At 65.1% G+C, this 81,111-nt stretch carries 77 protein-coding genes and 1 pseudogene; 41 read left to right on the forward strand and 37 right to left on the reverse strand.

From position 1 onward, the window contains the following. Both QQL24_RS27780 and QQL24_RS27785 read left to right on the forward strand, forming a co-directional pair. On the forward strand, window positions 1–1,282 hold a 1,282-nt coding region (locus QQL24_RS27780; protein WP_284315554.1), incomplete at its 5' end, for a L,D-transpeptidase family protein. A 226-nt stretch (window positions 1,283–1,508) separates the two neighbouring features. Next, window positions 1,509–2,156: a glutathione S-transferase family protein gene (locus tag QQL24_RS27785; protein WP_284315555.1), complete on the forward strand. Its 648-nt coding sequence runs from the start codon at window positions 1,509–1,511 to the stop codon at window positions 2,154–2,156. A 534-nt stretch (window positions 2,157–2,690) separates the two neighbouring features. Here QQL24_RS27785 and QQL24_RS27790 read toward each other — a convergent pair. Continuing rightward, window positions 2,691–3,320, reverse strand: a complete 630-nt coding sequence (locus QQL24_RS27790; protein ID WP_284315556.1) for a TetR/AcrR family transcriptional regulator — start codon at window positions 3,318–3,320, stop codon at window positions 2,691–2,693. Between the two features lie 169 nt (window positions 3,321–3,489). Here QQL24_RS27790 and QQL24_RS27795 point away from each other — a divergent pair, with 169 nt between their 5' ends. From QQL24_RS27795 to QQL24_RS27835, 9 genes and pseudogenes are all read left to right on the forward strand, one after another. Beyond that, window positions 3,490–4,542, forward strand: a complete 1,053-nt coding sequence (locus QQL24_RS27795; RefSeq protein WP_284315557.1) for an efflux RND transporter periplasmic adaptor subunit — start codon at window positions 3,490–3,492, stop codon at window positions 4,540–4,542. Continuing rightward, window positions 4,542–7,631 (forward strand): efflux RND transporter permease subunit, encoded by a 3,090-nt coding sequence (locus QQL24_RS27800; protein ID WP_284315558.1) that lies wholly within the window; start codon window positions 4,542–4,544, stop codon window positions 7,629–7,631. The genes QQL24_RS27795 and QQL24_RS27800 overlap by 1 nt, the downstream gene beginning before the upstream one ends. Window positions 7,632–7,672: 41 nt before the next feature. Further along, window positions 7,673–8,908: an alpha/beta hydrolase gene (locus tag QQL24_RS27805; protein ID WP_284315559.1), complete on the forward strand. Its 1,236-nt coding sequence runs from the start codon at window positions 7,673–7,675 to the stop codon at window positions 8,906–8,908. Between the two features lie 144 nt (window positions 8,909–9,052). Next, on the forward strand, window positions 9,053–9,532 hold the full coding sequence (locus QQL24_RS27810) for a hypothetical protein (RefSeq protein ID WP_284315560.1): 480 nt from the start codon (window positions 9,053–9,055) through the stop codon (window positions 9,530–9,532). 308 nt (window positions 9,533–9,840) lie between these two features. Beyond that, window positions 9,841–10,443 (forward strand): HAD family hydrolase, encoded by a 603-nt coding sequence (locus QQL24_RS27815; protein ID WP_284315561.1) that lies wholly within the window; start codon window positions 9,841–9,843, stop codon window positions 10,441–10,443. A gap of 25 nt (window positions 10,444–10,468) precedes the next feature. Continuing rightward, a pseudogene (locus QQL24_RS27820) lies at window positions 10,469–10,609 on the forward strand (aminoacyl--tRNA ligase-related protein); the annotation flags it as partial. A 30-nt stretch (window positions 10,610–10,639) separates the two neighbouring features. Then, complete coding sequence (locus tag QQL24_RS27825; protein WP_284315562.1) at window positions 10,640–11,296, forward strand: hypothetical protein; 657 nt, start codon at window positions 10,640–10,642, stop codon at window positions 11,294–11,296. A gap of 477 nt (window positions 11,297–11,773) precedes the next feature. Then, window positions 11,774–12,778 (forward strand): alpha/beta hydrolase family protein, encoded by a 1,005-nt coding sequence (locus QQL24_RS27830; RefSeq protein WP_284315563.1) that lies wholly within the window; start codon window positions 11,774–11,776, stop codon window positions 12,776–12,778. A 282-nt stretch (window positions 12,779–13,060) separates the two neighbouring features. Next, the gene (locus tag QQL24_RS27835; protein WP_284315564.1) at window positions 13,061–13,459 is read left to right on the forward strand and encodes a GFA family protein; all 399 of its coding nucleotides are present in this window, start codon (window positions 13,061–13,063) and stop codon (window positions 13,457–13,459) included. A gap of 129 nt (window positions 13,460–13,588) precedes the next feature. On the opposite strand, the gene QQL24_RS27840 is transcribed toward QQL24_RS27835, so the two are convergent. Next, window positions 13,589–14,332: an SDR family NAD(P)-dependent oxidoreductase gene (locus QQL24_RS27840; protein WP_284315565.1), complete on the reverse strand. Its 744-nt coding sequence runs from the start codon at window positions 14,330–14,332 to the stop codon at window positions 13,589–13,591. A 114-nt stretch (window positions 14,333–14,446) separates the two neighbouring features. Between QQL24_RS27840 and QQL24_RS27845 the strand changes: the two genes are divergently transcribed. Then, on the forward strand, window positions 14,447–15,337 hold the full coding sequence (locus tag QQL24_RS27845) for a LysR family transcriptional regulator (RefSeq protein ID WP_284315566.1): 891 nt from the start codon (window positions 14,447–14,449) through the stop codon (window positions 15,335–15,337). Window positions 15,338–15,404: 67 nt separating this feature from the next. Here QQL24_RS27845 and QQL24_RS27850 read toward each other — a convergent pair whose 3' ends face one another. The 5 genes from QQL24_RS27850 to QQL24_RS27870 form a co-directional block, all read right to left on the reverse strand. Next, window positions 15,405–16,043: a LysE family translocator gene (locus tag QQL24_RS27850; protein WP_431310767.1), complete on the reverse strand. Its 639-nt coding sequence runs from the start codon at window positions 16,041–16,043 to the stop codon at window positions 15,405–15,407. A gap of 230 nt (window positions 16,044–16,273) precedes the next feature. Further along, the gene (locus QQL24_RS27855; RefSeq protein ID WP_284315567.1) at window positions 16,274–16,669 is read right to left on the reverse strand and encodes a DUF3592 domain-containing protein; all 396 of its coding nucleotides are present in this window, start codon (window positions 16,667–16,669) and stop codon (window positions 16,274–16,276) included. A gap of 140 nt (window positions 16,670–16,809) precedes the next feature. After that, window positions 16,810–18,561, reverse strand: coding sequence for a gamma-glutamyltransferase (gene ggt / locus QQL24_RS27860; protein WP_284315568.1), 1,752 nt, complete (start codon window positions 18,559–18,561; stop codon window positions 16,810–16,812). A 190-nt stretch (window positions 18,562–18,751) separates the two neighbouring features. Further along, entirely contained in the window at window positions 18,752–19,771 is a 1,020-nt protein-coding gene (locus tag QQL24_RS27865; RefSeq protein ID WP_284315569.1) for an NAD-dependent epimerase/dehydratase family protein, read from the reverse strand. 156 nt (window positions 19,772–19,927) lie between these two features. Beyond that, entirely contained in the window at window positions 19,928–20,656 is a 729-nt protein-coding gene (locus tag QQL24_RS27870) for a FadR/GntR family transcriptional regulator (RefSeq protein WP_284315570.1), read from the reverse strand. Window positions 20,657–21,153: 497 nt separating this feature from the next. Here QQL24_RS27870 and proB point away from each other — a divergent pair, with 497 nt between their 5' ends. The 3 genes from proB to QQL24_RS27885 all read left to right on the forward strand — a co-directional run bounded on the left by proB (window position 21,154) and on the right by QQL24_RS27885 (window position 23,265). Next, entirely contained in the window at window positions 21,154–22,302 is a 1,149-nt protein-coding gene (proB, locus tag QQL24_RS27875) for a glutamate 5-kinase (protein WP_284315571.1), read from the forward strand. 242 nt (window positions 22,303–22,544) lie between these two features. Further along, complete coding sequence (locus QQL24_RS27880; RefSeq protein WP_284315572.1) at window positions 22,545–22,943, forward strand: VOC family protein; 399 nt, start codon at window positions 22,545–22,547, stop codon at window positions 22,941–22,943. Window positions 22,944–22,971: 28 nt separating this feature from the next. Beyond that, window positions 22,972–23,265: a hypothetical protein gene (locus QQL24_RS27885; protein ID WP_284315573.1), complete on the forward strand. Its 294-nt coding sequence runs from the start codon at window positions 22,972–22,974 to the stop codon at window positions 23,263–23,265. 66 nt (window positions 23,266–23,331) lie between these two features. Here QQL24_RS27885 and QQL24_RS27890 read toward each other — a convergent pair whose 3' ends face one another. From QQL24_RS27890 to QQL24_RS27905, 4 genes are all read right to left on the reverse strand, one after another. Next, a complete protein-coding gene (locus QQL24_RS27890; protein ID WP_284315574.1) occupies window positions 23,332–24,237 on the reverse strand; it encodes a DMT family transporter in 906 nt (301 codons plus the stop codon). A gap of 385 nt (window positions 24,238–24,622) precedes the next feature. After that, window positions 24,623–25,657 carry an aspartate-semialdehyde dehydrogenase gene (locus QQL24_RS27895; RefSeq protein ID WP_284315575.1) on the reverse strand — a complete coding sequence of 345 codons (1,035 nt, stop codon included), beginning with the start codon at window positions 25,655–25,657 and terminating at the stop codon, window positions 24,623–24,625. Window positions 25,658–25,809: 152 nt separating this feature from the next. After that, window positions 25,810–26,988 (reverse strand): Na+/H+ antiporter NhaA, encoded by a 1,179-nt coding sequence (nhaA, locus tag QQL24_RS27900; protein ID WP_284315576.1) that lies wholly within the window; start codon window positions 26,986–26,988, stop codon window positions 25,810–25,812. 336 nt (window positions 26,989–27,324) lie between these two features. After that, complete coding sequence (locus QQL24_RS27905) at window positions 27,325–27,957, reverse strand: malonic semialdehyde reductase (RefSeq protein ID WP_284315577.1); 633 nt, start codon at window positions 27,955–27,957, stop codon at window positions 27,325–27,327. Between the two features lie 106 nt (window positions 27,958–28,063). Between QQL24_RS27905 and QQL24_RS27910 the strand changes: the two genes are divergently transcribed. Both QQL24_RS27910 and QQL24_RS27915 read left to right on the forward strand, forming a co-directional pair. Further along, a complete protein-coding gene (locus QQL24_RS27910; protein ID WP_284315578.1) occupies window positions 28,064–28,957 on the forward strand; it encodes a LysR family transcriptional regulator in 894 nt (297 codons plus the stop codon). Window positions 28,958–29,257: 300 nt separating this feature from the next. Then, on the forward strand, window positions 29,258–32,023 hold the full coding sequence (locus QQL24_RS27915; RefSeq protein ID WP_284315579.1) for a DNA translocase FtsK: 2,766 nt from the start codon (window positions 29,258–29,260) through the stop codon (window positions 32,021–32,023). Between the two features lie 111 nt (window positions 32,024–32,134). Here the strand turns inward: QQL24_RS27915 and QQL24_RS27920 are convergent, their stop codons facing one another. Genes QQL24_RS27920 through QQL24_RS27930 form a run of 3 tightly spaced genes read right to left on the reverse strand, consistent with a single transcriptional unit; the run spans window position 32,135 to window position 34,088 of the window. Further along, the gene (locus QQL24_RS27920) at window positions 32,135–32,497 is read right to left on the reverse strand and encodes a hypothetical protein (protein WP_284315580.1); all 363 of its coding nucleotides are present in this window, start codon (window positions 32,495–32,497) and stop codon (window positions 32,135–32,137) included. Then, window positions 32,497–33,144: a bifunctional 4-hydroxy-2-oxoglutarate aldolase/2-dehydro-3-deoxy-phosphogluconate aldolase gene (eda, locus tag QQL24_RS27925; RefSeq protein ID WP_284315581.1), complete on the reverse strand. Its 648-nt coding sequence runs from the start codon at window positions 33,142–33,144 to the stop codon at window positions 32,497–32,499. Before eda ends, QQL24_RS27920 begins: the two co-directional genes overlap by 1 nt. Then, window positions 33,141–34,088: a PfkB family carbohydrate kinase gene (locus QQL24_RS27930; RefSeq protein ID WP_284315582.1), complete on the reverse strand. Its 948-nt coding sequence runs from the start codon at window positions 34,086–34,088 to the stop codon at window positions 33,141–33,143. Before QQL24_RS27930 ends, eda begins: the two co-directional genes overlap by 4 nt. A gap of 117 nt (window positions 34,089–34,205) precedes the next feature. Here QQL24_RS27930 and QQL24_RS27935 point away from each other — a divergent pair, with 117 nt between their 5' ends. From QQL24_RS27935 to QQL24_RS27965, 7 genes are all read left to right on the forward strand, one after another. Beyond that, window positions 34,206–34,397: a twin transmembrane helix small protein gene (locus QQL24_RS27935; RefSeq protein WP_284315583.1), complete on the forward strand. Its 192-nt coding sequence runs from the start codon at window positions 34,206–34,208 to the stop codon at window positions 34,395–34,397. Between the two features lie 147 nt (window positions 34,398–34,544). Next, window positions 34,545–35,093, forward strand: coding sequence for an acyloxyacyl hydrolase (locus QQL24_RS27940; protein WP_284315584.1), 549 nt, complete (start codon window positions 34,545–34,547; stop codon window positions 35,091–35,093). Between the two features lie 256 nt (window positions 35,094–35,349). Next, window positions 35,350–35,934, forward strand: coding sequence for a cob(I)yrinic acid a,c-diamide adenosyltransferase (locus QQL24_RS27945; RefSeq protein WP_284315585.1), 585 nt, complete (start codon window positions 35,350–35,352; stop codon window positions 35,932–35,934). A 98-nt stretch (window positions 35,935–36,032) separates the two neighbouring features. Then, a complete protein-coding gene (locus QQL24_RS27950; RefSeq protein ID WP_431310768.1) occupies window positions 36,033–37,229 on the forward strand; it encodes a lytic murein transglycosylase in 1,197 nt (398 codons plus the stop codon). 236 nt (window positions 37,230–37,465) lie between these two features. After that, window positions 37,466–37,978: an iron response transcriptional regulator IrrA gene (irrA, locus tag QQL24_RS27955; RefSeq protein WP_284315587.1), complete on the forward strand. Its 513-nt coding sequence runs from the start codon at window positions 37,466–37,468 to the stop codon at window positions 37,976–37,978. Between the two features lie 110 nt (window positions 37,979–38,088). Then, window positions 38,089–38,352 (forward strand): type II toxin-antitoxin system prevent-host-death family antitoxin, encoded by a 264-nt coding sequence (locus QQL24_RS27960; RefSeq protein ID WP_284315588.1) that lies wholly within the window; start codon window positions 38,089–38,091, stop codon window positions 38,350–38,352. Continuing rightward, complete coding sequence (locus tag QQL24_RS27965) at window positions 38,349–38,768, forward strand: type II toxin-antitoxin system VapC family toxin (protein WP_284315589.1); 420 nt, start codon at window positions 38,349–38,351, stop codon at window positions 38,766–38,768. Before QQL24_RS27960 ends, QQL24_RS27965 begins: the two co-directional genes overlap by 4 nt. A gap of 63 nt (window positions 38,769–38,831) precedes the next feature. On the opposite strand, the gene QQL24_RS27970 is transcribed toward QQL24_RS27965, so the two are convergent. Continuing rightward, window positions 38,832–39,119, reverse strand: a complete 288-nt coding sequence (locus tag QQL24_RS27970) for a hypothetical protein (RefSeq protein WP_284315590.1) — start codon at window positions 39,117–39,119, stop codon at window positions 38,832–38,834. A gap of 595 nt (window positions 39,120–39,714) precedes the next feature. Between QQL24_RS27970 and acnA the strand changes: the two genes are divergently transcribed. From acnA to QQL24_RS27985, 3 genes are all read left to right on the forward strand, one after another. After that, window positions 39,715–42,396, forward strand: coding sequence for an aconitate hydratase AcnA (gene acnA, locus QQL24_RS27975; RefSeq protein WP_284315591.1), 2,682 nt, complete (start codon window positions 39,715–39,717; stop codon window positions 42,394–42,396). 218 nt (window positions 42,397–42,614) lie between these two features. After that, window positions 42,615–43,283 (forward strand): carbonic anhydrase, encoded by a 669-nt coding sequence (locus tag QQL24_RS27980; RefSeq protein WP_284315592.1) that lies wholly within the window; start codon window positions 42,615–42,617, stop codon window positions 43,281–43,283. Between the two features lie 378 nt (window positions 43,284–43,661). After that, window positions 43,662–43,934, forward strand: coding sequence for a hypothetical protein (locus QQL24_RS27985; protein ID WP_284315593.1), 273 nt, complete (start codon window positions 43,662–43,664; stop codon window positions 43,932–43,934). A gap of 41 nt (window positions 43,935–43,975) precedes the next feature. On the opposite strand, the gene QQL24_RS27990 is transcribed toward QQL24_RS27985, so the two are convergent. Beyond that, window positions 43,976–44,410 (reverse strand): Lrp/AsnC family transcriptional regulator, encoded by a 435-nt coding sequence (locus QQL24_RS27990; protein ID WP_284315594.1) that lies wholly within the window; start codon window positions 44,408–44,410, stop codon window positions 43,976–43,978. 121 nt (window positions 44,411–44,531) lie between these two features. On the opposite strand from QQL24_RS27990, the gene QQL24_RS27995 reads away from it, so the two are divergent. Then, complete coding sequence (locus QQL24_RS27995; RefSeq protein ID WP_284315595.1) at window positions 44,532–45,449, forward strand: DMT family transporter; 918 nt, start codon at window positions 44,532–44,534, stop codon at window positions 45,447–45,449. Here the strand turns inward: QQL24_RS27995 and QQL24_RS28000 are convergent, their stop codons facing one another. Further along, window positions 45,450–45,980 (reverse strand): Lrp/AsnC family transcriptional regulator, encoded by a 531-nt coding sequence (locus tag QQL24_RS28000; RefSeq protein WP_284315596.1) that lies wholly within the window; start codon window positions 45,978–45,980, stop codon window positions 45,450–45,452. Window positions 45,981–46,047: 67 nt separating this feature from the next. On the opposite strand from QQL24_RS28000, the gene QQL24_RS28005 reads away from it, so the two are divergent. Next, a complete protein-coding gene (locus tag QQL24_RS28005) occupies window positions 46,048–46,434 on the forward strand; it encodes a RidA family protein (protein ID WP_284315597.1) in 387 nt (128 codons plus the stop codon). A gap of 38 nt (window positions 46,435–46,472) precedes the next feature. On the opposite strand, the gene QQL24_RS28010 is transcribed toward QQL24_RS28005, so the two are convergent. Together QQL24_RS28010 and QQL24_RS28015 are read right to left on the reverse strand one after the other, a co-directional pair. After that, window positions 46,473–47,009 (reverse strand): 2'-5' RNA ligase family protein, encoded by a 537-nt coding sequence (locus QQL24_RS28010; RefSeq protein WP_284315598.1) that lies wholly within the window; start codon window positions 47,007–47,009, stop codon window positions 46,473–46,475. A 71-nt stretch (window positions 47,010–47,080) separates the two neighbouring features. After that, window positions 47,081–47,563: a MarR family winged helix-turn-helix transcriptional regulator gene (locus tag QQL24_RS28015; protein WP_284315599.1), complete on the reverse strand. Its 483-nt coding sequence runs from the start codon at window positions 47,561–47,563 to the stop codon at window positions 47,081–47,083. A gap of 106 nt (window positions 47,564–47,669) precedes the next feature. Here QQL24_RS28015 and QQL24_RS28020 point away from each other — a divergent pair, with 106 nt between their 5' ends. After that, window positions 47,670–48,080, forward strand: coding sequence for a VOC family protein (locus tag QQL24_RS28020; RefSeq protein WP_284315600.1), 411 nt, complete (start codon window positions 47,670–47,672; stop codon window positions 48,078–48,080). Window positions 48,081–48,337: 257 nt separating this feature from the next. Here the strand turns inward: QQL24_RS28020 and QQL24_RS28025 are convergent, their stop codons facing one another. Continuing rightward, window positions 48,338–50,194, reverse strand: a complete 1,857-nt coding sequence (locus QQL24_RS28025; protein ID WP_284315601.1) for a M3 family oligoendopeptidase — start codon at window positions 50,192–50,194, stop codon at window positions 48,338–48,340. Window positions 50,195–50,477: 283 nt separating this feature from the next. On the opposite strand from QQL24_RS28025, the gene QQL24_RS28030 reads away from it, so the two are divergent. The 3 genes from QQL24_RS28030 to QQL24_RS28040 all read left to right on the forward strand — a co-directional run bounded on the left by QQL24_RS28030 (window position 50,478) and on the right by QQL24_RS28040 (window position 56,239). After that, the gene (locus tag QQL24_RS28030) at window positions 50,478–51,995 is read left to right on the forward strand and encodes a sigma-54-dependent transcriptional regulator (protein ID WP_284315602.1); all 1,518 of its coding nucleotides are present in this window, start codon (window positions 50,478–50,480) and stop codon (window positions 51,993–51,995) included. Window positions 51,996–52,148: 153 nt separating this feature from the next. After that, a complete protein-coding gene (locus tag QQL24_RS28035; protein ID WP_284315603.1) occupies window positions 52,149–54,281 on the forward strand; it encodes a L,D-transpeptidase family protein in 2,133 nt (710 codons plus the stop codon). Between the two features lie 350 nt (window positions 54,282–54,631). Then, complete coding sequence (locus QQL24_RS28040) at window positions 54,632–56,239, forward strand: peptidoglycan L,D-endopeptidase MepK (protein ID WP_284315604.1); 1,608 nt, start codon at window positions 54,632–54,634, stop codon at window positions 56,237–56,239. A gap of 133 nt (window positions 56,240–56,372) precedes the next feature. Here the strand turns inward: QQL24_RS28040 and QQL24_RS28045 are convergent, their stop codons facing one another. Further along, a complete protein-coding gene (locus QQL24_RS28045) occupies window positions 56,373–56,654 on the reverse strand; it encodes a BolA family protein (RefSeq protein WP_284315605.1) in 282 nt (93 codons plus the stop codon). A gap of 197 nt (window positions 56,655–56,851) precedes the next feature. On the opposite strand from QQL24_RS28045, the gene QQL24_RS28050 reads away from it, so the two are divergent. Beyond that, window positions 56,852–57,919 (forward strand): DUF2125 domain-containing protein, encoded by a 1,068-nt coding sequence (locus tag QQL24_RS28050; protein ID WP_284315606.1) that lies wholly within the window; start codon window positions 56,852–56,854, stop codon window positions 57,917–57,919. A gap of 212 nt (window positions 57,920–58,131) precedes the next feature. Here QQL24_RS28050 and QQL24_RS28055 read toward each other — a convergent pair whose 3' ends face one another. The 5 genes from QQL24_RS28055 to ftsY are packed head-to-tail and all read right to left on the reverse strand — an operon-like array spanning window position 58,132 to window position 60,955. Beyond that, entirely contained in the window at window positions 58,132–58,428 is a 297-nt protein-coding gene (locus tag QQL24_RS28055) for an addiction module antidote protein (protein WP_284315607.1), read from the reverse strand. Continuing rightward, window positions 58,429–58,719: a type II toxin-antitoxin system RelE/ParE family toxin gene (locus QQL24_RS28060; RefSeq protein ID WP_284315608.1), complete on the reverse strand. Its 291-nt coding sequence runs from the start codon at window positions 58,717–58,719 to the stop codon at window positions 58,429–58,431. A 14-nt stretch (window positions 58,720–58,733) separates the two neighbouring features. Next, window positions 58,734–58,985: a metallophosphoesterase gene (locus QQL24_RS28065; protein ID WP_284315609.1), complete on the reverse strand. Its 252-nt coding sequence runs from the start codon at window positions 58,983–58,985 to the stop codon at window positions 58,734–58,736. Between the two features lie 23 nt (window positions 58,986–59,008). Continuing rightward, the gene (locus QQL24_RS28070; RefSeq protein WP_284315610.1) at window positions 59,009–59,677 is read right to left on the reverse strand and encodes a septation protein A; all 669 of its coding nucleotides are present in this window, start codon (window positions 59,675–59,677) and stop codon (window positions 59,009–59,011) included. A gap of 3 nt (window positions 59,678–59,680) precedes the next feature. Further along, window positions 59,681–60,955 carry a signal recognition particle-docking protein FtsY gene (gene ftsY, locus QQL24_RS28075; protein WP_284315611.1) on the reverse strand — a complete coding sequence of 425 codons (1,275 nt, stop codon included), beginning with the start codon at window positions 60,953–60,955 and terminating at the stop codon, window positions 59,681–59,683. A 217-nt stretch (window positions 60,956–61,172) separates the two neighbouring features. Between ftsY and QQL24_RS28080 the strand changes: the two genes are divergently transcribed. Then, window positions 61,173–61,937 carry an RluA family pseudouridine synthase gene (locus QQL24_RS28080; protein ID WP_284315612.1) on the forward strand — a complete coding sequence of 255 codons (765 nt, stop codon included), beginning with the start codon at window positions 61,173–61,175 and terminating at the stop codon, window positions 61,935–61,937. 14 nt (window positions 61,938–61,951) lie between these two features. Here the strand turns inward: QQL24_RS28080 and QQL24_RS28085 are convergent, their stop codons facing one another. Beyond that, a complete protein-coding gene (locus QQL24_RS28085; RefSeq protein ID WP_284315613.1) occupies window positions 61,952–62,845 on the reverse strand; it encodes a LysR substrate-binding domain-containing protein in 894 nt (297 codons plus the stop codon). Between the two features lie 108 nt (window positions 62,846–62,953). On the opposite strand from QQL24_RS28085, the gene QQL24_RS28090 reads away from it, so the two are divergent. Beyond that, a complete protein-coding gene (locus QQL24_RS28090) occupies window positions 62,954–63,169 on the forward strand; it encodes a hypothetical protein (RefSeq protein WP_284315614.1) in 216 nt (71 codons plus the stop codon). A 96-nt stretch (window positions 63,170–63,265) separates the two neighbouring features. Here QQL24_RS28090 and ispG read toward each other — a convergent pair whose 3' ends face one another. Then, window positions 63,266–64,519, reverse strand: a complete 1,254-nt coding sequence (ispG, locus tag QQL24_RS28095) for a flavodoxin-dependent (E)-4-hydroxy-3-methylbut-2-enyl-diphosphate synthase (protein WP_284315615.1) — start codon at window positions 64,517–64,519, stop codon at window positions 63,266–63,268. A 329-nt stretch (window positions 64,520–64,848) separates the two neighbouring features. On the opposite strand from ispG, the gene QQL24_RS28100 reads away from it, so the two are divergent. Beyond that, complete coding sequence (locus tag QQL24_RS28100) at window positions 64,849–65,940, forward strand: FUSC family protein (RefSeq protein WP_284315616.1); 1,092 nt, start codon at window positions 64,849–64,851, stop codon at window positions 65,938–65,940. Window positions 65,941–65,958: 18 nt separating this feature from the next. On the opposite strand, the gene QQL24_RS28105 is transcribed toward QQL24_RS28100, so the two are convergent. The 5 genes from QQL24_RS28105 to QQL24_RS28125 form a co-directional block, all read right to left on the reverse strand. Further along, on the reverse strand, window positions 65,959–66,624 hold the full coding sequence (locus QQL24_RS28105; RefSeq protein ID WP_284315617.1) for a hypothetical protein: 666 nt from the start codon (window positions 66,622–66,624) through the stop codon (window positions 65,959–65,961). Window positions 66,625–66,804: 180 nt separating this feature from the next. After that, complete coding sequence (locus QQL24_RS28110) at window positions 66,805–67,350, reverse strand: Fur family transcriptional regulator (RefSeq protein WP_284315618.1); 546 nt, start codon at window positions 67,348–67,350, stop codon at window positions 66,805–66,807. Between the two features lie 244 nt (window positions 67,351–67,594). Further along, window positions 67,595–68,884, reverse strand: coding sequence for a glutamate-5-semialdehyde dehydrogenase (locus tag QQL24_RS28115; RefSeq protein WP_284315619.1), 1,290 nt, complete (start codon window positions 68,882–68,884; stop codon window positions 67,595–67,597). A gap of 282 nt (window positions 68,885–69,166) precedes the next feature. Then, entirely contained in the window at window positions 69,167–70,759 is a 1,593-nt protein-coding gene (locus QQL24_RS28120) for a DHA2 family efflux MFS transporter permease subunit (RefSeq protein ID WP_284315620.1), read from the reverse strand. Between the two features lie 97 nt (window positions 70,760–70,856). Then, complete coding sequence (locus tag QQL24_RS28125) at window positions 70,857–72,224, reverse strand: HlyD family secretion protein (RefSeq protein ID WP_284315621.1); 1,368 nt, start codon at window positions 72,222–72,224, stop codon at window positions 70,857–70,859. 181 nt (window positions 72,225–72,405) lie between these two features. Between QQL24_RS28125 and QQL24_RS28130 the strand changes: the two genes are divergently transcribed. Then, entirely contained in the window at window positions 72,406–73,062 is a 657-nt protein-coding gene (locus QQL24_RS28130; protein WP_284315622.1) for a TetR/AcrR family transcriptional regulator, read from the forward strand. Between the two features lie 345 nt (window positions 73,063–73,407). Here QQL24_RS28130 and QQL24_RS28135 read toward each other — a convergent pair whose 3' ends face one another. Then, window positions 73,408–74,127, reverse strand: a complete 720-nt coding sequence (locus QQL24_RS28135) for a hypothetical protein (RefSeq protein ID WP_284315623.1) — start codon at window positions 74,125–74,127, stop codon at window positions 73,408–73,410. Between the two features lie 148 nt (window positions 74,128–74,275). Here QQL24_RS28135 and QQL24_RS28140 point away from each other — a divergent pair, with 148 nt between their 5' ends. Then, window positions 74,276–75,340, forward strand: a complete 1,065-nt coding sequence (locus tag QQL24_RS28140) for a helix-turn-helix domain-containing protein (RefSeq protein WP_284315624.1) — start codon at window positions 74,276–74,278, stop codon at window positions 75,338–75,340. Between the two features lie 158 nt (window positions 75,341–75,498). Here QQL24_RS28140 and QQL24_RS28145 read toward each other — a convergent pair whose 3' ends face one another. Then, window positions 75,499–75,783: a hypothetical protein gene (locus tag QQL24_RS28145; protein ID WP_284315625.1), complete on the reverse strand. Its 285-nt coding sequence runs from the start codon at window positions 75,781–75,783 to the stop codon at window positions 75,499–75,501. Between the two features lie 297 nt (window positions 75,784–76,080). Here QQL24_RS28145 and QQL24_RS28150 point away from each other — a divergent pair, with 297 nt between their 5' ends. Then, complete coding sequence (locus QQL24_RS28150) at window positions 76,081–77,529, forward strand: TIGR04222 domain-containing membrane protein (protein ID WP_284315626.1); 1,449 nt, start codon at window positions 76,081–76,083, stop codon at window positions 77,527–77,529. Window positions 77,530–77,596: 67 nt separating this feature from the next. On the opposite strand, the gene QQL24_RS28155 is transcribed toward QQL24_RS28150, so the two are convergent. Then, window positions 77,597–78,070, reverse strand: a complete 474-nt coding sequence (locus QQL24_RS28155; protein WP_284315627.1) for a translation initiation factor 2 — start codon at window positions 78,068–78,070, stop codon at window positions 77,597–77,599. A gap of 671 nt (window positions 78,071–78,741) precedes the next feature. Continuing rightward, window positions 78,742–80,304 (reverse strand): trimethylamine methyltransferase family protein, encoded by a 1,563-nt coding sequence (locus QQL24_RS28160; RefSeq protein WP_284315628.1) that lies wholly within the window; start codon window positions 80,302–80,304, stop codon window positions 78,742–78,744. Window positions 80,305–80,700: 396 nt separating this feature from the next. Between QQL24_RS28160 and QQL24_RS28165 the strand changes: the two genes are divergently transcribed. After that, a partial coding sequence (locus tag QQL24_RS28165) for a transposase (RefSeq protein WP_284315629.1) occupies window positions 80,701–81,111 on the forward strand: 411 nt, incomplete at its 3' end.

The following is an 81,111-nucleotide window of genomic DNA, read 5'->3' on the forward strand; positions in this document are numbered from 1 at the left end:
GACGCCGGCTCCGGCCGTGCCCGACGCGGCGAGCACCGCTCCCGATGCCGCCGCTCCGGCTGCGCCCGCCACCGCCGACGGCGCCAACCCGGCTCCCGCCGTGCCGGCCAAGCCCAAGGTCGCCAAGAAGGTGGTGAAGGCCGGGCCGTCCTACGCCGCCTCCACCCCGGTCGCCATTCCGGCGACGCCCTGGTCCTCGATCCCCACCTTCGACGCCGGCTCGCTCGACCGTCTCAACGGCCTCGCGCAGTATTATGCCAAGATCGCCCAGAATGGCGGCTTCCCGGCTGCTCCCCCCGTCGGCCTTGGCGCCGGCGCCTCGGGCGATGCCGTGCTCGCCTTGCGCCAGCGCCTGGTGATGGAGAAGGACCTGCCCGACTATCAGCGCGACAATCCGAAATGGGATGCCGGCCTCACCACCGCCGTCGGCCATTTCCAGATGCGCTACGGCCTGCAGCCCACCGGCAAGATCGATGACCGTACCCATGCCCAGATGGCCGTGCCGGTGCAGCAGCGCCTGATCCAGATCGGCCACAACATGGAGCGCGTCGGCGCCCGCTTCATCGACTTCAACCGCCGCTACGTGGTGGTGAACATCCCGAGCGCCCAGGTCGAGGCGATCGAGAACGGCCAGGTCGTGCGCCGCTACTTCGCCGTGGTCGGCCGGCCGCAGAACCCCTCTCCGGAGGTGGACGCCACCATCAGCGCCATCAACTTCAACCCCACCTGGACCGTGCCGCAATCCATCATCAAGAAGGAGATTGCGCCGCACATGCTGAAGGACTCGTCCTATCTCGCCCGGCAGAACATGTCGGTGATGGATGGTTCCGGCAAGACGATCGATCCGAAGTCGATCGACTGGTCGAGCCCGAAGGCCGCCAACTATATCGTGCGGCAGGCCAACGGCATGGGCAATGCCCTCGGCCAGCTGCGCATCCAGATGCCGAATCCGGACTCGGTCTACATGCATGACACGCCCACCAAGAAGCTGTTTGGCTCGGTCGACCGCTTCTTCTCGCATGGCTGCGTGCGCGTGCAGGGCGTGAACGACCTCGCCGCCTGGCTGCTGGGCGATGGCTGGGACGCCAGGCGCGTCACCCAGGAAGTGGCGACCGGCGAGCGCAAGGACCAGCCGATCCCCGACCGCGTGCCCGTGCACTGGGTCTACATGACCGCCTATGTCACCCCGGACGGCACGGCCCATTTCCGCCCCGACGTCTACAATCTCGACTTCGGCTCGGCCGCGCGCATTGCGGATGCCCAGGTGGTGAACCCGTATTGAGCTGGGAGCGCGGACTTCTCAGCGACATGCCTTCATGTCGCGATGTCCGCTCTTGAAGCGATAACGATCGCAGACCAGGCGGCGCGGTTGCGTAGCAGCATCGTTCCTGGCTCGAGAAGCTTCATCCTGCTTCTGGAAGGCGAATCATTCTACGATACGGCAGGAGCGGACATCGCGACATGAAGGCATGTCGCTGAGATGTCCGCGCTCCCGGGAATAACCCATCATGCTGAGAATCTGGGGACGGCGGAATTCCTTCAATGTGCAGAAGGTGATGTGGCTGGTGGGCGAGCTCGGCCTTGTCCATGAGCATATCCCCGCCGGCGGCAATTTCGGTGGGCTGGATACGCCGCAATTCCTGGCGATGAACCCGCATGGCCGCGTGCCGGTGATCGACGATGGCGGTGCCGTCATATGGGAATCGCATACGATCCTGCGCTACCTCGCCGCCCGCTACGGCGCCGGGCGCTTCTGGGCGGAGGATCCGGCGGCGCGCGCCGAGGCGGAGTGCTGGATGGACTGGCTGCAGACCGTGCTGCAGCCCGCCTTCCTCAACGACATCTTCTGGGGCTTCTACCGCACGCCGCCACAGCGGCGCGATGGGGCGACGATCCAGCGCGGCATCGACAAATGCACGGCTCATTTCCAGCTGCTCGACCGCTGGCTGGAGGGGCGGGCCTACATGCTCGGCGATCAGCTCAGCCTCGCCGACATCACCGTGGGCACCACGCTCTACCGCTATTACGGCCTGGACATCCCCCGCCCGCGCGTGCCGAATGTCGAGGCTTGGTATGCAAGCCTGCAGGAGCGCGCGCCCTATCGCGAGCACGTGATGGTGTCCTTCGCCGACCTCGAGGGACGGCTCGGGAATTGAGCTAAAGCGTTTTGCGATTTGCCGGATTCGGCAAGAATCGTAAAGACGCGTCGAACCAAAGAGTGAGAGCAAAGCAGCGTTTACGCTTGAACGCGCTTTGCTCTGGGGCAGGCGGCATGCCTTACGGGGATCGCTGGCATCCCTGCTCATGAGCGCTAACTTTGCAGCCCAGGAGCGGAGGCACAGCCGTCATTGCGAGCGCCAGCGAAGCAATCCAGGAGCCGCGGACACTGCCCTTTGGCCCCTGGATTGCTTCGCCCTGCGTAACTGCCCAGGTACTCCCTCATTTTTTGGCGCCCAAATATGCTCGCAGGACACGTCAGCGAGAACGCAGGTGAATCGCATCAAGAACAAATACGAGTCGACGGAACTCGTCATTGGCAGAGAGGCATGTCTTCTTACCCAAATTGAGGGTACCTGGGCAGTTACCGGATGCCTAATCAAGCAAGGTGACCTGGGCAGTTTCCAACAACGAAGGAATCGCTAAATCTCCGGGCGCAGAGAGGAATTCACTGCACCACCGTGCGCTGTGGATCACGAGCATCTGTAGCGTTGCAGAAACATCAGGATCGTCTCTTCAACTGCGTCCTCGGCCGAGACGGGTAGGCCCTCGCGGCCCATCATCCAGGGCCACAGAGATAGTTCGTTGAGCATCCCCATGAATTGGTGAGCTGCAAGGATCGGATTGCGGCAGTCCAGGATACCCAGCCCAGTCAGATGGGCGAGATAGCGCACGAGCCGCTCGGTTTGGGGGTCCATGACCGTGGCAAACTCCTCGGCGATCCACGGAAACTGACGGGAGTCGGCCACGACCATGCGAAGGAAGCCGAGATATTCCGGCTGCTCGTGAAGCTCTAGAATCATGCGCGCGACCAAACGCAGCACGTCCTCGACATCGCCTTGGGTTTCGACGCCGGACGGAAATGCGTCCTCGAGCTGACCCGACACCCTGACGAGCATCTCCCGAAAGATCTCCTCCTTGCTTGAGAACTGGTTGTAGAGCGTGCGTCGGGCCACGCCCGCGGCCACGGCCAGTTCGTCCATGCTGACAGAACCAAAGCCTCGTTTCAGGAACAGCTGCTCGGCCGCCTTGACGATGGCCTCCCGCGACCCGCCGCGCCGCGCAGCCGGGACGCCCTCTTTTGAATCGTTGCGAGTTTCCATACGAATTCCTTATTGCACTCTACAGTGCATATGAATATACTGCACTGTGCAGTGCATATCAAGGGCCAGATGCACTGGCGCCCGTTTTATCGTCGCGCCGGCTCCAGCAAGCCGAACCTCCATCAGCCCACTACGAAAGGCAGTGCCAGTGTGCAAGTTTCAGATCTTAATGGCCACCCTGCTCGCCACGGCTCTCACGGGCTGCGACAGTAAAGAGGCCCCCACAGCCCAGGTAAGACCGGTCCGGACGGTCGCTGCGGAGCCCGGTGCGCAGGGCGAGACCCTGGCGTTGACGGGCCAGGTTCGCCCCAAAGACCAGGTCAGCCTCGCCTTCCGCCTCGACGGACGCATGGTCAAGCGGCTTGTCAATGTCGGCGACGTCCTCAAGGCGGGCGAGATCGTCGCTCAACTCGACCCGCAAAACCAGCAGAACTCGCTGCGCGCGGCGCAAGCGAGTCTGGCCGCGGCCGAGGCGGCGCTGACGCAGGCCCGCCTGACTTTCGATCGGCAGCAACAGCTTCTAGCTGGCGGCTGGACCCAGCGTGCAAAATTCGACGAGGCTCAGCAATCGCTTCTCAGCGCCGAGGCCCAGGTGGACGCCGCCCATGCCCAGGTGGCCATCGCGCAAGATCAAGTGAATTACACCGACCTGATCGCAGATGCCCCCGGCGTGGTAACCGCAACTGGGGCCGAGCCGGGCGAGGTCATCCGCGCCGGACAGTCGATCGTGAACGTTGCGCGTCAGGGCGGACGCGATGCGGTATTCGATGTTTCGGAACAGCTCATCCGCACGAGCCCGCGCGATCCCGTGGTGCAGATCGTGTTGACCAACGATCCGTCCGTGCGGGCAACAGGCCGTGTGCGGGAGGTCTCGCCGCAGGCAGATGCCACCACAAGAACGTTCCAGGTCAAGGTTGGAATCATCGATCCTCCCCAGGAGATGCAGCTGGGTTCCACTGTCACCGGCAGCATCAAACTGGCCACCCCTTCCGGTCTTCAGGTTCCGCCGAGCGCGCTCACCAGGTCAGACGGCCGCCCGGCCGTGTGGGTCGTCGACCCAAAGAGCCAGACCGTGTCGCTGCGCAACGTCGATGTCTCACGATATGATCCGGCCGGCGTCATTGTTTCGCAGGGTCTGGACGCCGGGGAGACTGTAGTCACCGCAGGCGTGCAGACGCTGCATCCGGACCAGAAAGTCCGTGTGCTGGGAGGGGGTGTGTGATGCGCTTCAACCTCTCCGAATGGGCGCTCCGGCACCGGTCGCTCGTCACCTACTTCATGCTCATCATCGCCGTTGCGGGCGTCTGGTCCTACCTCCGGCTCGGCCGGAGTGAAGATCCGGACTTCACGGTCAAGACAATGGTGGTGCAGGCCGCATGGCCGGGCGCCACGGTCGCCGATACGATCGAGCAAGTCACCGACCGCCTTGAAAGCAAGCTGCAGGAAACACCAGGTCTCGATTACCTGAAGAGCTACACGACCCCAGGCCAGACGACGATCTTCGTCAACCTGAAGGACTCGACGCCTCCGGCTCAGGTGGCGAACATTTGGTACCAGGTGCGCAAGAAGGTGGGCGACATCCGGAGCACGCTGCCGCAGGGAATCGTCGGCCCCGGCTTCAACGACGAGTTCGGCGATACTTACGGCATCGTCTACGGCTTTACCACGGACGGCTTCACGGATCGGGAATTGCGGGACTACGTCGTCGATGTCCGCAAGCGCCTTCTGCAGCTTCCGGACATCTCCAAGATCGACCTACTCGGTGCGCAGGACGAGCGTGTGTATGTCGAATTCTCAGACAAGCAGCTGGCGGGCCTCGGGATCGACCGCTCCGCACTCATCACCGCGTTGCAGGCCCAGAACGCTGTCGCACCCCCGGGCGTCGTGCAGACCGAGGACGAGAAAATCCTCGTCCGCGTCTCGGGTGCCTTCCAATCCGAGCAGGATGTGCTCGCCGTCAATTTCGTCGCGAAGAACGGCCGCATCATTCGCCTCGGTGACATCGCGCATGTCGTCCGCGGGCCGGCCGACCCGGCGCAGCCGATGTTCCGCGTCAATGGACGCCAGGGCATCGGGCTGTCGATCGCCATGCGCAAGGGCGGTGACGTTCTGGCGCTGGGGCGCAATGTCGGGCACGCCATGGCCGAGATCAAGGCGAACCTGCCGGTCGGGATCGAGCCGACGCTCGTCGCCGACCAGCCGGTGACCGTGGAGCATGCCGTGGACGACTTCATGGAGGCCCTGTGGGAATCCGTCGCCATCGTGCTCGGTGTCAGCCTGCTCAGCCTCGGCCTGCGCGCCGGCGCGGTGGTGGCGCTCTCGATCCCGCTCGTGCTCGCCGCGGTGTTCGTGGCGATGGGATTCCTCGGGATCGACCTTCAGCGGATCTCGCTGGGCGCCCTCATCATCGCCCTCGGCCTGCTGGTCGATGATGCGATGATTACCGTCGAGACGATGGTCACACATCTGGAGCATGGCGAAGAAAAAGAGAAAGCGGCAACGTTTGCCTACTCCTCGACCGCCTTCCCGATGCTCACCGGCACATTGGTCACGGTGGCGGGTTTCGTGCCGATCGGGTTCGCGGCCAGCGCTGCTGGCGAGTACACCTTCTCGATCTTCGCCGTCGTTGCGATCGCGCTGCTCGTGTCCTGGGTTGTGGCGGTGCTGTTCGCCCCGTTGCTCGGTGTCTGGATCTTGAAAAAGCCCAAGGCGGCGCACTCCGGCGAGCCTGGACCGATCATGCGTTGTTTCCGCAGCTTCCTGATACTGGCGATGCGGGCGCGCTGGGTGACGCTGATCGCGACACTCTGCCTGTTTGGCGCTGCGGTCTATGGGATGCGTCTGGTTCCGCAACAATTCTTCCCGCCCTCGGACCGCCCCGAACTGCTGGTCGATCTGCAGTTGCCGCAGAACGCGTCGATGAACGCAACGCGCGATATCTCGACCCGGGTCGACCAACTCCTGGCGGGTGATCAGGACGTGGACCATTGGAGCACGAATGTCGGCCAGGGCGCCGTTCGCTTCTACCTGCCACTGAACGTCCAGCTTCCCAACGACTCTTTCGCCCAGCTCGTGGTTGTCACCAAGGGACTGGAGCAGCGCGAGCGCGTCAAGGCCAAGCTGGAGCAGGCACTGGCCACGCAGTTTCCGAATGCCGTCGGGCGGGTCTATCCGCTCGAACTCGGGCCGCCTGTCGGTTGGCCGTTGCAATACCGGGTGACCGGCGTCGATCCCGAGCAAGTGCGCGACATCGCCTTCAATGTCGCGAAGATCCTGAGTGATGACCCGAATGCCCGCAACGTCAACTACAACTGGATGGAGCCGGCACGAACGTTGCGCGTTCGCGTCGATCAAGACCAGGCGAGGCTCCTCGGCCTGAGCTCGGAGAATCTTGCTCAGACCCTGAACGCGGTCGTGTCCGGCATCACGTCAACCCAGATGCGCAGCGGCACCTATCTCGTTGATGTGGTCGTGCGGGCCTCGGCTGAGGAGCGCATGTCGCTCTCGACGATCCGTGCGCTTCAGGTGCCGTTGCCGAATGGGCAGACCGTTCCGCTGAGCCAGATTGCATCCGTGGAATACGGCCAGGAGTATCCCATGATCTGGCGACGAGACCGATCACCGACCGTGACGGTGCAAGCCGATGTCGCGCCCGGCATTCAGACCGCGACCGTCGTCCAGGCTTTGGCGCCGAAGTTTGAGGCCCTGAATGCGAGCCTGCCGAGCGGTTACCATATCGCACTCGGGGGAACGGTCGAGGAGAGCAGCAAGGCGCAGGTGTCCGTCGCAGCGGTCCTGCCGTTGATGCTCATCCTGATCCTGACGGTGCTGATGATCCAGCTTCAGAGCTTCAATCGCCTGTTCCTGGTGATCAGCGTGGCCCCGCTCGGCCTTGTCGGGGTCGTCGCGGCGCTCCTGCTGGCGGACAAGCCCCTCGGCTTCGTCGCACTCCTCGGCGTGCTCGCGCTGACAGGCATGATCGCGCGCAATTCGGTGATCCTGATCGATCAGATCGAAAAGGAGAAGGCGCACGGCCGACATCCTTGGGATGCGGTCGTTGAGGCCACCACGCACCGGTTCCGCCCGATCCTGCTGACCGCCGCTGCTGCCATCCTCGGTATGATCCCGATCGCATCCACCATCTTCTGGGGCCCGATGGCTTACGCGATCATGGGCGGCTTGGCGGTTGCAACGCTTCTGACGCTGATCTTCCTTCCGGCGCTCTACGTGACGTGGTTCCGCATCGAGCGACCCAGGGTGACGGCAGGCGAAAGCGTCGATCTCGGGCATGCCGCCACGGTCAGCCTATGACCCGAATGGCTTTCACCGAGCGCCACTTCTTGGAGATGGCCATGTACATCAACGCCGCTCGCGAAGGCCCGTTTCCAGGCCTGTTGGGGTCGCTTGTCGCAGGTGGCACACCGCCGCCCGCGACTCGCCCCGCCAATCACGGCATTAAGCATCTGACGGGGGTGAGTGACGCTGTGCGCAGGGGAAAGTCAAGACCGGAAGCCGGGTCCTCCAGTGCGCTTCGGCGTCTCCTGGCCTGCTCACTTGTAGTCGCGGCGGCGTTGCTTAGCGGCTGCGCCTCCCGCCCGGAAAGTGGGTTTCTGCGCCCGGTTTCAGGGTCTGCCACGGGCGCGAGCGAGCATACGCTTCTGATCGCAACGACCCGCGAGCGCGATTCCAGGCCAGGCACGCTGTTCAATGGCGATCGATCAGGGGCGCTCGATTATGCCACCGTTACCGTTTCCGTCCCACCCAAGCATGTAAGCGGGCAAGTCGAATGGCCCTCGTCTCCCCATGGTAATCCCCAGTCCGATTTTGTCGTGCGAAAGGCTGCCTATATCGACGGCGAGAAGGCCTTCATCCGCACGCTAAATGCCAGGTTGGACGCGCAGCCGCCCGGCAAACGCAAAGTGCTGGTGTTCATTCACGGCTACAACACGATGTTTGCCGAGGGGCTCTATCGCTTCTCGCAAATCATCGAGGACTCGAATTCGCCCGCAGTTCCCGTGCTGTTTACTTGGTCGTCGCAGGGGAGCCTCACTGGCTATGTCTACGACACAAACAGTGCGACGGTGGCGCGGGATGACCTGGAACATACCCTCCGCCTCATTGCTGCCAGTGACGCTGACGAGATCAACATCGTCGCCCATTCGATGGGCAATTGGGTGACGGTGGAGGCCATTCGGCAAATCAAGATATCGGGCGATACGAGGGGAGCCAATAAGGTTGGAGCTATCATCTTGGCGGCGCCAGACATCGACCTCGACGTGTTCAAGTCTGAGATGAAACGCATTGGACGGCTCCGCAAGCCCTTCTTCATCGTTGTCTCGAAGGACGATCAGGCCTTGCAGTTTTCAAGGTTCATTGCGGGCGACAGACCCAGGCTCGGGGCCGACAGCAATGTGCAGGAGTTGGCGGCGTTAGGGGCGATCGTGATCGATCTGACGACCTTGAAGGGAAATGACCCCCTAAACCATGGCAAGTTCGCACAGCTTGCCAACGTTGCTCCAGAGCTGGAGCGTGTTTTGCAGGATGATACAGCGGCCGGCAAAGACTCCGTGCCGAAAAATCAACGGTGATCGGCGGTCGACTTGCTTCTTTCATTACCCTTCCGGTCAGAATCATCCATCCGCGCAGGCAGATCGCTTCTGAGGCACAACCCTAAGCGCGACCTCGGCAGCCTGATCGAAACCTGTCAATCGGCCCCGTCCAGGGGGTAACACTTGTTAGAGGTGACCTTGCAAATCGACCCAACTCTCCTGAGTACGATCTCGGCCCTTTCAGGGACCATCGTGGGCGGCGGCACATCCCTGGTCGCGGCCATCTACACCCAGCGCTACCAGGATCGCCTTCAGCGCATCGCACGTGAGGTTGAGAAGCGGGAGGCTGTTTATTCTGATTTCGTAATGCACGCGTCAAACCTGCTGCTGAACGCCTACACGCGTGACGAGATCGTGCTGGGCGGGGAAGAGCCGCGCCTGATCGGGCTTATCAACCGCATGAGGCTGTTCGCTCCGGCTGAGGTCGTCGGTGGAGCGGAAAAGGTGCTCAGAGTCATTGTCGAAATCTCGCTGAAGCCGAGTATCGAACTCCGACAACTCGCGCAGGAGGCGCTGTCCAAGAGCCTTGACCCCGATACGCTCCTGGTATTCAGCTCAACGTGCCGGGACGACTTGGACCGCGTGCGCCGGACGACCGTGTAACTATGAGCAGGATTGGGCTCTCTATTGCAGTGCCCTGGTGCCTCTTTCGGAACCTAAGCGCGAGATTTTGCGACGCCCTACCGCTTCGCTCGCAATGACGGTGTTTCTGCCACCCTCATCGACCAAAGTTAGCGCCCGCGAGCATCCTTGCCTGCCTCTTATCTTTTCTCTGGCGCAATGGTTCGAAGAGCAGGTTGTCGCCACAACCATCAAGATGGTTGTGGCTGAGATGCCTGCGATCCCGGGGAGGGCTCGCCCTAAAATCTCCCGATTGCCCACCGAGGCTGGCGGGCCAACGGATTCCCGCCATGTCCTCTCCCTTCCAGGCTCTCGTCTTCGATCTCGGCGGCGTCGTGGTGCAGCATGACAATGCCGTGCTGTTCACACGCCTCGCCTCGCGCTGCGCCCCCGCCTGGGGCATGGCGGAAGTCGGCGCGCTTTTCAGGCAGAACCGTTGGGAGACCGGCGCGCCGATCCGCGATTTCCATGCCCAGCTCCAGGCCGAAGCCGGTTATGCCGAGCCCTGGGAGATCTTCCTGGACGACTGGTGCTGCCATCTCGCCGTCGATCCCTCCATGCTGGCGCTGATGGGCGGGCTGGCGCGCCACAACCGTGTCGTCATCTTCTCCAACACCAACCAGGAGCACTGGGACTTCGTGCTGGCCGCCTCGGGCGGGGCCTTTGCCGCCTACGAGCCCTATCTCAGCCACCTGATCGGCCACGGCAAGCCTGCGGTGCGCGCCTTCGAGGTGGTGGCCGAACAGGCCGGGCTCGACCCGGCGCGCTCGATCTTCTTCGACGACAAGCCTGAGAACGTCGAAGGCGCCCGCCAGGCCGGGTTCCAGGCGGAGGTGTTCCAAGACGAGGCCTGGTTGCGCGGGTTTCTGAAGGAGAAGGGCGTGCGGGTTTAGTCTGCTCTTGAAATGCCTTGCCCCCTCCTGGCGCACGGATTTCCCGCAGCGCTACCGCGCGCCGGCCCGCAAGGGCGCCCCAGTCGAGCACGACGTCCTCGTCCACGAAATCGCCATCGGCCTCGACCGCTGCGTCTACAACTGGACGATTGCGGCGGGTCGCTAATCTGCTGTTAAGTTCGCGCTGGGATAGGGCATGTTGCGCGGCGAGAATCGCATCTCGACGGGGGAGAGCATGAAGCAGGTCGCCATCACGGTCCTCGCTTGTCTGGCAGCCGGTTCCTCCGCCGCCGCCGATTGCCTGTCGGACTTCAAGGCGCTCAATGCCGTCAAGGCCGAGGCCGGGCCGTTCCGGATCGAGATGCAGGTGAGCGTGGTGCCGCCGGCGGCCTCGGGGCAGAAGCCCGAGCCGGTGCCGGTGAGCACCATCACCACGCTGGTGGTGCCATTGGGCTCCTACCGCATGACCAAGACGGGCAAGGGCCAGACGATCGATCTCGTCGTCCTCGACAGGCAGAAGGCCTGGAGCAAGCAGCCGGACGGCTGGAAGCCCGTCGAGGCGGAGAAGATGCCCGATCTCACAGGCGCCTGGCCGACGGCCGAATATGTCGCGGCAGTCAAGCTCTTCAATCTGCAATGCCTCGGGGAACAGCCCTACAAGGACAAACCGGCCCTCGCCTTCGGCTTCGACATCGCGCCGCAGAACAGCGCCTCCCACATCACGGCCTATTTCGACCCCGCCACCCGCCTGCCGCTGGGGAGCGAAGTGGTGACCGAAGCCGGCGCGAAGGCGATCGTCGATGCGGCGTATGTGTTCGACAGGACGATCAGCGTGAGCGCGCCGGTGCCGTGAGGGGGGCTCCTTCATGGGCCTCGTGGCCGTGCTGATCCTCCGGTTGGGCGAGATGGGACATTCAAGAATGAGATGGGCCCTCGAAGTCCCCTCGCCCCGTTCTTACGGGGAGAGGATAAAGGTGAGGGGCAGCACAGGCTGTCGGGATTGGCATTTCGAAAAGGCACGAGCCATGAGGCATGCCTACGCAGACCGGTGGGATATTTTGGTTTGGTCAGGAAACTTTATTCTGCTGACATCGAGTGGCCCCTCACCTCTATCCTCTCCCCGTAAACGGGGCGAGGGGGCGCAGGCGGCGAGCCCTTTCTTCGATCCCCCATCTCGCCCAACCGTTTCAAATTTACTGCGATCATTGTTGTGGGATGTGAATCAGACAGCCCGCTTCGCGTCGCGTATTTTGCAGTCCTCGATCACGTTCCAGGTCGCGCGCCTTTTCCCCGCCGCCTAAGCCGTCTCCGTCACGACACGGAGATCCCCATGACCTTGCTTTCCAGGCTTACCCTTTCCGCCCTCGCTCTCCTGCTGGCCACCGCCGCCGCCAGTGCCGCCGGGCTCAAGCTCATCGACATCCCAGCGGCCGGTGAAGCGCCGGCCCTGACAGGCGCGGTGTGGTATCCCTGCCCGGGGCAGGCGCCAACCGAGATCCGCTTCGGTCCCGCCAGCCTGTTGGCCGTGCGCGACTGCCCCGTCACGGGCGGTGGGCTGCCGCTGGTGGTGATGTCGCATGGCGTCGGCGGCTGGTTCGGCGGCCATCACGATACCGCCGAGGCGCTGGCCGATGCGGGCTTCATCGTCGCCGCCATCAACCATCCCCTCGACAGCGGCCGCTCGCCGATCCGCCGCCCGGGCGACCTCGCCTCGATGATCGAGCGGCCCGCCGACATCAAGCGCCTGGTCGACTATATGCTCGCGGCCTGGCCCGATGCCGGGCGCGTCGACCCCGCCCGCATCGGCGTCTTCGGCTTTTCGCGCGGCGGCTATACCGGCCTTGCCGTTGCCGGCGGCACGCCGGACCTCCGGCTGGTGCTGCGCGACTGCCCGACCTATCCCGGCAACCGCTGGTGCGAGCAGATCCGCGAAGGTTTGCTGCTGAGCCGGCCGATCGTGCATGACAAGCGCATCAAGGCCGCCGTGATCGCCGATCCCGCGCTCGGCGCCCAATTCACGGCGGCGGGCCTGAAGGACGTGACGATTCCCGTGCAGCTCTGGGCCTCCGAGCGGGGTGGCGATGGCGTCACGCCGGCTGGTGGCGCCGCCGTCAATCGGGATCTGCCGGTGAAGCCCGACTACCGCATCGTACCGAATTCCGGCCACTTCGCCTTCCTCGCCCCCTGCAGCGCGGCGTTCGCCAAGGCCGCCAGTGATTTCGGCGAGCCAGAGCTTTGCGAAGATGCGCCGGGGTTTGACCGCGTCGCGTTCCACAAGGCGTTCGACGAGGCGGTGGTGGCGTTCTTCAGGACGCATCTGGCGGGGGAGTTGTGAAGGGCAGCGGTAAAGGGCGCTGCGCGAGAGCCTCCCCCACGAAGCTGGGGGAGGTGGGCCGGCGAAGCCGGCTCGGAGGGGGTGTGGTCAGGAAAGGGCGCGGGAACCGTCAACCCATGGCATCGTTTCGCGTGCCTCATTCTGACCACACCCCCTCCGACCTCACTTCGTTCGGCCACCTCCCCCAGCTTCGTGGGGGAGGCTCAGGTCGCGCCCATCTCCTCTCGCCCGCCCCCGCCCCGATGCTGTAAGCTCCGCCGTGCAAACCGGGGAAGGGCACACATGATCGAGGGATCCTGCCTCTGCGGCCAATTGCGCTGGCGTTGCGATGCCGCGCAGGAGTCCGCCACCGCCTGCAATTGCACGGCCTGCCGGCGTTACGGCGTGCTCTGGGCCTATGGCCACGAGAACGAGGACATCCATGTCTCCGGCGAGACGCGCGCCTATGCGCGTGCGCGCGGGACGCCCAGCCTCGAATTTCATTTCTGCCCGCATTGCGGCTGCGTCGGCTACTGGCGCGCCACCCGCACCAATGACAAGGGCCAGCGCCGCATCGCGGTGAACCTGCGCCTCGCCGAGCCCGACGCCGTGGCCGCCCTCCTCATCGACCATTTCGACGGCCTCGACAGCTTCGAGGACCTGCCGCGCGACGGTACCTGTATCGCGGACGTGTGGTTCTGACCTGGGAGCGCGGACTTCCAGTCCGCTCTTGAAACGTTGCGGGCGTAGAAAAGGGCGCGAACCTCGGCGGTTGCGCCCTTCCTGGTGATATCGGCGGTTCAAGAGCGGACTGGAAGTCCGCGCTCCCGGCTACCTCTGCCCGCCCGACGCCGTGATGCGCTCGCCCGTCAGCCATGCCGACTGGTCGGAGGCCAGGAACACGGCGACGTGGGCGATGTCGTCGGGGCGGCCCATGCGGCCCATCGGCAGGGTCGCGCCGATCGACTTGGCGGCCTCGCCGTCGACGCCCAGTGCGGCCAGGCCCTCGGTCTCGGTCATGCCGGGGGCGATGGCGTTGACGCGGATGCCGCGACCGGCAAGCTCATTGGCGAGGGCCTTGGTAATGGCGTCGACAGCCGCCTTGGAGGCGGAATAGACCACCGAATTCGGCACGGGATTGGTGCTGGAGATCGTCGAGAGATTGATTACGCTGCCGCCCTGGCCGAAGGCGCGAGCCGCTTCCTGGGTCGCGAGCAGGGTGCCGAGCACGTTGACGTCGAACTGGCGGCGGTAATCGGCTTCGGTCACCGTGTCGAGCGGTGCGAAACTGAAGACGCCGGCATTGTTGACGAGGATGCCGGGGGCACCGAGCGTCGCGCTGGTCTCGGCGAACAGGCGCTGCACGTCGGCGCTCTTGCTGACATCGGCCTGAATGGCCACCGCCTTGCCGCCCTCGCGCAGGATGTCGCCGACCACCTTGTCCGCGCCCTCGCGGCTGGCCGCATAGTTCACCGCCACGGCGGCGCCGGCCCTAGCGAATTGCCGCGCGATGGCCGCGCCGATGCCCTTCGAAGCGCCTGTCACGATCGCCACCTTGCCCTTGAGTTCGTCCATGATCCTTCTCCTTGCTGGGTTGAGGCGCCGCGCTGCGGCGTTGCCCAAGGAGATAAGTCATACGCGTAAGGTAGGGTAGCGGCGCAGATCCTATATGATATATACGTTCACCGTATGAATGATCGCCTCCAGCAACTCGCCATCTTCGTGCGCACCGTCGAGACCGGCAGCTTCTCGAAGGTGGCGCGCGAATTCGGCCTGTCGCAGCCCTCGGTCTCCCGCATGGTGGCGGCGCTGGAGGAGCGGCTCGGCGTCAAGCTGCTCACGCGCACCACGCGCCAGCTTTCGCTCACCGATGCCGGCGAGGCGCTGCTCACCCGGGCACGCGACGCGCTGGCCGGTATCGAGGAGGCCGAGAACGCGGCGCGCGGGGCCGACAGGCTGTCCGGTATGCTGCGCGTCGCCCTGCCGGCGACCTTCGGCGTGCGCCAGATCGTGCCGCTGCTCCCCGTCTTCCTCGAACGCCATCCCGGGCTCAAGGTCGACCTGATGATGGCCGACCGCTTGGAGAACCTCATTGCCGAGGGCGCGGACATGGCGCTGCGCCTAGGCGAACAGCCGGATTCGAGTTTCGTGACGCGCCGGCTCGCCACCGCCAGGCGCCTGTTCATCGCCGCGCCTTCCTATCTCGTCCGCCGCGGCGCGCCTTCCAGTCTTGCCGATCTCGACCGGCATCATCTCATCGGCGGCCCCAGCGATGGCAGCGAGCCGAACTGGACTGCGAGCCGCGACGGCGTCAGCGAGACCCGGCCGGTGGATCCACGCCTGCGCACCCGCTCCGCCGCTGGCGCTGTCGCCTGTGCCAGCGCGGGCCTCGGCATCGCCACCGCCTCCATCTGGATGTGCGGGGAGGAACTCGCCTCAGGCGCGCTGGTCGAGATCCTTGGTCACTACCGCCTCGCCCCCGTCACGGCCCATGTCGTCTTCCCCGCCGGCCGCCGCCCGACCCAGAAGGCCCGCGCCTTCGCCGACTATCTGGCAGGAGCGCTGGTGGAGGGCGCGTGAGGGGCTCTCGCGCGTGAAAAGCATGTGTAGCCGGACACTTGAAACTGAAGCAGTCTGGAGCGGCCAGCTAGCGCACGGCCCTGAGGCCCTCCGCCATGAGTCTCGCTCCGAGGGCGCCGACGATGGCGCCGGCGGCCCGGTCGATCCAGGGCTTGGCGCGCAGGTAGAGCGAGCGCGGCCGGCTGGCCGAGAAGGTCACGGCAACGATGGCGTACCAGCCGAATTCGTTGCAGAACAGCAAGGGCGGCAGGGCCAGCAGCATCCAGAGCGGCGGATGGGCGGGCAGCATCGCCGCGAACATCGAACCGTAGAAGATGGCGGTCTTCGGGTTGGCGAGCTGCACCAGCAGCGCCCGGACGAAGGCTTTCCGGGAGGATCCCTGGCGCCCCGGCTGGCCGGCCGCGATCTCGATCTTGTCCTTGGCGCCGCGCCAGATCTTGATGCCGATCCAGACGAGATAGGCGCCGCCGGCGACACGCAGAAGGATGTCGAGCCAGGCCACCTGCAGCAGGAGCGCGGTGAGGCCGGCGACGGCGATGCAGGCGAAGATGAAGCCGCCGGCCCCCATGCCGACCGCAGCCGCCAGCCCGTCGCGGCGCTCGCCGGCCACCGCGATGCGGGAAACCACCACGAAGCTCGGCCCCGGGCTCATGGCGCCGAGCAGGAAGACGCCGAGAATGGAAAGAAGGGTCAGGGTTTCAGACAAGGTTCTCTCCACTGTCGAATGGGTGTCGCGTTGATCTGTCGCTGCGCCGCGGGCGAACCTTAGCGCTGGATGCGGCTGGGTAGAAGGCCAGTAATCATGAGTCAGGTCTTGCGATAGGGCAAAAATCGCCAGTTCCGCGCACCGATGTACGTTCATGCTTGGGCTGTCATTGCGAAAAACTAGACATGGAGTGCGGTATGCACCCCATTGGCAAAAGGGCTATCTCTACCTCATTGTGAGCGCTTACGAAAAAGCCAGGAAAACGCCGCACCTAGGAACAGTGAAGCCAAGAGCCCAAAAATCAGATCGCCCTGCATAGCATCGCTTTGCGGTTGATACAGCGTGTTAAAATTGGGCTTATCTACACTATACCATACTAATATGTTGTCTCCGGGCTCTAGGGATGTGCATTTTGGCTTGTCTATCCAATCCCTTCCTGAATAGGTCGAACCATTGACAGTGAATTTGTATTCGGCGCCATTGTTCTTGGCGCAAATAATATCCGTTATCTCCGCATCAGTAAAAGTATAATTTTTAGACAGAAAATAATCTTTCGGAATTGTCATAATATAGAATACGATCAGAAAGGCGAAGAAAGTTGTTATGAATATCGCTTTTTTTGACAATTTATTTGTCTCGGATCGCGGTCGGGAGCGGGCAGAGCGGTGGCGTCAGGCTGCAGGCAATGCGGCTGACGGAAAGGCTCCGCCTTTCTTGGATTAGCTAGTGGTTCAAGAGCCAGCTGGAAGCCAGCGACCCCAGGGGATCACTCTCCCACCGCCAGCCCCGCCGGTCTCCTGTTGTCGTTCGCGCCATACACGAACCCCGGCTTCATCTGGCCACCGAAGCTGGAATCGTTGCCGGAGCTCGCAGTGCCTTGGCCAGTTGCTGCCGGCGCCGGCAGCGCCACCAGTTCGGCGGCGCCCCAGGGGGTCTGCTGGGTGATCTTGTAGCCCATGCCCTGCAGGATCTTCACCGTGTCGGGCGAGAGGGAATAGGGTTCGGCATAGACCTCGTCCGGCAGCCATTGATGGTGGATGCGCGGCATGTCCACCGCTTCCTGCGGCTGCATGCCGTAATCGATCAGGTTGAGGATGGTCTGCAGCGTGATGGTGATGATGCGCGAGCCGCCGGGGCTGCCGAGCACGGCGACGATATGCCCGTCCTTGGTGACCAAAGTCGGCGCCATCGAGGAGAGCGGGCGCTTGCCGGGGGCGATCGAGTTGGCTTCGCCCTGGATCAGGCCGAACAGATTGGGCACGCCGGTCTTGGTGGTGAAGTCGTCCATCTCGTCATTGAGGAGATAGCCGGTGCCGGGCGCGATCACGCCCGCGCCGAACAGGCCGTTGATGGTGTAGGTGACGGAGACGGCATTGCCCACCTTGTCGACCACCGAATAATGCGTGGTTTCCGTCTTCTCATGCGGCGCCGTGCCCGGCTGCACGTCCTTGGAGGGCGTCGCCTTGTCCGGCAGGATCTTGGCACGGATCTCACCGGCGTAATCCTTCGAGAGCAGCCGGTCGAGCGGGTTCTTCACGAAGACCGGATCGCCCAGATAGGTGTTGCGGTCCATATAGGCGTGGCGCATGGCCTCGACCATGGTGTGCACGGCGTCAGCCGAATGCCAGCCCATCGCCTTGAGGTCGTAGCCTTCCAGGATGTTGAGGATCTCGCAAAGCGTGGTGCCGCCGGAGGAGGGCGGGGGCGAGGAGGCGATGGCATAGCCGCGATAGGTGCAGGTGACGGGGGCGGACTCCGTCACGGTGTAGTCGGCAAGGTCCTGCGCGGTGATCAGGCCGCCCTTGGCCTTCATCGCGGCGGCCAGCTTCTGGGCGTTGTCGCCCTTGTAGAAGCCGTCGGGGCCATTCTTGGCGATGGCCTCCAGCGTGTCGGCGAGGTCCTTCTGCACCAGCGTGTCGCCGGGCTGCAGGGCCGAGCCGTCGGGCTTGAAGAAGATCCTGGCCGCCTCGGGATCCTGCTTCAGGAGCGGAGCGCCGGCATCGATGATGTCGGTATCGCCGCGGCTGAGCACGAAGCCCTCGCGGGCGAGCTTGATGGCCGGGGCCATCACCTTGTCGCGCGGCAGCGTGCCGTATTTGGAGAGCGCGGTGTCGAGGCCGAGCACGCTCCCCGGCACGCCCACGGCCTTGTAGCCATAGAGGCTGGCGCCCTTGATCACATTGCCCTGGGCATCGAGATACATGCCCTTGGTGGCCGCCGCCGGGGCCTTTTCGCGGAAATTGATGAAGGTGTCCTTGTTGTCCTTGACGAGGTGCACCACCATGAAGCCGCCGCCGCCGATATTGGCGCAGCAGCTGTTGGTCACCGCCTGCGCATAGCCCACCGCCACCGCCGCATCGACGGCATTGCCGCCCTCCGCCAGGATATCGGCGCCGACCTGCGAGGCGAGATGCTGGGAGGACACCACCATGCCGTCAGGCGCTTCCACCGCGGGCCGCGAGGCGGCATGGGCGGCAAGAGGCAGGGCGGCGAGGATGAGGGCGAGGAAGCGTTTCATGGGCGGTCTCCTTCCTGTGGGACAGGGAGGGTAGAGCGTGATGGCCGATTGGGGAAGGGGCCTGGGAGCGCGGACGTTCCTACGACACTCAAGAGAGTGTCGGACGATCCGCTCTTGGAAACGAGTCGCTCTACGATAAAGGAAGAGCGGACGGGGACGTCCGCGGTCCCAGCCACTGCGGTTCCCGCACCTACTCGTTTGGCTTTCTTCTCTTCCAGCCCCGATACCACTCGACGAACGCACGGACCCCCTCTTCCACGCCCGTCGTCGGCCTGTAGCCCGTCAGCGCCTCCAGAAGCTCCGCGCTGGCGAAAGTGCGCGGCACGTCGCCTTGCTGCATCGGCAGCATTTTGCGTTCGGCCTTGCGTCCCATCGCGGCCTCGATCGTCTCGATGAAGGCCATCAGCCCCACCGGCTGGCCGCCGGCGATGTTGACGACGCGGTGCGGCGCCACCGGGGAGAGCGAATCGAGGCCCTCGCGGCCCGCCGGCTCGCCCTGGCGCGGGATCAGCGGCATCAGGCGCAGGATCGCCTCGATGAGGTCGCCGACAAAGGTGAAGTCGCGCTCCATCCTTCCTTCGCCATAGACCTCGATGGGCCTGCCTTCCTCGATGGCGTCGACGAATTTGAACAGCGCCATGTCGGGCCGGCCCCAGGGGCCGTAGACGGTGAAGAAGCGAAAGCAGGTCACCGGCATCTCCCACAGATGCGCGTAGGAATGCAGCATCGTCTCGCCGCTCTTCTTGGTGGCGGCGTAGAGGGTGAGGGGCTGGTCGGCCCTGTCGGTCTCGCGGAAGGGGATGGCGGCGTTGGCGCCGTAGATCGAGGAGGTCGAGGCGAACAGGAAATGCTTCACCTTGGCCTCGCGCGCCACCTCCATCAGGTTGAACAGGCCGACGAGGTTGGCATCGACATAGGCCCGCGGATTTTCCAGGCTGTAGCGCACGCCCGCCTGGCCGGCGAGGTGAAGGATGATGTCGGGCGTCTCCTCGGCGGCGAGCGCCGCGAGCGCGTCCCGGTCCTCCAGCATGAAGATCTTCGGGCGGAAGGCGTTGGAGCGCTCGAGGATGGCGTGGCGGGCCTGCTTGAGGGCGAGGTCATAATAGGGCGTGAAGCCGTCGATGCCGGTGACGAGATGGCCTTCGTCGAGCAGGCGGCGGGCGAGGTGGAAACCGATGAAGCCGGCGCTGCCGGTAACCCAGATTTTCATAAGTCTTCCCGGGTGCGCGGACGTCCCGTCCGCTCTTCCTTAACCGCAAGGCGCATCGTTTCCAAGAGCGGACGGGACGTCCGCGCACCCGGGATGAAGACAAGAGCAGACATCGCGACATGCTTGCATGTCGCTGTGATGTCCGCGCTCCCAGGTTCAAACCTTGTCATCCACCGCCACGCTGGCGGCATCGGATTCCGAACGGTCGAGCAGCACGTTCATCGCCTTGCGGGCCGCCTCGGCATCGCCCGTGATGATGGGTTCGGCCACTGCACGGTGCATGGGCACGATATGCGGGTGGATCTGGCCGGCGCGCGAGACGGTGAAGGACACTGCGAGCGAGGCTTCGATCGCCGGCTGGAAGGCGGCGAGCAGCACATTGTTGGCGGCCTTGACGATGGCGCGGTGGAAGGCGAGGTCGGCGTCGATCGAGGCCTGCACTTCGGTGGCGACCTCCATGGCGCGGAAGGTGTCGGCCACCTCGGCGCGCTGTTCGGGCGTGGCGCGCTCGGCGGCAAGCGCCGCGGCTTCCGGCTCGATCATGCGGCGAAGCTCGAACAGGTCCTTGACGAAGCTTTTGGTGGCGCCGCCCGAGGTCTGCCAGACCAGCACGTCGACATCGAGCCGGTTCCAGTTCGAATGCGGCTGCACGATGGTGCCGCGCCGTGGCGTGGAGGAGAGCAGGCCCTTGCCGGCGAGGAGCTTGATCGCCTCGCGCAGCGAAGCGCGGGAAACGTCGAGTTCGCGCGAGAGATCCGCCTCGGTGGGCAGGGCCACGCCGACAGGCCATTCGCCCGCCACGATCCGCTGGCCTATCAGCGCCGCCGCCTGGCTGTGACGGGTCTGCGATGTCCCTGAGCGGACGCGACCAGCGCTGCGTGCCATAGGCGATCCCTTCTTTTTTATCGAACGCGGTGGAGCGCGGTGTGGCGGATCGATTCTGCTGTCGCCCGCCGGAACGCGACTCAACCTGTTCCAATTGTTTTCGTTGCATTCCTCCTACCATATTGCGAGGGGATAAAGGGAGGGGGGATGGATTTGGCCACAGGATTCCTGGGAGCGCGGACTTCCAGTCCGCTCTTGGAGACGTCGCCATTGATCGGGAAGGCGCGACGGTGCGGTTGGCGCTCTATTTCTGAGATGTTTCAGTTTCAAGGCGCGGGCCGGATTCGGTGTGCCGGTCTTCTCAACCACATCGACCTTCAGTCGATGTGGTGGGAACGGCATGCCCTGCACCTGGGTGGAAGATGCCGGTCTGAAGACCGGCACACCGATTTGCGCACTTTCCTGGGAGGACTCCGTTTCCAAGAACGGGCTGGAAGCCCGTGCACCCGGAAGCATTCCCCCTTGTCGAACGCCGCTACTCGCATTAACCCCGTTCCATGCCCGAACTCAGCTCCTTCCGCCGCATCGTCGTCAAGATCGGTTCCTCCCTCCTGGTCGATTCCGCCCAGGGCAAGCTCCGCCGCGACTGGCTTGCCTCCCTGGTCGATGATCTCGCCCGCCATACCGCGCGCGGCGCCCAGATCATCGTGGTCTCCTCCGGGGCCATCGCCCTCGGGCGCACGCTGCTGAAGCTGCCCAAGGGACCGCTGGCGCTGGAATCGAGCCAGGCCGCGGCCGCGGTCGGCCAGGTCGGCCTCGCCCAGGCCTGGGCGGAGACGCTGAGCGCCAGGGGGCTGACGGCGGCGCAGATCCTCGTCACCCTCGGCGACACCGAGGAGCGCCGGCGCTACCTCAACGCCCGCCGCACCATCGACCGGCTGCTGGAGCTCAATTGCGTGCCGGTTGTGAACGAGAACGACACGGTGGCCACCACCGAGATCCGCTATGGCGACAATGACCGCCTTGCCGCCCGCGTCGCCACCATGGCCGGTGCCGACTGCCTGGTGCTGCTCTCGGACATCGATGGGCTCTACACCGCCCCGCCGCATCTCGACCCGGCCGCCACGCTGATCCCGGTGGTGCAGCGCATCACCGCGGCGATCGAGGGCGTGGCTGGGGATGCCGGCTCCGAGCTCTCGCGCGGGGGCATGCGCACCAAGGTCGAGGCGGCGAAGATCGCGGTGGGCGGCGGCACCACCATGGTGATCGCCTCGGGCAAGGTGGATTCGCCGCTGAAACGCATCGAGGAGGGCGGGGCCTGCACCTGGTTCCTTACCCCTTCCAACCCCGTCACCGCCCGCAAGAAGTGGATCGCCGGGCATCTGGAGCCGCGCGGCACGCTGCATGTCGACGCTGGCGCTGCCAAGGCGCTGCGCAATGGCGCGAGCCTCTTGCCGGCGGGCGTGAAGCGGGTGGAAGGCACCTTCTCGCAGGGCGATGCTGTCGTCATCCGCGACCCCTCGGGCGCCGAGGTCGGCCGCGGCCTCGTCGGCTATGACATCGGCGAGGCCGCCCAGATCGCCGGCAAGAAGAGCCGCAGCATCGAGGACATCCTCGGCTGGGCCGGCCCGACGGAAATGATCCACCGCGACGACATGGCCCTGTTCAGCCGCTTCGAGGACCTGAGCACGGTGACGGTGGAGTGAATCGAGCAGAAGAGGGCGCGGACAGCCTCCCCCACGAAGCTGGGGGAGGTGGCCCGACGAAGTCGGGTCGGAGGGGGTGTGGGCGGAGTGAGGCATAGCGGATGTTGCAGGGCTGAGGTCGAGCTGCGATTAAAGGCTACGTGGTTCAGGCGCTCTATCCTGGCCACACCCCCTCCGACCTCGCTGCGCTCGGCCACCTCCCCCAGCTTCGTGGGGGAGGCTTCCACGCGAGGATCCATCCCATGATCTCCCACACCTTCCTCGGCGTCGGCGATTTCGAACGGGCTTTCCGTTTCTATTCAGCCGTGCTCGGCGAACTCGGCCTCGTCCTGCGCTTCCGCGAGGACGAGCGGCCCTGGGCAGGGTGGGTCAAGCCCGGCGCTTCGCGTCCGATCTTTCTGATCGGCCGGCCCCATGACGGCGGACCGCCCGTGCCCGGCAATGGCACCATGATCGCGCTCCTCGCCCCCGATTGCGCCGCCGTGGAACGCGCCTGGCAAGCCGCCCTTAACCATGGCGGCAGGGACGAGGGTGCGCCGGGGCTGCGGCCCGAGTATCATGCCGATTATTACGGCGCCTATGTCCGTGACCCCGATGGCAACAAGCTCTGCCTGTGCTGCCATGACCCGGTCGACGGCTGAGGCGCCTTTCTCCTCTCAAGGACGGCCTATGCTCCGCCTCTGCTCCCTCTTCGCCCCGCTGGCCCTGCTCGGCGCCTGCACCACCACCGCCCCGAGCCCGACCCCGGTGGCCAGGCCGCTGGACCGCGCCGTCGTGGCCTGCCGTACGCCCGAGCATATTGGCGCTCTTCATGCAGCCGGCGGCAATTTCCAGCGCGAGTTCGACAACCACATGGCAGACGGGCGCTGCCGCCGGTTCGTGGCCGGGCAGAAGGTGGCGAGCCGTGGGCGGGATAGCTTTGTCGATCCGGGGAATGGGGTGACGTACTACGTTTACCACTGAGGCCCTGGGATCGCGGACGTCCCTACGACACTCTCCTGAGTGTCGTAGGGACGTCCGCGATCCCAGCTATCCCTTGTTCGCCACGGCGACGCCGAGCGCCGCCACCACCAGCCCCGCCGCCTGGACCAGCGTGAGCGCCTCGCCGAACATCGCCCAGGCCATCAGGGCCGAGACGCCGGGCACGAGGTAGAGCAGGGAGGCGACCTGCGCGACGGCGCCGCGGCGGATCAGCACCATCAGGAGCAGGATGGCGCCGATCGACATGCCGAAGATCGACCAGAGCAAGCCCACCCACCCGGGCAGCGAGGTGACGTCGAAGCGGCCCTGTTCGGTGAGGACGATGCCGAGGGCGATCGGTATCAGCGCGCCGGCATATTGCGCGGCCGTGTTGGTGGCGAGGTCGGCCCCGCGCCCGCGGCTCTTCTGCCAGATGGTGCCGAGCGTGATCCCCGCCATGCCTGCGGTGCAGACGAGCAGGGGGAGGATGGGAATGCCGCCATTGCCACCAGTGCCAAGCTTGGGCAGTAGCGTCAGGCCGGCACCGAGCGCGCCGATGGCGATGCCGAGCGCCCGGCGCGGCGAGACGTCTTCGCCGAGCAGCGGCTTGGAGAGCAGGCCGGTGAACAAGGGCTGCAGGCCGGCGATCAGGGCCGAGATGCCCGACGGCAGCCCATGAGCGACGGCCCAGAACACGCCGCCGAGATATAGGCCGTGGATCAGCATGCCGGCGATCATCGCATCGGACCAGGCGCGGGCGCTCCGCGGCCAGGGCGCCCCGGCGAAAAACGCATAGGCCGCAAGCACGATGCCGGCAGCGGCGAAGCGCAGGCCGAGGAAGGTCAGCGGCTCGGCATGCGGGGCGACAAGGCGCGCGGTGACGAAGCCGGTCGACCACAGCGGCACGAACAGCGCGGCGAGAGCGGCAGAGGGAATGCCCGGGCGCTGGGCGGTGGTGGTTTCGGCGATGGACATGGGGGAGAAGTGGAGATGAGGAAGGCGCGACGCGAGCGCACACAAGTTGTGTGCGCGGCCTCCCCCACGAAGCTGGGGGAGGTGGGCCGACGAAGTCGGCTCGGAGGGGGTGTGGCCCGCTTGCGGAGGAATGGCAAGACAGAGCTCAGGCAAACTTACTGACGGCTTTTCGGGATGGGACTAGGTGGCGACGCTTCCATCCTTGCCCACTTGGCGGTGGAGGGAGATCTGCGCCCTTGCCGGACAGGGTGCCCTAGCGGACCACACCCCCTCCGACCTCGCTTCGCGAGGCCACCTCCCCCAGCTTCGTGGGGGAGGCTCGCGTCGCGCTCTCTCGTAAAACGCGTCGTTTCCAAGAGGCGGACAGGATGTCCGCGCTCCCAGATTACGCCGCCTTCTTCTTCGCCCGCAGCAGTTTGCGGTTCACCAGCGCCTCGGCGATCTGGATCGCGTTGAGCGCGGCGCCCTTGCGCAAATTGTCGGAGACCACCCACATCGCCAGGCCGTTCGGAACCGTGATGTCCTCGCGGATGCGGGAGATGTAGGTGGCGTCCTCGCCTGCCGCCTCATAGGGCGTGATGTAGCCGCCGGGCTCGCGCTTGTCGATGACGAGGCAGCCGGGCGCCGAGCGCAGGATGTCGCGCGCCTCGTCCGCCGTCACCGGCTTGGCGAACTCGATGTTCACGGCTTCCGAGTGGGAGATGAACACCGGCACGCGCACGCAGGTCGCGGTCAGCTTGATCTTGGGGTCGAGGATCTTCTTGGTCTCGGCCACCATCTTCCACTCTTCCTTCGTGTACCCGTCCTCCATGAAGACATCGATATGCGGGATCACGTTGAAGGCGATGCGCTTGGGGAATTTCTTGGCCTCGACAGCGCCGTTCACATAGACGGCCTTGGTCTGGGCGAAGAGCTCGTCGAGCCCTTCCTTGCCCGCGCCGGAGACCGACTGGTAGGTGGAAACGACCACGCGCTTGATGCCGAAGCGGTCATGCAGCGGCTTCAGCGCCACCACGAGCTGCGCGGTGGAGCAGTTCGGATTGGCGATGATGTTCTTCTTCGAGAAGCCAACGATGGCATCGGCATTCACTTCCGGCACGATCAGCGGCACGTCGGCGTCGTAGCGCCAGGCCGAGGAGTTGTCGATCACCACACAGCCCTGCGCGCCGATCTTCGGGCTCCATTCCTTCGACACGTCGCCGCCGGCCGACATCAAGGCGATGTCGGTGTCGGAGAAGTCATAGGTGGCCAGGTCACGCGTTTTCAGCGTTTTTTCGCCATACGAAACTTCCGTGCCCAGGCTGCGGCGCGAAGCCAGCGCAACCACGTCATCGGCGGGGAACGCCCGCTCGGCCAGAATGTTCAGCATCTCGCGGCCCACATTGCCTGTGGCGCCCACGACGGCGACCTTGTAACCCACTGTACCAGTCCTTCTCCGTAAAACGTCTTGAGGATTGCCGGCCTTATATAGGAACGGCGCGCTGGCATATCACCGGGGGAATGTCGGATCAATGGAAATGCTGGGGCAGTGGGGCGAGGGGACTTCGATGGCGCGGCACATCTTGTGGCGTCTCATCTCGCCTCGGCGTTTTCCTCACGCCTACGTACTGTCCCCAACACCAACGCCCCCAAGCCTGCCGAGAGCAGCGAGCCCATCAGCACGCCGAGCTTGGTCTCGTCGAGGAGTGGGGCGGCGTCGGCATAGGCGAGGCCCCCGATGAACAGGCTCATCGTGAAGCCGATGCCGCAGAGCAGCGCCACGCCATAGACCTGGCCCCAGCCGGCATGCTCGGGCAGTTGCGCCCATTTCAGCCGGATCGCGAGGGCGGCGAACAGGAAGACGCCGACCTGCTTGCCGAGGAAGAGGCCTGATGTCACGCCCAGCGTCACCGGATCGGCGAGATTGGCCAGCGTCATGCCGCCGAGCGCCACGCCAGCATTGGCGAAGCCGAAGATGGGCACGACCAGATAGGTCACCCAAGGGTGCAGGCCATGTTCGAGCCGGTGCAGCGGCGTGTGCTCGCTGCTGTCCGACGGCCGCAGCGGGATGGTGAAGGCGAGCGCCACGCCTGCCAGCGTCGCATGGACGCCGGAGAGGAAGGTGAGCACCCACAGCACGGCGCCGAGCGCCAGATAGGCCGGCAGGAAGGTCACGCCGCGCCGGTTCATGATTGCGAGCACCACCAGGAGGGCCAGCGCCGCGTTGAGCATCCAGATATCGAGCTTGGCGGTGTAGAATAGCGCGATGATCACCACGGCGCCGAGATCGTCGATGATGGCGAGCGCAGTGAGGAAGACCTTCAGCGAGGCCGGCACGCGCGGGCCGAGCAGCGCCAGCACGCCGAGCGCAAAGGCGATGTCGGTGGCGGAGGGGATGGCCCAGCCCTTCAGCGTGTCGGCATGCCCCCAGTTGACAGCCACGAAGATCGCCGCCGGCACCACCATGCCGCCCAGTGCGGCGATGCCCGGCAGTGCTCGGCGCGGCCAGTTGGCGAGCTGGCCGTCGAGCACCTCGCGCTTGATCTCCAGCCCGACCAGCAGGAAGAACAGCGCCATCAGACCGTCATTGATCCAGTGCAGCAGGCCGAGCGGGCCGATGGTGAGATGCAAGGCGTGGAAATAGGCCTCGCCGAGCGGCGAATTGGCGACGATCAACGCCAGCGCCGCCACTGCCATCAGGATGATGCCGCCCGCCGCTTCGGTGGCGAGGAAGCTGCGCAGGAAGGATTGCGGGCGAGAAGGAGAATGCATGCGGGGCCGGCAATCTGGGAGCGCGGACATCTTGTCTGCTCTTGAACCACGACGATAGCAATAAAAACGCCGCGGTCGACAACGACCACGGCGTCTTATTCTACAACGCTATCGTTTCAAGAGGCGGACATCGCGACATGAAGGCATGTCGCTGAGAAGTCCGCGCTCCCAGGATTTACGCACCGGCTGGAAGCGCATTCCGGGTGCACGGGCATCTTGCCCGTTCTTGAACCACCGGCGTTGCCAAAGAAAACGCCGCGGCTGGTGGCAGCGCGGCGTCCCTACTATCAATGTAGCGGTTCACGAACGGGCAAGATGCCCGTGCACCCGGAGGATTTACGCGAAGGTCACGATCTCTTCCGGCTGGAAGCGCGGGCTGCGGGGGAAGAGCTTCTCGTCGTCGCCATAGCCGATATTGACCAGGATGTTCGACTTGAACTGCCCGTCCGGGAAGAATTCGGCATCGAGCTTGGCGCTGTCGAAGCCGGTCATCGGACCGGCGTCGAGACCGAGCGAGCGCAGGGCCAGGATGAAATAGGCGGCCTGCAGCGTCCCGTTGGTGTGGGCGCTGACCTTGGCGAAGGCCTCGTTGCCCGAGAACCAGGACTTGGCGTCGGCATGCGGGAAGAGGCGCGGCAGATGCTCGAAGAACTTCAGGTCATAGGCCAGGATCGCGGTGACCGGGGCGGCCATGGTCTTGTCGACATTGCCCGGCGCCAGGGCGTCCTTCAGGCGAGCCTTGGCTTCCGGGCTGCGCACGAACACGACGCGCAGCGGCAGCTGGTTGGCTGAGGTCGGGCCCTGCACGGTGATGTCGACGGCTTCCTTCAGGAGGGCGTCGGGCACGTGCCTGTCGAGGAAGGCATTGTGGGTGCGGGCCTTGTAGAAGAGCTGGTCGAGCACGGCAGCGTCGACACGGCCCTTGATGGCCGAACCGGCAGCACCGCCTTCGATGGCTTCGTTGCGCATGATGGTGTCTCCTTTGCGTTGCGAGCTATATCGCGCTGCAGCACCATCACTTCAATTGGCCAAATTATGATGGTATCCATCTGTCGAGGTGATAGAAGGGCTTCCGATGATCGACTCCCTGACCTTGGACCAGCTGCGCATCCTGATCGCCGTGGCCGATGAGGGCAGCTTCTCAGGCGCCGCCAGGCGGCTCGGGCGTGTGCAGTCGGCCATCAGCCAGGCGGTGCAGACGCTGGAGAATACACTCGGCCTCGCCTTGTTCGACCGCAGCGCCAAGAAGCCGGTGCTGACGCAAGCCGGCCGCTCCATCCTGATGGATGCGCGCCAGGTCGTCGCCCGCACCGATACGCTGCGCGCCCATGCCGGATCGATCGCCGGGGGGTGCGAGCCGGAGCTGACGCTGTCGGTCGACCCGCTCTTTCCCCAACCGGTGCTGATCGAGAGCCTGAAGGCCCTGAGCCTGGCCTTTCCCTATATGCCGGTGAAGCTGCTCACCGAAGGCCTCGGCGGCCCGGAGCAGAGCCTGCGCGACGGCCATGTGCTCTTCGCCATCTATGCCCTGCTCGCCACCGGCTCGCGCGATCTCAATGTCGAGAAGCTCATCGATGTCGAGATGTTCCCGGTGGTGGCTGCCGATCATCCGATGGCCCAGGCCCCGGAACCGGTCAGCCAGGAGGTGGTGGAGGCCCACACGCAGCTCGTGCTGATGGACCGCACGCCGCTGACCCAGAACATGCGCGGCAACATCTTCTCCACCCATGTCTGGCGCTTCGCCGACATCGCCACCAGGCTCGACTATCTCCTGGCCGGCTTCGGCTGGTGCCACATGCCGGCCTGGCTGGTGAACGGCCATATCGCCGCCGGCAGGCTGAAGCGCCTGCGGCTGGCACAGAGCAACGGTGCCCGCATCGCCATGTATGTGGTCCGCCAGCACGGCCGGCACCTCGGCCCGGTCAGCCAATGGCTGATCGGAGATCTCAGGAAGCGGCTGGGGGAGTGACTGGGAGCGCGGACGTCCTGCGACGCGTAAGAGAGTGTCGGACGATCCGCTCTTGGAAACGACGCGGGCGCAGGATGAAGCACCTTGGTGTGCCGGTCTTCAGACCGGCATGTTCCTGCCCCCACGAGTGGAACCGTCGCGGGCATGCCGGTCTGAAGACCGGCACACCAAATCCCGCGCTCCCAGTAAACCCCACCTTAACTCCCGGCCTCTAGCCTAGTGCTGGGCTTATGGTGTTGCGTTCCCGCTGATCTCGAATCCGTTCCGGATTGCCGCACCTTGTTGATTTGAGGCTTGGCAATGCGGACCATGCGACGCGGCTTTACACAGAGCTACGCTCTTCCCGACGAGTTGAAGGGCATGCTCACGCGCCGGCTCAACGAGCTGCTCGGCATGGCGCTGATCGCCATGGCGGGGCTCGGGGCTATCGCGCTGGCCACCTGGTCGGTGCAGGATGCCAGCTACAACCATGTCGGCGGCGAATTGCCGATCCGCAACTGGCTCGGCTTCGGCGGCGCCGTGGTGGCCGATTTCCTGACCCAGATGCTCGGCATCGCCTCGCTCGCGCTGCTGGCGCCGATCGCCATCCTGGGCTGGCGCCTGCTCGCCCACAAGGCCATCGATTCGCAGCGCATGCGCCTCATCTGCCTGGTGGTGGGCGTGCTGCTGGCCGCCGGCTTCGCCTCGGGCCTGCCGATCACCATGCATTGGCCGCTGCCGACCGGCCTCGGCGGGGCGGTGGGCGACTGGGCTTTCTACCTCTTCGCGCCCCTCATGTTCGCGCGCCATTCCATGGTCCTGCAGAGCGTGCTGACACTGCTGCTCGGCGCGGGCGCCATCGGAACGCTGGCGCTCGCCTCCGGCTTCTTCCTGCACTACACCGAGGAGGAGCGTCCGGCGCCGGAGCTGCCGATGCGCATCCGCGGCCAGCCCCGCCGCATCCGCGAGGAAGAGGAGGAGGACGACGAGCGCTCCGCTTTCCTCGGCCATGTGCTGCATTGGGGCCTGATGGCCAAGAGCGCCCTGTTCCGCAAGCGGGTGAAGGTGGTGCCGCAGCGCGTCGCTCCGCCGATGAACCGGCCCGGCGGCATTGCCGATCTCTTCGCCCGCCTACGCGCCGCCGCCCAGCATTTCGGCCGCTCGCCCGGGGAGGCATCGGCTGCTCCGGTACGCCGCGAACCGGCCTTCACGCCGCGCACCGCCCCGCGCGCCGATGCCCGGCGCCCACATGAGGCGATCTCCCTGGACGGGGAGGAACTGCCCGAGGCGGTCGACCAGTATTCCGGCAGCCGGGACAGCTATATGCCCTATGCCGACGAGGATGACGACGATGCGCCGCTGGCCCGTCCCATGAAGCGCCCCTTGATGAGCGCCGAGGAAGCGGCCCAGCGTGCGGGGCCTGCCATCACCACCACGCGCGTGGGCCAGCCGGCGGGGGCCCCCAAACAGGGCAAGCGCATCGTTCGCGAGAGCGAGCCGGACTTTCCCTTCGAGCATCGCTACGAATTGCCGCCGCTCACCCTGTTGTCCGAGCCCAAGCGGCAGGTCGGTACCACGGTGTCGCAGGATGCACTCGAACAGAATGCTCGTCTCCTTGAAGGCGTGCTGGAAGACTTCGGCGTGCGTGGCGAGATCATCAATGTGCGCCCAGGCCCTGTCGTCACGCTCTACGAGCTTGAGCCGGCGGCCGGCATCAAATCCTCCCGCGTCATCGGCCTTGCCGACGACATCGCCCGCTCGATGTCGGCCCTCTCGGCTCGTGTCGCCGTGGTCCCAGGCCGGAACGTCATCGGCATCGAGCTGCCGAATGCCAAGCGCGAGATGGTCTACTTCCGCGAGTTGCTGGGCTCCGAGGACTTCGAGAAGTCGCGCTACAAGCTGGCGCTCGGCCTCGGCAAGACCATCGGCGGCGAGCCGGTGATCGCCCAGCTCGAGAAGATGCCGCATCTGCTGGTTGCCGGCACCACCGGCTCGGGCAAGTCGGTGGCCATCAACACCATGATCCTGTCGCTGCTCTACCGGCTCAAGCCGGACGAGTGCCGCATGATCATGGTCGATCCGAAGATGCTCGAACTCTCCATCTATGACGGCATCCCGCATCTGCTGGCGCCCGTCGTCACCGACATGAAGAAGGTGGTGCTCGCCCTCAAATGGGCGGTGCGCGAGATGGAGGAACGCTACAAGAAGATGGCCAAGCTCGGTGTGCGCAACATCGACGGCTACAACCAGCGCGCCGCCGAGGCCAAGGCCAAGGGCGAGACCGTGCTGCGCACCGTGCAGACGGGCTTCGACAAGGAGACGGGACAGGCGCTCTACGAGCAGGAGGAGATGGACCTCTCGCCCGTGCCCTATATCGTCATCGTCGTCGACGAGATGGCCGACCTGATGATCCAGGAAGGCAAGAATGTCGAAGGGCCGATCCAGCGCCTGGCACAGATGGCCCGCGCCGCCGGCATCCATTTGATCATGGCGACGCAGCGCCCCTCGGTCGACGTCATCACCGGCACGATCAAGGCGAACTTCCCCACCCGCATCTCCTTCCAGCTCACCACCAAGATCGACAGCCGTACCATCCTGGGCGAGCAGGGCGCCGAACAGCTCCTCGGCCAGGGCGACATGCTGCACATGGCCGGCGGCGGCCGCATCGCGCGCGTGCACGGCCCCTTCGTCTCCGACGAGGAGGTGGAGAAGGTGGTCACTCATCTCAAGGCCCAGGGCCGGCCCGATTATCTCGACTCCATCACGGCCGATGAGGACGAGGGCGGCGGCGATGACGAAGATGCCGCCGATGGCGCCGTGTTCGACAAGGGTGCCTTCGGCGCCGAGGATGGCGGCGACCTCTACGAGCAGGCCAAGAAGGTGGTGATGCGCGACAAGAAGTGCTCGACCTCCTACATCCAGCGCCGCCTGCAGATCGGCTACAACCGCGCCGCCTCGCTGGTGGAGCGCATGGAGAAGGACGGCATCGTCGGCCCGGCCAACCATGCCGGCAAGCGCGAGATCCTGGTCTACAGCCGTGATGTCAGGAACGCGGACGATGGCGACGAGATGGAGGACGAGGAATAGCCTGGGAGCGCGGACATCCTATCCGCTCTTCCTTTATCGTAGAACGCATCGTTTCCAAGGGCGGGTCGTCCGACACTCTCTTGAGTGTCGTAAGGACGTCCGCGCTCCCGGCTACACCCGCTTGAACCGCAGCGCCGACCAATCCCCGTCCACCGCGATCGAGGCCACCGTATCGAGCCCATGGTCCGGCACGAGATTGTGGATGATGTCGCGGTTGAGATCACCCTTCAGCTTCGAGGTCAGCTTGGGATAGGCGATCCACAGGATGGCGTCCGTCCGCACCATTGGCAGGTTGGCCGCCAGGCTTGCCAGCAGCCCGGCCTTGTCGCGCACGAACAGCAGCGCCACTTCGGCCTCGGCGAGCGGCGCCCGCGGTCCTGCAATCGCGGCATCGAGATCCGCCGGCGCGTCGAGCACCGCCAGGCGCCGCGTGCCCTTGGCCTGCAGCTTTTCGGCGATGCTCTTGCCCGCCATCACGCCGCCCTGTTCAGCACCGCGTCCCGGGCGGCCTTGAAGATGGCCGCCTGCTCGCGCAGGTTTGGGTCCACCGTGGGGCGGCGTGAGGGGATCATCCAGCCGCCGCCCACGGCGAGGATGTTGCGCACCGCGCCATAGGCGGCGAGCTTGCCGGCATCGATGCCACCGGTGGTGACGAAGCCGACATCCTCGAAGATGTTGGCGTAGTCGGCGAGCACGGCCGGCCCGTTCGAAGCCTCGGAGGGGTAGTATTTCAGGAGCGCATAGCCCCATTCGCGCGCCTGCATCACCTCGGAAGCGGTGAGCGCGCCGGGCAGGTGCGGCAGGCCCGTGGCCGTGACGGCCTCATGCAGCGCCGGCGTCAGGCCCGGGCTTACGGTGAAGGCCGCGCCTGCCTCAACCGCCAGCTTGACATGGCCTTCATGCAGCAGCGTGCCGGCGCCGAAGATGCAGGTGGGGTGGCGCGCCCTGGCCCTGCGGAGCACCTCCGGCGCCTGGGGCGTGCGAAACAGGATCTCGATCACCGGCGCGCCTTCCTCTACCAGCCCGTCGATGTCGGCGAGGCCTTCGTCGATGGAGCGCACCGGCATCACCGGCAGGATGGGGAAGGCGGCGATGCGCTCTTTCAATTCGGCGCTGTTCATACGGTTTCCTCCGAGATCTGTACGACGACTTGCAGGGCCTCTTCCACCTTCTCGCGCCCTGGCGTGCCGAGGCGCCCGCCGAAGACGCGGCATTTCAGGGCGGCGGCTGCGTTGGCGAAGGCGATCGCCCGGGGGATCGGAGCGCCTTCCGCGATGGCGAGGGTGAAGGCTCCATGAAAGACATCGCCGGCCGCCAGCGTGTCGACCACCTCGACCGCGGGCGGGCGCAGCTGGCGCACCTGCCCGCTCTCGCGTTCCAGCCAGTAGCAACCCTCGTGTCCGGCGGTAACGGCGAGGAAGCCGCCGAGCCGTCCGGCCAGGGTCTTCAGCGCCTCCTGCGGCGTTGCGGCGCCGCTGAAGGCGAGGGCTGCGGGTTCGGAGAACACGACATGGCTCGCCAGGTCAGCCAGTTCCCCGATTACCGCCTGCGGCCCGGTATCGGCATCGAGCACGGCGGGCTTGCCGGCGGCGCGCGCTGCCTTCAGCACCGCCGCCGCGCCTTCCGGCCAGCGTATGTCGACCAGCGCGGCGTCGGCGCGGGCGACAAGGTCGAGCGGCAGCCAGGACGGGTCCTTGCCGAGCGCCGGATCGTAATAGGGAACCACCAGCCGCTCGCCCGTCTTGTCGATCAGCACGGTGCAGATCGGCGAATGCACGCCCGCGGCGCGGCGCACGAAGCGGCAGTCGACGCCGGCGGCCGAGAGATCGCCGATAATGCGCTCGCCCACCCCGTCATCGCCCACGCGGGAGAACAGGGTGGCCCGGCCGCCGAGCCTGGCCACCGCCGCCGCGGCGCTTGCCGCCATGCCATGCGCGACCTCGACCGCATGCAGCGGCAGCACCTTGCCGGGGCCTGTCGGCAGCTTCTCCATCTGGAAGATGGAATCGAAGGAAGCCGCGCCGCTGCACGCGACATGTGCCTGTCTGCCGGGGAACTCGAACACGGCCGCTCCTGCCTCATTAGGGTGGTGATTCGTCATAGCATCGCTCAAGAGAACGGGGGAAGCACCCGCGACTCTTTCGCCCTCGACGTCGCCCCTTCTCCGGCCTAGACTCGTTAGATGGCTTCCTTTTTCTACATCCTGGTTCCCTTCGCCATCCTCGCCGTCGCCATCGTGCTCGGCATGGGCCTGCACAACATGATGAAGGGCGGCGACGGCCAGCGCTCGCAGAAGCTGATGCAGTTGCGCGTGCTCCTGCAGGCGGTGGCGATCGTCATCATCATGGCGGCGATCTATTTCGCGCATAGATAGGTCATCGGATAGAGACTCTACTCCTGCGCGCGCTCAGGCGTTGCATCCGTGCATCAAGATTGGCAAATGCCTGCCGCCTATAGCTAAAAACGCTTGGCGAACACACTCTCTCTGCTACCGTGCGCGGAATCAGAAGGATGTCAGTCCATGCGTTACGTCCTTTCCGGCGTCTTTATTCTGCTTGTCATGGTCGTTGCTGCGCATGCCCAGGACGCGACTACTGCCTCTTTCGGGGCCGATGCCTTCATCAATGAACTGCGCTTCGGCGGGCTGCTGCACGATCTCACCAGTCCCGAGAAGAGCACCGGGCCGGATTTCAACGCCGAAATCCTGTTCGCCAAGCCCTGGGGTGGCGAGCAGACATGGTGGCTGCCGCGGCCCAATCTCGGCACCACGCTGAATTTCGGCGGCGGGACCTCCACCGTCTATGCGGGCGTGGCCTGGCAGTACAACGTCACGCAGAACATTTTCGTGGAAGGCACTTTCGGCGGCAGCCTCAACAATTTTTCCGAGGATGGCACCCACCGCAGCGACCTCGGCTGCCATGCGCTGTTCCGGGAATCGGGGAGCCTGGGCTACGATATCACCGAGCACTGGCGCATCATGGCCACGGTGGAGCACAATTCGAACGCCGGCCTGTGCGACAAGAATCGCGGCCTGACGAATTACGGCATGCGGGTGGGCGATAAGTTCTGACCGGGAGCGCTGAGATCTCCACATGCGCTGACTTTGGTTGACAAAGGCGGCAGGAACACCGTCATTGCGAGCGCAGCGAAGCAATCCAGGGGCCACAGACACCGCCCTTCAGCTCCTGGATTGCATCGCTGCACTCGCAATGACGGGCGAAGATTTAGCACTCCGGAATACAGAGTTAGCGCCGATAGCCATCCTGTCCGCTCTTGGAAACGAATCGCCCTAGAATTAGGGAAGAGCGGAGATCACAGGAATCCCCATGGTTCGCCTCAACAAGATCTACACCCGCACCGGCGATGACGGCTCCACCGGGCTCGGCACCGGCGAGCGCCGCTCGAAGGCGGATCTGCGCGTCGAGGCCTATGGCACGGTGGACGAGGCCAACGCCGCCGTCGGGCTCGCCCGCCAGCATAGCGGCCGCGAGGACGGCGAGATCGATGCCATGCTCGCCCGCATCCAGAACGACCTGTTCGATCTCGGCGCGGACCTTTGCACCCCCGAGGGCGGCGAGAAGGAGATCACCTGGACGCCGCTGCGCATTGCCCAGAGCCAGGTCGATCGTCTCGAGCAGGAGATCGATGCCATGAACGCCGCGCTGCCGGCGCTGAAGAGCTTCGTCCTGCCCGGTGGCACGCCCTGCGCGGCCTATCTCCACGCGGCCCGCACGGTGAGCCGGCGGGCGGAGCGGATGATGGTGGCGCTCTCCCACACCGCCGGCGAAATCGTTTCGCCGCAGGCCCTGCGCTACATCAACCGCCTGTCGGACCATCTGTTCGTGGCGAGCCGGTATCTGAACCACAAGGCGAGCGGGGATGTGCTCTGGGTGCCGGGGGAGAACAGGTAGGACGTCCGCGCTCCCAGGATGCTCGCCTTACGTGCATTTAATCCTCCCCGGCCTCATCCCCGCCTGATTTCGCCATCTTTCATTTACCTTGATGATTCATGATCGCGCCCATGAAAAAAGCGCTCCTGCCTGCCTTCGCCCTCCTTGCCCTATCGGCCCTGCCGGCCTCGGCGGCGTCCTTCCAGTCCTGCCTCGCCGCCATCGGCGCGCGGGCGCAAGCGGCCGGCGTCTCGCCTGCCGTGTTCGCACGCCAGACGAATGGGCTGCAGCCCGACATGACCGTCATCGACGCCATGAACAAGCAGCCCGAGTTCAAGACGGCGATCTGGGACTACATGGCCGGCCTGGTCGATGCCCAGCGCGTGGCCGACGGCAAGCAGATGATGTCGAAATATGCCTCGGTGCTGGCCGGCGTGCAGCGGCGCTACGGGGTCGATCCCGCCACGGTGGTGGCGGTGTGGGGCGTCGAAAGCAATTACGGCGAGAGCCCGGGCACGCGCCCACTGGTGCAGTCGCTGGCCACGCTCTCTTGCTATGGCGGTCGCCGGCAGGGCTATTTCATGGGCGAACTGATCGCCACGCTGAAGATCATCCAGCGCGGCGACGTCAATCCCGACCATCTCGTCGGCTCCTGGGCCGGCGCCTTCGGCAATACCCAGTTCATGCCCTCGACCTTCCTGCGCCTCGCCGTGGATGGCGATGGCGATGGGCGGCGCGATGTGGTGGATTCGGTGCCGGACGCGCTCGCCTCTACCGCCAACTACCTCGCCCATTCCGGCTGGCAACCGGGCGCGCGCTGGGGCTATGAGGTGCGCCTGCCGGCAAGCTTCAAGCCGGGCCTCGCCGGCCGCACCAGGAAGCGGGCTCTCTCGGCCTGGACGGCGATGGGCGTGACGCGCACCGACGGCTCCCCGCTCAGCGGCGGTGGCAGTGCCGGCATCCTGCTGCCGGCCGGGCCGCGCGGCCCGGCTTTCGTGGTCTTCCGAAATTTCGACGCGATCTACGCCTACAACGCTGCCGAATCCTACGCCCTGGCGATCGCCACTCTCTCCGACCGCATCAAGGGCGGCGGACCCATCGTCACGCCCTGGCCCACCGACGACCCCGGCCTCTCGCGCGCCCAGCGCAAGGAATTGCAGGCCCTGCTGATCCGTGCGGGCTACGATGTCGGCACGCCCGATGGTTCGATCGGCGACAAGACCATCGAGGCCATCAAGGGCGCCGAGCGCCGCCTCGGCCTGCCGGTCACGGGGCATCCCGGCCTGACGATCCTGCAGGCCTTGCGCAAGGGCTGATGCATCGGTGGAGGTATCGGAAGACCTCGTCCCGTCTCACGTCCCGGTCACGAGGGCCGGTGTATCGGATTTACAACAAACCGCGTGAATCCGCCTCAAACCCTTGGTGAGGGGCGGATTCACCGATTGGAGTAGGCGATTTTCGCTACGCTTTATGCGATATTGCAGATGAGCGCGATTGCACCTGCGGCTTATCATCCCTAGAATAATGCCGTTAAACGTTGTAGAACCTGTTCATGTCGACCACCGTCATCAATATTGATCGCTCCGCCAAGCCCGCTTCGCCCGGGGCAATTGCCTCGCGCGACCAGCTTCCCGCCCGCGACCACCAGCGTACCGGCTGCCCGTTCCATGACGTGCGCTCGATGCTGCGCGATGTCGGCCTACGGCCCACCCGCCAGCGCCTGGCGCTGGGCTGGCTGCTGTTCCAGAAGGGCGACCGGCACATCACCGCCGAGATCCTGCATGACGAGGCCTCCAAGGCCCGCGTGCCGGTGTCGCTGGCTACCGTCTACAACACGCTGCACCAGTTCACCGAAGTCGGGTTGTTGCGTGAATTCGCGGTCGACGGCTCGAAGACCTATTTCGACACCAATGTGCATGAGCACCACCATTATTTCGTCGAAGGCGACAATGAGGTGCTCGACATTCCCGGTGAAGTCGGCATGGCCCGGATGCCCGAGGTTCCGGAAGGTTATGAGATCGCCCGCGTCGACGTGATCGTCCGCCTGCGCCGCAAGGAAGGTTGAGAGCCTCCCGTCATCGTTAGAGAATCGCACGGCGCACCTTGGTGCGCCGTTTGTTTTTGGCGTCCTGTCCCTATATAGTCACTATAGTCATAGTGGTCATAGGAGGGCCGATGTCCACGTCAGCCATTGAAGATGTATGGACGGTGGCCGGTGCCAAGGCTCGGCTTTCCGAAGTGATCGAGCGCGCCCAGAACGAGCCACAAACCATCACGCGCAACGGCAAGGCCAGCGTTGTTGTGGTTTCGGTTGAAGAATGGCAACGCAAGACGGAAAGGCGTGGCAGCCTGGCGGAGTTCCTGCTCAAGTCGCCGCTCAGGGGTAGTGAGCTCGACCTCGACCGGGTCAGGGACGAGCCGGGCGAGTCCTTGCTTTGAGAATCCTGCTCGATACCAATGTCCTGACCGAGGTCCGTCGCGTGAAGCCTGACTTGGGCGTCTTGCGATGGCTGGACGAACTCGATGAGGACAGAACCGTCATCAGTGTGATTTCGTTGGCGGAGATCCGTCGCGGAATCGTTCTCATGGATGAAGGCAGGCGGAAAGCGGATCTTGCAGCTTGGCTTGCACATGATCTGCCGCAGCGTTTTGCCGGCCGGGTGCTGTCCGTAAACGCGGATGTAGTCCTCTCCTGGGGCGATCTCATGGGCCAGGCAAGGAAGAAGGGCGTCGGGCTTGCCAGTCTTGATGCCTTCATCGCTGCAACGGCGCACGCCCACGACCTTATCTTGGCCACGCGCAACATCAGCGATTTTCAAGACCTGGGTTTGGACCTCATCAATCCCTGGGACTGATCGTCCCTGCGGTGCACAAACGATGTGAATAGGCCGAGGGCGGCCTCCGGGCGCCCCTGCGGCTCACCGCTTCAAAAGATCCAGCGCGCCCAGAGACACGAGCGTCGCGGCCAGCACCGTCACCGCATAGATCAGGCTGTGGCGCCAGTTCTCCAGGGGGGAGTGGCGGCGCAGGCGCTGGGGGCGGGCGAGCATGAAGGCGACGATCAGCAGCACCACCACCAGCCCGCCATGCTGGCTGCCGGTGGCGAGGTCGTGCAGGAGGACCATGCTGCAGATCAGCAGGGTCGGAAACCAGGCATGCCGGAATTCGGTGCGGAGCGAGGCAAAAAGCTGGGCAAATGGCGGCATGATGTCCTCGCGGGCGGCGGTCTTTTCTTCGAATGTCGGCTTGCGTCCGGGGTAGGTGCCAAATGCGGCACCAAGATGCTGCGCCGATGGTCACAAGGGGGAAATGCCCGCTAATGCCGGAGCTTTTGCGGCACAAAGCGCTGTCAGGGTTAAGAAACGGTGAATTTTTGGAGGAGGAGGGCGCGAGAAGCCTCCCCCACGAAGCTGGGGGAGGTGGGCCGGCGAAGCCGGCTCGGAGGGGGTGTGGGCGGAGTGAAGCGTGGGAAACGACAGGTTGGGAGTAGCGCTTCCCGCGCTTTATCTTGACCACACCCCCTCCGTCACGACTTCGTCGTGCCACCTCCCCCAGCTTCGTGGGGGAGGCTTAGGCCGCGCCTCTCGCCAAAAGGCACCCCATTTCCCCGAAACGAGATCCGCACCCCATGCAGCCCAGTCCCGCGATCGTAAGCAATTTACCGCGCGGCAGTAGCGGCTTTCCTGGAATCCTTCTATAAACACCTCATACCGCGCCGCACAAACTCCCCCGCGAACGCGAATTCCACTGACGTATCATAGGTTTGGGGCTGTCCGCCCAGCCTTTTTCAGGGAACCTGCCATGGCCTCGCTCGACAGCTTCAAAGCCCGCAAGACACTGCAAGTGGGCGCGAAGACCTACACCTATTATTCCCTGAAGGCAGCCGAGGCGAACGGCCTCTCCGGCATTTCCGCCCTGCCTGTCTCGATGAAGGTGCTGCTCGAGAATCTCCTGCGCTTCGAGGATGGCCGCTCCGTCTCCAAATCCGACATCGAGGCGGTCGCCGCCTTCCTGGTCAATCGCGGCAAAGCCGAGCGTGAGATCGCCTTCCGCCCCTCCCGTGTGCTGATGCAGGACTTCACCGGTGTTCCCGCCGTGGTCGACCTTGCCGCTATGCGCGATGCCATGAAGGCGCTGGGGGGCGATCCCACCCGCATCAACCCGCTGGTGCCGGTGGATCTGGTCATCGACCATTCGGTCGTGGTCGACTATTTCGGCAATGCCGACGCCTTCAAGAACAATGTCGCCCGCGAATATGAGCAGAACCAGGAGCGCTACCGCTTCCTGAAATGGGGCCAGTCGGCCTTCGACAATTTCCGCGTGGTGCCGCCGGGCACCGGCATCTGCCACCAGGTCAACCTCGAATATCTCGCCCAGACCGTGTGGACCAAGGACGAGGGCGGCACGACGCTCGCTTATCCCGACACGGTGGTCGGCACCGACAGCCACACCACCATGATCAACGGTCTCGGCGTGCTCGGCTGGGGCGTCGGCGGCATCGAGGCCGAGGCGTCCATGCTGGGCCAGCCCAACTCCATGCTGATCCCCGAGGTGATAGGCTTCCGCCTCACCGGCCGGCTGCCGGCCGGCGTCACCGCCACCGACCTCGTGCTCACCGTCACCCAGATGCTGCGCAAGAAGGGCGTGGTCGGCAAGTTCGTCGAGTTCTTCGGCCACGGCCTCGACCACATGACGCTGGAAGACAAGGCCACCATCGGCAACATGGCGCCGGAATATGGCGCGACCTGCGGCTTCTTCCCGGTCGATGCCGAGACGCTCAAATATCTCGACAAGTCCGGCCGCAATCCCGACCGCATCGCCCTCGTCGAGGCTTACAGCAAGGAGCAGGGCATGTTCCGCACGGCGGGCAGCCCCGATCCCGTCTTCACCGACATCCTCGAGCTCGATCTTGCCACCGTGCTGCCCTCGCTCGCCGGCCCCAAGCGCCCGCAGGACCGCGTGTTGCTCTCCGACGCCAAGGCGGGCTTCCTCGCCGCGCTCGCGGGCGAGTTCAAGAAGCCCGGCGAAGCTGGCAAGACGGTGCCTGTGGCCGGGACCGACTATGCCATCGGCCATGGCGCGGTGACCATCGCCGCCATCACCTCCTGCACCAACACCTCCAACCCCTCGGTGCTGGTCGCCGCGGGCCTGCTCGCCCGCAAGGCGGCGGCCAAGGGCCTGAAGTCGAAGCCCTGGGTCAAGACCTCGCTCGCCCCGGGCTCGCAGGTGGTGGAAGCCTATCTGTCGCAGTCCGGCCTGCAGAAGGATCTCGATGCCCTCGGCTTCAACCTGGTGGGCTTTGGCTGCACCACCTGCATCGGCAATTCCGGCCCGCTGCCGGAGCCGATCTCCGAGGCCGTCAACAAGGGTGACCTCGTCGGCGCCGCCGTGCTGTCGGGCAACCGCAACTTCGAGGGTCGCGTCAATCCCGACGTGAAGGCGAACTACCTGGCTTCCCCGCCGCTGGTGGTGGCCTATGCGCTGGCGGGCTCGCTGCAGGTCGATCTCACGATGGAGCCGCTCGGCACCGGCTCGGATGGCAAGCCGGTCTTCCTCTCCGACATCTGGCCCGACGGCGCCGAGATCCAGGCCGTGATCGACGAGTTCGTCACCAAGGCGATGTTCGTCGAGAAATATGCCGACGTGTTCAAGGGCGACGAGAACTGGCGCAAGATCTCGGCTCCCTCGGGCCAGACCTATGCCTGGGACGAGCGCTCGACCTATGTGCAGAATCCGCCTTATTTCACCGGCTTGACCAAGACGCCGGTGCCGCCGACCGACATCCACGATGCGCACATCCTCGGCCTCTTCCTCGACTCGATCACCACCGACCACATCTCTCCGGCCGGTTCCATCAAGGCGGCGAGCCCGGCCGGCGAATATCTGCGCGATCACCAGGTTCGCCCGGTCGACTTCAACCAATACGGCACACGGCGCGGCAACCACCAGGTGATGATGCGCGGCACCTTCGCCAATATCCGCATCAAGAACCAGATGCTGGCGGGCGTGGAAGGCGGCTTCTCCATCCATTATCCGGATGGCGGTGAGGCGCCGATCTACGACGTCGCCATGAAGTACAAGGCCGAAGGCGTGCCGCTGGTGGTGTTCGCCGGCAAGGAGTATGGCACGGGATCCTCGCGAGACTGGGCGGCCAAGGGCACCAAGCTGCTCGGCGTGCGCGCCGTGATCGCCCAGAGCTTCGAGCGCATCCACCGCTCCAACCTGGTCGGCATGGGCGTGGTGCCCTTCACCTTCGCCGAAGGCACCTCCTGGCAGAGCCTGGGCCTGAAGGGCGACGAGACGGTGACGATCAACGGCATCGAGACGATCAAGCCCCGCGCGGTGATCGAGGCCGAGATCAGGAAGGCCGACGGCTCGGTGGTGAAGACGCCGCTGCTCTGCCGCATCGATACGCTGGACGAGCTCGACTACTTCAAGAATGGCGGCATCCTGCAGTTCGTGCTGCGGAACCTGGCGGCGTAACGCTGCCGTAAAGCCTCCCCCACGAAGCTGGGGGAGGTGGGCTGGCGAAGCCGGCTCGGAGGGGGTGTGGGCGGAGTTAAGCGCGGGAAACACCTCTCCAAGGCCAGCGCTTCCAGTGCTTTATCCTGACCACACCCCCTCCGTCATTGCTTCGCAATGCCACCTCCCCCAGCTTCGTGGGGGAGGCTCATATCGCGCCCTTCGAGAAAGGAACTTCCTTGATCCCAGACAGTCTCATAGACGGCTACAAATCCTTCCTCGGCGACCGCTTCGCCCGGGAGCGCCTGCGCTATGAGACCCTGGCCGAGACAGGGCAGAGTCCCGAAATCCTCGTCATCGGCTGCTGCGACTCCCGCGTCTCCCCCGAAGTGATCTTCGATGCCGGGCCGGGCGAGCTCTTCGTGGTGCGCAACGTCGCCAACATCGTGCCGCCCTATGAGACCAGCGGCCAGTTCCACGGCACCAGCGCGGCCATCGAGTTCGCGGTCGAGGCGCTCAAGGTCAGGCATGTCGTGGTGATGGGGCATGCCAATTGCGGCGGCATCCGTTCCTTCGCCCAAAAGAGCGCGCCGCTGTCCTCGGGCGATTTCATCGGCAGATGGATGTCGATCATCGCTCCGGCCGCCGATACGCTGGAGGATCCCGGCGAAGTGCCGTCGGAAGACTACATGGCGCGCCTCAACCTGGCCGCCGTCGAGCAGAGCCTCGCCAATCTGATGACCTTCGGCAGCGTCCGCCGCCGCGTCAATGCCGGCGAGATGGAACTCCACGGCGCCTATTTCGGCGTGGCGACGGGCCATCTCCTGGTGCGGGATCCCGCCACCCACCGCTTCGAGCCAGTGGTCACGGATGTCGGCGTGCCGCCCTCGCTGTTCCGGAGTTATTGAGGGGGCAGGTGCGGGTATCCGTGGCTTCCTGCTCAGCGGCCTGCGTCCCCACGGCGATCAGCTCAAGCGCGCGGGCCACCTCGACATGGCACCTGTCATCGTTTCGCGGCCTCCAAATACTATACATACCGTTAGGTTATTCTCGGCAATGTGGCGAGATCCCGCCGCTCTCTTTATGATTTCCTGACGCCGCACCCATTAAAATACTATGCAATCCTTATTTGGCTTGCCTGGCTGCCAGAGGTAGAATGCGGGCATTACCGGTTCCCCGGAGCCGATCTTCGAAAGCAAAACCGCCGGCATAGCCTGTATCGGGCAGGCCGCACTGCCGCCAATACCTGCGTGCCGCCTTCTGTCGATCCCATCCCCGTTATCACCATGACCACATTCACGATCCGCAAGCTGGATCTCGTCTCTCGCGTGACGGTCCATATCTTCATTTTCCAGCTCATCGTCGCCACTGTTCTCGCCATCTCGAGTCCGACGGGCTTCCTTTCCGGTTTCACGAGCACGCTCGTCTTGATGGCCGTTCTCCAGGCCCTGCTGGCGCTGGCGGCGAGGCGAAGGCCGCCGGCGGGCTCGCTCCATGAATGGGACGGCGTCGCCTGGCTGCTCCTCGTGGCGAGCGGCTGCCACGTCTTCGCTGGTTGAGGCAGCCCACTGCTGCTGATCGAGATGCTGCACTGAGAGTCCTACAGCGGCGGCAGCCGTCGCTTCACCGGCTGGGACTTCACGATCGAGCTGTTCGTCTCCGCCCTGTCGATGATGCGGTCAAGGATCTCGTCGAGCTGGTCGATCGAGGTGAGGTGCAGGCGGGCGATGAAGCAGTCGTCGCCGGTGACCTTGTCGCATTCGGTAAATTCCGGGATCTCCTCGATGAGCTGCTGCACGCGGTGGAGCTGGCCGGGCAGCGGGCGGATGCGCACGATGACCTGCAGCGTGTAGCCGAGCGCCGCCGGGTCGAGATCCACGGTGAAGGCGCGGATCACGCCGCGTTCCTCCAGGCGCTTCAGCCGTTCGGAGGCGCTGGGAGACGAGAGGTTCACCTTGCCCGCCAGCTCCTTCAGGGAGATGCGCGCGTCCTCCGCCAGGATTTCGACGATGCGTCGGTCGAGATCGTCGAGCATAGGTCAAATCTCCATCCTGCCTTTGATAAGAAGGAAGATGCCATGAATGACCTTGGAAGATCCATATAAATCGCCGGCAGGGCCGAATAGGATGACCGCTCTTTGCAAGGGAGCCACGGCGATGGAACGGTTGCGCGGCACGGCCGAAATGACGGCGGCCATGATGATTTCGGGAACGATCGGCTGGTTCGTGCTCGTCTCCGGCCAGGCGGTTATCGACGTGGTGTTTTGGCGCTGCCTGTTCGGTGCGGGCACGCTGGCGCTGGTGTGCCTGGCGCTCGGCCTCTTCCGGCGCGATGTCATCACGCTGCGGCAGGCCGGGTTCGCGGCGCTCGGAGGTGTTGCCATCGTGCTCAACTGGCTGCTGCTCTTTGCGGCCTATCCGCGCGCCTCGATCTCGATCGCCACTGCCGTCTACAACACCCAGCCCTTCATGTTGGTGGGCTTCGGCGTCGTCTTCTTTGCCGAGAAGCTGACGGTCTCGAAGCTGTTCTGGCTCGGCCTTGCCTTCGTCGGCATGCTGGGCATCGTGCAGGCCAAGGGCCTCGGCGTCAGCGGTCCGGACTATCTCGCCGGCATTGCGATGGCGCTCGGCGCGGCCTTCTTCTATGCGCTGGCGGCGATCGTGGCGAAGAGGCTGAAGGGCGTGCCGCCGCATCTGATCGCGTTGATCCAGGTGGTGGTGGGCATGGCGATGCTGGCCCCGCTCGCCCATCTTTCCACCCTGCCGCATGAAGCGGGGACCTGGGCCATCCTCGGCACGCTGGGCGTGGTGCATACCGGCCTCATGTATATCCTGCTCTACGGCGCCATCCAGAAGCTGCCGACCAGCCTCACCGGCGCGCTCTCCTTCATCTATCCGGTGGTGGCTGTCGCTGTCGACCTCATCGCCTTCGGCCACCGGCTCGAACCGCTGCAGATCGCCGGCGCCGCCGCGATCCTCGTGGCCGCCGCCGGCATGACGCTGGGCTGGACTCCGCTGCGGGGGAAAAGCGCCCCTCGCGGCATGAGCGCTGCCGTCGAGGGCCGGAAGGCGTAGCTATTCCGGTGGCAACGGCACCTCCGGCCAATGCGCCGTCACCTCCGGCTGGATCGCCCGTTCCAGATAGGTCGAGAGCACCACATAGCTCTTCGTGCCCCGCACGCCCGGCAGGACGTAGAGCTGGGAGAGGAAATGCTCCATCGCCTGGGCATCCTGCGTGCGCACTTTGAGGATCACGCAGGTGTCGCCCGCCACCGAATGCATCTCCTCCACCTCGGGAAAGCGCCGCAGCGTCATCATGCGCTGGCTCTTGCCCCAGCCGTCGGCATCGACATGCACGAAGGCCAGGAAGGGCTTGCCGATCGCCCGGGCATCGAGGCAGGCCGTGGTGCCCTGAAGCACGCCGGATTCGCGCAGGCGCCGCACCCGCTCATGCACCGCCGGTGCTGAAAGACCGGCCCTCTCGCCGATCTCCGCATAGGTCAGGCGGGCGTCGGTGCTGAGGGCGGCCAGGATTGTTCGGTCGAAGGCATCGAGGGCACGGCCAGGCCGGCCATTCGGCCGAAGATCTTCTGTTTTTGATTTCATTCGGCCTAATCCGCTTCTTGCCGATGATCCTTAGGCTATAACTGCCTTTAGCAGAAGGAATTTCGCTATGCAGATGATTGTCAGGAATCCCATCGAGGGCATCTATGCCGCCACGCCCGACTACGTGCATGCCATGGAGGTGGTGGGCGCGCAGCGCCTGCTCTTCATCAGCGGCACGATGGGGTTGGACGCGGCCGGCCGGCCGCCGGAGAGGCTGGAGGCGCAGCTCACTCTGATCTGGTCCAACCTGCGCCGTATCCTCGCCGAGGCCGGCATGACCATCGCCAATGTCGTGCGTGTGACGAGCTATCTGCGCGAGGTGGCTTTCGCGGAGGCCAATCAGCAGGCTCGCCTCGACGCCCTTGGCGATCACCGCATCCCAACCACCGCCATTGTGGTCGCGACGCTAAGCCCGGACTGGCTGGTGGAGGTGGAAGCGGTGGCAGCGGGGTGAGATGGCGCAAGGGCGAGGCGATAATACGCGCCCCCTTCTCAATCCGGAGCGATCAGGGCCTGACTGCGGCGGATCACGGCTGGCGGGAAGGCGACCAGTTCAATGCGGCCGGTATCGCCGCGGATCGGCCCGCCCCATAACGCCATGGCGATTTCGAGGATGCGGGCCGGCGGATGACGGTCGCTTTGGCTCAGCGTGACATGCGGCACCCAGGCCCGCGGCAGGTCATGCGGGCGGATGGGGATGGGCCGCAGCGCCATGGTCACGCGCTCATGCAGGGCAAGAAGCTCGGAGGTCACGGCAGGGGCGAGCCAGACTGTGGGGGGCGGGTCTGGAAAGATACCGAAGCCTGCGAGGTTGACGGGCAGGGGCGGCACGCCGTCCGCCACCGCAAAGACCGCCTCCTCGACAACCGCTGGCAGCGCCGCGGCCTCGATGACGGCGAGGGTGATATGGGGATGGTAGCCGAGATCGAGCACCTCCCGTACGCCGAGCTGTTCGGCAAGACCATGCCAGATCCGTTCCACCGGACCGGCGGCAGCCGCATCGAGACGCAGGGTGACGGCAAGGGACATGGGTGGTCTCCGATCCTAGCGCCGTCAGCCATAGCACACACGACACATCGCCAGATTCTGCCAGGTCTCCCCTACAGCCCCGCGACCAACTTCTTCAGCAGCGAGTTCAGCATCTCCTGCTCCTCCGGTGACAACACCCCTAGCAGCCGCCGCTCATTCTCGACATGGCGGCCGATGGTCTCGTCGATCACACCCTTGCCCCTTTCAGTGAGGGCGATCAGCTTGCCGCGGCGGTCCTGCGGGTCGGGGCGGCGCTCCACGAGGCCGGCACGCTCCAGGCGGTCGAGGCGGGCGGTCATGCCGCCGGAGGAGATCATCATGGCCTGGTAGAGCTGGGTCGGCGAGAGCATGAAAGGCGCGCCGGAGCGGCGAAGGGTGGCGAGCACGTCGAACTCGCCCGGCTGCAACCCGGCTGCGGCGAAGAGAGGGTTCATATGGTCGCGAAGCACGCGCTCCGAGGCGTCGGAGATGCGGCCGAAGATCGCCATCGGCAGGGAGGGCAGATCGGGGCGCTCGCGGGCCCATTGGTCGACGGCGATGTCGGCACGGTCCATGGCAAAATCACTCGATATAAAGTATCTTGACATCAAGATACATTTTATCTACTAACATGTCATCGAGATGATAATCCGTCTCATGACAGCCGTGAAGGAGGAAAACATGGCCAGGATGATTTTCGTGAATCTGCCGGTGCGCGACCTCGCGGCGTCGGCCGCGTTCTATACGGCGCTCGGCGGCGAGGTGAATCCGCAGTTCTCGGACGAACGGACCAAATGTGTGATGTTCTCGGAGGCAATCGGCGTGATGCTGCTGACGCATGAGCGCTACGGCCAGTTCACCCAGCGCCCCATCGGCGATGCCCGCCGCGAGAGCCAGGCCCTGCTCGCGCTGACCATCGACAGCCGCGAGGGCGTCAACCAGGCACTCGACAAGGCCGTAGCCGCTGGCGGCCGCGCCGACCCCAATCCGGCGCAGGATCACGGCTTCATGCTCAACCGCACGGTGGAAGACCCGGATGGCTATGTCTGGGAGCTGGTGTGGATGGATATGAGCGCGATGCCACAGGGGTGAGGGGGAGCGTTTGCCCGGGACCGCCGGCTTTCCAGCCGGCTCTTGGAGGCGGATTGCTTTCCGACTAGGGAAGAGGCGGATCGTCCGACACTCTCTTGAGTGTCGCAGGGACGTCCGCGCTCCCAGCCACGGCGCCTCTTCGATTGCCCGTAGCGCGTGGGGCAGGGCTCCGGGTGCACGGGCATCCTGCCCGTTCTTCCGTTGTCGTACAGCGCATCGTTTCCAGGAACGGGCAAGATGCCCGTGCACCCGGAAAACTACATCGCCTCCAATTCCGCGATCATGCCCTCGATCATTCCCAGCCCGATCTGCCAGAAGGCCGGGTCCCTGGCGTCCAGCCCGAACGGCTTCAGCAGCTCCGAATGGTGCTTCGTCCCACCCGCCGCCAGCATGGCGAGGTAGCGTTCGGCAAAGCCTTCATGCGCCTTCTCGTAGACGGCGTAGAGTGAGTTCACCAGGCAGTCGCCGAAGGCATAGGCGTAGACATAGAAGGGCGAGTGGATGAAGTGCGGGATATAGGTCCAGAAGGTCTCGTAGCCCGGGCCGATATGGATGGCTGAACCCAGGCTTTCGGCCTGAACCGACAGCCAGATCTCGCCGAGCCGCTCGGAGGTCAGCTCGCCCTGGCGGCGCTCGATATGCACCTTGCGCTCGAAGGAATAGAAGGCGATCTGGCGCACCACCGTGTTGATCATGTCCTCCACCTTGGCGGAGAGCATGGCCTTTTTCTGCTCGGGGCTGGCCGCCCTGGCGAGGAGCGCTCGGAAGGTCAGCATCTCGCCGAAGACGGAAGCCGTCTCGGCCAAAGTGAGCGGCGTCGGCGCCATCAGCGCGCCATTGTGGCCGGCCAGCACCTGGTGCACGCCATGGCCGAGCTCATGGGCGAGCGTCATCACGTCGCGCGGCTTGCCTTGGTAGTTCAGCAGCACATAGGGATGGGCCGAGGGCACGGTGGGATGCGCGAAGGCGCCCGGCGCCTTGCCGGGACGGATCGGTGCGTCGATCCAGCGCTCGTCGAAGAAGCGCTGGGCGATATCAGCCATGCGCGGGGAAAAGCCCGTATAGGCGTCGAGCACGGTGGCGCACGCCTCCTCCCACTTGATTGGCGTCGAGTCCACCTTGGGGAGCGGTGCGTTGCGATCCCAATGGTTGAGCTGGTCGAGGCCGAACCATTTTGCCTTCAGCCGGTAATAGCGGTGGGAGAGGCGGGGATAGGCGTCCTGTACCGCGGCGACCAGGGCATCCACCACCTCCCGTTCGACGCGGTTGGCGAGGTGGCGTGAATCGGCCACGTCCTCGAAGCCGCGCCAGCGGTCGGAGATCTCCTTGTCCTTGGCCAGCGTGTTGGTGATCAGCGTGAACAGGCGCAGATTGTCCTTGAAGGTGCGCGCCAGGGCATGGGCCGCATTCTCGCGCTTGGTGGGCGAGGGGTCCTGCAACAGGTTCAGCGTCGGCTCCAGCATCAGCTCCTGGCTGTCCTCCACCCGGAAGCGCAGGCCCGAGATCGTCTCGTCGAACAGCCGGTTCCAGGCGCCGCGCCCGCTCACGGACTTGTCGTGGAACAATTGCTCGATGCGGTCCTCGAGTTGATAGGGCTTCTCGATGCGGATATCGTCGAGCCAGGGCTTCCAGTGCGCGAGCGCCTTGTCCTCCACGGCCCCGGCCAGGGCGCCATCCTCGATGCGGTTGAGCTCCAGCGTGAAGAAGAGCAGATGCGAGGAGGCAGTGGTCAGCCTGTCCTGCACGTCGCCATAGAATTTGGCGCGGGCGGGATCGGTGGTGTCGCCGGCATAGAGCAGGCCGGCGAAGGAGGCGACCCGGCCGAGCCGGTCCTCGATCTCCTCATAGGCCTTGATGATGGCGGCGAGCTTGCCCGCACCGCCTTGGTCCGCCAGCACTTCGGCGAGCTTGCCCTTATGGGCCTCCTCGAAGGCGATGCAGTCGCTGAGGCCCCTGTCGAGATCGGCGGCGATCCGAGGCGAATCGAGCGAGGGATAGAGGTCGGCGAGATTCCATTCCGGCAGGGAGCCGAGCTCGCTGCTCACCTGCGGCGCCTGCGCCTTGCGGGACTCGGATGCGGGCTTGGCGGAACCAGAGGCTGTCTTGCCGGCCATGGAATCTCCCTTTCGAGACGAATGTGACGGGACATATACACATCCGAATAGCCAGCGGTAAGGGTTCCTGGGAGCGCGGACGTTCCGTCCGCCTCTTCCTCTCCTTCGAACGCGACGTTTCAAAGAGGCGGACATCGCGACATGCGAGCATGTCGCTGTGACGTCCGCGCTCCCAGCACTTTCTCCCAACGTCGTTAAGCAGTCCTTCACGCTTCTGCCCCTAGATGATCCGAAACGGCACAACAGGGCGTTTCGCCCGTGGTTGAAGTGTGGCGGGGGTTTGATGGGCTCGACTATTCTGATTGCCGACGATGATCCGGTACAGAGGCGGCTGCTGGAGGCGATGGTGCGGCGCTTCGGCTATCAGGCGCGCCTGGTCGATGGCGGCGAGGCGGCGCTGAAGGAGTTGGAAGGCGGGCTCATCGATCTCGTCATCCTCGACCTGGTGATGCCTGATCTCGACGGCATGGGCGTGCTCGGCCGCATGCGCGGCAGGGGCATCGAGGTGCCGGCGATCGTGCAGACGGCGCATGGCTCGATCGATGCGGTGATCTCCGCCATGCGAGCAGGCGCGGCCGATTTCGTGGTCAAGCCGGTGGGCGCCGAGCGGCTGCAGGTCTCCATCCGCAACGCCCTCAAGCAGCGGGCCATGGAGCGCGAGACGCGTCTCCTCTCCAGGCGCGCCGCCGGCACGCTCGGCTTCAAGGATCTCATCAGCCACAGCGCCGAGATGGAGCGCGTGATGCGCCTCGGCGAGAAGGCGGCCGCCTCCACCATTCCCGTCCTGATCGAGGGCGAGGCCGGCACCGGCAAGCAGATGGTGGCGCGCGCCATCCATGGTGCCGGCGATCGGCGTGGCCGGCCCTTCGTCGCCGTCAATTGCGCCGCCCTGCCGGAGAACGAGGCCGAGCGCATCCTGTTCGGCCAGGAGAAGAATGCCGCCGGCGTCGCCGACAGGCAGGTCGGCAAGCTCGCCGAGGCCCATGGCGGCACGCTCTTCCTCGACGATATCGGCGAGATGCCGCCGGCCCTGCAGTTCAAGCTGCTCGACGCGTTGCGCAATGGCGAGATCGAGCCCCTTGGTTCCCGCCGCGCCGTGCGCACGGAATTCCGGCTGATCTCGGCCACCAGCCGCAACCTGATCGACCTCGTCAAGGCCGGACTCTTCCGCGAAGACCTCTATTACCGACTGCATGTCTACCCGATCATGCTGCCCCCGCTTCGGGTGCGCCGGGAGGACGTCGCCGACCTCGCCTGGCACTTCCTCGCCCGCTTCAGCGCGGAGGAGGGCAAGGTGGTCCGCTCCATCTCCTCGGAAGCCTTCGCCCTGCTTTCGGCCTATGACTGGCCCGGCAATGTGCGCCAGCTCGAGAATGCTATCTATCGCGCCGTGATCCTTGCGGAAGGCGACGAGATCGGCATCGCCGAGCTGCCGCAGATTGCCGCCCGGGTGGAGGGCTTCGACGTGCGCGTGCCCTCGGCCCCGCTGCTGCCGCCCAAGCCCGTGCATACCGGCCCGGCCATGATCACCGGACAACCTTTGCGCGAAATCATCACGGTGCGCGAGCCCCATACCATGGCCATGCTCGACGCCAGGGGCGACGTTCGCACGATGGAATCACTCGAAGCTGATATGTTGAAATTCGCCATCCGCCATCATCGCGGGCAGATGACGGAGGTTGCGCGCAAACTCGGCATCGGCCGGTCCACGCTTTATCGCAAGCTCAAGGAATTGGGACTTGACGAAGCGGCGATTGGCGTGAGACCCGAGGAACTTAACCAGGGGCATCGCGCAGCGTGATTGTTCGCACACCGGAATTTGTCTTGAATCTGGCATAGTACTGGTCACTATCGAAATAATGGAAGTCGGCGCTCCAAACATTGCGCGCCGGGATAGAGGGATAAAATGAGTTACCGCTCCAATTTGTTGAGTTCGGTTGCTCTGGCTGTGGCCTTGAGCGCAGTATTTCTGCCGGCTTTTGCGCAAAACAATAGCACGCCCGCGGTTCCCGCCCTGAGCGCGGCGGAAAAGCAGAATGCCTTCGCTCCAACGAGCCCCCAGACCGAGCCGGCCACCGCCTCGCCCAAGGAGCAGGCCTCGGTCAAGCCGGCGGCCCAGCCCCAGAACGATCCCGTTTCGACCTCTGCCCTGACACCCGCTCCGGTTGAGAATGTGCCGGTGCCGGCCCCGGCGGTGGTGCCACCCGCGCCGGCCGAAACCGCGACCGCCCCCGACGTGCCGAGCTCGATCTCCGCAACGCCCAAGACCGACGGCGCAGTGCCCGCCAAGCCGGCCGATGCCTCGGCCACGGCCTCTACGTCACCCACCACCCCCGATGCCCAGGCCACGCCCGGCGCCGGCCCCGCGCCGCAGCTCCCGCCGGCTGTCCCCGATGCCGCGCCTGCCCAGGCCACGACACCGCCTGCCCCTGCCCCTGCGGCTCCGGCTCCTGCCGAGGCCACTACACCGGCTCCCGCCACGCCCGCCCAGGCTGAGACGCCTCCTGTGGCTCCGGCTCCCGCCGAGGCCACCACACCGGTTCCCGCCACGCCTGCTCAGGCTGAGATGCCCCCTGCCGCGCCGGCGCCTGCCCAGGCCGCCGCCCCGGCTGAAGCCACGCCCGCCAATCCGGTGGCGGTGGCGCTTGCCGGAAAGCTCGCCGAGATCGCCACGCGCGGCCCCTATGCCCGCGCGGTCAGCGATTTCTACAGCCTGCGCGGCGGCGCTCCGCTCTGGGTCGAGAACGATGCTCTCACGCCCGTCGCCAAGGGGCTGGTCGAGCGCATGGGCCATGCCGACGAGGACGGGCTCGATGCTTCCGCCTTCCGCGTGCCCGCCCTCGACGCGCTGGGCAAGGGCGACGCGAAAGCCGATGCCGATGCCGAGATCGCCGTCTCGCTCGCCGTGCTGACCTATATCCGCGAGGCTTCCTCGGGCCGGGTCGACACCAAGGAGATCGGCGACGACATCGTGGCCGCGCCGAACATGCCCGATCCGCTTGCCGGGCTCGCCTCGGTGGCGATCGCCTCCGATCCGGTGGCGGTGCTCGATGGCTACAATCCGATCGCGCCGCAATATCTCGCGCTCAAGCGCAAGCTGGCCGAGGTGCGGGCCGCCAGTGCCGCCAATGCCCAGACCCCGCCGCCGGTGGTGCCTTCAGGGCCGACCCTCAAGGTCGGCATGAGCGACACGCGCGTCGCCCTCCTGCGCACGCGCCTGGGCGTGACCGCGAGCGATGCCGACAGCGATGTCTATGACGAGGACCTGCAGAAGGCGGTGCGCGACTTCCAGGTCCGCCGCAACCTCAAGCCGAACGGCGCGCTCGGCCCGTCCACCGTGGCCGCGCTCAACGCGGCGTTGCGCCAGCCCCGCGTCAACATCGAGGACGAGATCGTCGCCAACATGGAGCGCTGGCGCTGGCTGCCCCATGACATCGGCACCTCCAACGTCATGGTGAACGTGCCCGAGTTCATGGTCCGCGTCACCAAGGACGGCGAGATGGTGCATGATGCCAAGGTGGTGGTGGGCAAGCCCGACACGCCGACCCCGATCTTCTCCGACACCATGGCCTTCGTGGTGATGAACCCCTCCTGGAACGTGCCGCAGTCGATCATCAAGAAGGAATATCTGCCCAAGCTCGCCAATGATCCGGACTTCCTGGAGCGCCATGGCTTCGTGGTCACCTATGCCGGCGGCCAGATGCAGGTGCGCCAGCCGCCGGGCGAGGATAATGCGCTCGGCCACATCAAGTTCATGTTCCCCAACAATTTCTCGGTCTACCTGCACGACACCTCCATGCGCAGTCTGTTTACCAAGGACAAGCGGGCCTTTTCCCATGGCTGCGTGCGTGTGGATAACCCCTATCAGTTCGCCGAGATCGTGATGGGCGCGGATAATGGCTGGACCGCGGACCGCGTGGAAAGCTTGGTCGGTGGAAAAGAGCAACGTATTGATTTAAAAGATAAAATTCCCGTCCACATTGCCTACTTCACCGCCCGCGTGGATGACGATGGCGAGCTGAAATTGTTCGATGATATCTACGGATATGACAAGAAGGTCATTTCGGCTCTTGGCCTTCAGGGCTGAAATCTGATATGGAACGATTTAACCATGTTTAGTAAGGGTTGGCTTATGCCAGCCTAGCGTTCGTCTTTTTGCCACGTTTCGCCAGCAAAAGGCCATTCATAGGGCCGAGGCGAACGGATAAAACTGAGGGGTCGAACGGTGCATCAACGGTGCTTTAACCAATCTCGGCAAGACTCTGTCAATTCGGACCAGGTGTCGGCCATTCCATCCATGGATAGTCCTTCCCACCCCGTCCATCAGTCTTCGCGCCGAGAACTGTAATCGTGCAGAATCCATTCAGCCTTTTGCCCCGGATTGGTGTATCGCGTCCCGGTCGCATTCTGGCCACAGCCCTCGCATCAGCTTTGGTGATGACGGTTCTGGTTCGGCCGACGGAAGACGCGGTCGCCAATGGCGATACTCGCTCGCTCAGCATGCGTCATCTCCACACCGGAGAGACCATCAACATCGTCTACAAGCGCAACGGGTCCTATGATTCCGCCGCGCTGAAGCAGATCAACTGGTTCCTGCGCGACTGGCGCAAGAATGAGTCCGTGAGCATGGATCCGCGCGTGCTCGACACGCTGTGGCTGGTCTATCGCCAGGTCGGCGCTTCCCAGCCGATCAACATCGTCTGCGGCTATCGCTCGCCCGGCACCAACAACATGCTGCGTCGCCGTTCGCGCGGTGTCGCCAAGTTCAGCCAGCACACGCTCGGCAAGGCCATCGACTATTTCATCCCCGGTGTGTCGCTCACCAAGCTGCGCGTGGCGGGACTGCGCCTGCAGCGCGGCGGCGTCGGCTTCTACCCGACCTCCGGCTCGCCCTTCGTGCATATGGATGCCGGCGGCGTGCGCATGTGGCCGCGCATGAGCCGCACCGAGCTCGCCTCCGTCTTCCCGGATGGTAAGACCGTGCTGATCCCCGCAGACGGGCGCCCGATGCCCGGCTATGACGTCGCCCTCAACGAGATCCGCCGCAATGGCGGGGCCGTGGGCGGTGGCTTGGGTGAGGATGATTCCGGCGATAGCGGTTCGTCGGGCGGTGGCGGTGGCGGCGGCGGCTTCTTCGCGGCCCTGTTCGGTTCGCGCCCCAGCACCACCACCTCAGCGCCTCCGCCCTCCGTCGTGGTGGCGCAGACCGATACGCGCAGCAACAGCCGCAACAGCCGTATCGTGACGCCGCCACCGGCTCCGCTGCCGCCACCGGCTCCGCTGCCGCAGATGGCGATGGCCGATGCGGCTCCGGCGCCGCTGCCGCGCGTGGCACCTGTCCCGCTGCCGTCGCGCCGCCCTTCGGATATCGATACGCAGCCGCCGGCCGCCGATGTGGCGCAGCCGCAGCTCGCTTCGGCTGATGGTGGCCAGCGCATGGTCTGGCAGGCCGGCGCGTCGGCGCAGATGGCGTCCAACGTCCCGCTGCCGCCGATCCGTCCCGGCAGCGAGGCGGAGCAGCCTGACAACAGCCAGCCTGCGCCCCAGCAGGTTGCTGCGCTCGATCCTCCGGCCACCCAGCCTGCGGTCGATACCAGCGCGAACAGCAGGCCTGTGGTCGATCCCAAGCCGCCGATCTTCGCCGATCTCTCCCAGAACAGCGAAGGCTTCATGAAGCGTAGCGTCAGCCGCCAGACCCAGCGTGCGCTCGGCTTTGCCGATTTGACGCCGGTGACCAACACCGCCCGTCCGCAGCGCCCGCAGCTGATCGCCACCCGCTTCGAGAAGCAGAATTTCGCTTCGCTCTCGGCGCCGGTATCGGCCGCCCGCAACAAACAGCAGGCGACGCTGATCAAGCCTGACCTGGGACAGACGGCTTCGCTGATCACGCCGCCTTCCAAGACCGTGGTGATCCACTTCGGCGTCAGCGCCTATCAGGATCTGCGCGCCGACAAGTTCACGGGCGCGGCCGTCAAGCCGCTGCGCACCGCCAGCTTCGCGCCGATGCCGGATATCTTCACCGGCTCGATCGCCTCGACGAATTAGCTGGGAGCGCGGACATCCTGTCCGCTCTTGAGACGGTGCGTTACGGAAAAAGGCGGAGCGCCCGTTGCAGGCGCTCCGCCTTTTCTTTTTTACTCATCGTTTCAAGAGCGGACGGGACGTCCGCGCTCCCAGGTTACCACCGCACCGCTTCACCCGGCGCGCTCGCTTCGATCGCCAGCGCATGCACGCCCTTATCGAAAGCCGGCTTCAGGGCCTCGTTGATCATGCGATGGCGATCCACCCGGCTGCGGCCGGCGAAACTTGCCGAGACGATGCGCACGCGAAAATGGCTCTCGCCGCTGCCGCTATGGCCGGCATGGCCGGCATGGGCGGCGGATTCGTCCAGCACCGCCAGGCGCTCCGGCGCGAAGGCCTCACGTAGGCGGGTTTCAATCAACGCGTGGATGGAGGACATCGACAATTTCCTATCGCCCGTCGGGATGACACGTCCCGGCCGTATTTCTTCGCAATAGAGCATCGTGTCGAAAAAGGAAGCGCGGTTTGCGGCAACATCAGTATGCGAGACGAGAGCATGCAAGCCTCCACGCCACATATGATTGACAGGCCCCGGCCTGCATTGCTACGCGGCGCAGTCCTCATGAGAACAAGCCCTTGCCCACTGACATGACCGTCCCCGCGCCGCGCCGTTCCTCGCGCCGCGTCTTCCTGCCGATCATCCTTCTGGCCGTCGTCGCCATCGCCTGGTCGGGCTTCTGGTGGTATGCGACCAGCCGGGTCAGCACCGAGATGGACCGCTTTATCGCCAAGCAGGCCGAGCTCGGCCGGCAGATCAGCTGTGACCAGCGCAGCGTCGGCGGCTATCCCTTCCGCATCGAGGTGCATTGCGCCAGCCCCAAGGTCGAGGGCAACCGCGCCGGTAAGGCCTTCAGCGCCAATCTCGGCGAGATCAATGCGGTGGCGCAGGTCTACCAGCCCAACAAGGTGCTGCTCGAGGCCAAGAGCCCGATGGTGCTGGTCGACAAGGACGGCGATGGCGTGACCGTCACCTCGAACTGGACCAGTGCCGAGGCGAGCGCCTCGATCTGGACCTCTGGCCCGCAGAATGCCGACATGGTGATCAAGGGCCTCACCACCACGGTCGATCGCGGCGGCCAGACGCAGACGATGTTCGATACCGCCAATGTGGAGGCACATATACGCCTTGCCGAGGGCGCCGATGCCGCACCGGGCGCCTATGACCTCGCCGCCGATGTCGACGCCAAGGCGGTGGCGCCGGTCGACCTGTTCCTCGGTGCTTCCTCGCCGCTGAGCGCCACCTTCCGCGGCACCATCACCCGGATCGACCTGCAGCCCATGCCCATGGAGGACCGTCTGCGCGACTGGGCCGACAATGGCGGCACGCTGACCATCACGCAGGCCCAGCTCAATCGCGGCCCCAGCAGCGTCAAGGCCAGCGGCACGGTGGGCCTGGAGACCAGTGGCCATCCCTCGGGCGACCTCGTGGTGGCGCTTTCCGGCGTGCCCGAGCTTGCCGATACGCTCAAGCAGTCCGGCCGGGTGCCCGCCAGCCTCACCAGCCTCCTCGGCGTCGGCCTCTCCATGCTCGGCAAGCCGACGAACATTGACGGCAAGGCCGCGGTGGAGGTGCCGGTGAAGGTCGCCAACGGCAAGGTCAATATCGGCGCCTTCCCGGCCGGCAAGGTGCCGAAGCTGTTCTGAAGGGGGCTGGGCCTCTGCCTAGCACCCACCTCGTGGCTCAAGGCGCGCCTGACACTCCAATCCTGTGGCGATGCCGAGAGGAATAGCTCCTTGCGACAACAAGGTCCAAGGCGCTGAAATCGGCTGAAAGGCCATTCCAGCACCAAGCCGGATCATGCCGAGGAAGCCATGTTACGATTGCTTGCCTTGGTAGGAACAGCCCTGTCCCCTCCTCAGTGGGAATCGGGGATGGGCGCCAGCGTCAAGCGCAGCCCAAGCACCCGCGCCGCTTTGGCGACGGTTCCGATCGTCGGATTTCCGCCTGGTCGAAATACCTTGTAGATTGTCTCCCGGCTGAGCCCGCTCTCCTTGGCGAACTGCGTGGCGCCGCGCGCGCGTGCGATGTCACCGATCGCAGCTGCAATTAGTCCGGGGTCGCCATCCTCCAAAGCGGCTTCGAGGTAGGCGGCCTGGGATTCCGGCGACCCGATATGGTCCTGGATATCGAAGCGGGTTGTCTCGATTGCCATTTACAGCTCCTTCGCCATCTTTTTCGCCTCGGCGATATCGGCCGGCTGCGTTTTCTTCGTCCCGCCGCAGAGGAGGACGATGACCACCTCGCCGCGCCGTACCAGATACAAGCGATAGCCTGGTCCATAGTCGATGCGCGCTTCACTGACGCCTTCGCCGACGGGTTTCACATCACCGAGATTGCCAAGTTCGATACGCCGTATGCGCGCCAGGATGCGGCTGTGGGCCTGCTTGTCTCGTAATTCGGCAAGCCAACCCGAAAAGGCCGCTGTCAGGTGGACCTCAAACATGTGTATTATAGTACTCAGTTACAAGAGGGCGTCAAGGCGCGCTCGCGGGCCTTGCACAATTCCGTCAACACATTCTCGCGGTAGAAATCGTGATTGCCGGGCACATAGAGCACGGGCAGGCCGCGCGGGATGAGATGCTCGCGCAACCAGGGCAGAGCGCGGTCATGCAGGCGGTTGCAGACATCACCTGCAACGATGACGGCCTCGACGCCCTCGGTTGTCGCTGCCGGCGTGTAGGGGCAGACGTCGACATGCAGGTCCGACAAGATCCACGACGCATTCCGAGAGCTCAGCCCTTGTCCTTCTCCACCGCCGCCTCCTGCGGCTTCACCTCATATTTCAGCAGGATCGGCACCTGCGTGGCGGTGAAGAGCAGGGTGATCGGCATGGTGCCCAGCAGCTTGAAGCCGCTCCAGAACTCGTTCGAGAAATTGCGCCAGACGACCTCGTTCAGCACGGCGAGGAAGAGGAAGAACAGGCCCCAGTTGAGCGTCAGCTTGCGCCAGCCCTCGGGCTGCAGATCGAAGGCCGACTCGAAGACGTAGCGCACCAGGGAGCGCCCGAAGGCGAGGCCTCCAAGCAGGATGAAGCCGACCAGGCCGTTATAGATGGTCGGCTTCATCTTGATGAACACCTCATTGTGCAGCCACAGCGCCAGAATGCCGAAGACGATGACGAAGATGCCGGAGGCGAGCGGCATGATCGGAATGCGCCGCATGATGATGAGGCCGGCGGCCATCGCCAGCACGGTGATGGGGATGAAGACGGAGGTGGCGATGAAGATGCCCCCGCTGTCGCCCTGGAACATGCCGGCCGGCAGGATGGCCTCGACCAGCGGCCTGAACCATTCGGGCCGGATATTGGCGACGAAGAACACGCAAAGCGGCCCCATCTCCAGCAGCAGTTTCAGGGCAGGGTTGACCTTCTGGCGCGTCGGCGCCTCGGATTCCAGCAGCATGGCTCACTCCAGGCCGGCGATGGCGCGGGAGAAGTCCCGGGCGGAAAAGGGTTCGAGGTCGTCGATGCCTTCACCGACGCCGATATAATGCACGGGCAGGCCGAATTTGGCGGCCAGCGCCACCAGGATGCCGCCGCGGGCGGTGCCGTCGAGCTTGGTCATGACGAGGCCGGTGACGCCGGCGATCCTGCCGAAGATCTCAGCCTGGGAAATGGCATTCTGTCCCACCGTGGCGTCGAGCACCAGCAGCACGGCATGCGGGGCGCTATCGTCGATCTTGCGGATGACGCGCACCACCTTGGCAAGCTCGTCCATCAACTGCGTCTTGTTCTGCAGGCGGCCGGCGGTGTCGATCAGCAGCACGTCCGAGCCGTTCTCCTGCGCTGCCTTGAGGGCGTCGAAGGCCAGCCCCGCCGAATCCGAGCCCTGCTCGCGGGCGATGATCGGCGAGCGGGTGCGGTCGGCCCAGACCTTGAGCTGCTCGATGGCGGCGGCCCGGAAGGTGTCGCCGGCGGCCAGCGTCACCTTCAGCCCGTCGGCCGAGAATTTGGCGGCGAGCTTGCCGATGGTGGTGGTCTTGCCCGAGCCGTTGACGCCCACCATCAGCAGCACGAAGGGCTTCTTCGAGCGGTCGAGCACCAGCGGCTTGGCGACGGGCGTAAGGATGGCCTCCACCTCGCTCGCCAGCACCTGGTGCACCTCGTCAGGCGAGATCTGGCGGTCGAAGCGGCCCTTGCCGATGGCTGCCGCGATGCGGGTGGAGACGTCGACGCCGAGGTCGGCCTGGATCAGCACGTCCTCCAGTTCCTCGATGGTGGTGGCATCGAGCTTGCGCTTCAGCACGATGTCGGTGATGCCGCGGCTGATGGCGGAGGAGGAGCGCGACAGGCCTTCCTTCAGGCGCCTCCACCAGGATTTCTTTTCCGCGGGCGCCGGGGCGGGCACGGGCTCGGGAACGTAGACGGGCGCCGGCGCCGGGACGGGCTCCCGTGGAGGCGGGGCCGCGTCGACCAACTGCTCGGGCACGATCAGCTCGGCGGCGGCAAGCGGCACTGGTTCGATCAGCGCCTCCAACGGATGCTCGGCTTGCTGCTGCTCGTCCCGCGGTTCTTCGGGTTGCGTCAGCCCGGGCTCGGCCTGCGTCTGCGGGGCGGGCTGCGGCGTCGGCTCGGGAGCCTGGGCGGGGGTATCCTCCTGCGGCGCGGGCTCCGGGGTTGCCGCCCCGCGTCCGAACAGGCGGGAAAAGAAGCCGGTCTTCTGCTTTTCGCTTTCGGTCATCGAAACTCTTGCTGTCTCTCGCGCCAAGGCCGGCGAGGCGATCTTGCCACGAAAAAATTGTCGTTTGCTGCAGGAAGCTCTAGCGCGTTTCGCCTCCAGACGGAAACACCGAGAATCGCAAAATGCGCCCGAACGGCGCGTGCCTTGCTGGAAAAACGTTTCAGCCTGAACGCATTTTGCTCTAGCCCACTCGGGCCAATCGGGATAGCGCTAAGCGATGATTTCGCTCGATTTGACCGCGCGGCTGCTGCATCGCGACGCCCTCATCCTCATCCTCGACAAGCCCGCCGGCCTGCCCGTGCATGCCGGGCCGAAGGGCGGCCCGAACCTTTCCGCCATGCTCGGCCAGCTCAGCTTCGGCCTGCCCAAGCCGCCGGAACTCGCACACCGGCTCGACAAGGATACCTCGGGTTGCCTGGTGCTTGGCCGCCACGCAAGGCCGCTGCGCACCCTCAACGCGCTCTTCGCCGAAGGCGGCGTTGCCAAGACTTATTGGGCGGTGGTCGAGGGAGGGCCGGCGACGGACGAGGGCCTCATCGACATGCCCATCGCCCGCCGCTCTCCCGAGCGCGGCTGGTGGATGAAGCCGGCCGAGGACGGCTTGCCGGCGCAGACCGATTTCCGCGTGCTCGGCCGTGCCGAGGGGCTCACCTTGCTGGAGCTGAAGCCGCGCACCGGCCGCACGCACCAACTGCGCCTGCATTGCGCCGCCTCCGGCTTTCCCATCGTGGGCGACGCGATCTATGGCAGCGCCCCGCGCGAGGGTGGCCCGGTGCTGCATCTCCATGCCAGGGCAGTGAGCGTACCGATCCTGCCGAAGAAGCCGCCGGTGGAGGCGCAGGCGCCGCCGCCCGACCACATGGAGGAGAGGCTGCGTGCGCTCGGCTATGCCGGCCCGATCAGCCCGACGCCGGCCGAACTGCTCAGGCCGCCCGTGCCGCCAGTGGTGCGGAGAGGACTGCGGACGCGTAGGGAAATCTGAGCTCCCAGCTAGGCTTATTCTCCAAGATTCACCCCCACCTCCCTCAGGATCCACTCCCGAAACATCCTGATCTTCGGCACATTGCGGCGGGCCTCCGGGTAGACGAGGTAGAAAGCCATGTCGCTCTGCACCAGCAGGTCGAAGGGCTGTACCAGCCGTCCCTCGGCCAGTTCCATCGCATAAAGCGCCCTCGAGAGAATGGCGACGCCTTGGCCTGCGAGGGCCGCCGAGGCGGCAAAAGCCTGCATGCCGAGGCGCCGGTCTCTCACCGGCGTTGGATAGACAGTGCCGGCGGCGGCGAACCAGTTCTCCCACCAGGGGTCGTCGGCATCGAGGATGGGCAGGCGCAGGAGGTCCGATGGTTCGCGGACCGGGATGCTGGCGGCGAGCCTGGGGCTCAGCATCGGCGCGAAGTCGCCTTGCACCAGGAGATGCGCGCTGAGGCCCGGCCATTGTCCCATGCCGGAGCGGATGCCGACATCCGCCTCTTCGCGCGAGAAATCGGCGTAACGATTGCTGGCGTCCATGCGCACGGCGATGGTCGGATGGGCGATCTGGAAGTCGCCGATATGCCTGGCGAGCCACATGGTGGCGAAGGTCACGGAGGCACTGATGGTGAGCGTGCCCTGTACCCCGCCCTTCGCGGCGGCATAGGCCTCGCTGATCATGGCAAAGGCCTCGGTCACGGCGGGGGCCAGCCGCCGCCCGGCGTCCGTGAGCTCGATCTGGCGCGGCAGGCGCAGGAAGAGCGGCCCGCCGAAGCGCTCCTCGAGGACACGGATCTGGTAGCTGACGGCGGCCTGCGTCATGCCGATCTCTTCCGCCGCCTTGGTGAAGCTGAGATGCCGCGCCACCGCCTCGAAGACGCGGATGGCGGCGAGGGGCGGGAGCGGATGCAGCATAGGCATAAGGCCTCTTTATGCGCGTGACCTGAGCTTCGATTGGTCAGCTTGCCGCATTCATGGGATTATTGCCAGTGAAACGGCATGAATTTCGTGCCGGCAAGGAGAAATCCCATGACCGTCACATTGTTCGGAACGATAAGGCTGCCTTATTTGGGGTGGAAGAGCCGCGTCGCGGGCAAAGCCGCCCTTCGCGGCGCTTCAATCGGCACGCCCAACCTCCCCCGCCATCTCCTGCGCGACATCGGCCTGCTCGACGGCCACGAGACGCCACGGGGCAGGGCGGAGCCGTCGGCTACGGCGCGGGATATGGTGGAGAGGTATCGGTAAACTGTCCGGGTGCGCGGGCATCCTGCCCGTTCTTGGAAACGGGGCGCCTTACGATAGAGGAAGAACGGGCAAGATGCCCGTGCACCCGGGATCAGCTTACTCCGCCGCCGGCCGGACCCCATAGCGCCGGTCGATATAATCGATCACCAGCTGCTTGAATTCGTCGGCAATACCCGGCCCGCGCAAGGTGGCGGCCTTCTGGCCGTCGATGAACACCGGGGCCGTCGGGGTTTCGCCAGTGCCGGGCAGGGAGATGCCGATATCGGCATGCTTGCTCTCGCCGGGGCCGTTGACGATGCAGCCCATTACGGCGACCTTCAGCGTCTCCACGCCCGGATAGCGCGACTTCCACGCCGGCATGGACTCCACGATGAAGCCCTGGATGGATTGGGCGAGCTCCTGGAACACGGTGGAGGTGGTGCGTCCGCAGCCGGGGCAGGCGGCGACCAGGGGCACGAAGGTACGGATGCCCATCACCTGCAGGATCTCTTGGGAGACCTTGACTTCCTGCGTGCGATCCCCGCCCGGCTCGGGCGTGAGCGAAACGCGGATGGTATCGCCGATGCCATATTGCAGCAGCGGCGAGAGCGCGGCGGCCGAGGCCACGATGCCCTTGGAGCCCATGCCCGCCTCGGTCAGGCCGAGATGGAGGGCGTAGTCGGATCGATTGGCCATCTCGTTGTAGACGGCGATCAGGTCCTGCACGGCCGAAACCTTGGCCGAGATGATGATCTTCGATTTCGGCAGGCCCATTTCCACGGCGCGGTCGGCCGAGAGCAGGGCCGATTGCACCAGCGCCTCCCAGGTCACCGTGCGGGCATCGACCGGCGCGGCGCTCCTGGCGTTCTGGTCCATCAGATGGGTGAGCAATTCCTGGTCGAGCGAGCCCCAATTGGCGCCGATGCGCACCGGCTTGCCGTGGCGGATCGCCGTCTCGATGATGGCGCCGAATTGGCGGTCCTTCTTGTCCTTGAAGCCGACATTGCCGGGATTGATGCGGTATTTGTCGAGCGCCTGCGCGCAGGCCGGATGGTCGGCCAGGAGCTTGTGGCCGATATAATGGAAATCGCCGATCAGCGGCGTGGTGATGCCGACGCGCAGCAGCCTTTCCTTGATGCGCGGCACGGCGGCGGCGGCCTCGTCCCGATCTACCGTGATGCGCACCAGCTCCGAGCCGGCGCGGGCAAGCGCCGCGACCTGGCGCACCGTGCCGTCGATATCGGCGGTATCGGTGTTGGTCATCGACTGCACGACGATGGGTGCGCCGCCACCGACAGTAACGCCCCCGACATCGACGGGAACGGTGGTGCGGCGGGATTTCAGGCCGAAGCGCTCATAGGAAGGGATCATCGGACACCGGAGAATTGTTTGGGATGACATGGACCTTCGGGGAAAGGAGGTCAAGACACGACAGCGGGAGGGTTTCCCGGGGACCGCCGGTATCCTGCCGGCTCTTCCTTCGCTGGCGGGCGCGGCGCCCCTGGTGTGCCGACCTCCAGGTCGGCATCTTTTTTGCGGACGTCGTGGTTCCATGCCGATCTGGAGATCGGCACACCGGGTGCGCCGCGGTTTCCATGCCCAATCGGGCACCCGGACCCTCTGGCCTGAATCCGCCCGGCATCCTAAGCTCATCCCACGCCGATAGCATGGCCAAATGGAAGTGATGTGAAGAGAGCGTGATGATCGGCGTCCTGAGCTCGGCCTCCCTCCTCAAATGGCTCTCGGCCAAGCGGTCCGAGCTGACGCTCGCCATCCGCATTACCGTGGCGGCGGGGCTGGCCTTCGCGCTCGTCAAGCTGGTGGGGCTCAGCCAGAGCAGCTGGGCGGTGATCACCTCCGTCATCGTCATGCAGACCAGCCTCGGCGGCTCGGTGAAGGCGGCGATGGACCGCATGGCCGGCACGCTGGTGGGGGCGGTGTGGGGCGCCCTGGTGTCCATCGCCATATCGCATCACTCCAACCTCGAGACGGGGCTGGCGGTGCTCGTCGCCGTGGCGCCCACGGCCTTGTGCGCGGCCCTGCGCCCGAGCTTTCGCGTCGCGCCGATCACCGCGCTGATCGTGCTGATCCCCTCGGGCTCGACGCTCACGCCTTATGCCTTCGCGTTGGAGCGTGTGGCCGAGATCGTCGTCGGCATCGTCGTGGGCGTGTCGGTGGCCATGCTGGTGCTGCCGGCCCGCGCCCATGGTGTGCTCGCTGCCGCCGCGGCCAAGGTGACCGATCTCAACGCCGATCTGCTCGTCGCTTTGATGGCGGGGCTGATCGAAGGGCGGGGCCGGCCGGATGTCGCCGCCCTCCAGGCCAGCATCCGCGCCGGGCTGCGCCAGGTCGACGCTGCGGTGGACGAGGCAGCGCGCGAGCGCAAGGCCCATCTCAGCAATGTCGCGGATGTCGAGCCGCTGGCCCGCACGCTCTACCGTGTCAGGCATGATCTCGTGATCATCGCGCGCGTATGCGTCCGTGCGTCGCCCGAAAGCGTGGCGCCGGCCCTGCGCGAGCCGCTGCTCGGCCTGCGCGACGCCACGGTGGCCTTGTTGCATGCGATCGCCGAGGCCCTGCGCCGGCGCTACGTCGCCCCCGACCTCGCTGGCTTCGAGGCAAGCCTCGCCGCCTATGTCACCGCCATGGACAGGCTGAGGGCCGAGGGCGTTTTTCGTACGCTGGGGAGCGACGAGATGGGCCGGATCTACACGCTGCGATTTGGGTTCGAGCAGTTGGGGAAGGACCTGGGCGATCTGGCGGAAAGGGCGGGGGAGATGGCGCAGGAATAGAAGGCGTTCAAGCGCTTGTCATACGCGCCAATTCTTGGGGTCGCTGACGGGATCCAAGGGCTCCGCCTTGCGCCGGACGTCGGAGAAAGGTTGGCTTCGTGGTTGCCACGGACCGGACCTGGCGGCTCTGCGCCGTCCGCGCCAGCTCTGCCAGGCAAAACCGGTGTCAGAAAGCATCTGCAGGAAAAGAACCAGGCCGAGTGCTGCTGAGAGGATCATGCCGGGTTCGATGCGCGGCTTCGTGCTGGCCGGCGCTTGAATGGGGGCTGCGGTCGCTGCGGCGGTCGTCGGAGCCGCGGGAGCCAGCACCGGCGCCGACAGGGCGATCGTCGTCTCGCGCCAGCTTCGATAGCTGCCCCGGAAGGCTCGGAGAGTCTTGAACGGCGCGCAGCGCTCGACAGCCTGCAGCAGGGTGGCCTGCTTGACGCGGTCGGCGAGAGCGCCGGTGGCTTCGGCCAGAACAGGCCTGCTAGCGAGGGAGCCGTCCGGTTTCAGCGATAATTTGATCTGTACGGCATTGCCAGGCAACGGGATCGAAGCCGGCCAACAGGCCTGCACGGCTCCGGCGAGCAGTGCCTGGACGTCATCGTGCAAAGCGGATTGGGCAGCGAGGGGATCAGAAGACGCGAGTAGGAAGCCGGCAACAAAAAGGAGGCACAGCCAAAGAGCGATCACGTCAGGCAAAAGTTTGCCTCGGGAACGCACACGCCCAGACATTGGGGGCTTCAAAAATCGCGAGCTCGCGTGAGCGACATACACAGTATTACGGGCCTTCGCCGCTAGGTTAGCTTCGAAGATGCACGCGTGAACAAGGGGTTTGCAAGAGGCGGTTTGTGAATTCCCATCGGAATTTTGTGTATGGGACTACTCCGCCGCCTTCGCCCGGCAATGGCTGCAGATGCCGGCGATCTCGATCACCTGCCCCCGCGGCTGGAAGCCGATGGCGCCGGCGGCCTTCGCCAGGGCCTGGCCCACGAGATCGGACTCGGCTTCCCCCACCGTGCCGCAGCTCTCGCAGATCAGGAACATCACCACGCCGCCGCCGGAATGGTCATGCGCGCAGGCGATGAAGGCGTTGCGGCTCTCGATGCGGTGGGCGAACCCCTGCTCGAGCAGGAAGTCGAGGGCGCGATAGACCGTGATCGGCGCCGGGCGCTTGCCCTCGCCGTCCTCGAGCTTTTCGATCAGCTCATAGGCGCCGATGGGGTGGTGGTTGGCGGCGAGCGCCTCCAGCACCTGGCGGCGGATGGCGGTGAGCCGCACGCCACGCTCGGCGCTGAGCGTCTCCGCGCGGCTGAGGGCGCTCTCGGCGCAATGCGAGTGGTCGTGATCGGGCGCGACGAAGACGGGGGCATCGCCGTCATGGGCATGCCCGTGGTGATCGTGGTCGTGGGAATGGCGGTGTGCCATGGAAAGCCTCTCCCCCGTATGTAGCAAGGGCAGGGCGGTTTCGCCAGCATCGCCGGGATCGCAAGCTTCCAGCCTGCTCTTTCCCGGGTGCGCGGACGTCTCGTCCGCTCTTCCGCAGGCAAGGAAGAAACCGGCGGGATATTGATGGGCCCTCGCTCCGCCGGGCGAGACGGGTCGCTTCCAAGAGCGGACGGGACGTCCGCGCACCCGGGGAAGAGGCGGACTTGAAGTCCGCGCTCCCGGGCTACGGCCTCACCGTGCCCTGCCCGCGCACCTTGTACTTGAACGAGCAGAGCTGCTCGGCGCCCACCGGGCCGCGTGCGTGCATCCGGCCGGTGGCGATGCCGATCTCGCCGCCGAAGCCGAATTCGCCGCCGTCGGCGAACTGGGTCGAGGCGTTGTGCAGCACGATGGCCGAATCCACTTCGTTCAGGAAACGCTTGGCCGCCTCTTCGTCGCCGGTGACGATGGCATCCGTGTGGTGCGAGCCGTAGCGGTCGATATGGGCGAGCGCGGCGTCGATGCCGGGGACCACCTTCACCGAGATGATGGCGTCGAGATATTCCGTGGTCCAGTCGGTGTCGTCGGCCGGCTTCACATGCGGATCGACGGCGAGCGTGCGGGAATCGCCGCGTACTTCGCAGCCAGCGTCGAGCAGGGCTTTCACCAGCGGCTTGAGGAAGCTCGGCGCCACGGCCTGGTCGACCAGCAGCGTCTCGGCCGCCCCGCACACGCCGGTGCGGCGCAGCTTGGCGTTGAGCACCAGCGGGATCGCCATGTCGAGCGAGGCGCCTGCATGCACATAGACGTGGTTGATGCCCTCCAGATGCGCGAAGACCGGCACGCGCGCCTCGGCCTGCACGCGGGCGACGAGGTTCTTGCCACCGCGCGGCACCAGCACGTCGATCGTCCCGTCGAGCCCGGCCAGCATGGCGCCGACGGCGGCGCGGTCGGCGGTCGGCACCATCTGGATCGAGGCCTCGGGCAGGCCGGCGGCCTGCAGGCCCGTGCGCAGGGCCTTGGCGATCTCGACGCAGGTGCGGAAGCTCTCCGAGCCGCCGCGCAGGATCGAGGCGTTGCCAGCCTTCAGGCACAGCGCCGCCGCATCGGCCAGCACGTTGGGGCGGCTTTCGAAGATGACGCCGACCACGCCGAGTGGCGTAGAGACGCGCTCGAATTCGAGGCCGTTGGGGCGCTTCCATGTCGCCAGCACGCGGCCGACCGGATCGGGCTGCGCGGCGACCTCGCGAATCGCCTGGGCGATACCGGTGACGCGCTTTTCGTTCAGCGTCAGGCGGTCGACGAAGGAGGCGAGTTGGTTGCGGGCGATGGAATCGGTGACGTCGAGGGCGTTGGCGGCGAGGATTGCCGCCTCGTGGGCCTCGATCGCCCTGGCCATGGCTTCGAGGGCTGCGTCCTTTTGTGGAGCCGGGGCGAGCGCCAGGGTCCGCGCGGCGGCGCGCGCAGCAATTCCCAGTTTGCGCATGACGGCGATGACATTACCGTCGTCCAATCCCCGGTTCGCGTCGGGCATGGTCCACCCTCGGTTGGTATGGTCAGGCTGAGTTGGTTAGGCCGGATCGGGGCTGGTTGCAAGGGCTGGGAGCGAGGAGTCGTTCCTGGGACCGCAGGCGTCTCGCCTGCTCTTGAACCGCGGCGTTTCCAAGAGCAGGCGAGACGCCTGCGGTCCCAGGAACGTCTCGAAACGGTAACGCGGAACCCTCATAGGTTTGCTGCACCTGCTGGTTCAGCGCCCCGCTTCCAAGAGCGGACATCGCGACATGCAGGCATGTCGCTGTGATGCCCGCGCTCCCAGTCAGTGCCCGCCGCCGCCACCGCCGCCGCCCATCACCTGCGGGCGCTTGACGAAGAAGATCGCGCCGCTGAGGCAGACGAACAGGATGGTCATCAGGAGGAACACGTCGGAGAAGGCCAGGATGAAGGCCTCGCGGCGCATCATGCCGACCAGGTTGGCGATGGTCATCTGGTCGGCGGCCGCGCCGAAGGTCGAGAAGCCCGCCTTCATGTTCTCATAGGTCTGCATCACGCTGTCGCGGCTCCAGTTCACCATCTCACCGAGACGGGCCAGATGCAGGTCCTCGCGCTTGTTGAGCACCGTGTTGATGATGGCCAGGCCCACGGCGCCGCCCAGATTGCGCATCAGGTTGAACAGGCCCGAGGCGTTCTTGATGCGCTGGGGCGCCAGCGTGCCGAGCGCGATGTTGGAGATCGGCACCATGCACATCATCAGCGAGACGCCGCGCAGGATCTGCGGGATCAGGATCTCGTAGAAATCCCAGTCATGGGTGACATAGGTCATGATCCAGGTGTTGAGGCCGAAGCCGAGCAGGCCCCCCACGATCATGTAGCGCACGTCGATGCTCGCCATCAGCCGGCCCGCCACCGGGGCGGTGAGGAACATGCAGACGCCGGTGACGAACATCGTCTCGCCGATCTGCTTGGAATCATAGCCGCGCACCACGTCGAGATAGACCGGGAAGAGATAGGTCAGGCCGTAGAGGCCGATGCCGAGCACGAAGGAGAAGGCCGAGCCGGCGGCGAAATTGGAGTCCGAGAAGGAATAGAGATCGACGATCGGCGCCTTGGCGGTGAGGACACGGGCGAAGAACACGATGCCGCCGATGACCGAGAGGATCGACATCACCAGCACGGAGGTCTCGTCGAACCAGTCATGGTTCGGGCCTTCCTCCAGCGCATATTCCATCGCGCCCAGGAAGAGGGCCATGGAGAGCAGGCCCGTCCAGTCGAAATTGTCGAGGAGGGAGAGGTCCGGCTTGTCGAAGTCGACCAGAGTGAAGGTCATGATCGAGACGATGATGCCGGGCACGACGTTGATGAAGAACAACATGTGCCAGGAATACCACTCGGTCAGGATGCCGCCGACAGTCGGGCCAATGGTGGGGGCAAGCGTGGCGACCAGGCCGATCATCGGCGAAACGATCGGCTGCTTGGAGCGCGGGAACACGGTGAAGGCCGCCGCGAACACGGTGGGGATCATGCCGCCGCCGATGAAGCCCTGCAGCGCGCGATAGACGATCATCTCGTTGATGTTGGTCGCCGTCCCGCACAGGAAGCTCATGAACGTGAAGCCGGCGCAGGAGACCGCGAAGGTCCAGCGCGTGGAGAAGGCGCGCGACAGGAAGCCCGAGAGCGGGATCATCACCACTTCGGCGATCAGATAGGCGGTCTGCACCCAGGGGATCTCGTCGCCCGAGGCGCCGAGGCCAGCCTGGATCTGTGGCAGCGAGGCCGAGACGACCTGGATGTCGAGGATCGCCATGAACATGCCGAACACCATCGCGAGGAAGGCGATAAGCTTGCGCTTGTCGATCTTGTCGGAGGCCGGAGCGGCGGGAATGGCAGCGGATGTGGCGGTTGCGGTGGCCATGGCAAGCCCCTCGGAGCGCGGACATCCTGTCCGCCTCTTGGAAACGACGTGTTCTACGAGAAAGAAAGAGCAGACGAGACGTCCGCGCTCCCAGGATTTACCCCTTCGGACCTGTACGGCTGTCGACGTTCACCACCACGCTCAGGCCCGGCAGCAGCTTGCCGCTGAGGGCGATGTCGGCGGGAACCTCGATACGCACGGGCACGCGTTGGGTGATCTTGGTGAAGTTGCCGGTGGCGTTCTCGGGCGGCAGCAGGCTGAACACCGAGCCCGAGGCTGGCGAGAACTTGCCGACAGTGCCTTCGAAGGTCTGGCCGTCCATCGAGTCCACGGCCACTTCCACCTTCTGGCCGGGCACCAGCGGTCCGAGCTGGGTCTCCTTGAAGTTGGCGGCGATGTAGATGCTCTTCAGCGGCACCAGGGCGATCAGGCGCGAGCCGGGCGCGACATACTGGCCGGGCTGGGCGGCGCGGTTGCCGACGATACCGTCGGTCGGCGCGCGCACCACGGTGGCGTCCAGATCGTTCTGGGCCTTGGCGACGTCGACGTCGAGTTCCTTGGCGGTCTGCTCGGCCTCGGCCTTCTGGGCCTGGATCACGGCGAGGTTGGCGGTGGCGGCGGTCACGGCCGACTGGGCGCTGGTGAGGGCGGCCTGCGCATTGGTCACGCCGGCCTTGGCACTGGCGAGCGAGGCATTGGCGCGGTCGCGATCGGCCGTGGTCTGGTCGAGGGTCGCCTTGGAGCCGAAGTTCTGGTTGGCCAATGAATTGGCGCGGTCGAAGGCGGCGTTGGCGCGCACGATCTCGGCCTTGGCCGAGTCGACATTGGCATTGGCCGACTGGATGCCGGCCCTGGCCGATTCGACGCCGGCCTTGGTGGTGTCGATAGCGGCCTGCTGGGCGGTGATCTGCTGGTCGATGCGGGTGATGGTGGCGGTCTGCGTGGCGCGCTTGGCCTTGGCCGAGTCGAGCGCGGTGCGATAGTCGGTGTCATCAAGCGTTGCGATCACGTCGCCCGCCTTGACGGCATCGCCATTCTGCACGGGCACGGTCTTGATATAGCCGGCAACCTTGATGCCGAGGGTCGAGACATCGGCCTGCACATAGGCGTCGTCGGTGTCGACCATGAAGCGGCCATTGGTCCACCATTCATAGCCGTACCAGCCGCCGGCGACGAGCGCGATGGCGATGAGACTGGGGAAAATGATGCGGGCCTTGGAGCGCTTCTTGGCGGGCGCGGCCGGAGCGGTAGGCACCTGGGTTGTGGGAGCAGGAGCCTGCTCGCTCCTCTTGACTTCGGAGGGCTTGGTTTCAGCGGGCTTGGCAGAAGGCGCGTCCTGTGGCGCTGGAGCTTCGGCGCGCTGGCGTTCCAGCGGAACGACATTATTTAGGATAAGATCGTTATCGTCGGCGCCCAGGGCGTTCGAAGTGGCATCGGCATGGTTATGTTCGCGGGCTGCGTCCATCGTCTTCTCCCACCGGGATGGAGACCAAGGCCTGGCCTCCGTATTCGAACCGAACGGTTCGGTCATTGCTCAGATCGAACCGAACGGTTCAGTCATTTGTGCGTTGACTAACATGCCTTGCTGGGATACGCAATAGAAATCGAACCGAACGGTTCGGTCACAACAGGATGGATTTTTCGCCATGCTCGCCGAAAGCTCGGTGTCGCCGAAAGTGTCGGCCACGATTCTGCCGATTATCGACAATGCCAAGAGCCGCCAGATCCTGGACGGCGCCCGCAAGATCTTCCTGGCCCAGGGCTTCGAAGGCGCGAGCATGAACGATATCGCCAAGGAGGCCGGCGTCTCCAAGGGCACGCTCTATGTCTATTTCGAGAGCAAGGAGCGGCTGTTCTCGGTGATCATCGACGAGGAGCGCGCCTCCCATGTCGAGGGCATCTTCAATTTCGACTTCAAGACCTCGCCCGATATCGAGGCCGTGCTGCTGCGCATCGCCATCGAGATCACCACCTTCATCACCCAGCCTCGCATCGTCTCGGCCATGCGCGCCGTGATGGGTATCGCCGAGCGCATGCCCGAGCTTGGCGAGCATTTCTACGAGCGCGGCCCCTGCTATTCGCGCAACCGCCTGTCCGAATATCTCGAAACGCGCGTGGCCGCCGGCCAGCTCGACATCTCCGACACCCAGCTCGCCGCTGCCCAGTTCCTGGAGATGTCGCACGCCCCGCTGGTGAAGCCGATGTTCTTCATGGCCACCAAGACCAGCCCCAGTCCGGAACGCATCCGCGCCGTGGCCGAGTCGGCCGTGCGGGTGTTCATGTCGGGCTATGGGGTGAGGTGAGCCTAAAGCGTTTTGCGATTTGACGGAATCGGCAAGAATCGCAAAGACGCGTCGAAACAAAGAGTTAGAGCAAGGCAGCGTTTGCGCCTAAACGCGCTTTGCTCTAGGAGCGCCGGCTTTCCAGCCGGCCTCTTGGAAACGGGGCGTTGGGCGGATTGGGCGCGAATTGGTGTGCCGGTCTTCAGACCGGCATCTCTCCACATAGGCCAAGGGCATGCCGTACCCGCTACATCGACTGAAAGTCGATGTAGCTGAGAAGACCGGCACACCGAATTCCGGTCGGCGCTCTGGACAGAAGAAGCAGGCGAGACGCCTGCGATCCCAGGAACGGCTCTGGCGCTTCGCCTACCGGATCCTTGCCCTCAAGAAATTCCCATTGATCCGCACCTGCGGCTTTGCCCCCGGCGTGCTCGCCAGCGTGCTGTCGACCAGCGCGGCATTGCCGTTCACGCTGTAGTCGACCGGCGTGGCGGACGGGAAGCTCAGCTCGGCATTGAGGGCGTTGCCGCTGATTGCGATGGTCTCGTCGCGCTCCACCCTGTCGAAGGCCAGCCGGGCCTGCACGGCATTGCCCTCGATGTCGATGCTGCCGGCGTGGCCGTCCAGCACGATGTCGCCGGCATGGCTCTTCACCTTGAGGGTGCCGAAATCGCCCGTGAGGCGCGACATCGTCGCTTTCTGGTCGATCGTCACCGCGGCACCCGCAGGCAGGTTGACGTTGAGCTCGATGGCGCAGGCCTCGTCATCATCGAACAGCGACCAGGATTGCGAGCCGGTATTGACCAGAAGTTCCGATCCCGAGATCGTCATGGCGCCGGTGAGCTCGCAGCGATTACCCGACCAGCTCGAATACCAGAAGGAGAACCAGCCTTCGGTGCGGCCGCGCAGCACCGCCTTATAGGGCGCGCCGGCATCGGTGGCGATGTCGATGCGGGCCGCCTCGCCCTCGATGACCACGCCGGTGACCTTGCTGACGTCGAGTTCGCTCGCCGAGGTCCAGGCCTGGCTGGGCAGGGCCCAGACGGCGGCGATGACGAGGCCGGCGCCGATCCATATCCTTTTCATATCCGCTCTCCTTCCCGTGACGGGATGGCGGCCAGCTAAGACCAGGGGCGTCGGCAGCGAGACCTCGATCGCGATCCGGGTCGAGCGCGAACGCGATCCGGGACAGGAAGGGATGGTCCGAGATGCCTGCCGGGATTACGATACACCCATGATCTTCCTGCCTCTGCCCTTTGTTTGCGCCCTGCTCTTCCTCATCCTGCTGGTACAGATGCTGCGACAGGACGAGCGTGCCTGGCATGACAACCCCTTCTTCCTGCTGCTCACCCTTTATGTCCTGCAATCGGTGGTGATCGGCCTGCACTGGGGCTACGGGCTCAAGGCCGTGATACCGCTGCAGATCGTGCTGGCGGCGCTCGCTCCACCGCTGGCCTGGCTGAGCTTTCGCACACTGACGGTCGAGGAGACCGGCTGGCGCTGGGACAAGGCGTGGCCGCATTTCCTGCCGACCCTCCTCGCCCTCGTGCTGATCTTCACCTGGCGCGCGCCCGTTGACCTCGTGCTGATCCTCACCTTTCTTGGCTATGGTAGTGCGCTGGCGTGGCTGGCTTATGGCGGCCCGGACAGGCTCGTGGCCCCACGTCTCGATGGCGTGCTGCGCTCCTACCGCTCGCTGCAGCTGACGGCCTTCGCTACCTTGTCCTCGGTGGTGACGGATCTTGCCATCAGTGCCGACGTGGCCTTGTTCGGCGGCGCCCACGCAGCCGCGATCGTGGCGGGCTCCAATGTCGTCGCCCTGCTGATCCTCGGCTCCGCCGCCTCGGTGGCAGGGTCGAGCACCGTGAGCAAAGCGGAGGAGGAGGCGCAGGGGCCTGTGGTATCAGAACCCGTCGGAATGCCGGCCATCGTGCCGGAGACGGTGGAAGAGGACCGCGAAGTCGCCGCAGCGCTCGATGCGCTGATGGCGGGCCGGAAGCTCTACCGCGACACCGACCTCAATCTCGGCCGCCTTGCCCGCAAGCTCGGACAGCCCGCCCGCCGCGTCTCCTCGGCCGTGAACCGCATCCACGGCATGAGCGTGTCGCATTACGTCAACAAGCACCGCATCGAGGAGGCCTGCCGCCTGCTCGCCGCCACGGATGAGAGCGTCATCAATGTGATGATGGAGGCCGGCTTCCTCAGCAAATCCAACTTCAACCGCGAATTCCTGCGCGTGACCCGCACGACGCCCATTGCCTGGCGGCGGGAGAACCGTCTGCCGCTGGCGGCGGAGTAGGAGCCATCGGCGATCCGGGTGCACGGGCATCCTGCCCGTTCTTCTCATCCTGCAATCGCAGCGGTTCAAGAACGGGCAGGATGCCCGTGCCCCGGAGAACAGAAAGGCCCCGCTTTCGCGAGGCCTTCGACGCAAAGCAACCTGGACGCAACCGGTACTCAGTAGCAGACCTTCACGCGTTCCCAGTGCCAGCCATAGTAATCGGAAACCTGGCGGCGCTCGATGTGGCAGCGGCGATAATAGACCGGGCGATAATCGTCATAGTAACCGTAGCTGTTGTTGTAGGCGGCGCCGGCGAGCAGACCGCCGATCAGGCCGATGCCAGCGCCGGCAGCGAAGGCGCCGTTGCGGCCGTAGCGGGCTTCAGCGGTTCCGGTGGTGGCAACGGCGGCGCCAGCCAGCGTGGCGGCAACCAGAGCACCGGTCAGGATCTTCTTGAACATCGTCGTCTTCCATCTGTCTGTCTTTGCGCGGGCTTGCGCTTGTTCGATGGAGAGATCTTGCCGGAGGGCGCCGATGACTTCCGTGCGTTTCAACACGAGGTTGCAGGTGATATCGCCATCGTTCCCGCAGGCCGGGCGGCCGATGTTACGTTGGTAACACGCTCCTTATCCCAAGTAGCGCATGGCGAGTGAAGGGTGCTACAATAGAATAGTCTTCCATTGCTGCGGTGGCTCTTGTCGAACACGGACGTTCCTGGCGCTCGGGTTGCCTTTCCCACAAGGGAACCGGATGCGGCTTTGCATGCTCTCTGGGCCCGGCTCGAGGCCTATGATCCCGACAACCCCGATGACGTCCTTCCCTTCAGTGCGCGCCTGGCGGCCAAGACCGGCTGGAGCCGGGAGAAGGCGCGGCGGGTCGTCGAGGAATATAAGCGTTTTGTCGCCATCGCCCTGTCGAGCGGGCACGGCGCCTGTCCCTCGCGCGCGGTGGACGAGGCCTGGCACCTCCATCTGATGGATACGCGCCGCTATTGGGGCGAGTTCTGCACCGGCGTGCTCGGCCAGGACTTTCATCACGAGCCGGGGCGCGGTGGCGTGGAGGAAGACCTGCAATTCGGCCGTCTCTACCGCGCCACTCTCGCGGCCTATCGGCGATTTTTCGCTGAGGCGCCGCCAGCCGATATCTGGCCCGATGCCGATGCGCCGCCGGTTGAAGGAGCGGCTGGGCCGGTGGAACGACGGCGGACGCTGCCACGCCTGCGGACATTGTTGACAGGACCGTTCCGGCTCCTCGCCCTGATAGCGGCCGTGCTCGCCGTGCCGGGCTGCGCGGCGATCTATGATTCCTCCAGCCCCGATGCCATGCAGGGCCCGGAATTCCTGTTCCTTTATATCCTCCTGCTGCTGGCCGCCGCCGCCGGGACCTGGCTGCTGCAGAACCGGGTGCTGCTGCCGCCGCGCAAGCCCGCCATCGCACCAGAAAGACTCGGCCCCTACCACTTCGCCTTCCTCGCCGGCGGGGTACAGCGCGTCTTCGAGACCGCGCTGGCCCGGCTCTATGTGAACGACCATGTGGTGATGGAGGGATACAGTATCATTCCGGCCAAGCCTCTGCCGCCGGCCGCCCATCCCGTCGAGCGGGTGGTCATCGCCGGCATCGGCGCAGGGGCGCGGAGCCTGAATTCCGGTCTGGTCCAGAATGCCGTGCCGGCGATCAAGCAGGATCTCGCCGATGCCAGCCTCATTCCTTCCTGGGACGATCTCAGCCGCTCGCGCCAGGTAGCGCTGCTGGTCATGGGCCCCGTCCTGCTGCTCGGCCTGGTGCGTCTGGCCTTCGGTGTCATGCATCACAAGCCGGTCCTGCTGCTGGTGGGCACGCTGGTGGCGGCAGGGGTCGGCATTTTCCTGCTCCTGCGGCGGAAGATTCTGGTGAACGCCGCGGGACGACAAGCCTGCGATCTCGCTCGCGAGCGTTTCCTGGCCCGGGGCGAGGCGCGGCTCGACGACCCGGATCTTGCTTACCGCGTGGCGTTGGGCGGCAGGACCGTGCTGATCGGGCTTGGTCTCGGCGTGTTCGCCGCCTATCTGATCCCGCCCGTTTCCGCCAATTCCGGCTGGTTTGCTGGAGGCGGCGGCGATTCGAATACAAGCAGCTGCTCGTCGAGCAGCGACAGTTCGTCGTCAAGCTGCAGCAGCAGCAGCAGTTGCAGTTCGAGTAGCTGCAGTTCCAGCACCTGCGGCGGGTAGAGGTTCCGAAAAGAGCGTGGCGGCCAACGGCCGCCACATGAGTTCCATCGGCCGAGCAGCGGCCGGATCAGCTCGTCGGGCCGCTTCTGCGGTCGACGACGTCGTTGGCGCTGGCGACGCGCTTGTGCCTCTTCGGGTGCGGAGCGGCGGGCGCCTTGACGGTCGCGACAGGCTGCAGGGTGACGGTGATCGGATTGGGATACTGCTCCAGCGTGGCGCCGGTTGCGGCGTCGACACCCATGCCGACCACGCCGCCAACCAGCAGGTTGCCGGCAAAGCCGGCGGCGCCGGCCCCAGCCACGCGGGTTTTTACCGGCACGTCCATCGGCTGATAGCCTTCCTTGCTGATGGTGGCGACGAACTCGCTCTTGCGGGAGACCTGGAAGGTGCAGGGGGTCGTGCAGGAATTGCCTATCGACGTCTGCACATGGGCCTCTGACGGCGTGGAGACCACCTGGATCTGGTTGGTCGTGCCGCGCGTCACGGTCGAGCAACTGGCGAGGGCCACACCTGCCAGGGCGACAAATACGAGCTGTTTCATGATCGTTTCTTTTTCTGTGTTGCCGCAGGGGAAAATTGGTGGAGATCCCAATTCCCTTGCGGCTTGATAGCCGGTTTCTTTTTGTAATAGTTGGTATCGCAGTGAAGCTTCCAATCAAGCTCACGATCTATGCTCTAGGCATGGATACGTACAGTAAGCAAGCACTTGTTCGCGGCTTGAGATATATCCACAAGATTGGGTGTAAAAATATTGCGTAGAAGCGAAGGGGCGCGATTGCAGAGATGCCAAGTCGACATGAAGTTATTTTATGGCACATGGTCGTATTATTCAAAATAATGACAGAGATTTGTTATATAATATTCGAATTTTAAGTCTGTACTTTAGAAAATATTGAATATATAGAATTCATGGAACGAAGATAAGGCAATGGTTGTACTGTGGTATATCTGTGCCGTAGCCCGTAACGATCAGGCCGTGAATATCGGGAACGCTGTCGAGCCCGAGGCCTTGCTTGTCTCTATGCAGGGGCAATCCATACGATCCATGCATGTGCATCATGTGGCAATGGCAACTGCCGTGGATCCTCAAAGTGTTGTTCTGGTGGGCCATGCTGGTGCTGGCCAGATTCGCTTTCCTGCGCTGAGCCACATCCCAAAAACAAAACGCCGCCCCCAAAGGAGCGGCGTCGAAGGTCCTGATCCCCGAAAGGCTCAGTACATCGCGTCGGGCATCGAGGCCTTCTTGCGTTCGATGAAGTCGCGCAGGGCCTCGTCGGTGCCCGGATCGATGGCGGGCGCCTCGTAGTCGGCCAGCGTCTTCTTCCAGATCTTGTTGGCGCGCTGGGCGGCGTCCTGCTTGCCCTCGGCTTCCCACTGCTCGACCGAATTGTTGTCGGCCACGGTGGAGCGGTAGAAGGCGGTCTCGAAATTGGCCTGGGTGTGGGCGCAGCCGAGGAAGTGGCCGCCGGGTTCCACCTGGTGGAAGGCGTCCATGGCCTGCCCGTTCTCGGACATGTCGACGCCCTTGGCCAGCACATGCATGGCGCCGAGCTGGTCGAAGTCCATCACGAACTTCTCGTAGGAGGCCGAGAGGCCGCCTTCGAGCCAGCCGGCCGAATGCAGCATGAAGTTGACGCCGCCGAACATGGCGGGCAGCAGCGTGTTGGCGCTCTCATAGGCCGCCTGGGCATCCGGGATCTTGGAGGCGCAGAGCGAGCCGCCCGAGCGGAAGGGCAGCTTCATGCGGCGGGCGAGCTGGCCGGCGCCGTAGATGCACAGCGCGGCTTCCGGGGTGCCGAAGGTCGGCGCGCCCGACTGCATGGAAAGCGTCGAGACGAAGGTGCCGAAGATCGCCGGGGCGCCGGGGCGCACCAGCTGCAGGAAGGAGATGCCGGCCAGAACCTCGGCCAGAACCTGCGTCAGCGTGCCCGCCACCGTCACCGGGCTCATGGCGCCAGAGAGGATGAAGGGGGTGATGATGCAGGCCTGGTTGTTCTGGGCGTAGACATCGGCCGCGCCGAGCATGGTGTTGTCCCATACCATCGGCGAATTGGCGTTGATCAGGCTGGTGCAGACGGTGTTCTGTTGGATGAAATCCTCGCCGAACAGGATCTTGGCCATGTCGACCGTGTCCTGCGCGCGCTCGGGCGCCGTGACCGAGCCCATGAAGGGCTTGTCGGAGAGGCGCATATGGGCATAGACCATCTCGAGATGGCGCTTGTTCACCGGCAGGTCGACCGGCTCGCACACCGTGCCACCCGAATGATGCACATAGGGGTTGGCATAGGCCATCTTCACGAAATTGCGGAAGTCCTCGATGGTGCCGTAGCGGCGGCCCTTGTCGAGGTCATGCACGAAGGGCGAGCCGTAATTGGGCGCGAACACCGTGTTGTTGCCGCCGATGACGACGCTGCGCTCGGAATTGCGGGCGTGCTGGGTGTATTGCTGCGGCGCCGTCTGGATCAGCTTGCGGGCAAGGCCGCGGGGAAAGCGCACGCGCTCGCCCTTGATGTCGCAGCCGGCGCCCTTGAGCAGCTCGATCGCGCGGGGATAGTCGCGGAACTCCAGGCCGATTTCCTCCAGCAGCGTCTCGGCATTGTGCTCGATGATCTGCATCGCCTCTTCGGAGAGCACCTCGGTGAGGGGGATGTTGCGGGTGATATAGGGGATCGACACGCCGCCGCGCTGCACCCGCGCGGCCCGGCGGGCATCACGGCCACGGCGCGAGGCGGAAGGGGCTTCGGTATGCGTGGTGGTGTCGACGGCCTCGGTCATGGCGCTCTCCCGGAATTCGATCCGCCTGTCATAGGGGAGACCGCGCCCGGCTCGCCGCCCAAGCGCGCCGAAGAATTGCCGGAAAGCGACGCTGACGGCGCGAGGAGGATAGGGAGGGGGGCGGGTCTTCAGAGCCTGACTGAAAAGTCGGCGGAACCCCAATTTTTTGTCATTGCCGGGCTTGTCCCGGCAATCTAGGGATGCCCAAACGCTGGAGAAGTGGTGCCAGGATACCCGGGGCAAGCCCAGGTATGACAAAATCTGCGCCTCCCTCGGATTCTACACGACTTTTGAGTCAGTCTCTGAATTCTACTGAGTCACGATTTTAGGAGATTCGCGCGCGTGTGAGATTTGGTAGGGTTGTGATTCGTCTCAAGAAGCGAATTGGCGGCTCGAATGACCCAGAACATCGACGCAGGTGAGGATCGTTTTAGTAAGTATGTCAATGAGTTGACGTTGGCTCTTGGTCGAGCGGATCGTGCTGTGCCGTTCAAGGACTATTGCACGGGCCTGCTGCTACCTGGCGAGCGCAAGAGCGTGGAACCGATGGCAGCGGTGGTGGCACCGGGCCATGTCTCGGCCAAGCATCAATCTCTGATGCATCTGGTGAGCCAGGCGAAGTGGTCTGACGCGGCCGTGCTCAGCAAAGTGCGCGAGCTTGTCCTGCCGGCGATCGAAGCCAGTGGCCCGATCGAGGCTTGGATCGTCGATGACACGAGCTTTGCCAAGAAGGGCGATCATTCGGTGGGCGTGACCCGCCAATATAGCGGACGGCTGGGCAAGGTCACCAATTGCCAGGTCGCGGTA

It is taken from the genome of Labrys miyagiensis (assembly GCF_030160835.1).
Lineage (GTDB): Bacteria > Pseudomonadota > Alphaproteobacteria > Rhizobiales > Labraceae > Labrys > Labrys miyagiensis.

Bases quoted from the DNA above. Each gene is read 5' to 3' on its own strand.
- QQL24_RS28100 (WP_284315616.1), top strand. From the start codon at position 64,849: ATGATCGGCGTCCTGAGCTCGGCCTCCCTCCTCAAATGGCTCTCGGCC.
- QQL24_RS27805 (WP_284315559.1), top strand. From the start codon at position 7,673: ATGTACATCAACGCCGCTCGCGAAGGCCCGTTTCCAGGCCTGTTGGGG.
- QQL24_RS27950 (WP_431310768.1), top strand. From the start codon at position 36,033: ATGATCGCGCCCATGAAAAAAGCGCTCCTGCCTGCCTTCGCCCTCCTT.
- QQL24_RS27985 (WP_284315593.1), top strand. From the start codon at position 43,662: ATGACCACATTCACGATCCGCAAGCTGGATCTCGTCTCTCGCGTGACG.
- QQL24_RS27800 (WP_284315558.1), top strand. From the start codon at position 4,542: ATGCGCTTCAACCTCTCCGAATGGGCGCTCCGGCACCGGTCGCTCGTC.
- acnA (WP_284315591.1), top strand. From the start codon at position 39,715: ATGGCCTCGCTCGACAGCTTCAAAGCCCGCAAGACACTGCAAGTGGGC.
- QQL24_RS27845 (WP_284315566.1), top strand. From the start codon at position 14,447: ATGAATGATCGCCTCCAGCAACTCGCCATCTTCGTGCGCACCGTCGAG.
- QQL24_RS27945 (WP_284315585.1), top strand. From the start codon at position 35,350: ATGGTTCGCCTCAACAAGATCTACACCCGCACCGGCGATGACGGCTCC.
- QQL24_RS27815 (WP_284315561.1), top strand. From the start codon at position 9,841: ATGTCCTCTCCCTTCCAGGCTCTCGTCTTCGATCTCGGCGGCGTCGTG.
- QQL24_RS27885 (WP_284315573.1), top strand. From the start codon at position 22,972: ATGCTCCGCCTCTGCTCCCTCTTCGCCCCGCTGGCCCTGCTCGGCGCC.
- ispG (WP_284315615.1), bottom strand. From the start codon at position 64,519: ATGATCCCTTCCTATGAGCGCTTCGGCCTGAAATCCCGCCGCACCACC.
- QQL24_RS28010 (WP_284315598.1), bottom strand. From the start codon at position 47,009: ATGTCCCTTGCCGTCACCCTGCGTCTCGATGCGGCTGCCGCCGGTCCG.
- QQL24_RS27995 (WP_284315595.1), top strand. From the start codon at position 44,532: ATGGAACGGTTGCGCGGCACGGCCGAAATGACGGCGGCCATGATGATT.
- QQL24_RS28085 (WP_284315613.1), bottom strand. From the start codon at position 62,845: ATGCCTATGCTGCATCCGCTCCCGCCCCTCGCCGCCATCCGCGTCTTC.
- QQL24_RS28070 (WP_284315610.1), bottom strand. From the start codon at position 59,677: ATGCTGCTGGAATCCGAGGCGCCGACGCGCCAGAAGGTCAACCCTGCC.
- QQL24_RS27920 (WP_284315580.1), bottom strand. From the start codon at position 32,497: ATGGCGGGCAAGAGCATCGCCGAAAAGCTGCAGGCCAAGGGCACGCGG.
- QQL24_RS28005 (WP_284315597.1), top strand. From the start codon at position 46,048: ATGCAGATGATTGTCAGGAATCCCATCGAGGGCATCTATGCCGCCACG.
- QQL24_RS27865 (WP_284315569.1), bottom strand. From the start codon at position 19,771: ATGAAAATCTGGGTTACCGGCAGCGCCGGCTTCATCGGTTTCCACCTC.
- QQL24_RS27870 (WP_284315570.1), bottom strand. From the start codon at position 20,656: ATGGCACGCAGCGCTGGTCGCGTCCGCTCAGGGACATCGCAGACCCGT.
- nhaA (WP_284315576.1), bottom strand. From the start codon at position 26,988: ATGCATTCTCCTTCTCGCCCGCAATCCTTCCTGCGCAGCTTCCTCGCC.
- QQL24_RS27940 (WP_284315584.1), top strand. From the start codon at position 34,545: ATGCGTTACGTCCTTTCCGGCGTCTTTATTCTGCTTGTCATGGTCGTT.
- QQL24_RS27990 (WP_284315594.1), bottom strand. From the start codon at position 44,410: ATGCTCGACGATCTCGACCGACGCATCGTCGAAATCCTGGCGGAGGAC.
- QQL24_RS28025 (WP_284315601.1), bottom strand. From the start codon at position 50,194: ATGGCCGGCAAGACAGCCTCTGGTTCCGCCAAGCCCGCATCCGAGTCC.
- QQL24_RS28115 (WP_284315619.1), bottom strand. From the start codon at position 68,884: ATGCCCGACGCGAACCGGGGATTGGACGACGGTAATGTCATCGCCGTC.
- QQL24_RS28120 (WP_284315620.1), bottom strand. From the start codon at position 70,759: ATGGCCACCGCAACCGCCACATCCGCTGCCATTCCCGCCGCTCCGGCC.
- QQL24_RS28090 (WP_284315614.1), top strand. From the start codon at position 62,954: ATGACCGTCACATTGTTCGGAACGATAAGGCTGCCTTATTTGGGGTGG.
- QQL24_RS27910 (WP_284315578.1), top strand. From the start codon at position 28,064: ATGATCGACTCCCTGACCTTGGACCAGCTGCGCATCCTGATCGCCGTG.
- QQL24_RS28160 (WP_284315628.1), bottom strand. From the start codon at position 80,304: ATGACCGAGGCCGTCGACACCACCACGCATACCGAAGCCCCTTCCGCC.
- QQL24_RS27840 (WP_284315565.1), bottom strand. From the start codon at position 14,332: ATGGACGAACTCAAGGGCAAGGTGGCGATCGTGACAGGCGCTTCGAAG.
- QQL24_RS27890 (WP_284315574.1), bottom strand. From the start codon at position 24,237: ATGTCCATCGCCGAAACCACCACCGCCCAGCGCCCGGGCATTCCCTCT.
- QQL24_RS28145 (WP_284315625.1), bottom strand. From the start codon at position 75,783: ATGTTCAAGAAGATCCTGACCGGTGCTCTGGTTGCCGCCACGCTGGCT.
- QQL24_RS27795 (WP_284315557.1), top strand. From the start codon at position 3,490: ATGGCCACCCTGCTCGCCACGGCTCTCACGGGCTGCGACAGTAAAGAG.
- QQL24_RS28080 (WP_284315612.1), top strand. From the start codon at position 61,173: ATGATTTCGCTCGATTTGACCGCGCGGCTGCTGCATCGCGACGCCCTC.
- QQL24_RS27935 (WP_284315583.1), top strand. From the start codon at position 34,206: ATGGCTTCCTTTTTCTACATCCTGGTTCCCTTCGCCATCCTCGCCGTC.
- QQL24_RS28140 (WP_284315624.1), top strand. From the start codon at position 74,276: ATGATCTTCCTGCCTCTGCCCTTTGTTTGCGCCCTGCTCTTCCTCATC.
- QQL24_RS28040 (WP_284315604.1), top strand. From the start codon at position 54,632: ATGACGGTTCTGGTTCGGCCGACGGAAGACGCGGTCGCCAATGGCGAT.
- QQL24_RS27825 (WP_284315562.1), top strand. From the start codon at position 10,640: ATGTTGCGCGGCGAGAATCGCATCTCGACGGGGGAGAGCATGAAGCAG.
- QQL24_RS28020 (WP_284315600.1), top strand. From the start codon at position 47,670: ATGGCCAGGATGATTTTCGTGAATCTGCCGGTGCGCGACCTCGCGGCG.
- QQL24_RS28060 (WP_284315608.1), bottom strand. From the start codon at position 58,719: ATGTTTGAGGTCCACCTGACAGCGGCCTTTTCGGGTTGGCTTGCCGAA.
- QQL24_RS28055 (WP_284315607.1), bottom strand. From the start codon at position 58,428: ATGGCAATCGAGACAACCCGCTTCGATATCCAGGACCATATCGGGTCG.
- QQL24_RS28045 (WP_284315605.1), bottom strand. From the start codon at position 56,654: ATGTCCTCCATCCACGCGTTGATTGAAACCCGCCTACGTGAGGCCTTC.
- QQL24_RS27960 (WP_284315588.1), top strand. From the start codon at position 38,089: ATGTCCACGTCAGCCATTGAAGATGTATGGACGGTGGCCGGTGCCAAG.
- QQL24_RS28110 (WP_284315618.1), bottom strand. From the start codon at position 67,350: ATGGCACACCGCCATTCCCACGACCACGATCACCACGGGCATGCCCAT.
- QQL24_RS27880 (WP_284315572.1), top strand. From the start codon at position 22,545: ATGATCTCCCACACCTTCCTCGGCGTCGGCGATTTCGAACGGGCTTTC.
- QQL24_RS28030 (WP_284315602.1), top strand. From the start codon at position 50,478: ATGGGCTCGACTATTCTGATTGCCGACGATGATCCGGTACAGAGGCGG.
- ggt (WP_284315568.1), bottom strand. From the start codon at position 18,561: ATGAAACGCTTCCTCGCCCTCATCCTCGCCGCCCTGCCTCTTGCCGCC.
- QQL24_RS28130 (WP_284315622.1), top strand. From the start codon at position 72,406: ATGCTCGCCGAAAGCTCGGTGTCGCCGAAAGTGTCGGCCACGATTCTG.
- QQL24_RS27970 (WP_284315590.1), bottom strand. From the start codon at position 39,119: ATGCCGCCATTTGCCCAGCTTTTTGCCTCGCTCCGCACCGAATTCCGG.
- eda (WP_284315581.1), bottom strand. From the start codon at position 33,144: ATGAACAGCGCCGAATTGAAAGAGCGCATCGCCGCCTTCCCCATCCTG.
- QQL24_RS28015 (WP_284315599.1), bottom strand. From the start codon at position 47,563: ATGGACCGTGCCGACATCGCCGTCGACCAATGGGCCCGCGAGCGCCCC.
- QQL24_RS28135 (WP_284315623.1), bottom strand. From the start codon at position 74,127: ATGAAAAGGATATGGATCGGCGCCGGCCTCGTCATCGCCGCCGTCTGG.
- QQL24_RS27830 (WP_284315563.1), top strand. From the start codon at position 11,774: ATGACCTTGCTTTCCAGGCTTACCCTTTCCGCCCTCGCTCTCCTGCTG.
- ftsY (WP_284315611.1), bottom strand. From the start codon at position 60,955: ATGACCGAAAGCGAAAAGCAGAAGACCGGCTTCTTTTCCCGCCTGTTC.
- QQL24_RS28000 (WP_284315596.1), bottom strand. From the start codon at position 45,980: ATGAAATCAAAAACAGAAGATCTTCGGCCGAATGGCCGGCCTGGCCGT.
- QQL24_RS27915 (WP_284315579.1), top strand. From the start codon at position 29,258: ATGCGGACCATGCGACGCGGCTTTACACAGAGCTACGCTCTTCCCGAC.
- QQL24_RS28125 (WP_284315621.1), bottom strand. From the start codon at position 72,224: ATGGACGCAGCCCGCGAACATAACCATGCCGATGCCACTTCGAACGCC.
- irrA (WP_284315587.1), top strand. From the start codon at position 37,466: ATGTCGACCACCGTCATCAATATTGATCGCTCCGCCAAGCCCGCTTCG.
- QQL24_RS27905 (WP_284315577.1), bottom strand. From the start codon at position 27,957: ATGCGCAACGAAGCCATCGAAGGCGGTGCTGCCGGTTCGGCCATCAAG.
- QQL24_RS27835 (WP_284315564.1), top strand. From the start codon at position 13,061: ATGATCGAGGGATCCTGCCTCTGCGGCCAATTGCGCTGGCGTTGCGAT.
- proB (WP_284315571.1), top strand. From the start codon at position 21,154: ATGCCCGAACTCAGCTCCTTCCGCCGCATCGTCGTCAAGATCGGTTCC.
- QQL24_RS28155 (WP_284315627.1), bottom strand. From the start codon at position 78,070: ATGAAACAGCTCGTATTTGTCGCCCTGGCAGGTGTGGCCCTCGCCAGT.
- QQL24_RS27790 (WP_284315556.1), bottom strand. From the start codon at position 3,320: ATGGAAACTCGCAACGATTCAAAAGAGGGCGTCCCGGCTGCGCGGCGC.
- QQL24_RS27785 (WP_284315555.1), top strand. From the start codon at position 1,509: ATGCTGAGAATCTGGGGACGGCGGAATTCCTTCAATGTGCAGAAGGTG.